This window comes from Rhizobium sp. A22-96, assembly GCF_053521805.1.
Map to the genome: position 1 here is coordinate 1,033,464 of NZ_JBNWDQ010000001.1, position 113,383 is coordinate 1,146,846.

The 113,383-nt window shown below is 59.8% G+C and carries 104 protein-coding genes (2 of these 104 only partly in view); 50 read left to right on the forward strand and 54 right to left on the reverse strand.

Annotated elements, in window-relative coordinates; genetic code table 11:
* On the reverse strand, positions 1-11 hold the beginning of the coding sequence (gene leuA, locus ACQZ6F_RS04635; protein WP_449092843.1) for a 2-isopropylmalate synthase. It extends 1,663 nt beyond the left edge of the window; 11 of the gene's 1,674 nt are visible here — the first part of the coding sequence; the start codon lies at positions 9-11; its stop codon lies beyond the left edge, outside the window.
* Between the two features lie 68 nt (positions 12-79).
* Positions 80-229: a hypothetical protein gene (locus tag ACQZ6F_RS04640; protein WP_449092844.1), complete on the reverse strand. Its 150-nt coding sequence runs from the start codon at positions 227-229 to the stop codon at positions 80-82.
* A gap of 66 nt (positions 230-295) precedes the next feature.
* Between ACQZ6F_RS04640 and ACQZ6F_RS04645 the strand changes: the two genes are divergently transcribed.
* The gene (locus ACQZ6F_RS04645; RefSeq protein ID WP_449092845.1) at positions 296-1,093 is read left to right on the forward strand and encodes an AraC family transcriptional regulator; all 798 of its coding nucleotides are present in this window, start codon (positions 296-298) and stop codon (positions 1,091-1,093) included.
* A gap of 33 nt (positions 1,094-1,126) precedes the next feature.
* Here the strand turns inward: ACQZ6F_RS04645 and ACQZ6F_RS04650 are convergent, their stop codons facing one another.
* From ACQZ6F_RS04650 to ACQZ6F_RS04660, 3 genes are all read right to left on the reverse strand, one after another.
* On the reverse strand, positions 1,127-1,678 hold the full coding sequence (locus ACQZ6F_RS04650; RefSeq protein ID WP_449092846.1) for a GNAT family N-acetyltransferase: 552 nt from the start codon (positions 1,676-1,678) through the stop codon (positions 1,127-1,129).
* 9 nt (positions 1,679-1,687) lie between these two features.
* Positions 1,688-2,755 (reverse strand): serine hydrolase domain-containing protein, encoded by a 1,068-nt coding sequence (locus ACQZ6F_RS04655; RefSeq protein WP_449092847.1) that lies wholly within the window; start codon positions 2,753-2,755, stop codon positions 1,688-1,690.
* A gap of 210 nt (positions 2,756-2,965) precedes the next feature.
* On the reverse strand, positions 2,966-4,768 hold the full coding sequence (locus tag ACQZ6F_RS04660; RefSeq protein ID WP_449092848.1) for a diguanylate cyclase: 1,803 nt from the start codon (positions 4,766-4,768) through the stop codon (positions 2,966-2,968).
* A 584-nt stretch (positions 4,769-5,352) separates the two neighbouring features.
* Here ACQZ6F_RS04660 and ACQZ6F_RS04665 point away from each other — a divergent pair.
* From ACQZ6F_RS04665 to ACQZ6F_RS04675, 3 genes are read left to right on the forward strand one after another with little or no spacing between them, the layout of a single operon-like run.
* On the forward strand, positions 5,353-6,846 hold the full coding sequence (locus ACQZ6F_RS04665; protein WP_077470312.1) for a sensor histidine kinase: 1,494 nt from the start codon (positions 5,353-5,355) through the stop codon (positions 6,844-6,846).
* Complete coding sequence (locus ACQZ6F_RS04670; RefSeq protein WP_077470311.1) at positions 6,843-7,289, forward strand: response regulator; 447 nt, start codon at positions 6,843-6,845, stop codon at positions 7,287-7,289. Before ACQZ6F_RS04665 ends, ACQZ6F_RS04670 begins: the two co-directional genes overlap by 4 nt.
* Entirely contained in the window at positions 7,289-8,320 is a 1,032-nt protein-coding gene (locus ACQZ6F_RS04675) for a histidine kinase dimerization/phosphoacceptor domain -containing protein (protein WP_449092849.1), read from the forward strand. Before ACQZ6F_RS04670 ends, ACQZ6F_RS04675 begins: the two co-directional genes overlap by 1 nt.
* A 132-nt stretch (positions 8,321-8,452) precedes the next feature.
* Here the strand turns inward: ACQZ6F_RS04675 and ACQZ6F_RS04680 are convergent, their stop codons facing one another.
* A complete protein-coding gene (locus ACQZ6F_RS04680; protein ID WP_449092850.1) occupies positions 8,453-8,908 on the reverse strand; it encodes a PRC-barrel domain-containing protein in 456 nt (151 codons plus the stop codon).
* 440 nt (positions 8,909-9,348) lie between these two features.
* Here ACQZ6F_RS04680 and ACQZ6F_RS04685 point away from each other — a divergent pair, with 440 nt between their 5' ends.
* From ACQZ6F_RS04685 to ACQZ6F_RS04695, 3 genes are read left to right on the forward strand one after another with little or no spacing between them, the layout of a single operon-like run.
* Entirely contained in the window at positions 9,349-10,845 is a 1,497-nt protein-coding gene (locus ACQZ6F_RS04685) for a DUF4153 domain-containing protein (RefSeq protein WP_449092851.1), read from the forward strand.
* A 46-nt stretch (positions 10,846-10,891) separates the two neighbouring features.
* The gene (locus ACQZ6F_RS04690; protein WP_449092852.1) at positions 10,892-11,596 is read left to right on the forward strand and encodes a response regulator; all 705 of its coding nucleotides are present in this window, start codon (positions 10,892-10,894) and stop codon (positions 11,594-11,596) included.
* Positions 11,596-12,609, forward strand: coding sequence for an ATP-binding protein (locus ACQZ6F_RS04695; RefSeq protein ID WP_449092853.1), 1,014 nt, complete (start codon positions 11,596-11,598; stop codon positions 12,607-12,609). Before ACQZ6F_RS04690 ends, ACQZ6F_RS04695 begins: the two co-directional genes overlap by 1 nt.
* A gap of 141 nt (positions 12,610-12,750) precedes the next feature.
* On the opposite strand, the gene ACQZ6F_RS04700 is transcribed toward ACQZ6F_RS04695, so the two are convergent.
* From ACQZ6F_RS04700 to ACQZ6F_RS04715, 4 genes are all read right to left on the reverse strand, one after another.
* Positions 12,751-13,617, reverse strand: coding sequence for a protein-L-isoaspartate O-methyltransferase family protein (locus ACQZ6F_RS04700; protein WP_449092854.1), 867 nt, complete (start codon positions 13,615-13,617; stop codon positions 12,751-12,753).
* 219 nt (positions 13,618-13,836) lie between these two features.
* Entirely contained in the window at positions 13,837-17,232 is a 3,396-nt protein-coding gene (locus ACQZ6F_RS04705) for an acyl-[ACP]--phospholipid O-acyltransferase (protein WP_449092855.1), read from the reverse strand.
* 90 nt (positions 17,233-17,322) lie between these two features.
* Positions 17,323-17,604, reverse strand: coding sequence for a YiaA/YiaB family inner membrane protein (locus tag ACQZ6F_RS04710; protein WP_034506376.1), 282 nt, complete (start codon positions 17,602-17,604; stop codon positions 17,323-17,325).
* A gap of 37 nt (positions 17,605-17,641) precedes the next feature.
* Positions 17,642-18,331 (reverse strand): PspA/IM30 family protein, encoded by a 690-nt coding sequence (locus tag ACQZ6F_RS04715; RefSeq protein WP_449092856.1) that lies wholly within the window; start codon positions 18,329-18,331, stop codon positions 17,642-17,644.
* Positions 18,332-18,442: 111 nt separating this feature from the next.
* On the opposite strand from ACQZ6F_RS04715, the gene ACQZ6F_RS04720 reads away from it, so the two are divergent.
* Complete coding sequence (locus tag ACQZ6F_RS04720) at positions 18,443-19,051, forward strand: TetR/AcrR family transcriptional regulator (RefSeq protein ID WP_174073848.1); 609 nt, start codon at positions 18,443-18,445, stop codon at positions 19,049-19,051.
* A 144-nt stretch (positions 19,052-19,195) separates the two neighbouring features.
* On the opposite strand, the gene ACQZ6F_RS04725 is transcribed toward ACQZ6F_RS04720, so the two are convergent.
* Positions 19,196-20,083: an alpha/beta fold hydrolase gene (locus tag ACQZ6F_RS04725; protein ID WP_449092857.1), complete on the reverse strand. Its 888-nt coding sequence runs from the start codon at positions 20,081-20,083 to the stop codon at positions 19,196-19,198.
* A gap of 148 nt (positions 20,084-20,231) precedes the next feature.
* Between ACQZ6F_RS04725 and ACQZ6F_RS04730 the strand changes: the two genes are divergently transcribed.
* Entirely contained in the window at positions 20,232-20,603 is a 372-nt protein-coding gene (locus ACQZ6F_RS04730) for a winged helix-turn-helix transcriptional regulator (RefSeq protein WP_449092858.1), read from the forward strand.
* A 125-nt stretch (positions 20,604-20,728) separates the two neighbouring features.
* Here the strand turns inward: ACQZ6F_RS04730 and ACQZ6F_RS04735 are convergent, their stop codons facing one another.
* The 8 genes from ACQZ6F_RS04735 to ACQZ6F_RS04770 form a co-directional block, all read right to left on the reverse strand.
* Positions 20,729-21,478, reverse strand: a complete 750-nt coding sequence (locus ACQZ6F_RS04735; protein ID WP_449092859.1) for a polysaccharide deacetylase family protein — start codon at positions 21,476-21,478, stop codon at positions 20,729-20,731.
* Positions 21,479-21,817: 339 nt separating this feature from the next.
* The gene (minE, locus tag ACQZ6F_RS04740; protein WP_068395276.1) at positions 21,818-22,078 is read right to left on the reverse strand and encodes a cell division topological specificity factor MinE; all 261 of its coding nucleotides are present in this window, start codon (positions 22,076-22,078) and stop codon (positions 21,818-21,820) included.
* Positions 22,075-22,890 (reverse strand): septum site-determining protein MinD, encoded by an 816-nt coding sequence (minD, locus tag ACQZ6F_RS04745; protein ID WP_068395278.1) that lies wholly within the window; start codon positions 22,888-22,890, stop codon positions 22,075-22,077. The genes minE and minD overlap by 4 nt, the downstream gene beginning before the upstream one ends.
* 29 nt (positions 22,891-22,919) lie before the next feature.
* Positions 22,920-23,651 carry a septum site-determining protein MinC gene (gene minC, locus ACQZ6F_RS04750; protein WP_267549190.1) on the reverse strand — a complete coding sequence of 244 codons (732 nt, stop codon included), beginning with the start codon at positions 23,649-23,651 and terminating at the stop codon, positions 22,920-22,922.
* A 314-nt stretch (positions 23,652-23,965) separates the two neighbouring features.
* Positions 23,966-24,382, reverse strand: a complete 417-nt coding sequence (locus ACQZ6F_RS04755) for an organic hydroperoxide resistance protein (protein ID WP_267549191.1) — start codon at positions 24,380-24,382, stop codon at positions 23,966-23,968.
* Between the two features lie 174 nt (positions 24,383-24,556).
* Positions 24,557-25,891, reverse strand: a complete 1,335-nt coding sequence (locus ACQZ6F_RS04760; RefSeq protein ID WP_449092860.1) for a sensor histidine kinase — start codon at positions 25,889-25,891, stop codon at positions 24,557-24,559.
* Positions 25,888-26,628, reverse strand: coding sequence for a response regulator (locus ACQZ6F_RS04765; RefSeq protein WP_047554526.1), 741 nt, complete (start codon positions 26,626-26,628; stop codon positions 25,888-25,890). Before ACQZ6F_RS04765 ends, ACQZ6F_RS04760 begins: the two co-directional genes overlap by 4 nt.
* Before the next feature lie 112 nt (positions 26,629-26,740).
* Positions 26,741-27,790 (reverse strand): alpha/beta fold hydrolase, encoded by a 1,050-nt coding sequence (locus ACQZ6F_RS04770; protein ID WP_449092861.1) that lies wholly within the window; start codon positions 27,788-27,790, stop codon positions 26,741-26,743.
* A 357-nt stretch (positions 27,791-28,147) separates the two neighbouring features.
* Here ACQZ6F_RS04770 and ACQZ6F_RS04775 point away from each other — a divergent pair, with 357 nt between their 5' ends.
* Together ACQZ6F_RS04775 and ACQZ6F_RS04780 are read left to right on the forward strand one after the other, a co-directional pair.
* A complete protein-coding gene (locus tag ACQZ6F_RS04775; RefSeq protein WP_449092862.1) occupies positions 28,148-29,923 on the forward strand; it encodes a cytochrome c biogenesis protein DipZ in 1,776 nt (591 codons plus the stop codon).
* A gap of 47 nt (positions 29,924-29,970) precedes the next feature.
* Complete coding sequence (locus ACQZ6F_RS04780; protein WP_449092863.1) at positions 29,971-30,729, forward strand: alpha/beta fold hydrolase; 759 nt, start codon at positions 29,971-29,973, stop codon at positions 30,727-30,729.
* Between the two features lie 43 nt (positions 30,730-30,772).
* Here ACQZ6F_RS04780 and ACQZ6F_RS04785 read toward each other — a convergent pair whose 3' ends face one another.
* On the reverse strand, positions 30,773-31,390 hold the full coding sequence (locus tag ACQZ6F_RS04785; RefSeq protein WP_449092864.1) for an O-methyltransferase: 618 nt from the start codon (positions 31,388-31,390) through the stop codon (positions 30,773-30,775).
* A 103-nt stretch (positions 31,391-31,493) separates the two neighbouring features.
* On the reverse strand, positions 31,494-32,408 hold the full coding sequence (locus ACQZ6F_RS04790; protein WP_449092865.1) for a LysR family transcriptional regulator: 915 nt from the start codon (positions 32,406-32,408) through the stop codon (positions 31,494-31,496).
* Between the two features lie 94 nt (positions 32,409-32,502).
* Here ACQZ6F_RS04790 and ACQZ6F_RS04795 point away from each other — a divergent pair, with 94 nt between their 5' ends.
* Positions 32,503-33,918, forward strand: a complete 1,416-nt coding sequence (locus ACQZ6F_RS04795) for an aldehyde dehydrogenase family protein (protein ID WP_449092866.1) — start codon at positions 32,503-32,505, stop codon at positions 33,916-33,918.
* A 129-nt stretch (positions 33,919-34,047) separates the two neighbouring features.
* Positions 34,048-34,542 carry a cytochrome b gene (locus ACQZ6F_RS04800; RefSeq protein WP_174073839.1) on the forward strand — a complete coding sequence of 165 codons (495 nt, stop codon included), beginning with the start codon at positions 34,048-34,050 and terminating at the stop codon, positions 34,540-34,542.
* Between the two features lie 18 nt (positions 34,543-34,560).
* Here ACQZ6F_RS04800 and solA read toward each other — a convergent pair whose 3' ends face one another.
* From solA to ACQZ6F_RS04830, 6 genes are all read right to left on the reverse strand, one after another.
* Positions 34,561-35,709 carry an N-methyl-L-tryptophan oxidase gene (solA, locus tag ACQZ6F_RS04805; RefSeq protein ID WP_449092867.1) on the reverse strand — a complete coding sequence of 383 codons (1,149 nt, stop codon included), beginning with the start codon at positions 35,707-35,709 and terminating at the stop codon, positions 34,561-34,563.
* Between the two features lies 1 nt (position 35,710).
* A complete protein-coding gene (locus ACQZ6F_RS04810) occupies positions 35,711-37,216 on the reverse strand; it encodes an HAL/PAL/TAL family ammonia-lyase (RefSeq protein WP_449092868.1) in 1,506 nt (501 codons plus the stop codon).
* The gene (locus ACQZ6F_RS04815) at positions 37,213-37,989 is read right to left on the reverse strand and encodes an ABC transporter ATP-binding protein (protein ID WP_449092869.1); all 777 of its coding nucleotides are present in this window, start codon (positions 37,987-37,989) and stop codon (positions 37,213-37,215) included. The genes ACQZ6F_RS04810 and ACQZ6F_RS04815 overlap by 4 nt, the downstream gene beginning before the upstream one ends.
* Positions 37,990-38,013: 24 nt before the next feature.
* Positions 38,014-38,718 (reverse strand): ABC transporter permease, encoded by a 705-nt coding sequence (locus tag ACQZ6F_RS04820; protein ID WP_077470290.1) that lies wholly within the window; start codon positions 38,716-38,718, stop codon positions 38,014-38,016.
* 10 nt (positions 38,719-38,728) lie between these two features.
* A complete protein-coding gene (locus tag ACQZ6F_RS04825; protein ID WP_068395997.1) occupies positions 38,729-39,454 on the reverse strand; it encodes an ABC transporter permease in 726 nt (241 codons plus the stop codon).
* A gap of 102 nt (positions 39,455-39,556) precedes the next feature.
* The gene (locus ACQZ6F_RS04830; protein WP_077470289.1) at positions 39,557-40,396 is read right to left on the reverse strand and encodes a transporter substrate-binding domain-containing protein; all 840 of its coding nucleotides are present in this window, start codon (positions 40,394-40,396) and stop codon (positions 39,557-39,559) included.
* Positions 40,397-40,589: 193 nt separating this feature from the next.
* Between ACQZ6F_RS04830 and hutC the strand changes: the two genes are divergently transcribed.
* On the forward strand, positions 40,590-41,345 hold the full coding sequence (gene hutC, locus ACQZ6F_RS04835) for a histidine utilization repressor (protein WP_077470288.1): 756 nt from the start codon (positions 40,590-40,592) through the stop codon (positions 41,343-41,345).
* Positions 41,346-41,440: 95 nt separating this feature from the next.
* On the opposite strand, the gene ACQZ6F_RS04840 is transcribed toward hutC, so the two are convergent.
* Positions 41,441-41,788 carry a hypothetical protein gene (locus ACQZ6F_RS04840; RefSeq protein ID WP_077470287.1) on the reverse strand — a complete coding sequence of 116 codons (348 nt, stop codon included), beginning with the start codon at positions 41,786-41,788 and terminating at the stop codon, positions 41,441-41,443.
* Between the two features lie 244 nt (positions 41,789-42,032).
* Between ACQZ6F_RS04840 and ACQZ6F_RS04845 the strand changes: the two genes are divergently transcribed.
* Positions 42,033-42,290, forward strand: coding sequence for a hypothetical protein (locus ACQZ6F_RS04845; protein ID WP_077470286.1), 258 nt, complete (start codon positions 42,033-42,035; stop codon positions 42,288-42,290).
* A gap of 40 nt (positions 42,291-42,330) precedes the next feature.
* On the opposite strand, the gene ACQZ6F_RS04850 is transcribed toward ACQZ6F_RS04845, so the two are convergent.
* On the reverse strand, positions 42,331-42,768 hold the full coding sequence (locus ACQZ6F_RS04850; protein ID WP_068395312.1) for an Lrp/AsnC family transcriptional regulator: 438 nt from the start codon (positions 42,766-42,768) through the stop codon (positions 42,331-42,333).
* 142 nt (positions 42,769-42,910) lie between these two features.
* On the opposite strand from ACQZ6F_RS04850, the gene ACQZ6F_RS04855 reads away from it, so the two are divergent.
* A complete protein-coding gene (locus ACQZ6F_RS04855; protein WP_449092870.1) occupies positions 42,911-43,960 on the forward strand; it encodes an ornithine cyclodeaminase in 1,050 nt (349 codons plus the stop codon).
* A gap of 177 nt (positions 43,961-44,137) precedes the next feature.
* Here the strand turns inward: ACQZ6F_RS04855 and ACQZ6F_RS04860 are convergent, their stop codons facing one another.
* Entirely contained in the window at positions 44,138-45,478 is a 1,341-nt protein-coding gene (locus tag ACQZ6F_RS04860; protein ID WP_449092871.1) for an MFS transporter, read from the reverse strand.
* A gap of 211 nt (positions 45,479-45,689) precedes the next feature.
* Here ACQZ6F_RS04860 and ACQZ6F_RS04865 point away from each other — a divergent pair, with 211 nt between their 5' ends.
* Positions 45,690-46,574, forward strand: a complete 885-nt coding sequence (locus ACQZ6F_RS04865) for a LysR substrate-binding domain-containing protein (RefSeq protein ID WP_449092872.1) — start codon at positions 45,690-45,692, stop codon at positions 46,572-46,574.
* Between the two features lie 274 nt (positions 46,575-46,848).
* Positions 46,849-48,663, forward strand: coding sequence for a PAS domain S-box protein (locus tag ACQZ6F_RS04870; RefSeq protein WP_449092873.1), 1,815 nt, complete (start codon positions 46,849-46,851; stop codon positions 48,661-48,663).
* Positions 48,664-48,711: 48 nt separating this feature from the next.
* On the opposite strand, the gene ACQZ6F_RS04875 is transcribed toward ACQZ6F_RS04870, so the two are convergent.
* The gene (locus ACQZ6F_RS04875; RefSeq protein ID WP_077470282.1) at positions 48,712-49,176 is read right to left on the reverse strand and encodes an Lrp/AsnC family transcriptional regulator; all 465 of its coding nucleotides are present in this window, start codon (positions 49,174-49,176) and stop codon (positions 48,712-48,714) included.
* A 125-nt stretch (positions 49,177-49,301) separates the two neighbouring features.
* Here ACQZ6F_RS04875 and alr point away from each other — a divergent pair, with 125 nt between their 5' ends.
* Entirely contained in the window at positions 49,302-50,435 is a 1,134-nt protein-coding gene (gene alr / locus ACQZ6F_RS04880) for an alanine racemase (RefSeq protein ID WP_449092874.1), read from the forward strand.
* A gap of 31 nt (positions 50,436-50,466) precedes the next feature.
* A complete protein-coding gene (locus tag ACQZ6F_RS04885) occupies positions 50,467-51,717 on the forward strand; it encodes a D-amino acid dehydrogenase (protein WP_077470281.1) in 1,251 nt (416 codons plus the stop codon).
* A 22-nt stretch (positions 51,718-51,739) separates the two neighbouring features.
* Here ACQZ6F_RS04885 and ACQZ6F_RS04890 read toward each other — a convergent pair whose 3' ends face one another.
* Together ACQZ6F_RS04890 and ACQZ6F_RS04895 are read right to left on the reverse strand one after the other, a co-directional pair.
* On the reverse strand, positions 51,740-54,766 hold the full coding sequence (locus tag ACQZ6F_RS04890; RefSeq protein ID WP_449092875.1) for an alpha-mannosidase: 3,027 nt from the start codon (positions 54,764-54,766) through the stop codon (positions 51,740-51,742).
* A gap of 274 nt (positions 54,767-55,040) precedes the next feature.
* Positions 55,041-56,237, reverse strand: a complete 1,197-nt coding sequence (locus tag ACQZ6F_RS04895) for an MFS transporter (protein WP_449092876.1) — start codon at positions 56,235-56,237, stop codon at positions 55,041-55,043.
* 119 nt (positions 56,238-56,356) lie between these two features.
* On the opposite strand from ACQZ6F_RS04895, the gene ACQZ6F_RS04900 reads away from it, so the two are divergent.
* The 6 genes from ACQZ6F_RS04900 (at position 56,357) to ACQZ6F_RS04925 (ending at position 61,650) form a co-directional block, all read left to right on the forward strand.
* Entirely contained in the window at positions 56,357-57,193 is an 837-nt protein-coding gene (locus tag ACQZ6F_RS04900) for an AraC family transcriptional regulator (protein WP_174073828.1), read from the forward strand.
* A 61-nt stretch (positions 57,194-57,254) separates the two neighbouring features.
* Complete coding sequence (gene cobF / locus ACQZ6F_RS04905; protein WP_449092877.1) at positions 57,255-58,031, forward strand: precorrin-6A synthase (deacetylating); 777 nt, start codon at positions 57,255-57,257, stop codon at positions 58,029-58,031.
* Between the two features lie 58 nt (positions 58,032-58,089).
* Positions 58,090-59,520: a precorrin-3B synthase gene (gene cobG / locus ACQZ6F_RS04910; protein WP_449092878.1), complete on the forward strand. Its 1,431-nt coding sequence runs from the start codon at positions 58,090-58,092 to the stop codon at positions 59,518-59,520.
* Positions 59,521-59,522: 2 nt separating this feature from the next.
* Positions 59,523-60,155: a precorrin-8X methylmutase gene (locus ACQZ6F_RS04915; protein ID WP_449092879.1), complete on the forward strand. Its 633-nt coding sequence runs from the start codon at positions 59,523-59,525 to the stop codon at positions 60,153-60,155.
* A 2-nt stretch (positions 60,156-60,157) separates the two neighbouring features.
* Positions 60,158-60,889 (forward strand): precorrin-2 C(20)-methyltransferase, encoded by a 732-nt coding sequence (locus tag ACQZ6F_RS04920; protein WP_449093135.1) that lies wholly within the window; start codon positions 60,158-60,160, stop codon positions 60,887-60,889.
* Complete coding sequence (locus ACQZ6F_RS04925; protein WP_449092880.1) at positions 60,886-61,650, forward strand: precorrin-3B C(17)-methyltransferase; 765 nt, start codon at positions 60,886-60,888, stop codon at positions 61,648-61,650. Before ACQZ6F_RS04920 ends, ACQZ6F_RS04925 begins: the two co-directional genes overlap by 4 nt.
* On the opposite strand, the gene ACQZ6F_RS04930 is transcribed toward ACQZ6F_RS04925, so the two are convergent.
* The gene (locus ACQZ6F_RS04930) at positions 61,614-62,384 is read right to left on the reverse strand and encodes a cobalt-precorrin-6A reductase (protein ID WP_449092881.1); all 771 of its coding nucleotides are present in this window, start codon (positions 62,382-62,384) and stop codon (positions 61,614-61,616) included. The two genes, ACQZ6F_RS04925 and ACQZ6F_RS04930, sit on opposite strands and share 37 nt — an antisense overlap.
* Between ACQZ6F_RS04930 and cbiE the strand changes: the two genes are divergently transcribed.
* The 3 genes from cbiE (at position 62,368) to nikR (ending at position 64,904) form a co-directional block, all read left to right on the forward strand.
* A complete protein-coding gene (gene cbiE / locus ACQZ6F_RS04935) occupies positions 62,368-63,609 on the forward strand; it encodes a precorrin-6y C5,15-methyltransferase (decarboxylating) subunit CbiE (protein WP_449092882.1) in 1,242 nt (413 codons plus the stop codon). The two genes, ACQZ6F_RS04930 and cbiE, sit on opposite strands and share 17 nt — an antisense overlap.
* Positions 63,610-63,628: 19 nt before the next feature.
* Entirely contained in the window at positions 63,629-64,387 is a 759-nt protein-coding gene (gene cobM, locus ACQZ6F_RS04940) for a precorrin-4 C(11)-methyltransferase (RefSeq protein WP_449092883.1), read from the forward strand.
* Between the two features lie 79 nt (positions 64,388-64,466).
* Positions 64,467-64,904, forward strand: coding sequence for a nickel-responsive transcriptional regulator NikR (gene nikR / locus ACQZ6F_RS04945; RefSeq protein WP_449092884.1), 438 nt, complete (start codon positions 64,467-64,469; stop codon positions 64,902-64,904).
* A 33-nt stretch (positions 64,905-64,937) separates the two neighbouring features.
* Here the strand turns inward: nikR and ACQZ6F_RS04950 are convergent, their stop codons facing one another.
* Both ACQZ6F_RS04950 and ACQZ6F_RS04955 read right to left on the reverse strand, forming a co-directional pair.
* Entirely contained in the window at positions 64,938-65,750 is an 813-nt protein-coding gene (locus tag ACQZ6F_RS04950; RefSeq protein WP_449092885.1) for a TIM barrel protein, read from the reverse strand.
* Positions 65,751-65,908: 158 nt separating this feature from the next.
* Complete coding sequence (locus tag ACQZ6F_RS04955) at positions 65,909-66,937, reverse strand: LacI family DNA-binding transcriptional regulator (RefSeq protein WP_449092886.1); 1,029 nt, start codon at positions 66,935-66,937, stop codon at positions 65,909-65,911.
* Positions 66,938-67,086: 149 nt separating this feature from the next.
* Between ACQZ6F_RS04955 and ACQZ6F_RS04960 the strand changes: the two genes are divergently transcribed.
* The 5 genes from ACQZ6F_RS04960 (at position 67,087) to ACQZ6F_RS04980 (ending at position 71,405) form a co-directional block, all read left to right on the forward strand.
* The gene (locus tag ACQZ6F_RS04960; RefSeq protein WP_449092887.1) at positions 67,087-68,172 is read left to right on the forward strand and encodes a fatty acid desaturase family protein; all 1,086 of its coding nucleotides are present in this window, start codon (positions 67,087-67,089) and stop codon (positions 68,170-68,172) included.
* A gap of 25 nt (positions 68,173-68,197) precedes the next feature.
* A complete protein-coding gene (locus ACQZ6F_RS04965; RefSeq protein WP_449092888.1) occupies positions 68,198-68,512 on the forward strand; it encodes a MocE family 2Fe-2S type ferredoxin in 315 nt (104 codons plus the stop codon).
* A gap of 10 nt (positions 68,513-68,522) precedes the next feature.
* Positions 68,523-69,749, forward strand: a complete 1,227-nt coding sequence (locus tag ACQZ6F_RS04970; RefSeq protein WP_449092889.1) for an NAD(P)/FAD-dependent oxidoreductase — start codon at positions 68,523-68,525, stop codon at positions 69,747-69,749.
* An 81-nt stretch (positions 69,750-69,830) separates the two neighbouring features.
* Entirely contained in the window at positions 69,831-70,391 is a 561-nt protein-coding gene (locus ACQZ6F_RS04975) for an NADPH-dependent FMN reductase (RefSeq protein WP_449092890.1), read from the forward strand.
* A 126-nt stretch (positions 70,392-70,517) separates the two neighbouring features.
* Complete coding sequence (locus ACQZ6F_RS04980; RefSeq protein WP_449092891.1) at positions 70,518-71,405, forward strand: DMT family transporter; 888 nt, start codon at positions 70,518-70,520, stop codon at positions 71,403-71,405.
* A 5-nt stretch (positions 71,406-71,410) separates the two neighbouring features.
* Here the strand turns inward: ACQZ6F_RS04980 and ACQZ6F_RS04985 are convergent, their stop codons facing one another.
* The 8 genes from ACQZ6F_RS04985 to ACQZ6F_RS05020 all read right to left on the reverse strand — a co-directional run bounded on the left by ACQZ6F_RS04985 (position 71,411) and on the right by ACQZ6F_RS05020 (position 80,914).
* Entirely contained in the window at positions 71,411-73,753 is a 2,343-nt protein-coding gene (locus ACQZ6F_RS04985) for a polysaccharide biosynthesis tyrosine autokinase (protein WP_449092892.1), read from the reverse strand.
* Between the two features lie 86 nt (positions 73,754-73,839).
* A complete protein-coding gene (locus tag ACQZ6F_RS04990) occupies positions 73,840-74,745 on the reverse strand; it encodes a UTP--glucose-1-phosphate uridylyltransferase (RefSeq protein ID WP_077470262.1) in 906 nt (301 codons plus the stop codon).
* A 7-nt stretch (positions 74,746-74,752) separates the two neighbouring features.
* Positions 74,753-75,778 (reverse strand): glycosyltransferase family 2 protein, encoded by a 1,026-nt coding sequence (locus ACQZ6F_RS04995; protein WP_077470261.1) that lies wholly within the window; start codon positions 75,776-75,778, stop codon positions 74,753-74,755.
* Positions 75,775-76,713 carry a glycosyltransferase gene (locus tag ACQZ6F_RS05000; protein WP_449092893.1) on the reverse strand — a complete coding sequence of 313 codons (939 nt, stop codon included), beginning with the start codon at positions 76,711-76,713 and terminating at the stop codon, positions 75,775-75,777. The genes ACQZ6F_RS04995 and ACQZ6F_RS05000 overlap by 4 nt, the downstream gene beginning before the upstream one ends.
* Positions 76,710-77,684 (reverse strand): glycosyltransferase family 2 protein, encoded by a 975-nt coding sequence (locus ACQZ6F_RS05005; RefSeq protein ID WP_449092894.1) that lies wholly within the window; start codon positions 77,682-77,684, stop codon positions 76,710-76,712. Before ACQZ6F_RS05005 ends, ACQZ6F_RS05000 begins: the two co-directional genes overlap by 4 nt.
* Before the next feature lie 20 nt (positions 77,685-77,704).
* Complete coding sequence (locus ACQZ6F_RS05010; RefSeq protein ID WP_449092895.1) at positions 77,705-78,916, reverse strand: glycosyl transferase family 1; 1,212 nt, start codon at positions 78,914-78,916, stop codon at positions 77,705-77,707.
* A 104-nt stretch (positions 78,917-79,020) separates the two neighbouring features.
* Positions 79,021-79,824 carry an endo-1,3-1,4-beta-glycanase ExoK gene (gene exoK, locus ACQZ6F_RS05015; protein ID WP_077470257.1) on the reverse strand — a complete coding sequence of 268 codons (804 nt, stop codon included), beginning with the start codon at positions 79,822-79,824 and terminating at the stop codon, positions 79,021-79,023.
* A 4-nt stretch (positions 79,825-79,828) separates the two neighbouring features.
* Positions 79,829-80,914 carry an acyltransferase family protein gene (locus ACQZ6F_RS05020; protein ID WP_449092896.1) on the reverse strand — a complete coding sequence of 362 codons (1,086 nt, stop codon included), beginning with the start codon at positions 80,912-80,914 and terminating at the stop codon, positions 79,829-79,831.
* Between the two features lie 573 nt (positions 80,915-81,487).
* Here ACQZ6F_RS05020 and ACQZ6F_RS05025 point away from each other — a divergent pair.
* The 3 genes from ACQZ6F_RS05025 to ACQZ6F_RS05035 all read left to right on the forward strand — a co-directional run bounded on the left by ACQZ6F_RS05025 (position 81,488) and on the right by ACQZ6F_RS05035 (position 84,709).
* A complete protein-coding gene (locus tag ACQZ6F_RS05025) occupies positions 81,488-82,495 on the forward strand; it encodes an alpha/beta fold hydrolase (RefSeq protein WP_077470256.1) in 1,008 nt (335 codons plus the stop codon).
* A 223-nt stretch (positions 82,496-82,718) separates the two neighbouring features.
* Positions 82,719-83,678 (forward strand): glycosyltransferase family 2 protein, encoded by a 960-nt coding sequence (locus ACQZ6F_RS05030; RefSeq protein WP_449092897.1) that lies wholly within the window; start codon positions 82,719-82,721, stop codon positions 83,676-83,678.
* Positions 83,679-83,764: 86 nt separating this feature from the next.
* A complete protein-coding gene (locus ACQZ6F_RS05035; RefSeq protein WP_449092898.1) occupies positions 83,765-84,709 on the forward strand; it encodes a polysaccharide pyruvyl transferase family protein in 945 nt (314 codons plus the stop codon).
* A gap of 12 nt (positions 84,710-84,721) precedes the next feature.
* Here ACQZ6F_RS05035 and ACQZ6F_RS05040 read toward each other — a convergent pair whose 3' ends face one another.
* Complete coding sequence (locus ACQZ6F_RS05040; RefSeq protein ID WP_449092899.1) at positions 84,722-85,729, reverse strand: glycosyltransferase family 2 protein; 1,008 nt, start codon at positions 85,727-85,729, stop codon at positions 84,722-84,724.
* Between the two features lie 89 nt (positions 85,730-85,818).
* The gene (locus tag ACQZ6F_RS05045; RefSeq protein ID WP_077470252.1) at positions 85,819-86,109 is read right to left on the reverse strand and encodes an exopolysaccharide production repressor protein; all 291 of its coding nucleotides are present in this window, start codon (positions 86,107-86,109) and stop codon (positions 85,819-85,821) included.
* A 730-nt stretch (positions 86,110-86,839) separates the two neighbouring features.
* On the opposite strand from ACQZ6F_RS05045, the gene ACQZ6F_RS05050 reads away from it, so the two are divergent.
* The 4 genes from ACQZ6F_RS05050 to ACQZ6F_RS05065 all read left to right on the forward strand — a co-directional run bounded on the left by ACQZ6F_RS05050 (position 86,840) and on the right by ACQZ6F_RS05065 (position 91,178).
* A complete protein-coding gene (locus ACQZ6F_RS05050; RefSeq protein WP_077470251.1) occupies positions 86,840-87,520 on the forward strand; it encodes a sugar transferase in 681 nt (226 codons plus the stop codon).
* Between the two features lie 83 nt (positions 87,521-87,603).
* Entirely contained in the window at positions 87,604-88,878 is a 1,275-nt protein-coding gene (locus ACQZ6F_RS05055) for a polysaccharide biosynthesis/export family protein (RefSeq protein ID WP_449092900.1), read from the forward strand.
* Positions 88,879-88,887: 9 nt separating this feature from the next.
* Positions 88,888-90,180 (forward strand): O-antigen ligase family protein, encoded by a 1,293-nt coding sequence (locus ACQZ6F_RS05060; RefSeq protein WP_077470249.1) that lies wholly within the window; start codon positions 88,888-88,890, stop codon positions 90,178-90,180.
* A complete protein-coding gene (locus ACQZ6F_RS05065; RefSeq protein ID WP_449092901.1) occupies positions 90,177-91,178 on the forward strand; it encodes an acyltransferase family protein in 1,002 nt (333 codons plus the stop codon). The genes ACQZ6F_RS05060 and ACQZ6F_RS05065 overlap by 4 nt, the downstream gene beginning before the upstream one ends.
* Before the next feature lie 38 nt (positions 91,179-91,216).
* On the opposite strand, the gene ACQZ6F_RS05070 is transcribed toward ACQZ6F_RS05065, so the two are convergent.
* The 4 genes from ACQZ6F_RS05070 to ACQZ6F_RS05085 all read right to left on the reverse strand — a co-directional run bounded on the left by ACQZ6F_RS05070 (position 91,217) and on the right by ACQZ6F_RS05085 (position 96,055).
* Positions 91,217-92,191, reverse strand: coding sequence for an ABC transporter permease (locus tag ACQZ6F_RS05070; RefSeq protein ID WP_077470247.1), 975 nt, complete (start codon positions 92,189-92,191; stop codon positions 91,217-91,219).
* 29 nt (positions 92,192-92,220) lie between these two features.
* Complete coding sequence (locus tag ACQZ6F_RS05075; protein ID WP_449092902.1) at positions 92,221-93,771, reverse strand: sugar ABC transporter ATP-binding protein; 1,551 nt, start codon at positions 93,769-93,771, stop codon at positions 92,221-92,223.
* Positions 93,772-93,864: 93 nt separating this feature from the next.
* The gene (locus ACQZ6F_RS05080; protein WP_068395386.1) at positions 93,865-94,854 is read right to left on the reverse strand and encodes an ABC transporter substrate-binding protein; all 990 of its coding nucleotides are present in this window, start codon (positions 94,852-94,854) and stop codon (positions 93,865-93,867) included.
* 181 nt (positions 94,855-95,035) lie between these two features.
* A complete protein-coding gene (locus ACQZ6F_RS05085) occupies positions 95,036-96,055 on the reverse strand; it encodes an aldo/keto reductase (protein ID WP_449092903.1) in 1,020 nt (339 codons plus the stop codon).
* Between the two features lie 293 nt (positions 96,056-96,348).
* Between ACQZ6F_RS05085 and ACQZ6F_RS05090 the strand changes: the two genes are divergently transcribed.
* Positions 96,349-97,251 carry a GntR family transcriptional regulator gene (locus ACQZ6F_RS05090; RefSeq protein ID WP_449092904.1) on the forward strand — a complete coding sequence of 301 codons (903 nt, stop codon included), beginning with the start codon at positions 96,349-96,351 and terminating at the stop codon, positions 97,249-97,251.
* Between the two features lie 35 nt (positions 97,252-97,286).
* Here the strand turns inward: ACQZ6F_RS05090 and ACQZ6F_RS05095 are convergent, their stop codons facing one another.
* Entirely contained in the window at positions 97,287-99,530 is a 2,244-nt protein-coding gene (locus ACQZ6F_RS05095; RefSeq protein ID WP_449092905.1) for a glycoside hydrolase family 2 protein, read from the reverse strand.
* A 180-nt stretch (positions 99,531-99,710) separates the two neighbouring features.
* Positions 99,711-100,613: an AraC family ligand binding domain-containing protein gene (locus ACQZ6F_RS05100; RefSeq protein WP_449092906.1), complete on the reverse strand. Its 903-nt coding sequence runs from the start codon at positions 100,611-100,613 to the stop codon at positions 99,711-99,713.
* 211 nt (positions 100,614-100,824) lie between these two features.
* Here ACQZ6F_RS05100 and melA (ACQZ6F_RS05105) point away from each other — a divergent pair, with 211 nt between their 5' ends.
* The 8 genes from melA (ACQZ6F_RS05105) (at position 100,825) to ACQZ6F_RS05140 (ending at position 112,578) form a co-directional block, all read left to right on the forward strand.
* Positions 100,825-102,291 (forward strand): alpha-galactosidase, encoded by a 1,467-nt coding sequence (melA, locus tag ACQZ6F_RS05105; protein WP_449092907.1) that lies wholly within the window; start codon positions 100,825-100,827, stop codon positions 102,289-102,291.
* A 139-nt stretch (positions 102,292-102,430) separates the two neighbouring features.
* Positions 102,431-104,518 (forward strand): ABC transporter substrate-binding protein, encoded by a 2,088-nt coding sequence (locus ACQZ6F_RS05110; protein ID WP_449092908.1) that lies wholly within the window; start codon positions 102,431-102,433, stop codon positions 104,516-104,518.
* Positions 104,519-104,680: 162 nt separating this feature from the next.
* Positions 104,681-105,691, forward strand: a complete 1,011-nt coding sequence (locus ACQZ6F_RS05115; RefSeq protein ID WP_449092909.1) for an ABC transporter permease — start codon at positions 104,681-104,683, stop codon at positions 105,689-105,691.
* A complete protein-coding gene (locus ACQZ6F_RS05120) occupies positions 105,691-106,818 on the forward strand; it encodes an ABC transporter permease (RefSeq protein WP_449092910.1) in 1,128 nt (375 codons plus the stop codon). Before ACQZ6F_RS05115 ends, ACQZ6F_RS05120 begins: the two co-directional genes overlap by 1 nt.
* Positions 106,819-106,831: 13 nt before the next feature.
* A complete protein-coding gene (locus tag ACQZ6F_RS05125; RefSeq protein ID WP_449092911.1) occupies positions 106,832-108,502 on the forward strand; it encodes an ABC transporter ATP-binding protein in 1,671 nt (556 codons plus the stop codon).
* Between the two features lie 17 nt (positions 108,503-108,519).
* Positions 108,520-109,890 (forward strand): alpha-glucosidase/alpha-galactosidase, encoded by a 1,371-nt coding sequence (gene melA / locus ACQZ6F_RS05130; RefSeq protein ID WP_077470237.1) that lies wholly within the window; start codon positions 108,520-108,522, stop codon positions 109,888-109,890.
* 181 nt (positions 109,891-110,071) lie between these two features.
* On the forward strand, positions 110,072-111,214 hold the full coding sequence (locus ACQZ6F_RS05135) for a fumarylacetoacetate hydrolase family protein (protein WP_449092912.1): 1,143 nt from the start codon (positions 110,072-110,074) through the stop codon (positions 111,212-111,214).
* 335 nt (positions 111,215-111,549) lie between these two features.
* Positions 111,550-112,578 carry a YncE family protein gene (locus tag ACQZ6F_RS05140; RefSeq protein ID WP_449092913.1) on the forward strand — a complete coding sequence of 343 codons (1,029 nt, stop codon included), beginning with the start codon at positions 111,550-111,552 and terminating at the stop codon, positions 112,576-112,578.
* Between the two features lie 182 nt (positions 112,579-112,760).
* Here the strand turns inward: ACQZ6F_RS05140 and ACQZ6F_RS05145 are convergent, their stop codons facing one another.
* Together ACQZ6F_RS05145 and ACQZ6F_RS05150 are read right to left on the reverse strand one after the other, a co-directional pair.
* The gene (locus tag ACQZ6F_RS05145; RefSeq protein WP_077470366.1) at positions 112,761-113,237 is read right to left on the reverse strand and encodes a cyclic nucleotide-binding domain-containing protein; all 477 of its coding nucleotides are present in this window, start codon (positions 113,235-113,237) and stop codon (positions 112,761-112,763) included.
* A 53-nt stretch (positions 113,238-113,290) separates the two neighbouring features.
* On the reverse strand, positions 113,291-113,383 hold the 3' end of the coding sequence (locus tag ACQZ6F_RS05150; RefSeq protein ID WP_449092914.1) for an ABC transporter transmembrane domain-containing protein. 2,622 nt of this gene lie beyond the right edge of the window; 93 of the gene's 2,715 nt are visible here — the last part of the coding sequence; the start codon falls outside the window, past its right edge — the gene reads right to left on this strand; the stop codon is at positions 113,291-113,293.

Sequence of the window (113,383 nt, forward strand, 5' to 3'; positions counted from 1 at the left end):
TTCTTCAGCATGATCCGCTCCGTTGCGTGCTGGTACTTTGGGAAAAAGCGGACAGCAACCTACGGTCGCCGGGATGCCGTCAGTCCCGACGACCGCCGCTAAGTCGCAGCGCAACGGAAACAAGCAGGTAGACAAGCGCGTCAGTCGAGCCTGCCTGCAGATGCAAGGCTCCGATGGCTGCTGGACGCAGCCTGTCGAAGCCATGCATATTGCGGAAGAAGATAGACACCTGACGAGAGATTCCTGCCTGAACGGACACTAGGTTATCGTTCCCGACCATGATATTCTCACGCGTATGGATCAATTATCGTCGCAAAAGGATCAGGCATATTTGCAGTTCGGCGTCAGCGTCACTGACGACGTTGCCGTCATTGCGCATGATGATCACCGTTTCTCCAGCCCCAGGCACAGCCACCATCAGGCGCAACTCCTCTACGCCGTTAGCGGCGTGATATCCTTGACGACGGGCAGCGGCACCTGGGTCGTCCCGCCAAGCCGCGCGGTCTGGCTGCCGCCAAACCTCGAGCATGTCACCACAAGCCATACGAGCGTTCGATTTCGCTCGCTGCTGATCGAGGCCGAGAGCAATGCGGCCCTGCCGAAAGACTGCATGGTGGTCGAGGTTACGCCGCTGCTGCGCGAGCTTATCCTCCGGCTCGCCGAACTCGTAGACAAGTCCGATAAGCAGGAAATGGCGGACGCCGTTATCCGCTTGCTCCTTCTCGAACTGAGCTTCCTGCCGGCGCAGCCGCTTAACCTGCCGATGCCAACGCATGCGGTACTCACCGAGTTCTGCCATCGGATGCGTAACGAACTTGCTCGCGAACTCTCCGTCGAACAGGCAGCCCAGCAGCTCCATATGAGCCGGGCAACCTTCATGCGGCTATTTCAACGTGAGACGGGATTGAGTTTCGGCAAATGGCGCCAGCAGGCGCGAATGCTGAAGGCCCTGACTTTATTGGCGGAAGGAAGAGGCATTCTCGATGTCGCCCTGGAATGCGGCTACGACAGCCCGAGTGCTTTTTCCGCCATGTTTCGGCGCTCCCTTGGGCGGGCGCCGCGAGACTATTTTCAATCCGCCGTACCGGCCTGACCTGCCAAGCACCGCATTGCAGAAAAGCAACCCCTATCGTTCGCCGGCAAGGCAGCCGAACATCCGGAAATCATGGAATGCCCCTTTGAACCATGCCTTCTGACGAAGCGTTCCCTCATATCGGAAACCTGCCTTTTCGAGCACCCGATCGGATCCGACATTTCCCGGCAGCGTCCAGGCCTCGATACGGTTCAGCGAAAAATCTTCGAAACCACATCGGACGATGGCCCGCGCCGCTTCGCTCATCAGTCCTTTGCCCCAGGATGACGGGTGGAGTTCATACCCAATTTCCGCCACTCTCGAATGACGGTTGATGCTGTTGAAGCGGATGGCGCCAATCAGCCGTCCTGATACGCTTTCTTCCATGATCCACGCGCAGCCCTTCCCCTTGGACAAGGCCGTGCACATCCATTTCAACGATCGCTCTGCCTGAGGCTTCTTCGGTGCATCCGGCCAGTTCGAAAACCGTGTGACTTCGGGGATCGAAAGCAGTTCGTGCCAGCCTTGGCAATCATCAGCGGTCGGCTCGCGCAGCCGCAAGCGATCGGTCGAGAGTGTGGGAAAACCATCTTCAGACAAGGCCATGATACGTCTTCAAACCTCCCGGAAATTGGCAAGAATGATCTCGCGCCAGATCCGGGTGGGTGTAATCCACGCGTCCCATTCATTGTATTTGCCGGAATAGATGACGGCGGCGATGTCCGCATCGGGCATCAGCCAAAGTCGTTGTCCGCCATTTCCAAACCCCGCACACCATCGTCGCGTATCGGGAAATGCCGGGGCCGGCGCATCGCCGCAAAACCAGAGCCTGCCGTAGCCCAGACCATCTCCAGTTGGAATCGCCGGTGTCAGCGACTGTGTGATCCAGTCTTCGGAAATGATCCTTTGGCCGCGCCATATGCCCTTCTGCAGAACAAGCATGCCGATCTTCAGCAGATCAGGGGCAGTCAAACGCAGCCCCGACGCTGCGGAAGCCACGCCGTCATGTCCGGTAGACCAATGAAATGTCGCGATATCAAGCGGCTCGAACAAGGCTTCCCGCGCGAAATCGGGCAGGGATTTGCCGCTGCCTCGCTCGATGATTGCTCCTACAAGCGCGACGCTGCCACCGGAGTAGATCCAGCGCGTTCCCGGCTCGGCAATGATTGGGCGATCGAGGATGAAGCGGTAGCGGTCCGGCGCGTTCTCCATGGCGATTTCGCTGTTCAGGGGATCGGTATAGGGACGGTCCTCGTCCCATTCCATTCCGAGCGTCATCGTGAGTGCGTGTTCAATGGTGATCTTGGAGCGATCGCCATCAGCACCGAGATCGGCATATTCGGGAAATTGCGCGAAAAGCGACGCTTCGGGCGGCGGCACCAACCCCTTGTCCAGTGCGATGCCATAGAGAAGACTGACGACACTCTTGGTGACCGAGCGAAGATCGTGAAGCGTCTCCGCGTCGAATGGGACATCGCCGAGCGCCGCACCCCAGTTTTCATCGCGACCAGTCGTATAATATTCCAGGAACACATGCTCCGAGCGAGCGGCAAGTACGACATGCAGGTCCCGCAGCAGGCCGGCTTCGATCCCGGCCAGAAGCTTGCGCCCAACTTCCGAATCAAGACCCAATGCCTGGGAAGCCGTACCGGCTAGGGATGTTGCTGTGTGAGATGTAGTCACGAAATCTCCACTCCCATTTCGCAATTACCAGCGCAACCGACCGATGCGCCTTTCGAGACACATTTATGCGCCATCGAGAACAACGATATTTGACGCCTGCAGCGCTTCGGGCCGAAGCACGGCAACGCTGTTTCGCATGCTGAATGAAACCCAGGGTTTTGCCAATACCCTACGGCGGGAAATAGAGCAGCCCCTGGAGGATGCGATGGGCTAGCCTCTTTTCAACGCCTCTTGCGCTGCCATCGCAAAGGCCGCGACTGTCTGGTTGCGGCCGCTCAGCTTCGCCTTCAGCAGAGCGCCGTCGGCACGGTTGATCAAGGTCGTCGTCGGCCCGGAAATCGGAGAGGAGGCTACGCCGACTGAGATGGAAAGCGGCCCGACGATACGGCCACGATAGGAAAAGGGCGTGGTGAACACGCCGGTGCGGAGTTTCTCCGCCAACCGGAAGCCCTCCTCATCGGCAATATCGGTCGCAATCACCGTTAGTTCCTCCCCACCGAACCTGTAGGCCGTGCCGGCACCGCCGACCGTGTCGGAGACGATCTGCGCGACATGGCGCAGCACTTCGTCGCCGGCATCATGGCCAAACTCGTCATTGAAACGCTTGAAGTGGTCGATGTCGATCATCATGCAGACGACGGTCCGGGCGGACTGGTCGCGGTGGAGCGTGTTCAAAGCCTCGTCGAGGGACCGGCGGTTGAACAAGCCGGTCAGCGCATCGCGCACCGCGAGGCTGGTCAATTTGTCCCGCAGTTGCAGATTGGCGATGGCAAGGCCGATATTTTCGGCGATCAGCTCGAGGTAAAGCTGCGGCGCATCCACGGCGGTCGCATCTTTCGTGCGATCTTCGAAATAGAGCAGGCCGATCGCCTCGCCGAGCGCGGTCAAGGGAACGCAGAGCCCCGGAACGCCTGATTCATCCAGATGCTGGCACGAAATATCATTGTCTGCGACATGGCTGACATGCGGTCGTCCGCGACGCAGCCCCCAGCAGGCCGAGGCCGGGAAAGACGGCTCTGTGTGAGCCGGATCGAGCCATCGGCTGACCTCGGACAGCGCCGATCTGCTCTCGTTCATTGTATAGAGGCAGCCGGCAATGCCAGGAAAGATCTGCGGCACGAAGAGGGCTACAACCTCAGCCAGCTCATTCTGGGCGTAGCAGGCCTGGAGGCGGTGCATCATCTGCAAGATGAGATCCTTGGTCTGCAGATCCCGCTTGCGCTCGGCATCCAGCCGGTTGCGCTCCAGACCGTTCTCGCGGAAGACCTGTATCGCATCGTTCATCTCGCCGATCTCATCTCCCCGGCGATCGTTGGGAACTTCGACCGTGTAATCCTGGTTTGCCAGCCGATTGACGATCCCCGTCATGCGCACGAGCGGCAGAGCGACCCTCCGCCGCAGGATGAAGTAGAGGACCGCAAGAAATATCGCGGCAGTCAAAGCAAGCATCACCTTGGCGACACCAGCCCAGAGATCGCTGCGTGCCTGCGCGCTGCGCACAGCGGCCTCGGTGCGCGCGGAGGCCAGAGACCGAAACTGGGTGACGGCGTTGAGCAGCGCCGTTTGAGTACGCTCGTGCTCCGGACCGAACAGTGTCTCGCGGGCACCCGCCTGATTGCCGCCGGTATAGCTTGCAACGGCCGTCTCCTCGACCTTGTCGAGCGCCTCCGCATTGGTCGCCACCTGCTCGACGATTTGAAGTTCACCATCCGGGATGCCAAGGTTGCGCAGCGCATTGATCGCGGTATCGCGGCGGCGCTCTTCACCCTCATCGACGGTGAAGGCATCGAGGTGCCTGGCATCGCCGCGCATGACATAGAGACGCGCTTCATCCGTCGTCTCCTCTGCTCCCAAGGCAAGCTCCTCGCCCATGCTGTTCAATAGCAGGTGCTGCTCCACCGCCTGCCTTTCCTGGGTGGCGCTTCGGGCCGACAGAATGAAAGCTGCGGCAGACAGCACGGTCAGAACCACGGTGATCCCGTAGGCCCAATTCGTAATTGTCGTAATTCTCATATGCCGGCTTCCTCTGCGTCTCGTTCATGCGTGTCTGAAGTGTCTGTCTCGCCGATCCCTCAGTTATGACATCTGTCTATCAGGATAAAGCGCTAGTGAACCACGGGGAATGATGTTTCCGGCGCCATGTCGCATGAATCTGCCTGCCCCCTGCAAGGTAAGGGAGGTTGGCGCCACCTCCGCTGACGAGAATCCCGGTCCCGACTGAGGGGCCGACCCCGGGACTCCCGGCTGTCGTCAGGGGTGCGTACGACAGCACGGCCACCAAATCGATTTTCAGATCGGCAATCCATAGGCCGACTGGAAGCTGGAAAACATAAGCTTAAGTTCCACAAGTAACTGCCCCGTTTCGGGACACCTGCCCGGCAGCTGCAATTATTATAAAATTCTTCTGCAGCTAAATCTGCGTTGGTTTGCTTAGCATTACGACCAGACGACCAGCTTGAACCGGGACAATAATTGACGTCTCATGAGCGCGTGGGATCGCAACCAAAAACTTGCAACACGCTCCCACGATGTTGTGCTTTCCTTTAGCCATTTGTCGCGATACAAAACACCGCGTCCCACCGCGCGGATGGATATACATGAAATCGAATATGCATTTCTTGCGGTCGACGCTGTTGGCCTTGATCTTCGGGATCGCTGTCCTTGTCGTCATCGTCGGCTCATCCCTATGGCTGGTGCAGCTCAATAGCGATTACTCATCCCGCACCACCGAACTGCGCAGGTTACGCAGCTTCGGGGCGGATTTGCTGAGCACGATCCAGGATGCGGAGACCGGGCAACGCGGTTACTTGCTGACGACCGATGCCTCGTATCTTGCGCCCTACAACAAAGCCGTCGCCGAACTTCCCGCCCGCCGCACCAGATTGATGGAAGCTGCTTCCGCCGATCCTGACTATGCCGGCAAATTAAAGGGCCTCGATCAAGCCATCGATCTCAAGATGGCCGAGTTGAAGACCGCCATTGATTATGCCCAGCAAGGAGACATGCCTGACGCCGTCGCGTTGGTGAAAACCAACACGGGCGAACTCTACATGCATAATATCAGGAGCATACTCGGCGGCTTCCTGGCCACAATCGACGATCGCTTGCGCACGATCGTCTCCGACCAATTGTCCGCCGCCGGGAACCTTCGCTGGGTTACGATCTGCGGCGCCCTTGCGATCGTCATCGTGCTTGCCGGCGCGATTGCCATTATCTTCCAGCACATACGCGACCTTTCCCGGGCGCGGGAAGCGGTGCTGCGCCTCAACACGGGGCTGGAAGAACGCGTGAACGAGCGAACACAGGACCTGATACGCGCCAACCAGGAGATTCAACGCTTCGCCTATATCGTCACGCACGATCTGCGCGCGCCGCTGGTCAACATCATGGGCTTCCTGAGCGAGTTGGAAAACTCGATGAAATCGCTGCGCGCCTATGTGCTTACCGAAAAAAGCAAACCGGATGAAAACGATATTCGCGAGGCACGCCTGGCCGTCGAGGAGGATTTGCCCGAAGCCGTCAGCTTCATCCGTTCGTCGACACAGAAAATGGATTCGCTAATCAACGCGATATTGAAAATTTCCCGTGACGGGCGGCGCAAGTTGCAGCCGGAACAGATCGACTTGAAAAGCCTACTCGATGCGACCGCAGCGAGTGTCCATCATCAGATCGTGGATGCCGGCGGCAAAGCCGAAATCTCGGTTGGCGTAGGCAATCTGATTACAGATCGCTTCTCGCTCGAGCAGATCGTCGGCAACCTCTTCGACAATGCCGTTAAATATCAGATGAAAGGCCGCCCCCTCGAATTGCGGGTGAACGCCTATCGCGAGGGACGGGACAGGGTGAGGATCGACGTCCGCGACAATGGCCGCGGCATCGCCAAGCAGGATCAGGAGCGTGTGTTCGAGCTGTTTCGACGGGCGGGCGACCAGGATCAGTCCGGCGAAGGGATAGGTCTTGCCTATGTTCGTTCGCTTATCAGAAACCTTGGCGGTGATATCACCGTCGAATCGGATTTGGGAACAGGTAGCATTTTCAGGCTGGTGCTTCCGTCGGATCTCACAAAAATTACAAGGAGCATATCGGCATGAGAGCGACAGGTCAGGAAGTTACGATCGTCATGATCGAGGACGACGAAGGTCATGCAAGGCTGATTGAAAAGAACGTGCGTCGCGCCGGCGTCCACAACGAGATCATTCCGTTCACGCTCGGCAAGAAAGCGCTCGATTTTATCCTCGGCGAAGAGCGCGACGGTCTCGTCAATAAAGACCGACATCTCCTCATTCTTCTCGATCTCAATCTTCCCGACATGTCCGGCATCGATATCCTCGAACAGATCAAGGGGAACGAACACACCAAGTGTCTGCCGGTCGTGGTCCTGACGACCACCGATGACGAACGCGAGATCCAGAAATGCTATGATCTCGGCGCCAACGTCTACATCACCAAGCCTGTGGACTATGACGGCTTTGCGAACGCGATCCGAAATCTCGGAATGTTCTTCTCCGTCATCCAGGTACCTTCGGCTTCCTAATGGCAAACGCGAAAATCCTCTATGTAGATGATGACCCTGCTCTTGCTCGATTGGCGGAGCGCATTTTGTCGCGGCATGGGTATCAGGTGCATCATGCACCTTCGGTCGCCGCCGGCCTCGTGTCATTTGAACAGGAGGAGTTCGATGCCGTTGTGCTGGATCATTATCTGCAGGACAGCACCGGCCTTCATTTCCTCGAGACGATCGGTGAAAAGGCGCTGACGGTCCCCATCCTCTACGTGACGGGCTCCAGCGATGCGCAGATTGCGATCACGGCGCTGCGCAACGGAGCCACCGACTACGTCATGAAATCGTCGGCCGACGACTTCTTTCCGCTTCTTATCAGCACGCTGGATCAGGCGGTGGAGAATCATCGACTGCGCCGGGCAAAGGAAGCCGCCGACCGGCAACTGCTGCTCGCCAAGGAACGCGCCGAGCTTCTGCTTGCCGAAATGAACCATCGCATAGCAAACAGCCTGGCGCTTGTCTCAGCGATGATCCGCATGCAGATGCAGACCGTCAGCACCGAAGACGCAAAAGCGGCGCTGCTGGAAACCCAGAGCCGTATCTCCGCCATCGCCGGCGTCCATCGCAGCCTCTATACATCGGAGAACGATGGCGAGGTCGAATTCGATGCCTATCTGCGCTCGTTGATCAATGAGCTTTTGAGCACGACGCGCAGCAAGGATCAGAACATTGACGTGGTCATGAAGCTCGATGCGATGTTCGTGACGCCCAACAACGCCGTGTCGCTCGGCGTCATCGCGACCGAACTCGTGACGAATGCGATCAAATATGCGTTTCCAGGCAGGTCGGGCCACATCTGGATTACGCTCAAGGCCGAGGCGGAACGGGCTAGCCTGAGCATACGCGATGACGGCATCGGCTTTGACCTATCCGGCCGCGCCCAAGGAACCGGGCTCGGACGCAAGCTCATCAATGCGATGGCAACCCGACTGGAAGGACAGGTCGACTACGATGTCTCGAACGGGACGCATGTGACAACGAGCTGGAGCCGTCAAAGCGTCTGAGCTCGACATCAATCGAGGCCACGCCCGCCATGCCTGCACAATAGAATCGGGCGGCCCTGCGACCGCCCAATATATTCATTCAGCCTATTTGAGGATCATATGCGCCGCAAACTGCGGCGGCATCCCTGAGGCCTACTTCATGATTTTCGAGTAATCGAGTTTCGGAGCCTTCGAAAGATCATCCTTCGTGGTGTCGACATAGGCCTTCCAGGTGCCGTTTTCATTCGCCAGCGCGATGGACGCGGGATCTATGACCACATAGCTTTCGCCGAGGCCGAGAAAGCCGCCGACACTGGCGACAACGCCAATGACGGACTTGCCGTCGCCGATCACCACATCGGAAACCGAGCCGATGGATTCATTCTGCTTGTTGTAGATCTTGGTGCCGATGAGTTTCGAGGCCACAAGATCGGTATTGCGAATCTCGACATACTTCAAAGGCATGGTTGCGGCCGTTCCCATGGTGATGCCCGGTCCCGTCAGGATGGCATCCGCGCCGGTGGCTGCACTCTGCTGCGCCTGGGCGGCACCTGCAATACCGGCGGCAACGATTAGCGCAGTGGTTGCGGAAATGAACGCAAACTTCATGAAGATACTCCTGATTATAATTCTCGGCGACGCAATCAAAATCGACTGCGCACTTCAAAAACGGATTATACTTCAAAAGGTTCCAGCCCCATTTCCTTCAACAAGACATTCACATCGTTCGGAACACCCATCAGTGGCGAAAGAAAGCGTCGCTTTACGACATGCAACCACAGGCTATAGGGTTTCGACCATCGCCGGCGCGCAATTTTCCTGAAAAGCTGCTCGGGCACTGCACAGATTCTGCAAAGGCGCGCGCCATTGTCGCGCCATGAACAAGACACCCAGCAAACCCAGAACCCCACCCGTTTGCCTGCCTTACAGCCTTCTCAAGGAAGGCTGGTGGCTGGTGGATCGTCATCGCACCCAAGCAGATCCGCCCGCTCGAGGCGCAACGATCATACCTTTCACAATCGACGAACGAGATGAGAGAGCCGATATCCATGAGCGCCTCTGACATGCCCGCCATGCCAACCAACCCCGCCAAATATTCCAACCGCAAACTCCTCATCCTGATCGCCCTCGTCGCCCTTGCCGATGTCCTCATCTTCAATAGGGAGCCGGGCCTCAATCTTCTCCTCCTGATCAATGCCATCGCCATCGGCCTGTTGATATGCTCCAGGAGACCATTGTCTCCTTCAAGGATCATCGGGCTTCTGGCTCTTTGCATCGTCCTGTCGGCACCGCTTCTTGAGACCACGTCATGGATGGGCATCACCCTCAGCCTGCTCGGCATCACATGCGTCTCGCTTGCCACGACCGGACTCTTCCCACGGCATTGGAGCCGCCTTCCAGTCGTTCTGCTTCGCTTTTTGCTGGATCTGCCCGTGCGGCCATTTCGCAGAGCTGCCTACGGCCGGATCTGGCATGCTCGGGTGCAAACACCGGAGAAACTCTGGCATCATCTTCGCGGTTGGATCATGCCGCTTACCTTCGCAGCCGGTTTTATTACCCTCTTCGCGATGGCCAATCCACTGATCGACAAAGTGCTGCGCAGCGTCGATCTCACCTATCTGCTGCAATTCCTGGACCCCTGGCGCATTGCCTTCTGGCTCATCGTCGCCACCTTCATGTCCGTGATGCTTCGCCCGCGCCTCAGACGCCTCACCTGGCGCCGCCGCGAGCAGATCATCGATGCCACAAGATTTGAGAGTGAATTCTTCGGGCATGCGGCGCTGCTGCGCTCGCTGGTCGTCTTCAATGCACTGTTTGCCGTGCAGACGCTACTCGATCTCACCTATCTCTGGGGCGGCGTGAATCTGCCTGATGGCATGAACCACGCCGAATACGCCCATCGTGGCGCTTACCCGCTGATGGTAACGGCGCTACTTGCCGCCGCCTTCGTGCTCGCCGCCATGCGCCGTGGCGGACCGGGTGACAAGAGCGCGCTTATTCGCGGCCTCGTGCATCTGTGGATCGGGCAAAACATCCTGCTCTGCCTCTCCTCCATCCTCAGGCTCGATCTCTATGTCGAATCCTATTCGCTGACGGAACTAAGGGTCGCGGCCGGTATCTGGATGGGTCTCGTCGCCATGGGTCTCTTTCTCATCCTGCTGCGCATCCTGTTGCGGCGCTCCAACGAATGGCTGGTGGCGCTCAGCATGACAACGCTGGTCATGACGCTTTACGCCACCGCCCTTATCGACATTCCCGCCTTCATCGCCCGCTTCAATGTTGCCCATAGCCGGGAAGTCTCTGGCCAAGGCATGCCGCTCGACATCTACTATCTCCGGACACTGGGGCCACCCGCCATCCCGGCACTCGATGCCTTCATGGTCGCTCTGCCTGCAGAGGCAATGGAACGGATCGCTTTCGCCGGCAAGGTCCGCAGCGATCTTGCCTTGGCCGAGTGGGAGGGACCGAGCGACTGGAGAAGCTGGACTTTCCGCGCCGCCCGTCTCGATCGTTACCTTTACGACCACCCCGCCCTTGCAAGATGAGGCTGAAACGAAGAAAAACAGGCGGTACAACTCAAATGGGCATGGCATGATCAAGCGCATCCTCGTCGTCGACGACGAACCTAACATCCGCGACGTGATCTGCTTCGCGCTTGACCGCGCCGGCATGGCGACGACGACAGCCCGCAACGGCACGGAGGCCATGATGGCCTTTCACCGGGGCGGTCTCGACCTGATCGTACTCGATATCGGCATGCCCGAGATGGATGGACTGGAGGTCTGCCGACGGATCCGCAAGACATCCAATCTGCCGATCCTGTTTCTCTCGGCACGCGATGAAGAAATAGACCGGATCCTCGGCCTCGAGATCGGCGGCGACGATTACGTCACCAAACCCTTCAGCCCGCGTGAACTGGTGGCCCGGGTCAAGACCATCCTGAAACGGGCCGGGCATGGCGCCGGACCGGATATCAAGGAAGATTCCATATCCGCCGGCCTGCTGCGCCTCAATCGCGGCGGCCGGACCGCCACCTTCGCCGATGTGCCGCTGATTTTGACTGCGCTCGAATTCGCCATCCTCGATACGCTGCTGTCGCGTCCGGAGATCGTTTTCAACCGCGATCAGCTCATGGAAGCAGCCTACGGGGCGGATATGCAGGTTGCCGACCGCACCATAGACAGCCATATCCGCAATATCCGCGCCAAGCTTTCGGCAGCCGGCGGCAAGGGCATTATCGCCACGGTCCATGGCATCGGCTTCAAGCTGACATCCGTCATGGAAGGAGACGCGTGATGCGTACTCCCCGGGTGAGGCCGAAGTGGCGACCGCCGCTCTACCTCATCGTCTATGCGGTGCTGCTGACCGTGATGACGCTTCCGGTGCTGACCGTCATCTGGTTTCGCGCGGTGCGGGTCGCATCCGGCGCGATTGCGCCGGCAGAAATCGCTACCCTGGCCGTCGTCCTGATCCTCACGCTCGTGGTCGCCTACGTACTGACCCGTACCTTGACCGTTCCGATCAATGCCCTGATCGCCCGAACCGACGAAATTGCGCGTGGCGAAAGAGCTGCGATCCGGCCGCTCGACAGCTACGGCACGCGCGAGGTTGCAACCCTCTCGCAGAGCTTCCTCGATCTTGCCGGCAAGCTGGTCGATCATTCCGACTATGTCCGTTCCTTCGCAGCGCATGTCTCGCACGAGCTGAAATCGCCCCTCACCTCTATCAAGGGCGCGGCCGAGCTTCTGCGCGACGATGAAGACGACAATCCGATGAGTCTCGCGCAGCGCAATCACTTCCTCGCCAATATCATCGCGGATACCGAACGCCTGGATATGCTGCTGTCGCGCCTGCGGGATCTGGCGAAGGCCGAACTGCCGTCCGAGCAGGGCCTCAGCAACATGAATGATATCATCGGGCATTTGGCCGCAAGCCTCCGCCAGTTGACCATCATCGGGGACGACGGCACCGACGCGAACATCGCACTGCCCGGCGAAGTCGCCGGCATCGTCTTTGCCAACCTTGCGGAAAATGCCTTTCAAAACGGCGCGACCGCGCTCAGGATCAACATCACGACGGATGGGCGCAAGACCACCATCCAGATCCGCGACAACGGCTCCGGCATTGCCGAAAGCAATCGAGAGCGCATCTTCGAGCCCTTCTTTTCGACACGCCGCGAACAAGGTGGCACCGGCATGGGCCTCGGCATCGTCAGGGCGATGATCGCTTCACATGGTGGGACCATCGAGCTGTCTGACAGCAACACGGACGGCACGACGTTTCAGATCATTCTGCCGCATGTCTCGTAACGCACGAACGGCCTTTATAAAAAAGGGGCTGTGGGTTGATCCTCCCAACCCAAATCTGGAATAGTTCCTGCCGTAAATATCTGTCGCGAGAATCTGACTTTTGCACTTTGTTTTTGCGACCAAACTTCTCAGAAAATCAGTCTAAGCATAGGCTAGGCACCAGCCTAGACCGCGAAGCCAACATTGCTCAGTCGGCAGCTCATCACCGCGGTATAGCCGAGTCACCCTCTTGTGCTCGCCGCTCTCGAATGCTGCCGCAAGCGCTCTTTCCGATTCCGCGTCGCGCATTCCTTCGCAAGGGAAGATAGCCACTGGCGAAATCCATTGCGCGTGGAATTCCTCACCCTTGCGCGTCACCAGGAATACCGCTCCTCGAAGATGCATGTTGCTCCAATTGCTGCTGGTGAATCCAAGATCGGTCGTAAGCGGCAGGACCAGCCTTCCGCCATCATTGAGCCGGTCCAGCCAGATATCTGCCGGTCGCGTTGCTCCAGCGTTCACATAGATCACATCGGCGACATCGAAAGCCACGGAGCTGCCATCCCCCTCAACCACGGAAACGTTCCGATAGGGAGTAAGATTTGTTTTCGCCCACGCAGCAAGCTCCGGCTCGAACTCGATCGCCGTCACCTTGCCAGAGGTGGCAACGAGGTTCGCCATGATCGCAGAATAATAGCCGGTACCAGCCCCAACATGCACGATATGCTCACCTACTCGAGGCGCAGCTTGCGAAAGCAAGAAGGCATGAAGTGACGGCTGCCCGTTGTTGATGTGGCGCTCCGGGACGATGCCAACGATGTCATCCGTGTAAAGGTAGACCGGATCGGCGGTCGGGGTTGGAACATAGGCTTTCCGCATTCGGAAGATCGGCCAGGGACCGGGACCAAGGAAATCTTCTCGCGGAACTTCGGCGAAAGCCGCTTCAATGCGCTCATCGACAGTTCTAACAGCCGCCATGATCTGCTTCGCATAAGCTCGGCGCACGATCTTCAAGTCGTTTGGTGTCATCAGCAAAACCAGCTCTAATGAATAGTTTTCCCGCCGCGAAAACGAGCATTCTGCCACAATATAGTGGGCAGAATGCTTCAGGAAGATATTGCTAGCAGGATAAACCGCCTAAAACTGGCGCGCCGCAGGTGGACTCGGCATTAATACATGCTTGGATTCCACATTTCAGTTAGGGGCTGTGGATTGATCCACCGCCCCCTTTTGTTCAGTCATGAAGCCTCAGGCCGCTTGCGACTCTGTGACACCCTCCAGCGCCATGGCTCGCGCCGTGACGAAATCGATCTTGCCGGAGCCGAGGACAGGCACCTTGCCGACTGTGACTTCGGCCGGGACCATCATTTCGGTTGCACCCTTCGCCTTGGCAAAGGCCAGGAAGTCGCTTCGGGTGGCATTCGGCTGATCGGTGAGCAGAACGATGCGTTCGCCCTTTTTGGCATCGGGTATGGAGGAGACCACGCTGAGCGCGCCGGGCCAGAGCTGGGCGGCGAGCGTCTCGATAGCGGCAAGCGAGATCATTTCACCGCCGATCTTGGCGAAGCGCTTGGCACGGCCGCGGATCTTCACGAAACCGTCCTCATCGATGGTGACGATATCGCCGGTATCGTGCCAGCCGTCCGGCAGCGGCTCGAGAACGCCGGGATTGTCGGCGCGCAGGTAGCCGGCCATCACATTGGCGCCACGGATCAGAAGACGGCCGCCCTCATCAATGCCGGCAACCGGCTCGAGCTTCCATTCCATGCCCGGCATGATCTTGCCGACCGTTCCCGAGAGGTTGTACATCGGCGTATTCAAAGAGATCACAGGAGCTGCCTCGGTGACGCCATAGCCTTCGAGGATGCGCAGGCCGAACTTCTCCATATAGACCTCGCGGGTCGAGGCCTTCACCGGTTCGGCACCGGAGAAGATATAGCGGATCGATCTCAGATCATACGGGTGAGCGCTGCGGGCATAGCCGTTCAGGAACGTATCCGTGCCGAAAACGATGGTCGCGTTCGAGACGTAGATCAGCTCCGGCACGATGCGATAGTGCAGCGGCGACGGATAGAGGAAGATCGGCACGCCCGAGACCAGTGGCAGGATCGTGCCGGCGGTCAGGCCGAAGGAGTGGAACATCGGCAGGATGTTGAACACCTTGTCGCCCGGATGGAAATCGATGCGCGAGGCGGCCTGGGCGGCGTTCGACAGGATGTTGCGGTGCGTGAGCACCACGCCCTTCGGCGCACCTTCCGAACCAGAGGTGAAGAGGATCACCGCCGTATCGTCGGCCTTGCGCTTGACCAGCGGTCGATATTTGCGGAGGAGGCCGAAGATCTTGTCGAACAGGGTAATCTGCGTACGCAGCTCATCCAGCCAGACGAACTTGACCTGCTTTTCAAGCTCTTCGACAACGGGGCCAAGCTTGGCCTGCGTGACGAAGGCGCGCGAGCACAAGACATGTTTGACCTCGGCGGTCTTGCAGGCGGACAGGATATTCGCAGCGCCGGCCGTGAAATTCAGCATGGCCGGCACCTTGCCCGCAGACATGACGCCGAGGACGGTCGCAGCCGTGCCGTTGGCGTTCGGCAGCATGACACCGAGGGTCTTGTCAGCCGGGAACATCCTCTTGAATTTCGCGCCCAGCACCGCCGCACCGGTGAGTAGCTTGGCATAGGAGAGCTTGCCGGAAAGCGGATCTTCCACGGCGAGCTTCTTGCCGCCGTATTCGTGGGCGCTTTCGATGACACGCCCAAGCACGGTGTTGTCGGTATCTGCCGTGCGGAACATCAGCGACGACATGATCTGATAGAGTGCTGCACCAGCTGCGATGCGCCGCTTGCGGCCCTTCAGCTCAGGAGAAACATCCAGCTTCACCGGCTCAAGGATTGTTACCTTGACCTTGGGGAAGAGACGGCGGCGGACATGGCTCGACGTCAGGTACGAGGCGTAGCTCTTTTCCAGCCCGTCGATACGAACAGGCACGATCATGGCGCCGGTCTTGTCGGCAACCATGGCAGCGCCGTCATAGACCTTCATCAGCGTGCCGGTGACCGTCAGGCGTCCCTCGGGGAAGATGCCCACAGGGCTGCCGTCCTGAATGACCTTGATCAACGAACGCGTCGCCATCGGCTTCGTCGGATCGAGCGGCAGGAACTTGCAGCGCTTCAGCAGGGGACGCACCCACCACTTCTTGGCAAAGGCATAGTCGATGGCAAAGACCGGCTCTTCCTCGGTTATGGCCAGCGCCAGAGCGCCGTCGAGCAGGCTGACGTGATTAAGCGCAATGATCGGCGCCGGGCCGGCCTTGCGGATGTTTTCCAGGCCCTCGACTTCCAGCCGCATGAAGGCGCGGAAAATGATGGAGATGAGATCGCGAAAGGCGTTGGTCGGCAACGTCTCCAGCATCAACCAGGCAACTGCGACATTCAGCACGGAGATGCTCAGAATGATGACCGGGATCGACAGGCCGATGGCCTGCAGCACCGCCACCAGCGCCAGACCGACTGCGATGAAGAGAGCCGACAGCACGTTTGCCGCGCCGATGACGCGGGCACGCCGGTCTTCGTTTGCCCAGCTCTGCATGGCGGCAAAGGTCGGGACGGCGAGGAAGGCGCCGCCGATGGCCATGCCGGCGAGATCGATCGCGACGCGGATGGTCTTCGGTCCCTCGAAGAAGGCGAGAATGGATTCGGCATGCGAGATCGACTGTAGGCCCCAGAGGTTCCAGGCCAGATCCAGACCAAATAGCGCGACGATCAACATGCCGATCGGGGCTGGCAGAAGCACGATGCGGCCGGCGGCCATCCAGCCTGCGATGGCCGAGCCGATGGCGACGGAGATCGCGAAGATCGCCAGATAGGCGGGCACGACGATTTCCGAACCGCCGAGAATGTCGGTGACCATGATCGGCAGCATCGACATGATGAAGGCGCCGACGAACCAGAACCAGCAGTTCATCAGCGACGCACGCCAGATGCGGCTGTCGGCGCGGAGTTCGTTGACCAGCCGATAGCTGGAACGAACGACATTCTTATCGACGACAAGATCGGGAGCCTTGGAGCCGGTCGAGGGGATCATGCGGGCGGAGAACCAGCAAAGGATGGAAAGCCCCATCATCATCGGCCCGAAGATCCAGACATTCTCGCCCTCGCGGAAAGCGACGGCGGCGATCATCGTGCCTGTCAGAATGGCGATGAAGGTGCCACCCTCGATCCAGGCATTCGCCTTGGGAAGATCCCTGCTTTCAAGATGGTCCGGCAGGATGCCGTATTTGATCGGCCCGAACAACGAGGAGATGACGCCGAAGCCGAAAAGGGCGAGCATCAAGATCCAGATGGACGAGAAGCCGATACCGACGACCGAGATGGCTGCGACTATGAGCTCGCAGCGCTTCAGAAGCTCGGCCATCTTCGCCTTGTCGTATTTGTCGGCAAGCTCGCCGGCAATCGCCGAAAGCAGCAGGAACGGCACGATGAAGATGCCGCCCGCCAGCGTCACCAGCGCGGCGCCCTGAGCGGCCATCTGCGCGAGAATGACGAAAATCAAAGTCTGCTTGAGAAAATTATCGTTAAAAGCGGTGAGGAACTGCGTCCAGAACAGCGGCGCGAATTTCCTCGATCTCATCAAATGGGTTTGCATGACGTTCCCCTCGTTCCGTGAACAAGACGCCACAGAGTGGTTACGCAAAGGTTGAGCGCGAACACAACTCTGTAGCGTCGTTAATAAAGGTTAGTCCTGACCGTCACGATTGAACTTAACGAGCAGCTTCTCGGTGCGGGCATCCTCGACCTTGCGGATCAGCTTGTCGGCCTCGGAGTTGTCGCGAACCGTCTTGGTCACGTTGACCGTCGTCTGTACCAGCATCAGGATACCCATGGCGAGATATCCTTTACCCCATAGGTCGATCGGCATCATGTAGAGACCGACGAAGAGCATAAAGGCGGCGGCGGCGAAGGAGACGTAGGAAAAGCTGACCCAAGCCTGGGAATGTTTCTGGAAGCTGTCGTTCATGATCGTACCCTCTCTCATATGTTCGGTGTGTTCGGTTTCAGGCTGCTGAATTCATGCGGCTGCGCAGGCGGGCAAGCACGTCGTCGGCCGATGGGCCAAGCGGTGCGCCGAAGCCGGCATTGGCAAGCTTTTCGATGATGACCGTCTGCCGGCTCGCCGCGTCCATTTCCTTCATGGCCGATGCTGCGATCTGGCAACGATCCTGATAGGCGCGAAGGCGAGCCAGCGTTTCCTCTGCATCGTCCAGGGTCGCCAGGCCTGAATTATCTTCGCAGGCAGCGCTCAGCTTCTGTGTCTGTGCGGTGGCGCGCGCCAGCCGCTCGCCACGCTGCAATTCCTGCAGGCGTGCTTCGGATGCGCGAACGGTTGCCTTGAGCTTGTCGATCGTCTGGGTGAATTGCGCCTGCGCCTTCTCCGAGGCATCGCGCTCGGCTTCGAGCTGGGCGATCGTTTCGGCCGCCTGCCGGGCAAGCTCTTCACTGCCCTTCTGAAGCGCGGCAACGGCCCGGGTTTCCAGATCGGCGATGCGCCCGGCAATCGCCGCATGCTGGCTCTTTTCCTGCTCGTTCTGCGCGACTGCGATTGCCACTGCCCGCCGTGCCGACTGAATGGCGCTCGCCGCATCGCGGATCTGCTGCGCAAGCAGCGGCACGGCGTTGCGATCGATAAACGCCTGCTCCGCATCATGAGCCCGGCCGCGGATGAGCGTCAGAATTACATTGAACATTTGTCGTCTCCCGTTTATGAACGTTGTTCACGAAGAGAGATATGCCAGAACCATGAACGTTGTTCAAGATAAATTTTGAACAACGTTCAAAAAAGTGAATTGGAATGATCGATGGCGAAAAACACGCAGGAAAAGCGCGAGGATCTAAAGCTGCGGCTGATCGAGGCGGCGCGCAATCGCATCGCCGCCGACGGCCTGGCAAACCTGCGTGCGCGGGATGTCACGCAGGATGTCGGCTGTGCGCTTGGCGGCCTCTATACCGTCTTTGCCGACCTCGACGAATTGATCATCCACGTCAATTCGGCGACTTTGAAAACACTGGAAGCCTCCCTGGCGCTGGCCGAGGTCAAGAATCGCACGCCGACCGACCGGCTGCGTAACCTTGCACGCGGTTATCTGCTGTTTGCTGTCACCCATCGCAATCTATGGAAGGCGCTTTTCGATCATCGCCCGCCGAATGACCGCCCGAGCCCCGAATGGCATCTGGAGGAGCATATGTTCCTGATGGGCGTCATTGCCGAGCCACTGGCCGAGCTGCAACCGAACATGTCGGAGACGGCACGCGCGATCCGCGCGAGAACGCTGTTCGGCGCCGTGCATGGCGTTGTCAGCATCAGCATTGAGGGGCGGTTTGTCGGCCTGCCGATCGAAAGCCTGGAACAGGAGCTCGACGATTTCATCCTGACGGTCGCGGCAGGAGCCGCGGCAAGACAGGGCTAGTGCCTGTTGGAAAGGAAACAAGCCCCGTCATAAGGTGCCGCTCAGGCTGCCGTTTCAACGAACGGTTTCCTGACTGCCTCGATGTCGTCGTCGGCCCCTTGTATCAGCTTGGAACGTCAATGTGGGAGCACTTGCCCCCGTCGCTCATAGCGACGCTACCCAGGACACGATCGCCGAGTTCACATCGTCCTTGCGGTCCTGCATGATCCAGTGCCCGGCGTTCGTCCAGACGTCGACCTTGGACTTCCCGTTCGAGAACCATGTGCGCATCCGTGCGGCCTGGCCCTCGTCACGGCAGAGATGATAGAAGGGAACTGTGATCGTCTTGCAGAAGGTTTCGCTATTGCTGCCAAGACCGACCTGGTCAGATCCGAAGAATAGCGGTCCGAAGGATTCTCGAACAGGATGCTCCGGCATCCCCTGAAGTCGTCTTGCATGCCAGCGCTTGAGTGCCGGATCGGTTGAGGGATCGTAGACGCTTTCGAACAGGGCCGGACCAACCACGCCAGGATTCTGGGTCTTGAGACCATCGACGGCTTTCTTGAAGACCGGCCCAACGCTGTCCGCAAAGCCGAGAGAACCATCGACGGACACGACCGCGTCGACAAGATCCGGCCGCTTTGCCGCAAAGCGCGCAGCGACCTGCCCACCCATGGAATGCCCTATCAGTATAAATTTCTCACCCTGGAATTTTCTTTCAATCAGGGCTTCGATGTCCCGAACATAGTCGCCAGGCATGTAGCTGCCGGATGGCATGATCTCGGACCGGCCATGGCCGCGCAGATCGACGGCAACCACCCGGTAGCGGCTTTCGAGGGCGGGCAATTGCCAACTCCAGTCGTGGGAATCACATGTCCAGCCATGCAGCAGCATTACGCTCCGGCCCTTTCCGGAGACCGTGTAGAAAAGCTTGGCGGCGCGCGGCGGCGCAGCGAGGACAGGATTGGGGCCTGCGGCGGCGGCGGCCGCCACCGTCATTCCAAGGATGGTCATCAGACCGCGCCGCGATAAGTCGAAATTACTCTCTGCCACCGATAGTCTCCTTTGAAATCTCTGGCATGTCCGCCAGCTTCCCGCTCGGCGGCCCGGCATTGATTGCTCGGTGACTTCTAGATATACGTTGTAAATCTACGATCAATTACGCACCTTAAAGTGCGTAGATATACCGGAGGATATCCAGATGCCCGGAAAGGTGGACAACGTCTTCTTCGCGGACTGTGCGGCGCGCTCGTTCTTCGATCAGGTCGCGAACAAATGGTCCGTCATGATACTGACCGTCCTTGAGGAAAAGCCCACCCGCTTCAATGAGTTCATGCGTAGGCTCGAAGGAATTACTCACAAGGCGCTGACCCAGGCATTGCGACGGCTTGAAAGAAATGGGCTGATCTCGCGCAGAGTGCTGGCGACGTCACCGGTCGCGGTGGAGTATTCGATCACCGATCTTGGCCGGACGCTTCAGGCCCCGTTCGGCGCGGTCTATGAATGGGCGATCAACCATCTGCAGCACATCGAAGAGGCACAGGAAAGCTATGACGCTCGCGCGAATATGTAAGGCAAGCATATTCGAAAACGACGACCGCTTCTGTGCTGAGCCTTCGCCGTATCACGCAAACATGTGCAGCGGTTTCGCGCTATGTGCCAGGGATCACAGACCCAAAGTTGAAGATGCAAGAGTGTTCACGGGTTCGAGGGTGCATAGTTCTTGATATCGCCGAAGGCATAGCCGCGCTCCTTCAGCTTGCGAATGAGAGATTGCAAGTTGTCACGGCCGTTGAACTGATCCTGGAACATCTGATCATGCATGAGCAGGATCATCTTTCCGCGCTGGGTGAAACGGCCGTACTGGAAGAGGTGGTCGATTTCGTTGACCAGGCGGTCCACCGATTGGACCGGCTTGCCATCGTCGCTATGCACCCATTCGAAGTCCCAGCCATAGAGATAGAAGCCGGCCTCGGCGACGAGTTCGTAATCCAGCCACTCGCGCTCCCATTGGGCAACGTTGATCGACAGATCCTCCCTCGACACAGTCGGAAGACGAAAGACGTCCCTGCCCGGCAGGCGTGCGTTCACCATCGGCGTGAGGCCAAGCACCTGGTTGGCATGCAGCATATCGGCAACGACGGACTGGGTATTGGAATAAAACCGCCTGTAACGATTGTTGGCATGGCTGTAGCTGTGATTGCCAACCGTCACCAGCGGCATCGACTTGGCTTGCGCCAGCAGCTCGCGACCGGCGGGGATGGTCTCGACATGCAGGCCGACCATGAACATGGCGGCCGGAACATTCTCCTGGCTCAACACCGAAAGAACGTTTTGCGTTCCCGGCAGAGGACCGTCATCGAATGTCAGATAGATCGTCTTATCCGCAGCCGAGGCACCGAAAGCGCTTGCCGCAACTGCAACGCCCGCAAGGAGCCATCCAAACAACGCTCTCCTGAGACAATTCAACCCGCCCAAGCCTGCCGCCCCCCGCATGATCAAAGCAAACTGGCACATCGCTTCGGACAAGAAAAGCGCTTCGATGCCACCGACAAACGCAAAGGGCGCTCGACCCATTTCTGGGGAGCGCCCTTGCTTTGACCCGGACAGCGAACGCCAGCTCGACACGGAAATGTCAGCACGGCAGGCCATCGTTACAGGTGATGGCGTGCAAATAATAGCGAATCGCACTCTTTGCAAGAGCAAAGATCAAAGAAACACAAAGGATCCCTCAGAAAAGAGAATCCTTTGCTCTTGTCTCGATGTAGCGGCGGTATCAGGCGCCTATCAAGCGGCCTGAAGTGCTGCGTCTCTGGGAATCTCGACGTCGATCTCCAGCATGGAGACATTCTCGTCGCGATCCATCTTCACCTGCACCTTGTCGCGATCGACCTGTACGTGCTTGGCGATGACGGCCAGGATTTCCTCGCGCAGGATGGATACGAGATCCGAATCGACCGAGGCACGCTCATGGGCGAGGAGAATCTGCAGGCGCTCACGCGCCATGGGTGCAGATTGCTGCTTGCGGAACAGTCCAAAGATATTCATGCGGCCCTCCTTGCGAAGATCTTGCCGAAGATGCCCCGCTTTTCGCCGGGGATGGTGATCGGCAGCTGCTCGCCGGCAAGGCGGCGTGCGGCTTCGAAATAGGCGAGAGCAGGTGCACTGCGAACATCCGCGAGGGTGACCGGCGAGCCGATATTGGAAGCGCGAAGCACGTCCATGCTTTCCGGAATGATCCCGAGCAGAGGAATGGAGAGGATCTCCAGCACGTCGTCGACCTTCAGCATGTCGCCGCGTTCGGCGCGAGCGGCATCGTAGCGGGTCAGCAGCAGGTGTTTCTCCATGCGCTCGCCGCGCTCGGCCTTCAGCGTCTTGGAATCCAGCAGGCCGATGATGCGATCGGAATCGCGCACCGAGGAGACCTCAGGATTGGTGACGACGACGGCGACGTCGGCATGACGCATCGCGAGCGTTGCGCCGCGCTCGATGCCCGCCGGGCTGTCGCAGATGACCCAGTCGAAATAGTTCTTGAGCTCGTTGATGACACGCTCGACACCTTCGGGCGTCAGATTGTCCTTGTCACGCGTCTGCGAAGCCGGCAGCAGGAAGAGCGTCTCCAGCCGCTTGTCGCGGATCAGCGCCTGCGGCAGCTTGGCATCGCCATGAATGACGTTGACCAGATCGTAGACCACACGACGTTCCGCGCCCATGACCAGATCGAGATTGCGCAGCCCGACGTCGAAATCGACGACGACGACCTTCTCGTTTCTCTGTGCCAGAGCCGCCCCCAATGCGGCAGTCGACGTCGTCTTGCCAACTCCGCCCTTGCCTGATGTGACGACGATTACCTTGCCCATCTCGCTCTCCTGTTTTGGCCGGCTTCGGCTCAGATTAGTTTTTCTGCCATGATCGTCTCGCCATCCAGCCAGAGCTGGACGGATTGTCCGCGAAGGCCGGGACTGACGTCTTCCGCCATCTTGTAGATGCCATCGATCGCCAGCAGCTCCGCCTCGAGCTTGCGGCAAAAGATCCGCGCCGAGGCATTCCCGATGGATCCGGCCATGGCCCTGCCCCGCAGTGCGCCATAGATATGAATGGACCCGCCTGCGATGACTTCCGCACCGGACGCCACCGACCCGATGACGGTGACGTCACCCTCGGGAAAGATCACCGACTGGCCGGAGCGCACCGGCTCGCGGATGATCAGCGACTGGGTGACCGGGCGAACCTCGACCGGCGCCGGCTTGACTTCGCTATTGCGCCGTTCGACGACCGGTTCGGCTTCGTTCACCTCGAAATCGGCAGCGGGGCGTCCGCCCTTCAGAATCGGCGGCATTCCAGGCCCGGCAAGCGACGGACGGCCGCCCTCGATACCCATGATGCTGACATTGCGAGCCGAAAGCTCCGATATCAGTTCCTTGAGCTGCGCCTTGTCGATCTGCAGATCGGTGATGTCGAGCACCACCGGCCGCCCGAGAAAGAAACCGGCCGAACGGGCCGCCAGGTCGTCGAGCCTGACCAGCCACTGTTCCAGCGGCAGGTCGGGCGAAAGCATGACCGCAAGAAAGGAGCGGCCCTTGATACGGATCGAGCGAGCGTCTGTTAGCACTTTGGTCATCTATGTGAATAAATCGTTGACCTTGTGTACCTTTGGCATGGTTAACAGATGGTTAACGCACCGCGTGATTTAGCCCCGATCCGCCCCACAAAACGGCAATGCTCGCAAGCGCCGAAGGCTCCTTGGAACCGGGGTCGTAAACGCATGGAGCAGCGAAAATCGCAGCTCCTGCAAGGAGAAGAATGATAGGTCTCATGGGATCCTCCAGGCATAAGGCACAGGCGGCCTTGCTCGATATTAGATGCAATAAAAATTAACGATTCCGCGCGCCACGCCTTCCGGTACGGCGCGCAATATCGATGCCTGAGCGATTCTCAGGCGAGCTTCAGCTCGACATTAATGTTGCCGCGGGTCGCCTTCGAATAGGGGCAGGTCTGGTGCGCTTCTTCGATGAGCGTTCTTGCAAGATCCGATTCGATGCCGGGCATGCTGACCGTCAGGCGCGCCTGCAGGAAATAGGCGCCTTCGGTGGTTCCGAGATCCACCTCGGCGTCGACCGAAAGATCGGCCGGCAGCTTGATCTTGCGCTTGCCTGCGGCAAGGCCCATCGCACCGATGAAGCAGGCCGACCAGCCGGCTGCGAAAAGCTGTTCGGGGTTGGTGCCGGCATGGGCGCTGCCGGGAGGCGAAAGCTTGACATCCAGCTGGCTGTCATCGCTGCGGGCAGAGCCGTCGCGGCCGCCGATGGTGTGGGTTCTGGCGGTGTAGAGAACCTTGTCGATCTTGGTCATGGAACACTCCTTTGTTGGGTCGCCCGCTTTGCTGTGTCGTCTGGGGCGACGTCCGTTGACGGAGTGGTTTTGATGGATCGACGTATCCGGCATGTTTCGCAAAACGCGGGATTTGTTACGAAGCGTATGCGCTCACAGGCCGGATACAATTGCTTACAAAGACGCTGAAAATCTTCAGGCGGACGATGCGGCAATGACGACTTCGGCCGCCAGGCCGCCGCCATCGCGATTGTAGAGCCTGACGGAGCCGCCGAGTGTCTGCGCCAGTTGCTGAGCGATCGCAAGGCCAAGCCCCGTGCCGCCGGTATTGCGGTTGCGCGATTGCTCCAGCCGGAAGAAAGGCTGCATGGCCGCCTCGATCTGGTCCTGCGGAATGCCCGGCCCTCGATCGAGAACCGTTATAACGACGTCGCCCGTATCCCTGCGTTCCAAGGCAATTTCCGCCGCGCCTGCGAATTTCAGGGCATTGTCGATGAAGTTGGTGAGGATGCGGCGCAGCGCATGCGGCTTGGTCGCAACCGTCCCATGGATAAGGCCGAGAATCTCGACCGATTTGCCCGTGTCCTGATAGTCGTAGCTGATGCTCTCGATGAAGGAGGCAAGATCGATGCGGGAGCTCTTCTCGCCATTGCCGTGGGCACTACGTGCATAGGCGATCCCATCCTGCACCAGCCGCTCGATCTCGCCGAGATCCTGCAGCAGCTTGGTCTTTTCGGGCGATTCGTCGGCGATATCTGCGCGCAGGCGCATCCGCGTGATCGGCGTCTGCAGGTCATGGGAAATCGCCGCAAGAATCTGGACGCGCTCCTCGAGATAGTGCGCAATCCGATCCCGCATCGCATTGAAGGCCTTGGCGGCATGAGCGACCTCGCTCGGCCCCTCATCGTTCAAAGCCTGCCCCTTCTTGTTGGGATCGAGCGCATCGGCGGCCGCGGCAAGCTCGGCAAGCGGGCGTATCACCAGACGAACGGCAAACCACGTACACAGCACGATGACTAGCATCTGCACCGCGAAGACATAAGGCAGCCAGGAAGCGATCGGCATGATGCCCTTCGGCGTGACGTCGATCGTCAATGGGCTGCCGTCGCTCAAATTCAGATGCGCCTGCAGACGCGAGATTGGGCCAGGTATCGATTCCATTTGTATGGGAAAGCGATGTCCGACGGCATCTTCTATCTTGGCAGCAATTTCTGCGCCATGGCCCGAAGTATCAGGCACACCCGGCAACCCCGGCCCCAACTCGAAGCTATAATTGCCGCGACCGAGCCAATCGACGAAGCCGGCTCTCTCGTCGGCCGGCAGACGGTCGAGCACCGCGATAGACGTCGCGACGTCGCTCTCCAGCGTGCCGAGCATCACGGCCTTTGCCGACATGTAGCGTTCGATGTAGAGCACGCTGAAGGAAAGCCCGTAGGCGATCGCAAGCCCGACCAGCAGGATGATCGATATGCGCGAGCGCAGGGTGCTGGGCCACGACAGCCCGCGATGCAGCAGGGTCGCCGTGCTCATGGACGCAGCTCCGCAATTTCTACCGGAACGGAGAAGACATATCCTTCGCTGCGAACCGTCTTGATATAGGTCGGCTCGCGGGCGTCGTCGCCCAGACGCTGGCGGAGACGGCTAACGAGCAGGTCGATGGAGCGATCGAACAGATCGGCATCGCGGCCCTGAGTGAGGTTCAGCAGCTGATCGCGATTGAGCACCCGCTGCGGGTGATCGATGAAAACGCGCAGCAGGCGGTATTCGGCACCGCTCAAGGCAATTTCCGTTCCGTCGCGATCGAGAAGGTGACGTCCCACAGTATCGAGTCGCCAGTCGCCGAAGACGAGTAACTGCCCGGCCTCACTGATCTGCAGGTTGGGCGGCAGCATCCGCGTTCGTCTCAGCACCGCCTTGATGCGCGCCAGAAGCTCGCGGGCGGCGAATGGCTTGGGCAGATAATCGTCGGCACCCATTTCGAGGCCGAGAATCCGGTCCATCTCGTCGCTGCGCGCCGTCAGCATCAAAACGGGCGTCGCCTTGTGCTTTCCGGAGCGAAGCTCGCGACAAAGCACAAGGCCGTCATCACCCGGCATCATGACGTCGAGGACGATCAGATCGACCGAATTGGCCTCGAGAAAACTGCGCATCTGGCGACCGTCTGCGGCCGTCGTCGTCCTCAGGCCGTTCTTCGTCAGATAGCTCGACACCAGCTCGCGGATTTCCCGATCGTCATCGACAATCAGGATGTGGTCGATATGCTCCATTTGACTTCCCATTCATCATCGTAAGCATCAGGCTACGAATATTCATCCAGTGTCGCGTCGGCAGCAGAGGGCGCCGGCATGAGCCGGCGCTTCCTCGCACACTACCGTCGAACTAGAAACGATCAACATCTATCACGGCCTGCGCAAACGCCTGCGGTGCTTCCTGAGGAAGGTTATGGCCGATCCCGCCGCTGATGGTGCGATGTTCGTACTTGCCGGAAAACTTGCCGCGGTAAGCTGATGGTTCCGGATGCGGAGCGCCATTCGCATCGCCTTCCATGGTGATGGTCGGGATCGAGATCACTGGCCCTGCTGCCAACGTCTTCTCGTAGGCATCGTACTTCGCCTCGCCTTCGACAATCCCAAGGCGCCAGCGGTAATTGTGGATAACGACGTCGACATGATCCGGATTGTCGAAGGCCGCAGCCGACCGATCGTAGGTCGCATCGTCAAAAGCCCATTGCGGCGAGGCGGTGTGCCAGATCAGCTTTGCGAAATCATGCCGGTTTTCCTGATAGCCGAGGCGGCCGCGCTCGGTGGCGAAATAGAACTGGTACCACCAGGCAAGCTCTGCCTTCGGCGGCAGGGGCTTGCGGTTGACCTCCTGGCTACCGATCAGATAGCCGCTGACCGACACCAGCGCCTTGCAACGTTCGGGCCAAAGGGCCGCCATGATGTCGGCGGTGCGAGCGCCCCAATCGTAACCGGCAATAACGGCCTTTTCGATCTTCAAGGCATCGAGAAGCGCGATCATGTCGACAGCCAGAGCGGCCTGCTGTCCGTTGCGCGGTGTATCGGCCGAAAGGAAGCGGGTGGTGCCATAGCCACGCAGATAGGGGACGATGACGCGATAGCCGGCGTCGGCGAGCAGCGGCGCCACGTCGACGAAGCTATAGATGTCGTAGGGCCAACCATGCAGCAGCAACACGGCCGGACCATTCGCCGGGCCGGCCTCGGCATAGCCGATATTGAGCACGCCCGCATCGATCTGCTTCAGAGCCGCGAAAGATGTATGTGTGCCGGCCTTGACCGCGGGAACGGCAACGGAAGGCTTCGACTGCTGTGCACCGGCGATGGCCGGCAAGCCGAATTCGGCGGCGGCAACGGCGATTGCGGCAATGCCGAAAAAGCGGCGGCGATTGTGGTTGATTTCCTCGGACATCTGTCTCTCCTGTGGAATGGATGTTGACGGCAAGAAAGCCAGCCGCATGTATCGCCGGTGTGTCGCAGGCGGCCGAGTTTTGAATGCCCATGTAGCTTCAGGCGGCGCAGATACAGTCTGATACAATCCGCTTCCTTCACCGGATAGTTTCGGCAAATTACTGGCCTCACTGCAGAATCACTCCGGCACCGCTGAGTTTGTATCGCACTGTATCGAAGCCGAAGACACAGACGTTTCGGTACATTCTCCACTTCAACCGGACACACTCGAGATACGTCGCCAACGGCAGATGGCGTCACTGCTGAGCACGGCACGTCGCCGTCCGCAGCCGGTCAATCCGTTCGAAAGGAAAAGACGATGACGCTTCTCATTATTGCCTATCTCGGCGGTGCGCTGACGATCCTCAGTCCGTGCATCCTGCCCATTCTACCCTTCGTCTTCGCTCGTGCCGGGCAGCCTTTCGTCAAGAGCACCCTGCCCATGCTTGCGGGCATGGCACTGACCTTTGCTTTGGTCGCGACGCTTGCTGCCATCGGCGGCGGCTGGGCCGTTCGCGCCAATGAATATGGTCGCCTCGTCGCGATCGTGCTGCTCGCCCTCTTCGGCCTCAGCCTGCTATCGCCGCGCGTGTCGAGCCTGCTTTCCCGGCCGGTCGTCGACCTCGGCAACAATCTCCTGAACGCCGCAGGCAAGGGCCGCGCGACATCGAGTGTTCGGAGCTCCTTCGTGCTTGGGATTGCCACCGGGCTGCTCTGGGCACCCTGCGCCGGGCCGATCCTCGGGCTCGTGCTCACCGGTGCTGCCCTGAAGGGCGCCAACCTGCAGACCACATTCCTTCTGCTCGCCTATGGCGCCGGTGCCGCGACCTCGCTCGCCGTCGCCCTCTTCGCCGGCGGCAAGATCTTTGCCCGGATGAAGCAATCGCTCGGGATCAGCGAGCGCATCCGCCAATTCGCCGGCGTTGCCGTTCTGGCAGGGGTTGCAGCCATCGCCCTCGGTCTCGACACCGGCCTTCTCGCTCGGCTGTCCTACGCAAGCACCGGCTCGTTCGAGCAGGCCCTGCTGGAGAAGCTGCATACGAAGCCCTCCGATGCGGCCGCCACCGAAGTCGCCAGCAACAGTGCAATGGTCGCCGTCAGCGATGCGACCCGACCATTCCACAGCGACCTTCCGGTGGAAGGACAGGCTCCTTCACTCGACGGCGCCGTTAGCTGGCTGAACTCGCCGCCGCTCACCACTGCGCAGCTTCGCGGCAAGGTCGTGCTCGTGGACTTCTGGACCTATTCCTGCATCAACTGCATCCGCACCATCCCCTATGTTCGCGCCTGGGCGGAAAAGTATAAGGATCAGGGCCTCGTCGTGATCGGCGTCCATGCCCCCGAATTCGCTTTCGAGAAGAATGTCGACAACGTCAAGAAGGCGATTGCAGACTTCAAGATCGACTACCCGGTCGCCATCGACAACGACTATCGCATCTGGCGCGCCTTCGAGAACAACTACTGGCCTGCCCATTACCTGATCGATGCCAAGGGGCAGATCCGCTACGAACATTTCGGCGAAGGCAACTATCCCCAGACCGAGCGTGCGATCCAGGATCTTCTGCGCGAAGCAGGCAGCGACATGGCGCAGAGCGCGCCTGTCGTGCCGGATGCAAAGGGCGCAGAGGCAAGTCCCGATCTTGGCCATATCCGCTCCGGCGAAACCTATGTCGGCTACAAGCAGGCGACAGGTTTTGTCTCTCCCGAAAGCCTGAAGGCCGATACCGCCGCCGACTATTCGATTGCCAATCCCGGCCTCAACCAATGGGGATTGGCAGGCACATGGACAGTCGGCGCCGAACAGGCATCGCTCGGCAAAGCAGGCGGCGGCATTAGCTATCGCTTCAGCGCCCGCGACCTGCATCTCGTCCTCGGGCCGGCAGCGGACGGCAAACCCATCCGCTTCCAGGTGACCGTCGATGGAAAGGCGCCGGGTGCCGACCACGGCGCCGACACCGATGCCGCCGGAAACGGAACGGTGACTGCAACCAAGCTCTACCAGCTCGTTCGCCAGTCCGGCGACGTGACGGCACGCAACTTCGAAATCCGTTTCCTCGATCCCGGGGTCCAGGCCTACGCCTTCACCTTCGGATGAACCCTCCCCAACCCCGACATCAACCTTTACCGACAGGAGTCCTACCCATGAACAAGCGCTTTCTTTCCGCCGTCGCACTTGGCCTTGCCGCAAGCACATTGGCCTTTGCAGCCCAGGCTGCCGAGATCAAGAACATCGTCATCGTCCACGGCGCGCTGGCCGATGGATCCGGCTGGCGCAAGACCACCGAAATCCTCGAAAAGCACGGCTTCAAGGTCTCGATCGTACAGGAGCCCATCACCTCGCTTGCCGACGACGTTGCAGCAACGAACCGTGTGCTCGACCTGCAGAGCGGCCCCAGCCTGCTGGTGGGACACAGCTATGGCGGCATGGTCATCACCGAGGCGGGCAACCGGCCCGATGTCGCTGGTCTCGTCTATGTCGCCGCGTTTCAGCCCGACAAGGGAGAGAGCCTGATCAGCCTCGCCAGCTCCAAGCCGGCGGGCAGCATGAATATCCGCGAGACGAAGGACGGCCAGTATCTTTATCTCGACCCCGCAACCTTTGCAGCGGATTTCGCCGCGGACCTGCCGAAGGACGAGGCCGATTTCCTGGCAAAATCGCAGGTCTTCGCCTCCAAGGCAGCCTTCACGGCCAAGATCAGCGATCCGGCCTGGCGGGTAAAAAAGAGCTGGTCGATCGTGGCAACGCAGGATCGCTCCATCAATCCCGAACTTGAGCGGGATATGGCAAAGCGGGCGGGCAGCGACATGACGGAGATCAAGTCGAGCCATGCCGTCTTCGCGTCACAGCCGGAAAAGGTCGCCGCCGTTATCGAAAAGGCGGCCAACGACGCCGGTAAGTAAAACCAAATCGGCGGCGGCCTTCGTCTGAGGCCGCCGTCTGTTCCTATACAAGGTCGTATCGGCTGACTTCGATCCCGGAGCCGACAGGCAGGAGGACGGACGTTATGCCTGGCTTGGCGCGAACGGCCTCGCCATAGCGTTTCACGTCCTCATTGCCGGGCATGAACATATTGTCGGCGACGATGATCGCGCCGGGATTGAGCTTGGGATAGAAGGCTTCCAGGCACGGAATGTAGAGATCTTTCCACAGGTCGACGAGGATGAAGTCGACGCCCGAAGGCAATGCCTTGATCATCTCGACCGCATCGCCGATCTGGAAATCGATATGCTCCGAAAGCCCGGCCTTCCCGGCCATTTCCCTGGCAAACTCAGTCTTGTAAGCGTGCAGCTCCATGGAAATGAGCTTTCCGCCGCTTGCACGCGCGGCTTCGGCCAGCCAGATACCGGAATAGCCAAAGGATGTCCCAAGCTCGAGAATGGTGGGCGCCTTCAGGCTCTTTGCCAGAATATTGATGAAACGGCCCGTCTCCGGTCCGACCGCGCGCAACCGGCGATCCTGACCGCCATCGCGGCCACCAGGCGGCATGTCCCTGGGCTTGCTGTGTTCCTCGCGAATAAGCTCGTGATAGGTTTCGAGAACGGCTTCGATCTTCTGGTCCATAACAGGCTCACCTTCAAAACAATCATCATGATGATGTCAGATGCGATATGGCTACATCTCGATATGCCGCCGCTCAAGCTCTATCGGGGTTCATGTCGGAAACTTAATCTTTCGCCTGGGCTGCGCGAGCGGCATTCTGCTCGCGGATGAGATCGATCAAGGCGCGAAGCCTCGCCGGCATCTGGCGGCGCTGGGCGAAATAGAGGCTGAGTCCCGGATAGGGCGGGCTCCAATCCTCCAATACGGAGATCAGATTGCCTGCCGCGATATGATCGGCGATGGACGCTTCGCTGATATAGGCAAGACCCGCCCCTTCGAGCGCCGCAGTCAACAGCAGGTCGGATGCGTCGAGAGTAAGGCTCCCTGGCGCATCGATCAGCAGGGCCTCGCCACGCCGTTCGAACTCCCAGCGATAGAACCGGCCGCTTGCCATTCGAGCGCGAATGCATCGATGCTGCAGAAGATCACCGGGAACAAGTGGACGCGGCCTATCGCTGAAGTAGCCTGTCGAGCCGACGACGAGCGAACGGACCGTAGGAACGATAGGGATGGCAACCATATCTGTGGGAACAGCATCAGCGAGGCGAATGCCCGCATCAAAACCCTTGCCGATGACATCGACCAAAGCATTGTCGGTGACAATCTCGACGTCCACATTCGGATAGCGCCGCCCATATTCGAGGATAAGAGGAACCAGCAGCATGCGCGCGGCGCCGGGCGCCATGTTGAGCCGGAGTGTGCCGTATACGGTTGCGGAAGAGATGCCGGCATTCTCGATGGCTGTGTCGATCGCCGCAAGCGCTGGCGCAATATCCGCAACGAAACGCTCGCCGGCATCCGACAACGTCACGCTCCGCGTCGTCCTGTTGAAGATCCGCACGGACAGGCGCTCCTCCAGCGTCGCGACAGCATGGCTGAGCGCCGATGAAGACATGCCGAGTTCGCGGGCGGCGGCGCGAAAGCCGCCATGCCGTGCGACGGCTGCAATCGCCTCAAGCTCAGCAAGGCTTGCCTTCATTGCGCGATTCTCCTTATCAGCCTGTTCGTCTTTGTCCTTCTAGACCGAACAAATAGCGCATCCTACCTCTATCGTGAAGATGAAGGAGACGCTCATGCGCACGATAGACACCATCTACATCAACGGCCGCTTCGTTCAGCCCCATGGCACGGAGATAGCCCCTCTTTTCAACCCGACCACCGAAGAGCAGATCGGTACCGTCCGCCTTGGAGACGCACGAGATATCGACGATGCCGTGAGCGCCGCCAAGGCGGCTTTCCCAGGCCAGTTACAAAGCTCCAAGGCCGAACGTATCGCGATGCTGCACAGCCTGCATGAGGCAGTCGCCGCACGCGCCCCGGACCTGACCGACGCCATGCGCGAGGAATATGGCGCGCCGGCCGGCTTCATCGGCTTCTCTGTGCCGCACGCCGCAACGGCTTTCCTCCACATGGCGGAGACACTCAAGGACTATGAGTTTCGCCGTCGCATCGGCCATGCCGACGTGGAGATGCGGCCCGCCGGCGTTGCAGCCGCCATTACGCCCTGGAACAGCAATTACGGCTTCATCTGCAGCAAGCTCGCCACGGCAATCGCCGCCGGCACCACCATGGTCATCAAACCATCGGAGATGAGCGCGATCCAGACGCAGTTGATCACCGAATGCCTTCATGCCGCCGGGCTGCCGAACGGCGTGTTCAACATCGTCAACGGTTATGGCCATGTGGCGGGCGCGGCCCTCAGTGCGCATCGTGATATCGCTAAGATCAGCTTCACCGGCTCAACGGTCACCGGGCGGGCCATCTTTCAGGCTGCTTCAATGACACTGAAACGCGTGACACTCGAACTCGGCGGCAAGAGCCCGAACGTCATCCTGGATGATGCCGATCTTGATCTCGTCATTCCGCAGGTGCTGGCAGCCGGCTTCGCCAATAGCGGCCAGGCCTGCATCGCCGGCACACGCATTCTCGCTCCCGAAAGCCGGCTGGGCGAAATCCATGATCGACTGGCCAAGGCTGTTTCAGCGCTAAGAGTAGGAGATGGCAACGACCCGGCGGTCACGATCGGCCCGATGGTCAGCCGGAGGCAATGGGATCGCGTCCAATCATATATCCGTCTCGGCCAAGAAGAAGGCGCCAGCGTGGTTGTCGGCGGCGAAGGTCGACCCAAGGGAATCGATCACGGCTGGTTCGTTCGCCCGACGGTCTTCTCCAACGTCAACAATGACATGCGGATTGCACGCGAAGAGATCTTCGGGCCTGTGCTCTGCGTCATCCCTTATCGCGACGAGGCGCATGCAATCGAGATCGCCAATGACACGGATTACGGCCTACAGGCCTATGTCTTCTCCTCGGATCTCAGCAGAGCAAAGCGAGTCGCAAACCAGATCGACGCTGGTCGCGTCGTCATCAACGGCGCACCGCACGAGCCGCTTGCGCCCTTTGGCGGGTTCAAACAGTCCGGCATGGGCCGCGAATTCGGCGCCTACGGCCTGGAATCGTTTCTCGAACCGCGTGCCGTTTTAAGCTGATCTGAAGGAGCCCTCGGAACGCCACAGTATTCCGGGGGTTCTTTAAATGATCATGGGTCTGGGCCGCGCATTCAGGTTCTCGTTAGAATCATGTTCTATTTTTAGAACAGTTCCAATCAAGGAGATCCGATGCCGGCCAGATCCGCATACTCCATTCCCCAGCGCCTGCTCCATTGGCTCATGGCTCTGCTTATCTTTTTCAATCTCTTGTTTCCGGATGGCATGAATGCTTGGAAGCACCTGATCCGCAACGGCCAGACACCCTCGCCTGCCGATATCGCCAGTGCCAATATCCACGCCTATGTCGGCATTGCAGTCTTGCTGCTGGCCATCATACGATTGGCCGTCCGCTTCTCGTCCGATACTCCCGAAAGGCCAAACGGTCAGCCGGCATTCCTGCATCATATCGCGCGTGTGACACATGTCTTGCTCTATGCGCTGATCTTCGCGATGCCGCTGTCCGGAATAGCAACCTATTATCTCGGCATCGACGCGGCAGGCTTCGCCCATGGCGGCCCGATCAAAATGCTGCTTTGGATCGTCGTCGTCCTGCACATATTCGGCGCGCTCGTTCAGCACTTCTATTTCAGGTCGGACGTCCTGCGGCGAATGACGATCGGCTAGAGCTTGCCAGTCAGTCAGCTATGCCGCTCGGCCACCAAAGTGCTTGTCAAAGGAAAACAGAGCTGTCGGTAACGCGCTTCCACCTTGAAGCGCCAGATCAGCAAGGATTTCGCCGACAACGCTGGTAAACTTGAACCCATGGCCGGAGCATGCCGAAGAAACCACGACATTCGGCTGCCCCGGCAGGGTATCGATTAGAAAATCCTCGCTCGGCAGCATGGTGTAGCGGCAGGTCGTCGCCCGCACCCGAAATGACGCCGCATCGGGCAGACGCTTGGCAGCGAAGCTGTCGAGCAGCGCCGTATCGGTGTCGTTGACCGGCGGGTTGGGTGCCTCGGGGTCGATGGGCTCCCTGAAATGCGCGTGACGGCCGACCTTGACGCCATCGATGCCGATTGCCGGGAAGCCGAAGAACGAACCGTTCTCCCCCTCATCGCGCAGGAAGCACGGCATGCGTTTTGGCTCGGCAACGAAGCCGTCCTTCGGCTGATACCAGGCGACCACCTGACGGATCGGCTGTGCATGAGATTTCAGCTGCGGCACGAGTTCGGCAATCCAGGCACCTGTCGCGACGATTACCTTGCGCGCACGATAGCGCCCCGTCGTCGAAACAACCGTCACGCCTGCATCATCGGGCTCGATGGCGATGACCCGCTCGCCGAAATGCAGCGCCGCTCCATCTTCCGCGGCAAGCTTCAGATAGCCCATGATCGCAGCTTCCGGCCTGATATAACCGCCCTGCGGATCGAGCAGGCCGACTTCTCCATCCCCAAGCTCGAATGCCGGGAAGCGGCGCTTCATCGCATCCCGGTCGAGCATCTCATGCGGCAGGTCGTGCATCTCGCAGGAAGCGCGCGTGCCGCTGACGATCTTGCTGTCGGGTGCGCCGATCTGCAGGACGCCGGTCACGGTCAGGATCTCGGCGCGCAGCCGCGCCTCGAGCGAGCGCCAGTTTTGATAGGCGCGCTGCAGCAGTGGAACATAGGAGGGATCTTCGAAATAACCGAGTCGGATCAGCCGGCTGTCACCATGCGACGAGCTAAGGGCATGCGCCGGAAAATGCGCTTCGATGCCGATTGCCTTTGCGCCGCGAGCGGCGGCGAAAGACAAGGCCGCACTTCCCATCGCGCCGAGACCGATGACGGCAAGGTCGAATTCCACGGACATTCTATGCTCCAGTTTCACTTTCGGCGGGCGGCGCGGTCTGCGCGATCAGATCCCGCAGGCGCTCGATATCGGCATTCAGCGGGCGGTCGTCGCGGTAGAGAGGGACGTGCGAACGGACGGCGGCGTAGAGGCGGTCCGTTCCCGGTGCTCTGGCACCCTTGGAACCAAGGAAATCATGGGCCTGTGCCGCTGCCATGAGTTCGATCGCCAGGATGTACTCGGCATTGTCAAGGATGGCTAGCAGCTTGCTGGCCGCAGCCGTCGGGTGCGCGAGGAAATCTTCCTGCAGGCCGGACGTCAGGCCGCCATCGAGCGACGCGGGAGCAGCCAGCCGTCGATTGTCGTTTGCCAGGGCCGCAGCCGTATACTGGGCAATCATGAAGCCGGAATGGCTACCAGCATCACTCGCCAGGAACGGCGGCAGGCCGCTGACCAGCGGATTGACGAGGCGATCCATCCGCCGCTCGCTCATGGCGGCGATCTGCGCGATCGCGATCGCCAGGCTATCCGCCGCCTGACCGAGTGCGGGTGCGACGGCATGCGCTTCCGAGGAAACGACGGGTTGCTCGGGCGTGCCGGAGACAGCCGGATTGTCCGTGACCGAGGCCAGTTCCTGATCAACGATGCGGGCGGTTTGTTCGAAGACATCCCAGGCCGCACCATGCGCATGCGGAACGGCCCTCAAGCTCAATGCGTCCTGCGTTCGCCGGCCAAGGGCTGCGGCGACAAGACCACTACCGCGCAGACGGCTGCGTAGTCGGCGACCGACCTTGGCAATACCAGCAGACGGGCGCAGGGCCAGCACGGCCTCATCGAAGGCAGCGATCTGGCAGCCGGCTGCTTCCAACGTCAATGCTGCAATGGCATCGGCCCAGTCGAGCAAGCGCTCGGCACGATAGACCGCCAGAGCCGACAATCCCGTGGCGCAAGCCGAACCATTGACGAGGCTCAACCCTTCCTTGGCGCCCAGCACCAGCGGGCCCAGACCGATCGCGGCAAGCGCCTGCGCTCCGGTCATGGACATGCCCTTCACGACTGCCTGTCCCTCGCCGATCAACACGAGCGCGGTGTGGGCGTTGTGCGTGAGGTAGCCGGCAGAGCCCTTGGAGGGCACCTCGGGAATGCAGTCATGCTCGAGAAATGCCGCGAGATGACGGATGATTTCAGGCCGGACGCCGGAATGGCCGTGGGCGAAATTGGCGATCTGCGCCGCGATAATGCCGCGCACTTCACGCGCCGGCAAAAGGGGGCCGACGCCGCAGGCATGGCTGAGGATGATATTGCGCGAGAGGCGGCTTTGCGAGGGGCGGTCCACCACGGTATCGGACAGGGCACCGACGCCGGTATTCACACCATAGGCGCGTACGCCCGTCTCGACGATGCGCTCAACGATGCGGCTCGCCTGCTCGACACGCTTCCATGCCGCCTCGGACAGGGTCAGCGGTTCGCCGGTGCTGACGCGAGCAACCTCGCGCCAGGATAACGGCTTATCGATGGTGATGGTCATTGTCCGGTTCCGAAATGCCCGATGAACTGGCGGAAGGCCGGCGATGCGCCGCCACCGAACATATCGTCCGGTGTGCCGGTGCTTTCGACAAGCCCTTCCTTCATGAAGACGACGCGATTGGAGACGTTGCGGGCGAAGCTCATCTCGTGGGTGACGACCAGCATGGTCATGCCTTCTTCGGCAAGCGCGCGCATGACGCGCAGCACTTCGCCGACAAGCTCGGGATCGAGCGCCGAGGTCGGCTCGTCGAACAACATGACCTTGGGCTTCATGGCAAGAGCACGGGCAATGGCCGCACGCTGCTGCTGACCACCGGACAGATGCGCGGGGTAGGCGTGCCGTTTGTCGGCGATGCCGACCTTTTCCAGAAGCGCTTCGGCCTCGGCGATGCATTCGGCGCGCGGGCGCTTCAAGACATGGATCGGCCCCTCGATCACATTCTGCAGGATTGTCATATGGGACCAGAGATTGAAGCTCTGGAAAACCATGCCAAGCTCGGAGCGGATATGATCCACCTGCTTGTGGCTTGCCGGACGACTTTGACCGTTCTTGTGGATCATGCGGATCTGCTCGCCATCCACCCAGATCTCGCCATCGCTGGCGATCTCAAGCAGGTTGATGCAGCGAAGGAACGTCGACTTGCCGGAGCCGGAAGCGCCGAGCAGCGAAATGACGTCGCCATCCTGAGCATCAAGGGAAATGCCGCGCAAAACTTCATGGGTGCCGAAGCTCTTGCGGATGTTGCGAACTGAAAGTCGGGTTACATCTGGCATGATTTGCCTGCTCCAATGAAGTCTTTAGGCCTTCAACGCCGGCGGAATGGCGCGGCGATGACGGGACAGCGAATATTCCAGCAGGGCCATGCCCTGCAGAATGATGAAATTCAGCACGAGGTAGATGATCGCCGCACAGAGGAAGACTTCCATCGTGCGGTAGGTGTGCGAGATCAGCCGCTGTGCAACGCCTGTCACTTCCCAAACGGTGACGAGGCTGGCGAGCGCCGTCGACTTCATCATCAGGACGATCTCGGTCGAATAGGCCGGCAGGGCGTGGCGGAAGGCGATGGGCGCGATGATACGGCGCACCAGCAGCAGGCGGGACATGCCGATCGAGCGCGCCGCCTCGATCTCCTTCGGCGAAACGGCGCGAATGCCGCCGCGGAAGATCTCGGCGGTATAGCCGGCCGTGCACAGCGCCAGCGACAGGATCGCGCAGACCACGGGCTCACGCAGGAAGGGCCAGAGGAACGAATAGCGGATGATGGAAAATTGCGCCAAGCCGTAGAAGACCAGGAACATCTGGATCAATAGCGGCGAGCCGCGGAACACGAAGATATAGCCCTTGGCAAAGCCCGACAGGATCGGATTGCCGCTGACGCGCAGGGCGACGACAACAAGCGCCAGGATGCCGCCTGTTACGATCGACAGCGAAAACAGCAGGAGTGTCATCGGCACCGCCTGCAGCAGTGTAATCATGGTGCTCGAGAGGAAGTTAAAATCCATTTGCCGCTCCTCAAGCCTGGCCGATTGTCGCAGCCGGCATGCTGCGATTGGCGCGTCGTTCCGCCCTGTTGAAAACGCGATCCGACAGGCTGGTCAGGATCAGGTACAGAATCCCGCCGACGATGAAGAAGAGGAAATACTGGCGCGTGGAGCCGGCAGCGACCTGGCTGGTGCGCATCAGCTCCGCAAGGCCGGTGACCGAGATCAAGGCTGAATCCTTGAGGCTCAGCTGCCAGACGTTGCCAAGACCCGGGATGGCGTAGCGTATCACCTGCGGGATGATGATGCGGCGCAGGCGAAGGCCACCATGCATGCCAATCGCCGAGGCTGCCTCGAGCTCACCCTTGGAAATGGCGAGATAGGCGCCGCGGAAAACCTCAGCCTGATAGGCGCCGGATATGATGCCGACGGCAAGTGCGCCCGCGGCAAAGGACGGCAGGCCGAGAAAGCCCTCATAGCCGAACCATTTGCCTACCGAGGTGACCGCCGAGGAGCCGCCGAAATAGATGAGATAGATGATCAGAAGCTCCGGCACGCCGCGAAACACTGTCGTGTAGACATTGCCGAGCATTTTCAGCGGCAGGCTGCCCGAGAGCTTTGCCGAGGCGACGATCGCGCCCAACACCGCCCCGATTGCCAATGCCGTCGCCGTGACGGCAAGCGTCATCAAAGCGGCAACGAGCAGCAGCGCGCCCCACCCGTTCGAGCCGAAGCCCAGCAGTTGCAAGCTTGCCATAGCGTCCATTCCCCGTCCGTGGCAGTTTCTGACGTCAGAATAACTGACGGTCTCCGGCTTTGCAGCCGGAGACCCGCGGTAACGGCCCGAAGGCCGCCCCGATTATTCCGGGCTGACGTCGACTTTGAACCACTTCATCGACAGGGTCTTGATGGTGCCGTCGGCAAGCGCTGACTTGATCGCTGCGTTGAACTTGTCGGCAAGATCGGTATCAGCCTGACGGATGCCGAGACCTTCGCCCGCGCCCCAGATGGAGCCGGCGATTTCCGGACCGGTAAAGGCCAGCGAGTCGTTGGCGCTTGCAAAGGCGTTCGCGAAGTAGACGGCGTCGTCGAAGCCGAGATCGATACGACCGTTCTGCAGATCGAGATCGCGGTCGGCACCGGTTTTGTATTCGCGGATCGTGGCGATCGAGCCGAAATTGTCATAGACGAACTTGGCGTAAACAGTTGCGGCCTGGATGCCGATGGTCTTGCCCTTGAAGGCTTCCTTCAGCACGTCGATTTCCTTGACGCCGGTCTGGCCGGGGGTCATCTTGATGGTGGAGCCGGTGCCGGCAGCATTGGCAAGCGGGCTGTCCTTGGCGGTTGCGAAAGCAGCAGGCGTAGCGGCGTAGGGAATAGTGAAGCCGATGACCTGCTTGCGCTCGTCGGTGATCGACAGCGCGTCCATGATCACGTCAAACTTGCCGGCGTTGAGTGCCGGGATCATGCCATCCCAATCGGAGGCAACCAGCTTGCAGTCGATCTTGGCGCGTTCGCACAGGACCTTGGCAAGTTCCGGCTCGAAGCCGCCGAGCGAACCGTCGGCATTCGTCATATTCCACGGCGCGTAGGCACCTTCCAGGGTGATCGTCGCCGTCTTCCAGTCCTTGGCGAGAGCCGGTGCCGCGAAAGCGGCGGCGGCCATGACGCCTGACAAAAGAATTGCACTGAATTTCATCGTGTGGAGCTCCTCTGAGGTTGAAACAGGCCTTGCAGCACTTCCTACCGATCTACGCCGGCTTGCCCGCTTTCCCAATTTATTTTTAGGATTGTTTGCGAGGTTGTATAGGGTACCATATGAGATAATTTGTGATATGCAAGTGGGAAAGTTGTTTTCGAGGCAGATTCAGTTCGTGCAAAGGGAATAGGCAATGAAGCGCTCCGGCGAAATGAAACGCGAACTGGCGGAAAACGACGCATCGCCTCTCTATGCCGGTGTCAAGCAGGTGATCCTCGATCGCATCCACAGCGGCGAGTGGCCGCCCAAGCATCGCGTTCCCTCCGAAAATGAATTGGTCACCGAACTTGGCGTCAGCAAGATGACAGCCAATCGCGCACTGCGTGAACTCGCCAATGAAGGCGAGCTGGTGCGCATCCAGGGCGTCGGCTCCTTCGTCGCCGAACGCAAGGGGGCATCCGCCCTCTTCGAGGTGCGCAATATCGCCGAAGAAATCGCCGAACGCGGCCATTCTCACCAGGCCACCGTGATCGTTCTTGCCCAGGAAGCAGCCTCACCCGACGTCGCCGATGCATTGGGACTGGACATCGGATCGCCCGCCTTCCATTCGCTGATCGTGCATAGCGAGAACGGCGTGCCAGTGCAGATCGAGGACCGCCATGTCCACCCCGACGCCGCCCCGGACTACCTGCAGCAGGACTTCACGGGCATGACGCCAAATGCCTATCTTTCGGAAGTCGCGCCGCTCAGCGGGTCGGAACATGTGGTCGAGGCAGTCATGCCGCAGGCCTGGGAATGCAAGCTGTTGACGATCCTGAAGACCGAGCCTTGCTTGACAATCCGGCGGCGCACATGGTCGGCACGCGGCGTCGTTTCCACAGCGCGCCTCATTTATCCCGGGAACCGTTACCGGCTGGAGAGCCATAGCGGCAAGGCTTCGGATCGCTAGTTGTATATGGAAGTTAGCGCGCCAGCGGCCTGAATATCCCGAGGTAGCGCCAAATGGATGTTTGAGTGTTCATCTGTTGCCTATACGAGGCAAAGCTACGACGCCTGCAGCATGCATTCCATAAACAATGCGCCCAGAAGCAACCCCGAGACGGTGGCAAGCACTTTCAGGATCGCCCGCTCGATGCGCAGACACTTCTCAGGCAGGACCAACGCAATCGATTCGCTAGCTGCGGCGACGGTTATGCATAAAAGCGCAACAATGCGCCGATCGTCGGGGTAAGCTATAACGAACAGAAACCCCATGAGCCCGAATGGGACGACGCTCTCGATGGTTGCCATCGCCATGAATGGATATCTGGTCCCGACCGGGACGACCGTGGTCAATGCCACCAGACCGAGCACGGTCCAGGCGAGTGCGTGGGCGAGCAAAGTAAGTTCCATACGAAATCATAACAACAAGCCGCGAGTTTTCAAGCTACACTGCACAACGTCACCGCACAGTTCTCAAGTCCGTTCACGGGCGGCACGACGTCCACCAAAGAGCGCCCAAGAATGGCCAGCGCAGATCGATGCAGGCAACCACCTCTGCGATTGACAAAGCGCTGCCGCATTGGATGTATCTGTGATGTAATAAGCCGGCGAACGCTATCGCCACGATCTTTCACGGACATGATGGGATCCAGCAATGCCTGATACGAATGCCGCGGCGCAACCAGCCACCTGGCGCATCATTCTCGCCGCCATCCTCGACTTCCTGACCGCATTTTTTATTCTTGGCTATATCGTCGCGTCGATTTTCGGCGGCAGGACGGATGACGGCTTCAAGCTCAACGGACTGCCGGCGCTTCTGCTCTTTGTCCTCATCGTCGCCTATTTCCTCGTATTCAACAGATACCTTGGCGGCACCATCTGGAAGCGCATATTGCGCGCAAGCCGCGGTTAAGCAGGGACGGGTATCGAGCCGTCTTCAGCGATGCGAAAGGTCAGAGGCTGCTGAGCAGTAGACTGGTCTCGCTGTTTGCGACACCGTCGATCATGCGTACCTCGCGCAGGACCCGATCGAAGTCCGAGAGGCTGGTTGCCCGGATATTGGCGACGAGGTCCCAATTGCCGTTCGTCGTGTGCAGCGAATAGATTTCCGGCAGGCCACGCAGCTTGCGGATGACCTGCGTGGTCGACTTTCCCACCACTTCGATCATCATGACCGCATGCACGGTCTGCTCGTCATAGTCTTCCCGCACCCGGACGGTGAAGCCGAGAAGGGTGCCGGTCTCCATAAGACGGTCCAACCGGTTCTGCACCGTGCCCCGTGCAACGCCCAGCGCATCCGACAATTTGGACAGCGAAGCGCGCCCGTCGGCCCGCAAATGGGCGATGATGCGCCGATCGAGATCATCGGGAATATATTTGGCAAGCGTCATCGCAAAATCCTGTTTCTGTCTTTTCTGTCAAAAATACTGAGCAGTTTGTGTAAACTCGTACCAGAACTGGCACAGTTTTGCGATTTCAGTCAATCGATCCGCTTGTTACCCTATTGGGAATTATCTTATCGAGGACATGACAATGCCCGCACCGCTTCCTTCGGAAAAAGCCTTCATTCCCTTCGTCAGCGTCGAGAACATGATGCGGCTTGTCCATCATGTCGGCATCGAGACCGTGCTGGTCGAACTGACGGATGCGGTCGAAGCGGATTTCCGCCGGTGGGACCTTTTCGACAAGACACCACGTGTCGCCTCCCACTCCCATGACGGCGTGATCGAGCTGATGCCGACCTCGGACGGCGCGGTCTACAGCTTCAAATATGTCAACGGGCATCCGAAGAACATGGCGCAGGGGCTGCAGACCGTGACCGCCTTCGGCCTGCTCGCGGAAGTATCGACCGGCTACCCTGTGCTGCTGACCGAAATGACGCTACTGACAGCATTGCGCACGGCCGCCACCTCGGCCATGGCCGCTCGACATCTGGCGCCGCCAAAGGCGCGCTGCGTCGCGTTGATCGGCAACGGGGCACAGGCGGAATTCCAGGCATTGGCGATGAAGGCCGTCCTCGGCATCGAAGAGGTCCGCCTCTACGACATCGATCCGAGGGCCACGGAAAAGACCGTGCGCAACCTCACCGGAAAGGGCCTGCGATTGGTTCCGTGCACATCGGCGCAAGCAGCCATCGAGAGCGCCGATATCATCACGACCTGTACCGCCGACAAGCAGCTTGCCACGATCCTGACCGACAACATGGTCGGCGCCGGCGTTCATATCAACGCCATCGGCGGCGACTGCCCGGGCAAGACAGAGCTACATCGCGATATCCTGCTGCGCGCCGACACTTTCGTCGAATATCCGCCGCAGACCCGCATCGAAGGGGAGATCCAGCAGATGGATCCGGATTATCCGGTCACCGAGCTCTGGCAGGTGGTGAGCGGCCGCACGCAGGGTCGCCGCAGCGAGGGACAGATCACCCTGTTCGACAGCGTCGGCTTTGCCATCGAGGACTTCTCGGCGCTACGTTATGTTCGCGAAAAGCTTGTCGGCACCGATTACTTTCAGAAGCTGGATATCATCGCCGATCCGGACGATCCGCGCGATCTGTTCGGCATGCTGCTGCGGGCGGGCTGAGAAGGCAACGATACCGGCTGACTACGGCCGGCGGCTTTGGGCGAAGTTCACGCGCGGGCCAGCCCTACTCCCGCCGGCATCTACCCCGTACTGCGGACCGAGCGTAGTCCCTAGAGGACAATGGCGGCCAATTTCGTGACCGCCATCGAATTTCCTGGCTTGCTGCCGGAGGCGTTCTCAGCGCTTGCTGCCCGAAACTGTAAGTTCCGGCGCACCCACCCGACCGCTCAAAGAGAAGGCCAGCAGCGCCGATAGCAGCATCAGAGCCCCTACGATAAACATCGGCAATTCGTAGACACCGGTCGCATCCTTGACGAGCCCGGTGATATAGGGTGCGGCAAACCCGGCTATGTTGCCGATCGTATTGATCAGGGCGATGCCGGCCGCAGCAGCGGGCCCTGCTAGGAAGCGGGATGGGATTGCCCAGAAGTTCGGCAAGGCCGCGAAAATCGCGCATGCCGTCAGCGTGATCATGACAATCGTCGCTTCCGGCGAGCCCATGAACAGCGCGGCGGGAATGCTGAACGCTCCAACGAGGGCGGGTATGCCGATATGCCACGGCCTGACGCCGCGCTTCGATGCATCGCGGCTCCAGAAGAACAAGACGACGGCGGCAGGCAGATAAGGGATCGCCGTGATCAGGCCCTTGTCGAAGACGTCGAACTTCGTGCCGAATTTCGTCTCAAAGCCGGCAATAATCGTCGGCAGGAAGAAGGCGAGCGCATAAAGCCCGTAGATCAGGCCGAAATAGATCACCGAGAGCAGCCATACGCGGCTATCGGTCAGCGCAAGGCCGGTCATCTTGCCATGCTCTGCCACCTTCGCCTTTTCTTCGTTGGCAAGCTCGCGGTTCAACCAATCCTTTTCAGCCTGCGTCAGCCACTTGGCATCATCAGGGCGATCGGCGAGATAGAACCAGGTCACGATGCCGATAACGATGGCAGGGACCGCGACGCCGAAAAACATCACGCGCCAGCCCTCAAGGCCAAACAAGCCATGCATCTGGATCAGCATGGCCGCAAACGGAGCGCCGATAACCGTCGTCAACGGTTGGGCGAGGTAAAACAAGGCCAGAATCTTGTTACGATGCCGTGCCGGCACCCACAGGCTGAGGAACAGGATGGCACCGGGAAAAAAGCCGGCTTCGGCGACACCGAGCAGGAAGCGCAGAACGTAAAGCTCCGTCGCGCTCGATACCCAGGTGAACAGCAGCGCGACGATGCCCCAGCTGACCATGATGCGGGCGAGCCAGCGGCGGGCGCCATATTTATGGAGCGCCAGATTGCTCGGGATTTCGAGCACGATATAACCAACGAAGAAGATGCCCGCCGCAAAACCGAACTGCGCCGCCGTCAGAGCCAGATCGGTGGTCATGCCGTTCGGCCCGGCGAAGGAAATCGCGGTGCGGTCGAGGAAGTTGATGAAGAACATCAAGGCGATGAAGGGCACCAGCCGCTTCGACACCTTGGCAATGGCCGACCGTTCGACCTGTGACATTTCCTGGATACCGGGCTGCATTCTGAATCCTCCCCCGTTCTCGATCATTCTAGAGGCGGCGGTCCGTTTGCGCCGATGACGGAATGGAAACTCCCATTTCCCTTCCAAGAACTGTCTCCGGCCCCGCGCCTTTGACTTCGATCTCTAGCGGGATGGACAAGTAGCGGGCAAACGATTTAATCTCCCGGTGATGTGAGGAAAAATCACATCATTAAGTCGTTGGGATCAGAAAATGAGTGGCCCTCTTCCATCGCTGAATGCGCTCAAGGCATTTGAAGCCACCGCGCGGCACAGGTCGATGACGCTTGCCGCGGATGAGCTTTGCGTGACCCACGGCGCGATCAGCCGTCACATTCGCGGTCTTGAGGCTTCGCTGGGCGTCATTCTCGTCACCCGCAGGGCACACTCGACGGAACCGACGCCGGAAGGATCGCGGCTGGCGGAGGGACTTCAGAGCGCCTTCGGCCTGATGCAGGCGAGCGTCGAGCGCGTTCGCCCCAGCCCGCTCACCCTGTCCTGCTCCTCCTCGATCATGATGGGATGGATCATTCCGCGCATCGGCCAATTCCACGAGCGCCATCCGCAGGTCGCACTGCAATTCAACATGAACTACGATCAGGTCGACTTTGTCCGCGACAAGATCGGCCTGGCGATCCGCTCAAGCGTTATCGAACCGCCGAAAGACGCGATCATCCGCGAACTTGGCGGCGAAGCGATCGGTCCGGTCTGTTCGCCGGAATATCTGAGCCGAGCCAGCATCCATGGCCCCGAAAACCTCGAAGGCGGAACCATCCTGTCGACTCGGACCCGACCGGAGGCCTGGAGCGATTGGCAGTCAGCCGCGAAACAAGAGGAACTCAACCTTTCCAGCCATTCGACTTTCGACCATTTTTACCTGCTGATACAGGCCGCAGCCTGCGGGCTCGGCGTCGCGGTGGTTCCCCAAATGCTGGTGCTCGATCAACTGGCTTCGGGGCGCCTGGTGGCGCCGTTCGGCTTCCTGCCTGGGCCGCGCCGCATGGTGCTCTGGATCGCTCCGCACCTGGCAAACCGGCCGGACGCTTTGGCGCTCGAAAGATGGTTGATCGAGGAAATGCATGCGCGGCCAGATACCTGACAGCGAGGTCGGGCGGCCGGCATTCGTCACGCGCGGCGATGCACGCGACCTGTTCGGTCTGCCTTGCGAGCACAAGCGGGCCGTGCGCTCCGCAACCGGGGAAAAGCATACATAGCAAGATTTGCCTATGTTACTTAAAACACATGGAAATCACTGAAACTTCCCTCTGCACTTCCTCGCATGGATTATGCTATGAGTGCTCGCGAACTAGAGGGAGATGAGACAATTCTTGCAGGATTGTTCTCATTCAAGAGGGGGTGTCATCCTGAACGTCATGCCCGAATTGGCAGGCCACACCGGCGAGATGGCGGCGCTCATTTTTGGCTTCGACTGGGCAAAGACTAGTCTTGGCCCCAGATCGGCTTGGCCCGCTTGCCTGACCTCGGCCGTGGATATCATGCTCTCCGCTCAAGCCCAGATCATAATGTTCTGGGGTGAGGATTTTGTCGCGCTTTACAACGACGCCTATGCCCCCACCATAGGCGAGAAGCATCCGCAGGCGTTGGGTTGTCCGGCGCGAGAAAACTGGGCCGAATTGTGGGATGATCTGGAACCGCTTCTGCGAACAGTGCTGAATGAAGGCAAGACCGTCGTCGCCAAGGATCGGCCGTTCTACATCGAACGTTATGACTATCCGGAGACGGTTTATTTCGACATTTCCTACTCGCCTGTGCGTGACAACGACGGCAAGGTGCTTGGGGTGTTCTGCATCGTCAACGAAACCACGGAGCGGGTTCGCTCGGAACAGGCGTTGCGCGAGAGCGAGGAGCGGGTTAGCGCCATCATTTCCCAATCCGCGACCGGGATTGCGCAATATGAACTTGACGGCCGCTTCTCGCTCGTCAACCGGCGTTTCTGCGAGATTGTCGGCTATTCGGAGAGCGAGCTGCTCGACCTGCGAATGCAGGACATCACCTATCCGGACGATCAGCACGACACCATGCAGCTGTTCAAAACGATGCTGGCGACCGGCGAAAGCTTCGAGATCGAGCAGCGTTATGTCCGCAAGGACGGCAACCTCGTCTGGGTGACGAATTCGGCGTCCGGCGTGCGCGACCGTTCCGCCGACAGAATCCGGCGCGCCGTCAGCGTCGTCACCGATATCAGCGAACGCAAGCGGGCACAGGAAGTCGAGCGGCGCCTGGCGGCCATCATCGCATCGTCAGACGATGCCATCCTCAGCACCGATCTCAACATGATGATCACCAGCTGGAATAGCGGCGCGGAGAGGCTTTATGGTCATTCCGCCGAAGAAGCCATCGGCCACTCGGTCATGATGCTCGTTCCCGATGACAGAAGCGAGGAGGAGCCGGCGATCCTCGCGCAAATCCGGGCGGGGCAAAAGGTCGAGCCATATGAGACCAAGCGGCGGCACAGCGATGGCAAGCTCGTCGATGTCCTGCTGAGCGTCTCCCCGATCTACGACACCTATGGCCGGATCGTCGGCGCGTCGAAGATTGCTCATGATATCAGCGCAAAAAAGGAAGCCGAGCATCTTCAAAATGTTTTGGCCGGCGAACTCAATCACCGCGTCAAGAACGTGCTGGCAACTGTCATGGCCATATCGCGCCAGACGTTGGGACGCGACGATGTCGACAAGGCATCCGTCGAGACATTCGATGCGCGACTGGCGTCGATGGCGCGCGCCCATGATCTGCTGATCCATGGCAAATGGGAAGAAGCGGATCTGATGGCCGTCATCAACCAGGCGCTGTCACCCTACCCAAGGGAGAGATTCGAGATTTCCGGCCCGGCGATCAAGCTTGCGCCGCGGACCGTTGTCTCCATTTCGCTAGCGCTGCATGAACTGGCGACGAATGCCGCCAAATACGGGGCTCTTTCTGTGCCCGATGGTCATGTCGCGATCATATGGTCGTCAGAGGCAGGTGACACCGACCGGCTCAAACTGCGTTGGCAGGAAACCGGAGGACCAACCGTCAAGCCGCCCACGCGCAAGGGCTTCGGCTCCAGATTGATTGAAAACCTGCTGGCGGCGGAACTGAACGGCAAGGTGAAAATCAGCTATGAGCCGAGCGGATTGATCTGCGAGGTGGATGCGGCCACAGGCATTGGCTGGGATCAGGCCTGAGACGGGGGCGCGCGCAGCGACCCCATCCATCAGGTCGGCATGGAGTGTTCAACGCGAATTCTTCGGCCGCGTCGCCAGCACGTTTCTGATCGAAAAGCTCGAATGGATGCGCAGGACCCCTGGCAAGGTCGAGAGAATATCCTTGTGGATGCGCTCGAAGTCGCCGGCCGTGGCGACCTCTACGCGCAGGAGATAATCCGACCCACCCGTCATCAGAAAGCACTCGCGGATCTCCGGATGCTTACGCACCGCCGCCTCGAAGCGGTCGAGATGGTCCTCGGTCTGCCGCTCGAGGGTGATGTTGATGATGACGGCGATCGCCGTTTCAGCCTGAGACGTATCGACGAGCGCCGTATAGCCCCGAATAACCCCTGCTTGCTCCATCAGCTTGATGCGCCGGAGGCATGCGGACGGAGACAAGCCGACCTCGCTTGCAAGCCTTGCATTGCTGACACGGGCATCCAGGCGCAGCAGGCGAAGAATATTGCGATCGATCGCGTCGAGTGCCGTCATGTGGATTCTTTCAAAAATTCGCCGATCGTTTCAATATTTCCACAATTACACAATAATCAATCACTATTCGATGGGCAATTTCACGATCGTTTCAATAATCTGTAATTGAAAGAACGAGGGCTGATATGGACGGCGGCATAGTGGATTCCCGGGCGTCAAGACTGACGATCGACAGCGGCGCTTGCGGCTATCTCACCATTGATCTTGCGGCCCTGTGCCGGAACTACGACAGGCTCTCCACCATCGTCGCACCGGCGCGAACGGCCGCTGTCGTCAAGGCCGATGCATACGGGCTTGGCGCAAGTCAGGTCTCCAAGGCACTTTATGAACATGGATGCCGAGACTTCTTCGTCGCCCATTTCATCGAGGCGCTTCGGCTGCGCCCGCAATTGCCGCGCGATGCAGCGATCTTCGTGTTGAACGGCCTGTTGCCGGATAATGAAATTGCCTGCTCCGAAGGCGGCATCATCCCTGTCATCAATTCGCTCGAACAGCTTCGGCAATGGTCGGAGACCGCACGTTCCGTAGGGCGCAGTCTTCCGGCGGTTCTGCAATTCGACACCGGCATGTCGCGACTCGGCATACCGCCTGAAGAAAGAGCTGCCGTCGCGGCTCATCTCGAAACCTCAAGCCACCTCGACATACTGTTCATCATGAGCCATCTCGCCTCTGCGGATGAGCTCGACGGCGCTCAGAACGGTGATCAGCTCGCGGAAATGCGCCGCGTCGCGAAAGAATTCCCGGGCTATGACATCTCCTTCGCCAATTCCGGCGGCATCTTCCTCGGCGGCGATTTTCACGGCGTTATGGCGCGACCCGGCATCGCTCTTTATGGCGGGGCTCCAACCAGCGGCGTCGCCAATCCAATGGAGCCCGTCGTCCGGTTCGATGCAGCCGTCGTGCAGACGCGGACCGTACCTGCCGGTGCTCGCATCGGCTATGGCGGCGTGCATGTAACGAAGACCCAGACCCGGCTTGCGACAATTGCGGCCGGCTATGCCGATGGCCTTCCCCGCAGCCTTAGCGATCGCGGTGCGGTTTATTACAACGGCATTCGCCTGCCGATCGTCGGACGCGTCTCGATGGACAGCGCGACAATCGATATCAGCGCCCTGCCCGAAGGCACGCTCTCGTTCGGCAGCCTGGTGGAGATCCTCGGAGATCATCAGACTTTGCAGGATCTCGCCAGCGATGCCGGCTTGATTTCCTACGAGATCCTGACCAGTCTCGGACATCGCCACAACAGGCGATACGTCTGACCTTCCTATTGCTCAATTCACTGGGGACATCATGAAAGTCGTCGTTCTGGGTGCCGGCATCATCGGCGTGACATCCGCCTATCAGCTCGCCAAGGCGGGACACGAGGTCACGGTCATCGACCGGCAGCAGGGCCCGGCGCTGGAAACGAGCTTTGCCAATGCCGGTGAAGTTTCCTTCGGCTATTGCTCGCCCTGGGCCGCGCCCGGCATTCCCATGAAGGCGATCAAGTGGCTGTTCATGCACCACGCCCCGCTGATCCTGCGCCCGAAGGTCGATGCCGCCATGCTGTCATGGCTGGTCAAGATGCTGTCGAACTGCACGTCCGAACGCTATGCGATCAACAAGAGCCGGATGCTGCGTCTCGCCGATTATAGCCGCATCTCGCTCGCCCAGGTGCGCGAGGAAACCGGCATTGCCTATGACGAGCGCATGCAGGGCACGCTGCAGCTTTTCCGCACTCATCACCAGCTCGATGCCTCCGCTAAGGACGTCAAGGCTCTGGCGGCCGACGGCATCCCCTATGAAGTGCTTGATCCCGACGGCTGCATCCGCGTCGAGCCGGCACTCCGGCATGTTCGCGAGAAGATCGTCGGCGGCCTGCTGACGCCGAAGGACGAGACGGGCGATTGCTTCAAGTTCACCAATGCGTTGGCCGCCAAGGCAATCGAATTGGGAGTCCAGTTCCAGTATGGAACGACGATCAAGGGCCTCGACGTACAAGGTGGCCAGGCGCGTGGCGTCCTGACGGATCGCGGGCGCGTCGACGCCGATGCGGTCGTCGTTGCGCTCGGCAGCTATTCGCCGCTGCTGCTGAAGCCGCTTGGAATCCGGCTCTCGGTCTATCCGGTCAAGGGCTATTCGCTGACCATCCCGATCACCGATGCCTCGCGCGCTCCGGAATCCACAGTGATGGACGAGACCTACAAGATCGCCATCACCCGTCTCGGCGATCGCATCCGCGTTGGCGGCATGGCCGAGATTTCCGGTTATACCAATGATCTCGGCCTTCCCCGCCGGCAGACGCTCGAGCATTCGGTCACCGATCTCTTCCCCGGCGGCGATGTCGCCAAAGCATCCTTCTGGTCGGGATTACGGCCGATGACCCCGGACGGAACGCCGGTGATCGGACCGACGAAGGTCAAGGGACTGTTCCTCAACACCGGACACGGCACGCTCGGATGGACCATGAGTTCCGGCTCGGCGCGCGTCATCAGCGACCTCGTCAGCGGCCGTAAGCCGGATATCGACGCGACCGATCTTGCCATCAGCCGCTACGCCTGAGGCCTGCCTCGCGACGCAGCTATTATCGCCTGATCAGCCTCCAGCTCCTGACCTCGAAGGGCAGGATGTCGGAGCCGGCATCACGGACCTGCGGCTCTTCCATCAGCGTGACGGCATCGCCAACCCGCCAGCCGTTCGCCGCTTGAACAGACAAGCTGCCCCGACGGCCGGCCGGCTCATAGAGGCGAAGGATCAGCCCGTCGCCGTCTTCCGCCGGCTTGATGGCCGAAAGCGCGACAGGCACTCCCGCCACATCAAGTGCGGTGAACGACGTCTCGGCCAGGTTCGCAGCCGGGGCAACGATCAAGGGCTGGTTCAGGTCCTCCGCTTCCTCGCGCACGCCGCCGCTGTGCCATTCGCCGGCATGCGGCATGAGCGCATAGGTAAAGCTCTGCTCGCCTTCATCCGCCAGCGGATCGGGATAGATCGGCCCGCGCACCAGGCTGATGCCGAGCACATTATCGCGGACGCTATGGCCGTATTTGGCATCATTGAGCAAGGCGACGCCGAAATCCGGCTCACTCAGATCGACAAAGCGATGAGCAACCGCCTCGAACATCGCCGCATCCCAGCTGGTATTGGTGTGTGTCGGGCGGCTGACGACACCATAGGCGCATTCGAATGTCGCCGTTCGCGAGCGGATCGCCACCGGGCTCAACGAACGCAGTAGCGTGCGACGATCGTGCCAGTCGATGCTGGTCTCGATGTCGAGCCTTCGCGAATTGGCGGTCAATGCATAGTGCTGCACGATGCTGGAATCGCGATAGCGATGAACTACCTTGATGGAAGCTCTGTGAGGCCCTTCTTCAACCAGCTCGATGCTCTCGGGCTTATCGAGCCGAACGCCGGCCTCGGCATAGTCGGCATCGATATCCCAGGCGTCCCAATTACGCGGCTTGTCGACTGGATAGACCCAGAGTTGGTTGGCCGGTTCTGCCAGCGCCTCACGCCCGCTCGCCTTGTGGATGAGGCTCTGGACGGCTCCATCGGCCCCGATGACAACGACAAGATGCTCGTTCTCCAGCTGATCCGCTGAAGCCTTTAATCCCACCGCCGGCTTCAAAGCTGCGCGGTCGAATACGCGGATCGACAGAGGCTCTATGCTATCGCCGGTCGACACGATCGAGCCATCGGCGAGCACGGCATTGAACGGCCGAGCGTCGAGCGAGGGATTGACGACAACGACGGCATCCGCGACGTCGCCCTTCGGCAAGACCGAAACAATCGCTTCCATAGCCTGCCGCTGAACTTCCTTGGCATGGTCTATGACCCCGGAAAGCTCCCGCTCCGCATCCTGATAGACCTCGCGGATGCTCGATCCCGGCAGTATGTCGTGGAACTCGTTCTTCAACGTCACGCGCCAGTTGGCCTCGAGACTGGCCGGTGATGCTGCTCCGGCCATATGCGCGATGGACGACACGGTCTCGGCCGTGATAAGGGCACGTTCCGCCCTGCGATGCAGCCGTTTCACCCCGCTCTGGCTCGTGAGCGTCGCGCGGTGCAGTTCCAGATAGATCTCGCCGGACCAGGTCGGCAGCCGCTTTTCGCCAGCGGTCACATGGGCGCTGGTGAAGAAATCCGCCACCTTGCCCCATCGCGCTTTGGGGATTGCCGGGAATGCGCGCAATTGCTCCTCCCGCTCCACCATTTCCGGTGTGACACCACCGCCACCGTCGCCATAGCCGACAGCCAGGAGCGAGGTATCGTGCAGCGTCTTGCCGCGAAAATTCTTCCAGGTCGGCAGGAAGCAATCCGGCCGGACGAAGCCATTATAGCCTTCCATCGGATTGTCGAAGACATGCGCGAGGACACGGCTGCCATCCAGCCCCTCCCACCAGAAAAAGTCATAGGGAAACTTGTTGGTTTCGCTCCAATTGACCTTGATGGTGAAGAAGCTCTCGATGCCGCCCTGGCGCAACAATTGCGGCAGAGCACCGGAGAAGCCGAAGCAATCCGGCAACCAGCAGATGGTATGGCGCGCGCCGAATGTCTTCTCGAAATAACGCTGGCCGTAGAGGATCTGCCGAACCAGGCTTTCGCCTGTCGGCATGTTCGTATCCGGCTCGACCCACATGCCGCCGATCACTTCCCAGGAGCCCGCCGCAACCTTCTCCTTGATCCGGGCAAACAGCTCGGGATCGTCGGCTTCGATCTGGGCATAGTAATGCGCCGTCGACTGGTTGAAGCGGAAATCCGGAGAACGCTCCATCAATGACAGAGCGGTATGAAACGTGCGGCGCATCTTCCGACGCGTCTCGTCGTAAGGCCAAAGCCAGGCAAGATCGATATGGGCATGGCCGGTCAGCAGCAACTCACCGTTTTGAGGGTAGCGCTCTTGGAGTGTGCTCAAGCGGGCCAGCAATTGCTGATAAGCCTCTGCCACGCTTCGGCGTTCGCGGTCGGAGAGGGCTTGAGGGCTCTCGATGAGTTCCGGCAATTCCCAGATCTTCCGCTGACCCTCGGCAGCGGCCGTGCGCACGATATAGGGCTCGGTGGCGGACGGCCAATCGAGGCTGCGCAGCGCCACCTCTGCGGCATCCAGCATATGCGGCACCACCTCGTGCTCACCGAGCGCACCGATTGCTTCCGCAATCTGCCGCAGCAGGAGATGCAGCCGATGGACCGGCAGATCCAGCCAGGCGAGGCGGGCACGGTTCAGTTTCGGCTGTCGGTTCGGCTCACCGAAGGGAAAGCGGGCAACGCTGTCGGTGCTGATCGCCAGATTGCGACCCTTCAACGGAAATTCCTGATGATAGGGATCGAGACCAAAGCTCTCCCGCTGCCCCTCTCCAAAGTCGAGCGTTATCAGGCTCTCCCCGCCGAGATCGAGCTGCAGACGTGTCTCCTCAAGAGGCCAATCGGCCGGTACGCTGGCTTGCGCGGCAAAATGCACGACGCCATTGCGATGCGGCCAGACCTGGCCGATGGCAATCTCCTCGCAGTCGAACGTCCAGCCTTCAATGGCTAACGTGCTGCGTTCCCGCCAATGATCAAGCTCTGCGGTACGTACCTTCAGGCGATCCAAACGCTGGGCGAGGCTGAGAAACATGGCTGTCCTACCGGGTTCGATGTCAACGCAAATCGGGATGAGCTATCACGGGCATATGTGTCGCGGTCGGAAGGAAACCAGAGCGGCAGGCGCATACTCGGCGCAGACTTTATGTCCACGTGCACTCAATGGCCTCCCACCCGCGACGCATGCGCAATTTAGGATGAAGACATATCAGATAGCCAGTGCCGATCGGAGAAATTACCGGCGGGCAGAGAATTTTATCCTGAATAAACAAGGAAGCCGGCAGAACCATCAGCTCTGCCGGCCTGGATTAGTGCCGAGGTATGCGCGGCAGGAAAATCGTGAACAGGCCTAGCAACGGCAGATAGGAGCAGATCGTATAGACGAAGGAAATGCCATGTGTGTCGGCAAAATCCCCGAGGGCCGCTGCGCCGAGGCCGCCAGCACCGAAGGCGAAGCCGAAGAAAATGCCGCCGATCAGCCCCACGCGGCCGGGGATCAGTTCCTGCGCGAAGACCACGATCGCCGGGAAAGCCGAAGCGAAGATGAGCCCGATCACGACGGTGAGGACGCAGGTCCAGAACAGATCCGCATAGGGCATCAACAGCGCAAAGGGGATGACGCCGAGGATCGAGAACCAGATGACGAAACGCGCGCCGAGACGGTCACCCACGGGGCCGCCCATGATCGTTCCGACGGCCACGGAGCCGAGGAAGAGGAACAGCATCAGCTGGGCGTCGCGGACATCAAGGTGGAACTTCTCGATGACGTAGAAGGTGAAGTAGCTCGATATGCTCGCCATGTAGACGTTCTTCGTCGCCGTCAGCAGGATGAGGATTGCAAGCGCCCACATCGCCTTGTTACGGGCGATCGGCAAGGTGCGGCTCGGCGCAGGGCGCGCCGATTGCTGGCGGCGATGGTTGACAAACCAGTTGCCGACCCAGCTCAGAACGATGAAGCCGATAACGGCCAGCACCGAAAGCCAGGCGACGCTCGTCTGGCCATGCTGAAGAACGAAGAAGGCCGCAATCAGCGGGCCGATGGCCGAGCCGGCATTGCCGCCGAGCTGGAACAGTGATTGCGCCAGACCATGACGGCCGCCGGAGGCCAGACGCGCCACACGCGAGGCTTCGGGATGAAAGACGGCCGAGCCGAAGCCGATCAGGCTGGCGGCGACCAGCAACATTCCGAAGCTCCCGGCATAGCCCAGTAACACGAGGCCAAAGAATGTGCTGACCATGCCCACTGGCAGCGAATAGGGCATCGGCCACTTGTCCGTCACGATGCCGACCACCGGCTGCAGCAGCGACGCGGTGATCTGGAACATCATCGTCAGCAGGCCGATCTGGACGAAATCGAGTGAGTAATTCTCTCTGAACATCGGATAGAGCGACGTCAGCAGCGATTGCATGATGTCGTTCAGCAAGTGGCAGGTGCTGACCGCCACCACGATCGAGATCGTTGTCTTCTCGAATCGGGTTTGCGTACCCGAAAACGCCGCAACCATTGGGATTTCCTTCCAGCGTCGGCGACGTCCGCCGACCATAGTGTTTGATCCGCCTTTTACACGGCTTGCCGTTGTCCTTCTTTCGTGTTTTGGTCCAATAGTTTCGCGATTGGGCCAATATGGAAAAGCTATCGAAGCAGTTGCTGGCGACCCTCGACAAAGACCATGTGCAGAACATGCGCTGGATGGAGGAATCACCTGCGGATGTGCTCGTTCACAGCGCCGAGCCACCACAGGGCTACACTGTTCCGTGGCACCATCATCGCCGCACGCAATTGCTCTGCATCTTCGCCGGTGTTGCCCTGATCATGACGGCGCGGGGCCGCTGGATGGTGCCGCCCGGCCATGCACTGTTCATTCCAGTCGGCCTTGAACATTCGATCGAGATCCTGAGCGATGTCAGCATGAAATCCGTCTATGTGACGCCGCGCGGCCAGCCCGCGAAGGAGGAGGCACCGCGTGTCGTCGAAGTCACGGATCTCGCCCGCAGCCTGCTGCTGGAGGCCATTCGCCTGGGGGAAGCGCCGGCCAGCCATCGAAAGGCCAAGCTGGTCCTGTCGCTGCTCGTCGAGGAAATCGCGACGCTGCCCGAACGGCCGCTCGGCCTCCCCTTCCCCTCCGATCGACGGCTGACCGCGCTCTGCCGCGACTATCTCGCCAATCCATCGCCAAACGCTAGACTGGACGACTGGGCCGAGAAGCTTGCCATGAGTCGGCGGACGTTCACGCGGCAGTTCCGCAAGGAAACCGGTATCAGCTTCACGACCTGGCGCCAGCAGGCAAGCGTCTTTGCCTGCCTGCCGCGACTGGCCGAGGGCCAGCCCGTTACCAACGTGGCGCTTGAAGCTGGCTACGAAAGCGTGGCCGCCTTTACCACCATGTTCCGGCGCGTGCTCGGCACGCCGCCGAGGGCCTACATGGTCAACCGATGGACCTTCGACCGACAGTCGACCTGAAGGCTTCCTCTTGAAATGATCAGGCGCTTCCGGCAAACAGCGCTCGAGCGAGGAAAAACATATGCGGCATATTCACATCGTCGGTATCGGCACGGGAAATCCCGAACATCTGACCGTGCAGGCGATCAATGCACTGAATGCCGCCGATGTCATCCTCATCCCCAGCAAAGGGGCCGCCAAAACGGAACTTGCCGACGTTCGCCGGGAGATCTGCCATCGCTATGTCACCAATCAAGCCACGCGCTTCGTTGACTACGACGTGCCCTCACGCCAGACGGCCGAGCGCAGCTATGTTGAAAGTGTCGATGAGTGGCACGAGGCAATTTCGGCGACGTATGAACGGCTGTTTCTGCAGCATCTGACGGACAGCGAAAGCGCTGCCTTCCTCGTCTGGGGCGATCCTGGCCTCTACGACAGCACGCTGCGCATCATCGACCGCGTCAGCGGGCGTGGAAACGTTGCGGTCGATTACACCGTCATTCCCGGCATCACCAGTATCCAGGCGCTGACGGCAAGCCACCGCATTCCGCTCAACCTTGTCGGCAAGCCGGTGCAGATCACCACGGGCCGGCGGCTGGCCGAGAGCTTTCCGGACGTAGCCGAAACCGCCGTCGTCATGCTCGATGGCGAGCAGGCCTTCAGCAAGATCGACGACCCCGATGCCTATATCTATTGGGGAGCCTATCTCGGAACGAAAGACGAGATCATCATCGCCGGCAGGCTGGTGGATGTTTCCGAGCGCATCCTTTCGACACGCAAGCAGGCGCGCGCCAGACACGGATGGATCATGGACATCTATCTCATGCGCAAGGGACACGATTTCGACGATCGGGAATGAGCGACAAGAGGCCAATTCATTTGCTCGCCGATCGCCTTTGTGCAAGGAAATGTCCTTTATGAAGGACAGTCTCATGGTTGCGACCAAAGGGCAGAGGATGGAAGGGCAAGCGTGCGTCTCGCAAGAGAACGCCGAACCGCGTGCCGCTGCATCGCCCCGGCCCTCCATGGTCCGTGGCGCCTGCCCATCTCTAAGCGCGCCGATGCAAACGGGCGATGGCTTGCTCGTGCGGCTTCGCCCGGCAACGCCGGGATTGACCGTTACGCAATTTCGCGCACTGGCCAATGCCGCGGAAGCGCACGGCAACGGATTGATCGAGATCACCGCGCGCGGCAATCTCCAGCTACGCGGCATGACCCCGCAGAGCATGGAAGGGCTGGCTGCCGATATCGACCGCGCCGATATCGTTCCGGAAAGTGGTGTTGCCATAGAGGTGCCGCCGCTTAGCGGATTGGACCCGATCGAGATCGCCAACGCCCGTGATTTAGCCGCCCGCCTCCGAGAGGCGATTGAGGCGCTTCGTCCAAAGCCGCTCCTCGCAGCCAAACTGACTGTTATCATCGATGGCGGCGGACGGCTGACACTGGACGGGCTCTCGGCTGATATCCGGCTGCGGGCGGAAATCTCTGCCGATGGCCCGCCTCTTTGGACCCTCGCAATATCAGGCACGGCCGCAGCGGCAAAGCCGATTGCGGCGGTCCTCCCGGACGGACAGGCGATCGCAGCCGTGATCTTGCTGCTGCAAACCCTTGGAAACATCGGCCCTGGCGCTCGTGGCCGCGACCTCGATACAGAGGCCCTGCGCGCCCTGTTTCAGTTCGACGGCTGCCGTACACGCGATGTGCGAGACCCATCCGTCTCGCCCGTCGGCGTCATCTCCCTCGATGAAGAGCGCGGCGTCCTCGGACTGCGCCCGTCCTTCGGCCAGATCCATGCGGCGCAGCTTCGCCGCTTTCTCGCCGTTGCGGAGATGGCTGGTGTCCATGAGATCCGCACAGCGCCGGAACATGCGATGCTGTTGCTGGGGCTGTCATCAAATGCAGCGGAACAATTGCGCAAGGCAGCAGCTGACTGTGGCTTTCGAACCCGCGCTGATGACTCGGCGAATTATGCCATCCCCTGTTCCGGCGCGGGCGCTTGTGCTTCCGCTCATTATGCCACAAGACATGCCGCGACCGATCTTCTTGGCATCGCCCCGGAATTGTTCGACGGTTCGCTCGACGTGCATCTGTCGGGCTGCGAAAAGGGCTGCGCCCATCCGGGTCAGGCGATGCTTACGATCGTCGGGGCTACAACGGGCTATGGTATTGTCGTAAATGGGTCAGCATCGAGCGAGCCGGTGACCTACATCGGCAGGGACAAGCTAAAATCAGCACTGGCCGAACTCGGTGATCTGGTGCGAAACAACAAAGCTGCTGGCGAATCGGCCGGGCAGTGTCTTAAACGGCTCGGCCGGGACGCAATCGCGACGGCTTTACGACAGGGATAGAAATGCCTGACTATGACTATATCCGCGAGGGGGATGCGATCTATGAACGCTCCTTCGCGATCATCCGCAGCGAAGCAGACTTGTCGCGTTTTCCCGAAGCCGAGGCCGATGTCGCTGTCCGCATGATCCATGCCTGCGGATTGGTGGAAGCGGCTGAACACTTTCTTTTCTCCCCCAATTTTGTCTCGTCAGCCCGCAAAGCGCTTTCTGCCGGCGCGCCGATCTTCTGCGATGCGGAAATGGTCGCCCGCGGCGTTACCCGCGCTCGCCTGCCGACCGCCAACGAGGTGATCTGCACGCTGCAGGATCCGCGCACCGCCGACATCGCAAAGTCCATCGGCAACACGCGCTCGGCTGCCGCCATGCATCTGTGGGCCGAACGCCTTGGTGGCTCCGTCGTCGCCATCGGCAATGCGCCGACTGCCCTCTTTCACCTTCTGGAAATGCTGCGGGACGGCGCTCCGAAGCCTGCCGCCATCATCGGCATGCCCGTGGGCTTTGTCGGCGCGGCGGAATCCAAGGATGCCCTTGCGGAAAATTCCTACGGCGTTCCCTTCGCTATCGTCCGCGGCCGCCTCGGCGGCAGCGCCATGACGGCCGCCGCCCTCAACGCTTTGGCGAGGCCGGGCCTATGAGCATGTCATCCAGCGGACAGTTGATCGGCGTCGGCACCGGTCCGGGCGATCCGGAACTGTTGACGATCAAGGCTGTCAGAGCCTTGGAGCGCGCCGACGTGGTCGCCTACTTCGCCAAGCAGGGCAGAGGCGGCAACGGAAAGGCGATCGTCGGCGAATTTCTGAAGGCAGATGTGACGCTGCTGCCGCTCTACTATCCTGTCACCACGGAGATCGACAAGGACGCACCGGAATATGGAAGGCAGATCACTGCCTTCTACGATGCCTCCGCCGAGATGGTGGCGGCACATCTGCGCGAGGGCAAGACGGTTGCCGTGCTCAGCGAAGGCGACCCGCTCTTCTATGGCTCCTACATGCATCTGCATGTGCGCCTTGCCGATCGCTTCCCGACAGAGGTCATACCCGGCGTGACCGCCATGTCCGGCTGCTGGTCGCTCGCCGGCCTGCCGATGGTGCAGGGAGACGACGTTCTCTCGGTTTTGCCGGGAACGATGAAGGAGACCGAACTGACCCGACGCCTCGGCGATACGCAGGCCGCCGTGATCATGAAGGTGGGCCGCAACCTGCCGAAGATCCGCCGCGCGCTGGAACTGGCCGGCCGGCTGAACGAGGCCATCTATGTCGAGCGCGGCACGATGGCGAACGGGGCTATGACGCCGCTAGCAAGCCGCGACGATGCCGAGGCGCCGTACTTCTCGCTGGTGCTGGTCCCAGGATGGGAAAGCAGGCCATGAGCGGGCGCCTCTATGTCATCGGCACGGGACCCGGCAACCCAGAGCAGACCACGCCGGAAGCGTTAGCAGCTGTCGCGGATGCTACCGAGTTCTTCGGCTATGGCCCCTATCTGGATCGCCTGACACTTCGCGCCGATCAGATCCGCCACGCTTCGGACAATCGCGAAGAGCTGGACCGCGCCAAGGCGGCTCTGGAGCGCGCTGGTGCGGGAGCCAATGTCTGCGTCGTCTCCGGCGGGGATCCCGGCGTCTTTGCCATGGCGGCCGCAGTCTGTGAAGCGATCGATCACGGGCCGGAAGAATGGCACTCCATCGATCTCGTCGTGGTGCCGGGAATTACCGCCATGCTCGCTGTTGCCGCCCGCATTGGTGCGCCGCTCGGCCATGATTTCTGCGCGATCTCGCTGTCGGACAATCTGAAGCCCTGGCCCATTATCGAAAGCCGGCTCCGCGCCGTCTCCGAGGCCGGTCTCGTCATTGCGCTCTATAATCCCATCAGCAAGGCGCGGCCCTGGCAGCTCGGCACAGCCTTCGAAATCCTGCGCACCACCTTGCCTGCAGACACGCCCGTCATCTTCGGCCGCGCCGCCGGGCGCCCGGATGAGCGCCTGACGATTGCGCGGCTGGCGGATGCTGAGGCGTCGCAGGCCGATATGGCGACTTGCGTCATCATCGGCTCGGCCGAGACGCGCGTCATTGCCCGCGAAGGACGCCCGGATCTGGTCTACACGCCGCGTTTCATCAGGGAAGAGACGAGATGATCGATCCGATCGAGCGCAGCTTCGAGTGTTTCGACCGCCGGCAGGCCGGTCGCCTCGGCGCGTTCGATCATGATCACCCTGATGCCAAGCTGCCGCGCAGCCTCGATCTTCGCATAGGTGGCATCGCCGCCGCTGTTCTTGGCGACGATCACCTCGATGCCATGCCCGCGCAGCATCTCCAGCTCATCCTCCAGCCGGAACGGCCCCCTGCTATGGATATAGCAGACATCGGGAGCCGTCAGCGGCGGCTCTACCGGATCGACGCTGCGAACCCAATAGTGATGATGGGGAGCGGCATCAACATAGTGAGCCTCCTGCCGGCCGGTTGCCAGGAACACTCGCCGCGGCGCCGCACCGAGCGCGGCGATGGCCTGCGGGACGCTATGAACGAAAAGCCAGTCATCTCCTTCGACAGGCATCCAGGCCGAGCGGCGCAGCGCAAAGGCCGGAATATCGCTTTGAACAGCCGCTTGTGCGGCATTGGCGGAGATGCGAGCCGCGAAAGGATGGGTTGCATCGATCATCAGATTGATCCCTTCGTCCTGGAGATAACGAGCAAGACCTTCAACACCGCCGAAGCCGCCGCTGCGCACCGGAACCGGCTGTGGAGCCGGATCGGCGGTTCGGCCGGCCAGCGACAGGACAACGTCAAGATCGGCGCGGGGGGCAAGTGCTGCCGCCAGCGCACGGGCTTCCGTTGTGCCGCCCAGGATCAGAATGCGAGCCTTGCCCATGGCTGAGACACCTTCAGTTCAACGTTGGCTCACTCTTATCGGCATCGGCGAAGACGGTCCAGCCGGCCTTGGTGACGAGGCCAAACGGTTGATTGCTTCCGCACCGATGGTCTTCGGCGGCGTGCGCCATATCGAATTGATGCAGCCGCTGATCACCGGCGAGGCCCGGCCATGGCTGAGCCCGTTCGAGAAATCGGTGGATGCGGTCCTCACCCTTCGTGGCAAGCCGACCGTTGTGCTCGCATCCGGTGATCCCTTCTTCTACGGCGTCGGCGCGACCCTCTCGCGGCAGATCCCCGCCGTCGAAATGATGGTCATTCCCGCACCCTCTTCCTTCAGTCTCGCGGTGTCACGGCTTGGATGGCCCTTGCAGGACGTGACCACCCTTTCGCTGCACGGACGCCCTATCGATCTCATCCGTCCGCATCTGCATCCAGGCCGCAAGATTCTGGCGCTGACATCCGATGGCGAGGGCCCGGCCGCTCTAGCCGCTTTGCTGCTCACCACCGGCTTTGGTCAGTCGACGCTAACGGTTCTCGAGGCGCTCGGTGGGCAGCAGGAGAAGGTTTCGCAGCAAAAAGCGGTCGACTTTGCGCTCGGCGATATCAACGACCTCAATATCTGCGGCATTGAGGTCAAGGCTGACGAAAGCGCCCGCATCCTGCCGGTCATCGCCGGCCTTGCCGATGAGCTTTTCGAGCATGACGGCCAGATCACCAAACGCGAGATACGCGCGATGACGCTGTCTGCTCTGGCGCCACGTCGTGGCGAGCTGCTTTGGGATATCGGTGCAGGCTCGGGCTCCATCGGCATCGAATGGATGCTTGCCGATACCTCGTTGCGCGCCATCGCCATCGAAGCTTCGGGCGAGCGCGCCGCCCGTATCCGGCGCAATGTCGGCAACTTCGGCGTTCCAGGCCTCACTATCGTCGAGGGAGAGGCACCGGATGCGCTTGCGGGCCTGCCAACGCCAGATGCCATTTTCATCGGTGGCGGCGGCAGCGACGCAGGTGTGCTCGACGCCGCCATCAGCCAGTTGCGAGGTGGTGGCAGACTGGTCGCCAATGCGGTCACGACCGAAATGGAAGCCATTCTGCTCATCGAGCACGCGCGGCGTGGCGGCTCCCTGATCCGCATCGATATCACCCGGGCCGCTCCCGTCGGCCGCATGACCGGCTGGCGGCCGGCCATGCCGGTGACGCAATGGTCCTGGATCAAGCCATGAAGAGAGACGAGGTAAAGCAATGACGGTGCATTTCATCGGCGCAGGCCCAGGGGCTGCGGACCTGATCACGGTGCGCGGCCGCGACCTGATCGGCAAATGCCCGATCTGCCTCTATGCCGGCTCGATCGTTTCGCCGGAATTGCTGCAATATTGCCCGCCCGGCGCACGTATCGTCGACACGGCCCCGATGTCGCTGGACGAGATCGAAGCGGAGTATGTGAAGGCTACAGCTGCGGGCGAGGATATCGCGCGCCTGCATTCCGGTGACCTTTCCGTCTGGAGCGCTGTCGCCGAACAGATCCGCAGGCTCGAGCAGCACGGCATCGACTATACGCTGACCCCCGGCGTTCCCGCCTTTGCGGCCGCCGCTTCGGCACTCGGACGCGAACTCACCATCCCCGCCGTTGCGCAGAGCCTCGTTCTCACTCGCGTTTCCGGTCGCGCCTCACCGATGCCGAACAATGAAACATTGGAGAAATTCGGCGCCACCGGCGCGACGCTTGCCATCCATCTGGCGATCCATGCGCTCGCAAAAGTCGTCGAGGATCTGACACCGCTTTATGGTGCGGATTGCCCGGTTGCGATCGTCGTCAAGGCCTCCTGGCCGGACGAGCGGATCCTTCGCGGCACGCTTGCCACGATCGAGGCGCAAGTGGCGGCGGAACCGATCGAACGGACCGCGCTGATTTTCGTCGGTCGATCGCTCGGTGCCAGCGATTTCCGCGAAAGCTCGCTCTACGATCCGACCTATCAGCGCCGTTTCCGTGGCCGGCAATAGCCGCGCTCCCGGTTGCAAAAGCTGCCGAAATTTCCTCTAGTCGATTCCGACAGGCCGAGATGCAAAAGAGGATCACGACATGCAGCGCATTACCATCACCATCGATGATGATCTTCTGGAGACGATCGACAAGATCAGTACACAGCGCGGCTATGCCAGCCGCTCGGAAACGCTGCGCGACCTCGTTCGCGATGCCGTCACGCGCGCGCAACCGGCCATCGATGGCGAAGCCAATTGTTTTGCGGCGCTCACCTATGTCTATGAGCACGAGACCCGCGACCTGTCGCGCCGGCTGACGACGGCGCAGCATGACCACCATGATCTTTCGGTCTCAACCCTTCACGTCCACATCGACGGACATGATTGTCTTGAGGTCTCGGTGCTAAAGGGCAAGGCGGATGAGATACAGAGCTTTGCCGACAGCGTGATCACCCAGCGCGGCGTCCGCTTCGGAAACCTCCATCTCATTCCATCGGAACATGGCCCGCATCACTCGGGCACGCACTCGCACGACTGAGCGCCGCTCAGTTGCCCGCGGACAACTGCGCCTTCAGAGTTTGCCCGTCACATAGTCCATGCTTTCCTTGATCGCCACGGCCGGCTCCGTCAAAGCATGGACTGTCGGGGCAAAGGGCTCGAAGGATGCAGGGCCGGCATAGCCGGCAGACAGCAGTGCTCGCAACTGCCCGACATTATCAAGGCGATCGCTGGCATCGACCAGAACCCGATGGGGATCGCGCATGTCGGCGACCGATACGTCGGGATCGCTGACGCCGGAAATATGGACCAGGCCCGTCAAGTCAGGGAAGATCGCGGTCTCGCCCGCCAGATGATGGTGGAAGGTATCGTGAACCAGGCAAAAGGTCGGCTTTGCGCCGAGTTCCTCGATCGCCTCCGCCGCTTCGCTCTTCAGGCGCAGGGAGCAGATTTCGAAGCCGAGCGGCTCGACAAGGCCGATGATGCCGGCGGCCTCCAGCATCGGCTTCAGCGCCGATAGCGCCTTGCGGATATTGGCACGGCGCACGTCCGGCTCGCGACCGCTGCCGTCGTTGACCGGAACAAGCACCAAGGCGCGGGCACCGCAATCTCGCGCATAGGCGATCAGCTCGGCCGCCTCGTTCGCGCGCTCGTCGGTCCATTCGTTGAAGCGCTGCAGCGCGTTGATCGAGATGATGGCAAGCCCATGGCGCGCTGCAAGCTCCTTGACGGCTGATGCCGGCGTGCCGTCCAGGATGGCATTTCCGGCCAGATCATTGCGGATCTCGACGCTCTCGATGCCGAGCTGCTTTGCAGCGGCAAAGAATGTCTCCAGGGGAAGCGACGGCGCGCACATATGATTAAGCGCGAAACGAATGGAACTCATGATGGGCACTCCTCCTCAAGACCGATGGCCGGGAAAGATATCTCGACCCCTTGCGCCAGCCAGCGAAGGACTAGCGAGATTCATGATCGCAATCCATCGGCCATCACCATCATTTTTGATAGAATTATCCCAGAAATGATAGAATTCCATCATTCGCGCTAGATGTTTTCCGAGACGAAGATTTCGAAGGGCAAGACGCTTTGTCCGGGGATGACCGTTGCATCGCTTTCGATCGACTTCATCATCAGGCTCATCAGTTCCTTGCACAGAGCCGGGAGCGGCGTGCCGATCGCCATGGTAACGACATCGTCGGCAAGCGCCGCCTTCGATTCTGGTGTCAGTTCGTTGACGACCGCGATCAGCTTGCCCGCCAGATGCTCTTCACGGATCGCTGAAATCGCGCCCTCCATGCCGCCACCGCAGACATAGAAACCGATGAGATCAGGATGCTTTTGCAGGAGATCGAGCGTCGCTTCATGGGTGATCTCCGGTGTGTCGAGATTGATCAGCGTATCGAGCACCTCGAATTCCGGTGCGTTCTCACGAAAATAGCTTCGAAAGCCGATTTCGCGCAGCTCGTGGCCAAGAAAGCGATGACTGCCGACGAAGCAGGCGACTTTGCCGGGCCGACGCGCCGAACGCGCGATAACCCAGGCCGCGGTGCGTCCCACCTTGCGATTGTCGACGCCGATGTAGCCCTGCCGCGCGGTGGTGGAAAAATCGGACAGCAGGGAAAAGACCGCAATGCCCTTCTCCTTCAGCTCCTCGATTGCAGCCGTGACGGCTGGATAATCCGGCGCAACAAGCGCGATCGCCTGGCTGCGCGCAGCCATCGCCTTCAGTCTCTCGACGATAGCCGTTGGCGTCGAAGCCGGCACGAAATCCACAAGAGCGTTGATCCGGGCTGCCGTGACCGCCTGCGCCGCCACGACGACCTCCTTGGCGAAAGCCTGGTAGAAGGCTTGAACCGGCTTCTGCAGGACGAAAGCCAGTCGATATTGCGGCAGGTCCTCGAAAACGCGCTGACGCAGGAGACCGACAGCATGATAGCCGATTTCCTGCGCCGCCTCATAAACCCGTCTTGCCGTCTCCTCCCTCACGCGATGACGTCCGTTCAGGACGCGATCAATGGTGGCGACGCTAACGCCAGATGCCTGGGCGAGATCCGATATGGTGGGGCGACGCATGGGTGCTCCTGAGATATGCCATCATCGATGACATCAGAATCTGATAGATTTTGATAGATTCCATCATTCCCGCATTGAGGCAAGCGAAAACTCGATCTATCGTTTTCGACATGAGGGCGGCGTGCTGTTGCGTGCCGCGGGAGATGGCGATGACTGAGATAATCAAACGGGATTACAGCCTGCTTGGCACCAGCGGCAAAAGGGCGGTGGAAACCGGACTTGCCGCCGCCGAATGGTATCACACAGATATTCCACGCAAGGACATGAAGGCGCTGATGCAGCGTTCCGACGCACCGGCGATCCGCGACACCATCATCTGGCTCGGCAGCATGGTGCTGTTTGCAACTCTCGGGATCACCTTCTGGGGTTCATGGATCTGCATCCCGTTTTTTCTGGCCTATGGCGTGCTTTATGGCTCCGCCTCGGACAGCCGCTGGCACGAATGCGGCCACGGCACGGCGTTCAAGACCCGCTGGATGAACGATGTGGTCTATCAGATCGCTTGCTTCATGATCATGCGCAATCCGGTGACATGGCGCTGGAGCCATGCCCGCCACCACACCGATACGGTCATCGTCGGCCGCGATCCGGAGATTGCTGTCATGCGGCCGCCTGATCTCTTCCGCCTTGTCCTGAACTTCGTCGGCATCCTCGATGCCTGGTACGCCATGGTCGACATGCTGCGCAATTCAGCCGGCGTCGTCAGCGCCGCGGAAAAGACCTTCATTCCCGAGATGGAGCAGCCAAAGGCCATCCGCATCGCCCGTATCTGGCTCGCCATCTATGTCGTGACCATTGCGACGGCGATTGCCATGGGCTCGATCCTGCCGCTGATGCTGATCGGCCTGCCCAGACTCTACGGTGCCTGGCATCATGTTCTGACGGGCCTGCTGCAGCATGGCGGCCTTGCCGACAATGTCATCGACCACAGGCTGAACAGCCGCAGCGTCATGATGAACCCGGTAAGCCGCTTCATCTATTGGAACATGAACTATCATGTCGAACATCACATGTTCCCGATGGTGCCGTATCACGCCCTGCCGAAGCTGCACGCGATGATCAAGCATGATCTGCCGGCCGCCAACGCATCCATGTGGTCCGGCTATCGCGAGATGGTCCCGGCCTTCCTGCGGCAGCTACGCAACGAGGACTACTTCCTGAAGCGTGAACTGCCGCCGATGGCACGGCCTTATCGCGAGGAATTCCACAGTGAACTACCGGCAGCAGCCCAATAATAACGGCACTCAAAGGGAGGAAAACATGAGCAACAACTGGATCGAAGTCTGTGCCGCCGACGCGATCGACGAAGAGGATGTCATCCGCTTCGACCATGACGGGCGAACCTTTGCCGTCTATCGCAGCCCCGAGGACGACTACTTTGCCACCGACGGCCTGTGCACACATGAAAAGATCCATCTTGCCGATGGTCTGGTCATGGACAACATCATCGAATGTCCCAAGCACAATGGCCGCTTCGACTACAGGACCGGCGAGGCCAAGGGCGCGCCGGTCTGCGTCAACCTGCAGACCTATCCGGTCAAGGTCGAGGACGGCACAGTTTTCATCGGACTCTGAGGAGGCAATCGTGGCTCATTTCGTCATCGTCGGGGCCGGAGAATGCGGTGCTCGCGCAGCCTTCGCGCTCAGAGAAAAAGGCTTTGACGGCGACGTCACCCTGATCGGTGCCGAGGCCATCGCCCCATATGAACGCCCGCCGCTTTCGAAAGGCGGGGCGGGTCAGGCACCTGACCCCAAATTCGTCACGGCATCGGAACGTTACCAGGAGCAATCGATCCACCTCAGGCTCGACATGACGGTGACAGCGATCGATCCCGTCGCAAAAGCAATCAGGCTCGCAGACGGACACATGCTTGGCTACGACAAGCTTTTGCTCGCAACCGGATCCACCGCGCGCGGCTTACCTGGCGCTGATGGCACTTCCGACCGCATCCGCGTGCTGCGGACCCACGCGGATGCGGTGGCTTTGCATGCCGCTCTCCACCCGGGTCGGCACATCGCCATTATCGGCGGTGGCTTCATTGGGCTCGAGCTGGCGGCAACAGCGCGCATGCGGGGTGCCGACGTTACTGTCATCGAGGGTCTGCCCCGCGTGCTGAAGCGCGGCGTGCCGGAAGAAATCGCCGAGGCGATTACAGAACGCCACCGACTGGAGGGCGTGGATGTTCGTTGCGGCGAAACGATCGGGAGCGTGCGAGAAGAGACGGACAAGGTCATCATAGGGCTGGCCAATGGTGAAATGATCCCTGCCGACCTGCTGCTTGTCGGCATCGGCGCCTCGCCGAATATTGGGCTTGCCGAGGCAGCCGGGCTGACGATCGACAATGGTATCGCCATCAACGAACGGCTGGAGACTTCAGCCTCCGATATCTATGCCGCCGGCGATTGCTGCTCCTTCCCGCTGGCGCTCTATGGCGGACGACGCGTTCGCCTCGAATCCTGGCGTAATGCGCAGGAGCAGGCAAACCTGGCCGCCGCCAACATGCTGGGAGAAGGCGCGGAAATCTCAGCCGTGCCATGGTTCTGGTCCGACCAGTATGACCTGACATTGCAGATCGCCGGGCTCGCCGACGGAGCGGCCACGCATATCCGCCGCGATCTTGGCGACGGCGCATTCATTCTCTTTCATCTCGACGAAAGCGGCAGGCTTCTTGCCGCGAGCGGCATTGGCCGCGGCAATGCCGTCGCGCGCGATATCCGTCTCGCAGAAATGCTGATCGCCGCTCGCGCGCATCCCGATCCCGGTGCCTTGGAGGCAAGCAGCATCAAGCTGAAGTCCCTGCTTGCAGCATGATGCCAGGCAAGATCGCCGCCACCCCTTGACGAACGGCCCCGAACCATAAATGTCTCGCTCAAACGGACACAGGGGGATGCGATGAAGATTCTCGGCATATCAGGCAGCCTGCGCAAAGGCTCCTTCAACACTGCCCTGCTTCATGCCGCCGTCGAACTGGCGCCGAGCGGCGTCGAGCTCGTCGCGCGCACCATTCATGGCGTACCGCTTTATGATGCCGATCTTGAAGCCGCAGAAGGCATTCCCGATAAGGTGCAGGAACTCAAGGACCTCGCCATATCGGCGGATGGTCTGATCCTGTTAACGCCGGAATATAACAACTCGCTCCCGGGCGTGTTCAAGAACGCCATCGACTGGATGAGCCGACCTTCCAACGATATTGCTCTTGTTTTTGGGGCGAAACCGATTGCTGTTCTCGGCGCCTCTCCCGGCAATTTCGGCACGATCCTCAGCCAGAACGCCTGGCTAACGGTGCTGCGCACGCTCGGCGCCGATCCATGGTTCGGCGGCCGGCTGATGGTATCGCGCGCCGGCAGCGTCTTCGACGCGGAAGGCGGGATCGTCGACGACAAGGTGAAGCAGAACCTCACCAAATTCATCGAAGGGTTCACCGCTTTTGTCGCGGATCGCAAGAAGAGCTGATCCTGTCGGCAGTGCATGGGCAAAAGACGAAGGCAAAGCCTATGATTGCGAAGGCGAATGGCCTAGTGTGAGCGCTGCGTCGGGCGACCGGCGTCTCCGGGGTCCGCACATCTTCTTCGAAACGAAATGAAATCCAACACAGCCGGTTATGTCTTCACGCTGTTGGCGATCAGCATATTCGCCATACAGGACGGCATCTCGAAACATCTGGTCAGCGCCTATCCGCCGCTTCTGGTGGCGATGATCCGTTATTGGGCCTTCATGCTCTTTGCCATCGCATTGGCCTCGCGCTCGCCGGGTGGTCTTCGCACGGCCGTCAGGACTAGGCGGCCTGTGCTGCAAATCGCGCGCGGCCTGTTGCTTGCAGCGCAGATCGTCGTCGTCATTTCGTCCTTCGTCATGGTCGGCCTGGCCCGTTCGCAAGCGATCCTGTCGTCCGGGCCGTTGATAGTCGCCATGCTGTCCATACCCATCCTCGGCGAGAAGGTCGGCTGGCGGCGATGGCTGGCAATCTGCGGCGGCTTCGTTGGTGTCCTGCTGATCCTGAAGCCTGAAAGCGGCCTCTTCGACACACGCTTCCTGATGCCGCTTGCCGGTGCGCTGCTCTTCTCGCTTTACGTGGTCCTCACCCGCTATGTCAGCCGCGAGGACAGCGCCAAGACCAGCTTCTTCTACACAGGCGTCGTCGGCGGCATCGTGATGAGCTGCATAGGCCCGTTTTTCTGGACGACGCTGGCGCCGCAGGACTGGGCTTTCATGGGCATACTTTGCCTGACAGGCATCTCGAGCCACTATTTCCTGATCCGCGCCTACGATCTGCTGGATGCGGTGGTGATCCAACCGCTCACTTATCTGCAACTCGTCTTTTCCGCCATCATCGGCGTTGCGATATTCGGCGAAAGCCTGAGCGCCACGATGATCGCGGGCGCGATCATCGTGGTGGCGGCGGGCATATTCACGATCTGGCGTGAACATGCCCTGGCCAGAACCCGCCTCAAGGCCGGCAGGGCGTAGGGTAACTACGCATCCACCTGCGCGCGCGGCTGTGCTTCGGTGTAGTAGCTCACATACTTCTGCCGGTAGCGTTCGGTTCCGCCGAAATCGCTATAGCGCGGCAATTCAGACATGTCGGTCTTGTTGAGGATGACGCCGAGAATGCGCGAGTTGATCTGGGGCTCCTGCTCCAGAACATCACGCACGAGGTTCGTTGGCGTCGCACCCCATTCCGTCACCAGCAGGAAGGCATCAACCTGCGGCGCAAAAGCCTTGGCATCGATGACGGGTCCCAGCGGTGCCAGATCGACGACGATGTAGTCGAACATCTTGCGCGCATTTTCCATGAGATGATGCATGCCTTGCGACGACAGCAGCTCGCTGGTGTGCAGGAGATGATCGCGTACGACGACGGGCAGGATGGCAAGCTTGGTGCGCGGGTCGACCTTGACGACATTCGTCCAAGGTACCTCGCCGAGCACGGCCTCGATCAACCCGGCCTGCGGCGGTGACTTCAGCGTGCGGCTCAAGCCCGGATTGCGCAAGTCGGCGTCGATCAGCAGCGTACGCTTGCCACTGCTGGCCAGGAGAGCGGCGAAATTGGCGGCCGTCGTCGACTTGCCTTCGCCCGGCAGCGCCGAGACGACGCCGATCACGCGATCGGTGCGGCCCTGCAGCATGACGTCGCTGGCAAGCTTGGCATTTCTCAGCGTCTCGGCAAAGATCGAGCGCGGCGCCTCGACAGAGATGCGCATCATCCGTTCGAAGGTGACACCGTGCTCCGCCTCTTCGGCGGTTACCGGCTCCTGACCGATATTGGTCTTTCGGCGCTTCCTCTTGCCGTTGCTCTGCTGACCAAGCAATGGCAGATAGCCGAGGAACTTCAATCCAAGCGCAGAGCGCACATCCGCTTCGACGCGGAAGAAGCGGTCGCGGAACTCCTGGAATGCGGCCACGCCGCAACCGGCCATCAGACCGAGGATCACCGAGAGTGCCATGACAAGCGTCTTCTTCGGGCTTGACGGCGATGTCGGCACGCCTGCAACGGAGATGACGCGTGCCTTGGCGATCGGGAAGGATCGCTGCTGTGTCGCCTCTTCGAAGCGGCCGAGATAGGATTCATACAGCGTCTTCAGCGCCGTCGCTTTCTGGTTCAGCTCATTCAGATGCACGAGCGACTTGTTGGCTTCCGAATTCTTGCCGACGACACCCTCGATGCTTTCGCGAAGCGAAGCGGAACGGGACTGCGCGACATCAAGCTCGTTCTTGTAGCTGGCGGTCAGTTGCTGAAGTACCTGATAGATCTGCCGGGTAATGTCCTGCCGCTCGGCCTTGAGCGCGACGGCTTGCGGATGGTTGGCGCCGAAATTCTGCGTGACATCCTGCTCTCGCTTCTCGACGGCGAGATAGCGTGTCTTCAGGTCCTGCAAGACTGACGTATCGGTCTGGCTCGAGGAGATGGTTGCATTCTTGACGGCGTTGTCCGGACCCTGGTCGATGATCGACTTATACTGATTGTAGCGTGCTGCCGCGCTGGCGGTATCGGCCTGGGCGATGATCAGCTGCTTGTTGAGATCGGAAATCTGCTGCTCCGACATCAGCTCGCCACCGGTCGACGTCAGGCCATTGTCGGCCTTGTATTTCTCGACTTCGAGCGAGGCTTCCTGCGCACGCTGGCGCAGGTCGTTCAAGCGTTCCTGAAGCCAAACGGAGGCGCGTTCCGTTGCGTCGAAATTGGCGTTCAGCTGATCCGTCAGGTAGGCCTCGGCATAGGCGCTCGTTACCTTGGCGGCCAATAGCCTGTCTGTCGAACTGAAGGAGACGGCGACAACCGAGCTTCGTGTAACGCGCTCGACCTTGAGACCATCCTGCAGCACGGCAGCGACCTTCTGGCGCTGCGCTTCGCGCATCTCTTCCGGGGTCATGGGCGTACGCCCCACCTTGAAGATACTGGCAATCAGCCCCGCGCCCGACTTGAGCAGGGCCGCCGGCGACTGTGGTGGATTGAGCAGCGTATTGTTGTCGGCAAGCCCCGCGGTATCGACGACGCGCAAGGCCATCTCGTTCGATTTCAGGATTTCGACGGCGCTGGCGATCTCCATGTCCGCCTGCTGGCTGCTGGCGACGGGCGGCTGGCTCTCGGCATATTTCGTCATGCTCTCATCGAGCAGGATTTGCGTCATCGACGTGTAGCTCGGCGTGGCGGTCAGCAAATAAGCCACGGCCAGTATGACAAAGGCAGCCACTGCGAAGATGATGGTGCGGATGCGGCGCGTCACGATCGCCATCAGCCGATCGAGATCGATGAAGCCGTCATGCTGCTCAGCCTGGGAGTGAGCGCTGTGGAAAGTAAAGTTCTTCTGATGCATGGCGACCACCTTAGTCGGAGAAGCCTGAATGGATAATAAGCTGTGACCCGCGGCCTCGACGGCCGCGGGTCAGAACGTGAACAGGCTTATGCAGCGGTCATCTGCGCTTCGTGCGAGACGACCAGGTTGCGGATCGAGTCATAAACCAGGCCGCCGATATCGGAGCGAGCGAGCGCAAAGGCGACGTTCGCTTCGATGAAGCCGTGTTTGGACCCGCAGTCGAATGTCCGTCCGTTATAGACCTGGGCATGGAAAGATTGCGTCTCGGAGAGGCGCAACATGCCGTCGGTCAGCTGGATTTCATTGCCGGCTCCGCGCTCCTGGCGGGCCAGAATATCGAAGATCTCGGGCTGGAGGATATAACGACCATTAAGGTAAAAGTTTGAAGGCGCTTCCGACGGATGCGGCTTCTCGACCATCTTGGTCACGGCGAAGCCGTGACGGACGGCAGCTCCCTTGCCGATGATGCCGTATTTCGAGGTCTCTTCGGGGGCGCATTCCTCAACAGCTACGATATTGCCGCCGACTTCGCTGTAGAGGTCCATCAGGCCGGCCATACAGCCGCGCATGCCATAGCAGAGCATATCCGGCAGCAGCAGCGCAAAAGGTTCGTTGCCGATCAGGTCACGGGCACACCAGACGGCATGGCCAAGGCCAAGCGGCGCCTGCTGGCGGGTAAAGCTGACGGAGCCCGGCCGCGGCAGGAGACGCTCCAGCTCGCTGACCTGATGGCTCTTGCCGGCCAGCCGCAGCGAGGAAATCAATTCCGGCGTATCGTCGAAGTGATCTTCGATCGCCGACTTGTTGCGGCTGGTGACGAAGACGATGTGCTCGATGCCGGCTTCGATAGCCTCGTCGACGGCATATTGAACGACTGGACGATCGACGATCGTCAGCATCTCCTTCGGCATTGCCTTGGTGGCAGGCAGGAACCGGGTTCCGTTGCCGGCAACCGGAATGACTGCTTTTCTCACACGGTGCTTGGGGTCCATGGCTCTATCATCCTTTGTTAGAGTGAGGGCCTGCGCCCATATTGGGCAGGGGCGAGGAGAGTTGAGAGGCGGGTGTCTGCTGACGGCCGCCGCGCAGGGACGCGGCAAGACGGCGCAGGCGGGCGGCAACGGGCATGCTCAGATGACGCATCGCGCGCGGGTTGAGGAGTGCAATCTTGAGAGTGCTCGGCAATTCGCGCTCCTTGATGCTGGCGACCAGCATCAGGAAGGCTTTGACCTCTTTCAGATTGCGCGTTCGCCGCCTTTGTGCGGCAAGTGCCGCAGCGCCGAAGGGATGTTCGGCAAAGAACCTGGCGTCGGCGGAAAGCATGGCCTCGACATGTTCTCTTTTGAGAACACGCGATATCGATCCATCGCGAATGTAATAGAGATAACCGACCATCGGCTCGACGACGCAGACGCCGCCTCTGGCAAGTGCAGAGGCCAGGAAAATATAATCCTCGCCGATCCGTAACCGCTCGTCGAAACGCAGGCGATGCTTTTCCAGGAATTCCCGCTCGAAGACCGGCTTCATGTAGCCGAAATTGTGCTCGGAACGGAAAATCATGTTCGAGGCGATGAATTTCGCCAGCGTCAGCACCGGTAGGCGGGTGAGTACCGCTTCGGGAAACATCGGAACGATCGTTCCGACATCTTCGCGAATGACGTCGAGATTATCGACCGCGATCTGGGCCTCGGCCTTTTCCGCCCGGGCAATCAGACGCGCCATTCGATCCGGTCGCAAAGCGTCGTCGGAATCGAGCACGGCTACCCAGCGGCCACGGGCCGCATCGAGACCGGCGTTGCGGGCAGCACCCGGACCACCGTTACGCGCCAGTGCGACAAGACGAACACGGGGATCGGGATGATTGCCGGCAATATCTCGCGTACTGTCGGTCGAGCAATCGTCGACGACGATCACCTCCATGCTGACGGCGCCCTGGGCGAGCGCACTGTCGATGGCACGCGCGAGCGTCTCCTCGGCATTATAGGCAGCGATGACGAAGCTGACATCGGGGATGAAATCCGTCATTGCGGCGCCTTCTCCATAGTTCCGTATTGCTCGATCTCGCGAACGCCAAAGAGGCCGCTGACGACGCCGGCATGCATAATGCCGCGCAAGCCGTAACGATGCCGCTTGACGGGCGAGGCAAAGAGGAGTGCCGCAACGACAAAGCAATAGGCTGACTTCGTGCCGGCAAGCACGATTGCGCGCAACGGCCACGCGCCCGACCCATCTTCCAGCAACATGCGACCATGGGTCTGGCCCATGCGGAACCGACGCTTGGCAAGCCACGAAACGGTAGCGCGTTTGCCGGGAACCGGCTCATGGATCAAGGCATCCGCCGCGAAAGCGATGCGGCCGCCGGCATTGTGCATATGGGTGAAGAACTCGGTATCCTCGCCGCCGGTGCGACCGAGCGCGATGTTGAAGCGGCGCCCGACGAGCGACGGTGCGCTGCGACGCAATAGAACATTGCAGGTGTAGCCGGTGCGGATCTCCCCCGCGACCCAGACAGGCAATGTCGAATGGAAATCGCCATTCCGCATCCAGGCGGGCGCGGTGCTCGCATAGCTAGCCTGCACAGGCCCGAGAACGGCATCGGCACCGGTCGTCTCCGCCATGACGAGCAATTCCGCCAGCCAATCTTCCGAGGCCGTCTCATCGTCATCGATAAAGGCGACGAAATCGCCGTCCGCATTGTCCAGGCAGGCATTGCGGGCGATCGAGATATTCGAGGCCGGGCAATGCACATAGGCGATCTCGAACGGAACGGCAGAGCGCATGGCATCGACGCGATCGCGGGCGCTCGGCGTCACATCATTGTCGGCAACGATGATGCGCACGATGATGCCGGCGGGGATAGTCAGTACCGCGAGCGACAGCAGCGTCTGATCCAGCTCGACGCGACGGTAGGTGCAGACGGCAATATCAATCCTGATCGGACGGCGGAGGGTTTGCGTCATGAAGCCACCCTTCTGTTCCGAAAGCTCAGCACTTCCATCCAAAAACCCATTGACCAGGCAAAATGCATGACCATGGCGGAAATGGCGGCAAGCGGGCCATAGGGGTTCTTCTGGCCAACTGCGATCCAGAAGCCATAGGCGATGCAGGCAACAGCCCAGAGGCTGAGCGGAATGACTGCGATCCAGTTGAGGATCGCCAGGAAAGCACCGATAAAGATTGGCACGACGGCAAGCGGCAGCATCTGACGCACGCTCGGCATGCTGCGATGCTTGAGAATATTGCGGGCGCGGCCCCGGCCATAGCCGAGATATTGCCGGAACAGCGTCGGGACGCTGGAACGCGGGTAGTAGGTCATCGCCGTCTTGTCGGTCAGCCAGATGCGGAAGCCGGCCTTGTGCAGCCGGTAATCGAGCTCGGCATCCTCGTTGTGGCTGAAGGTTTCGTCATAGCCGCCGACGGAACGGAAGGTTGCGACACGCATCAGCGCATGATGGCCATGCTCGGCCCAATGCCCCTTGGCGCCCTCGCGATGCTTGGAACCGCCATTGCCAAGCTTGGAATTCTGCGCAACTGCCGTTGCCTTCTGAAAGGCGCTGAAGCCCATAGTGCGCATGGCGACGACGACGGAATCCGCTCCGGTCACGTCGGCCTCCCGAACCAGCGTCTGGCAGTAATCGTCCGGATAATCGCCATGAGCGTCAATGCGGATGAAATAATCATATCCGTCACCGAAGGTTTCAATCGCAAGGTTGATTGCGGCACTCTGCAAGCGCTTCGGATTGTCGATCAGAAGAACGCGCGGATCGTTGGCCGTGATCTCCCTGACAATCTCGCGCGTCCGGTCAGTGCTGCCGCCATCGGCAACCACGATCCGCGCATCGAGGTCATCCAGCGCCTGCCCGAGTTTGCCGATCAGCGGCTCGATGTGCTTTTCCTCGTTGAGGCAAGGAATAACGATTACGCAACGCATATCCCTTGAGCTTCCAGTCATCATTGCAATCCACCTCTATTGCGATGCAGTTGTGGGAGGGCCTGTATTTCGGCGATCTGCTCGTTGGCGCGCGTGAGGGCGGCCAGCCGCTGCACCAGCCCCTGGCAGTCGGCACGATCGATCATCCATTGCTTGCGATCCTGCGCCGCCACGGCGCCGAAGGCCGCGAGATAGCGCTGCTCGTCCATACCGTCGAAAAGGGCGACGAGATGCGAAGCGTCGGCGTTGTCGAGCGTGAGCCCGATTTTTCGGGAAGCAAGAAACCGTCCCGTCTCGGTGCCATCCATGGCAATCGGCACGGTGCCATAAAGCCCGCCCTCATAGAGGCGGTTCGGTAGCAGCCAGCTGGAATTCAGCCCCTCTTCGAAGAAGTCGATGGCCCAGGAGAACTGAACTTCACTATAGATCGCGGAGAGATCCTCCGGGTTCTTGTAGGCGCCGGCGAACTGCATGAAGGGCGCATCGCGCACGAAGCTGTCGAAATCGTCGAATTCCGAGCGAGCCGGCCGGCCACGCAGGACGATTTCGAAGCGGCCCTCCATCCGTCGTGAGAAGTCATCGAGCAGAGCCAGGGACTTGCGGCAGCGCAACGCGCCGAACCAGCCGATCTTCCATGGCTTGCCGGCAATCGGCGGCCGCGCCGCCGAGACGATGTCATTTGTTGTTGCGGCCTCGATCGCCAGAACCTTGTTCTCGAGCAGCATGATCGGCAGGTGCAGGCCGGAACGCGGCCGGAAATAACGTTCGACAAAGGCCGGCGAGCTGGTGATGAGCAATGCCGCCTGTGCACCAAAATGGCGCTCGGCGCTGCGAAGCGCTCCCCCCAGCATCCCGTCGCCAAGCAGCAGCCGATGGATATCCAGGCATTCATAGACCACAGGCATGTCGCCGCCGAAAACGGACCTGGCGCGATTGGCGAGAGCCAGCATTTCGAGGTTGCGACCGATAATGACATCCGGCCGCGCCACTGAGCGCAGAGCATTGCGCAATTTCACCGCCGATTTGGCGACCGCGGTGACCCGCTGCGCAAATTGAGCGTCTTTCGTCCTGCCGAGCTCGATCGGCTCGATGCCGTTGATGGCAGCAAGCACGTTGTCGTCACGCCGGAAGCCTGCCAGCGTCACCAGCGCCCCACCGGCCTGCAGCATCAACACCCGCCTGCGTACGGCAGGATCGGCGAGATCGTGGACGAAATAAAGAATATGCAGCATCAAGATTTCCGCTTTCGCGACCGGTCGAGACCAGACGCATGGTGTGGTTGGTGTTGCATCATGGCATTGGACCGGCCGCCCATTCCTTGGACAGCCGGCATGGCTCAGTCGAGTTTGCAGGTGATCGATTCCGGAAAGAGGCACTTCTCTCCCGCTTTCGTGAAGGCAACGCGCTTGATCTGCATGGTCGCAGGCTCGCCGGTATAGGCAAACTTGCCCATCCAGCCACTCAGCGTGTCCGTGCCCCAAAGGCTGAAAAAGATCTTCTGAGCATTGCTCGGTATCTTGGAAGGATCGGTAACGTCCTGAACGAGCTTGCCGTTCACATAATAGCGCAGACGGTCCTTCTCCCAGACGAACGCGTAGTCGTTAAAGCCCTGGTCTGCACCGCCGGCGACCGGCGCCAATTTCTCGTTGCCACCCTTGGCCGAGATATATTGGTTGACCTGCACCTGGCCGGCATTCTTGCCGAGCACTTCGAAATCGATCTCATCATGCGGCTTCTTGTCGGTCGGGCCGATATAGGTGAAGAAGGCCGAATTCAGGCCCGACCCGGTCGCGGTGCGATAACGCGCTTCATAGGTGCCGTAACCATAACGCTGGGTGGTCTGGATTTCGCCGCAGGCATAGTTGCGCTGACCGATCTTGCCCTCGGTAAGCTGCAGCTGCAGCGATCCATCCTTGATGCTCACCTGCTTTCGCGACCAGGTACAATTCTGATGCGGCCCATTGTTCCAGCCATCGGAAATATACCAGCGGCTGGTATCGAGACGCTGGAAGTTGTCAACGAAAGATCCGCCAGTCGGTTGATCATCCTGTGCCGAAGCGACCTGCGGAATGAAGCAGGCGCCCAGAAGAGCGAGGGAAACGAGACCCAGTTTTCGCGCGTGGCTTGTCGATGTCATCATAGCATCACCTTTGCTCGGAGCGCACGCGCCGGTCGTCGGCGGTGCGGTTCCCGGCAGCAAGAGGTTCGGCCTGTGGCCGAGCCCGGCTGCCGGTCAGCAGATTGTAGAAGGACGGCAGGGCGTGACGCGCCATGCCATTGCTCAAAGGCAGCAGCAGCAGGGTGCTTGCCGCCGCCAGGAGATAGAAAATCGGATAGTGCTCACTGCCGCTGCGGTTCCAGAGGACCCAGAGACAGAACAGCAGGGGATAATGGGCGCAGAAGATCCAGAAGCTCAATCCGCCGGTTCCGGCCAATCCCTGCCCGAGGCGGCTTCTGATCAGGATTGCCGAGAGCGCCCAAAAACCGGGTATGCCAACAAGGATCATCAGATTGCGGCTGACTTCAAGCCACAATGGCAGGCCAGGCCCCGCCATATAGGCAACCGTCGCGAGAATGGCAGCAAGCGCAATGAAAGCAGGAGCAATCAAGGCAGCATAGCGGTCCATCATCGTGACATCGACACGGTAGATGCCAAGATAAATGCCGAAGCTGAAGCTGAATAGAATAGAGTTGCGCAGAACAATACCGATCGATATCGGCCATGCCGCGAGCAGAAGAAGAAACAATAGCGTCGGCAACGGTGCGCGGCGAATGAGAAATGCGAGAATAGGCGACAGAAGGATACAGACGAACAGATCGCGCAGGAAATAAAGCGGAAGATTAATCGGCGCACCATCTATTGCGAAAAGAAGCGTTGAGAGAGTCCGTGGACTGGATTCCGACAGATCCGGCAGATAGCCATCGCCAATACCGTAGTACTGAAGAGCAAAGACGAAGGCGAAGAAAGCACAGTTCCATAGAAAGAACGGAAGCATGACCGTCTTTGTCTTGCGAGCGATCGTCTTTCCATAATTCAGCGACGCTGGTCCATTGCGAAACAACAGATAGCCGGAAATTGCACTCAAGCAAGGCACACCGACCCTAAACAGGCTGTCACGCAAGAACACTCGCAGCCAGTCGAAAATACCATAAGCACCGTTGAACGGGCTCGTATGCGTATCGAACGGTATATGGACAAAGATGATGCCGGATATGAGCACGATACGCATGAGATTTATCCGCGAAGACACGTTGGCAGTCACATTCACGATGTCTGTCACCCCTTCTTCGGGCCGCATCCCCCACGCGGCCGTTTCAATGAGAGCAGATCAAAGCTCGCAGACGATAACCTAGGGCGCTCTTGGGAAAGGGAATATGGCAGCGCAGCAAAAATGAGCGGAAACCAATCTTTGACGACGGGCAAAAGACGTCGTTTGAGGTCGTCTCAAACGTGAAACAACCGATTTAAATGCAAAAAAACATCTGTAGGCAGAAGCATTTAAGCATCTTCCGATATTTTGGCGACGGCTTCAGACGGCGTATTCGTGCCGCCTCGATTTTTTTGACAGAAGGTGAAGATTTTTTGCAGCGCAGCAGAATTTGAGAGACGAACCATGACCAAAATGCGACAATCTTACAATCCTGATGGGAAAGCCTTGCGGGAGCGCTCCCCTTATGGCTGCAAATTCCGCATGTGCGTCGGCAATGAGGGCTTGCCGTATTCAGCTGCCGCCCGTGAAACCGAATTTCGATCCTGCTCGTATGTCCATCAGAGTGATCCCGAGACGTGAATTCGAGGCCTAATGTCCACCCTTCCCTTTCCAAAGACTGCTGCCGTGTTCTGGCTTTTCTTTTCGTTCGCAGCACTGGCCAATGCCGGTAACGCGGAGACTTTCGCAGGCCAGCAGCAACGCATCGATGTCGGTGGCTTCAAGCTGAACAGCATCCTGATCGAGGCCGGTGCGGCGCCGGACCTGCCGCCGATCGTCTTCATTCATGGTGCGAGCACCAGCCTTTACGACCCGCTTCTATCTTTCCACAGCAAGCTTGAGGGCAGAGCCAGATTGCTTTTCGTTGATCGTCCGGGTCATGGCGGCTCCGATGCGGGCGGTGCGGAGACTATCCTGCCCGATGCTCAGGCGGATGCGATCGCGCGCCTGATGGAGGCTCGCGGCATCGGCAAGGCCATTATTGTCGGGCATTCCTTCGGCGGCGCTGTCGTCGCCGCCTTTGCCCTTCGTCATCCGGATAAGGTTGCGGGCCTCGTTTTCCTGTCGCCGGTTGTCTATCCCTGGCCAGGCGGCATCGCCTGGTACTATGGCGCTGCCCGACCACCGCTGACCGGCCTGCTCTTCAGCGCGCTCATCGTGCCCCCTATCGGCGTCCTGACGATCGACGGCGCAACGAAAGCCGTTTTTGCCCCCAATCAACGCCCCGCCGGGTACATCAAGGCGACCAGGGCACTACAGGCTCTTCGGCCGGATGCCTTTCAACACAATGCCAGGGAAATTGCCGCCTTGAGCGATTGGGCGAAAGGTGCCTCGCCACGCTATCGCAAGATCAAGGCACCGACTGTTATCATCGCGGGTGATGCCGACAAGACCGTTTCTACAGACATCCACGCCAGACACCTCGCCCGCGATATCAGCGGCTCGACACTGATCGTCATCCATAATCTCGGGCATAAATCGGACTATGTGGCGGCCAACCTTGTCGTCGCCGCGATCGAGAAACTCTCGGGCAAAAGATCCGACCTGCGAGCGGCTTCGAAAGCGCTCGAACGGCGCATCGCGCATGACGGCAAGGACTGATCGATCTCGGCAGACAGGCAAGCCCTTCATTGACAATCTTCGATAAAACGCTGCCTCTGACATTGCTCCGCATCAAATCGACGCTACCTGTTGGCGTCACGGCAGTATCCACCACCGGCCAAACGACCCCCGAAACCGTTGTGGATGTTGCCGAAAGCCGATGGTTGCGTCCCCAGGGGATGAGGCCGCAAACTCTTGGATTTGAAACCGTAAAGGCGGGAAGATGGCGTCAATCACGATTGTTATTCCGTTCTATCAGAAGCAGACAGGCGTTCTGCAGCGCGCTTTAAGATCGATCTCTCAGCAGACGTTTCAGGACTTCGATGTCCTCATCGTCGATGATGCATCGCCACTTCCGGCAGAAAATGAGCTACAGTCGCTGAGCAGCGAACAGCGGGCACGCATCAAGGTGATCCGTCAGGTGAATGGCGGTCCGGGCGGCGCGCGCAACACCGGCCTCGACAATGTGCCGGCCGAGAGCCGGTTCGTGGCGTTTCTCGACTCAGACGATGAATGGGCGCCGGATCACCTCGGCAATGCGTTCGAAGCACTGACGCGCCACGACGCCGATTGTTACTGGGATTCCATCGAGGGAGGCGATGAATTTTCCTATCATTTCGGTATCGCGGAACTCGGCAAATCGGCTGGGAATGTGCAGCTTTCCGAGAAGCCTTCGGTCATCGAGATCCCCGATATCGCCAGCGTCATGCTGCAGGACTGGAGCTTTCTTCACATGTCCTGCATGGTGATCGGCCGGCCGCTCTTCGAGAAAATTCGCTTCGAACCGACATTGCGACTGGCAGCCGAAGACATCCTGTTTTTCTGCGACTGCATCCTCGCGGCCAAGCGGGTCATACTGTGTGAAAACACTGGTGCATTGCGCGGCGAAGGCGTCAATATCTTTCACAGCATCGACAATGACTCCCCGCAATTCCTGCGTCAGCAGTTCAACACGTGGACGGCGCTGAATACGCTGGAACAGAGATTTTCACGCCGGCCGCAGGATGTCGCCGCTATCAGGCAGTACAAGAATCGTGCCCGCCGCCAGGCGCTCTGGAGCCAGGCGCGACAGGTGAAACAGCGGCAAATGCCGCAATTCGGGTTGCTGGCCAAATGGGCCCTGCGCGATCCGGCAATTTTACAAAGTGCCGTGCGCCTTGCCGTGGGCAAACTAGCGCCCTAGATTTTGCAGCGCAGCATTGGCTGCGCATGCCGCATCGAAGAGCCACGGCGTGCCCCGCTATCATCTGGATCAGCAAGGAGTACTGCATGAAGCCGTTCCACTGGGAATCCACCCATGGCAATTTCGGTGACGACCTCAATCTCTGGCTCTGGGATTTCCTGCTTCCCGGCCTTCGCAATGCTCATGAAGAGACGTTGCTGGTCGGTGTAGGCACTGTCCTCAACACCGAGATATTGCCGGCCGAGGGCCATAAGCTCGTCATCGGCAGCGGTTTCGGCTATGGCTCGCTCCCCGATACGAACGACAAATCGAAATGGGACGTGCGCTGTGTCCGCGGCCCGCTGACGGCGAAGAAAGTGGGACTGCCCGTCGAAATGGGCATCGTCGACCCAGCCGTGCTCGTCACCGAGATGCCGGAGTTTCAGAATCTGCCAAAATCAGGCAGGCGCACGTTCATTCCCCATTGGGAGTCGGCCGCCGCCGGTCTCTGGCCCGAAATCTGCAAGACGGTCGGTCTTTCCTATCTCGATCCTCGCGGCGAGGCCAAGGCCGTCATCCGTGAGCTCGCGGCATCCGAGCTCATCGTTGCCGAATCCATGCATGGCGCGATCCTTGCCGATGCCTTCCGCGTGCCGTGGATTGCCGTCAGCTCGTCGCGCTCCATCAACAGCTTCAAATGGAACGACTGGGCGCAATCGCTCGGGGTCACCTATGCACCGAAGCACATTCCCGTCTCCACCCGCGCCGAGGCGATCGCCAAGGGCGCCCGCTTCTGGGGCCTTGGTTTTGAGCGCAATCAGCAGGCCGCGAAAGAATTGGAAAAGCAACGGCACGGCGAAACCGTGCTGCTTGCCGATCCCCAGCAGACCCCGCTTCGGGTGATGGCGAAGCAGGCGCTTGCCATGCCTTCGGCGCTCGCTCTCTGGCAGGCGAGCAAGGCAAAGCCGCAGCTGAGCAAGGATGGCGCGCTTGCGGCTTGCAAGGAGCGGCTGCTGACCGTGATCGAAGGCGTGCGCCGCGATTACCTTTAGACCCGGCGAGACCTACTCCGGAGCGGCCTGCAGAAGATACCGCAGGCCGTTCGCTCCGGAATGGGCGATCGGTGCGCCTCCTCCGCGGAACCGTTCTGTTTTGTCGGCAAGGATCCCACCCGCTATGGCCGGAACGGCAAAGGGATGGCGAAGGGCATAGGTGGCAGCCGCAGCCATGCCCGATTGCGATTTGACGTCGAGGAAATGCCTTAACTCGTAGCGGTCGCGAATATGCCGCTCATGGCGGCGGATCACAGCGGCATCTGCCGGCGAAAGACCGCCTTTTGCCAGGATCGCCCGGTCGGCTTCGTAAAGGCGCCGCAAATCTTCAGTTTTGTGGCTGCCGCTCAGGGAATTGCCGCGCACCACGGCACCGTAGCCGCAGCTATGGATGACCTTGTAACGCGCGGCCTTGGCCAGGGCACGCACATAGAGATCGTAATCCTCGCCCAGCCGCAGCGCCTCATTGTAGCGCAAGCCATGTGCATCCAGGAAGGAGCGGCGCATCAGAGGCTTCAGGAAACCAATCTCGCCGCGACGGACGCCGCGTTTGGAAATATTGCCCTCCACGAAGGCAACGAGATCGAGAAAGCGTGGCTTGGCGTCGAAATGATCAAGCCTGGCATGGGCGTCGGGAACAGTATCGGCAGTAACGAAAGCAATATTGTCGGCGACAAAATCCCAATCATCGCGGGCAAGCAGCGAGCTGAAGCGTCCGGGGAAAAAGAAATCGTCGGCATCGAGAATGCCAATCAGCGGAGCCTTGGAGATCTCGATCGCATGATTGCGTGCTGCCGCAGGACCGCGATTTTTCTCGAATTCGTGGATCAGCAGCCGACCGCTGCCGTCATTCGCTTTCGCGGCAACCGCCGCCGTGCCATCATTCGACCCATCGTCGATGACGACCACTTCTGCAACCTCGGGCTCTCGAAGGGCTGAGGCTATGGCAAGCCCGATGGTATCGCTGGCATTCTTTGCCGCGATGATTACGCAGACGCTCTTTTCCGCACTGTCAGCCACGTCGGTCTCCATTGGTTCTGCCGGAGACTTAGGACATGGCTTAAATCCGACAACCTGTCGGCGGTCAAAAGATGCGCCTGACTGCAGCGTCAGGGATTGAACGGCTCTGAGCGATTTAGGCTGGGGGCGGGCAACCCACCAACCTTCGTGTCTTCCCCGATCGGAATGGTCGCCTTGTCTTCACTTCGCGCCGCATCGAGCGCCTTGCGCTCTTTCCAGACGAGATAAAGCACACCGATGAAATATCCGATCTGCAGGAGGACGGCGCAAATGGCCGTTTCGATTAGGGTCGTCGAGAGGGAGTTCGTCAGGAAGTAAGTCGCGATGGCAAAGACGACCAGCGTGCCCAGCATGCTCACGAAAACGCGCGGCGCATACATAGTGCTACCTCGCCCGCTCATACGTTAGAAAAAAAGCGATCAAGGTCTTTCCTCCCTTATCAGACCTGAAGTCTAAATATATTTTATGATTCATTGAGATTCAACCAAGTCACGATGATCCGTTACGAATTGATACGATCCTAACGCCGGGCTCGTTAAAACTACGCCGCGATTATAATTACAATTGAATTTATTGGTTTTCTTGTCTGCACCCACAAGATGATCTGCCAAAATCATGCAATCCTTGGGACATATAGCGGCCTTGCGGCTGCCCTAATTCCCCAGCAATCCAATCAACTTTTATTACAAAGTCCGGGTGTCGCAGCTGCGCAGTATGTGCAGCGCAATATATTGCTGCATCGCACTAGAGCGAACGTGAAATCAAGTTTTCGTACGCCGGATCAAAAGTGACCTGAGGCAAAGGAAGACGATGATAATGAATAGCTTGTCCTCTCTCACCTATAACATCGTCCAAAAGCATTATCGACGATGCGGGAGAGCTATCAGCGCAGCCATTATACGCAGCCTGATACAGTAGAACTCATACATAGCAAATCACTGATTTGATTCAATCCACCACAAGTGCGGTAATTATATACCGCGATATCATATCGCTACAAAAGTTTGGCTTAAAAAGTCAAAATCACCACCTACACTCCTGCCATCACAGCTCTAACTACGCGTCCGAGAATTCCCGACCAATTTCGCCAACATGAATGGAGCTTTCTCTATGAAGTCTGCGACGAGATCGGCCACATCGGCTTTTTTCAGCGCCGTGGAAAGCGACGTCTTTCCGCCAACTGGTGGAGTATTGAAACGCGTTTTCGACGTCTCTGCCGCCCTGACCGCTCTGCTGCTCATCAGCCCTCTCTTCCTGATGCTGATGTTGCTGGTAAAGCTTTCTGATCGCGGTCCTGCCTTCTACGGCCATCGCCGTGTCGGCCACAGCGGCAAAAGCTTCCGCTGCCTTAAATTTCGCACCATGGTCGTCGATGGCGACAAGGTGCTGCAGGCCTATCTGCACGCCAATCCAAAAGCGTTGGAAGAGTGGCGCGCCACACGCAAACTGCAGAATGACCCTCGCGTCACCCTTGTCGGCGCCGTGCTTCGCAAGCTAAGCCTCGACGAACTGCCGCAGCTGATCAACATCATCCGCGGCGAGATGAGCGTTGTCGGCCCACGCCCGGTCGTGGAAGACGAGCTCGAGCTCTACGAGACTGCGGCGATCTATTATCTGCAGTCGCGCCCCGGTTTGACCGGCCTTTGGCAGGTCAGCGGCCGTAACGATGTCTCCTATGCCAGCCGTGTCGCCTTCGACACGCATTACGTCAAGAACTGGTCGCTCAGCAGCGACATGATGATCATCGCCAAGACCATTCCGGCAGTGTGCCTGTCGCGTGGCAGCTATTGACGAAGACCAGCAGCGACCGCGGGAGACATCCTGCGGTTTCCCGTGTCTGCGGGACTGCGATCTAGTAACAGGGAATATCCTGCATGATTGAATTTCAGCCTTCCAAGAGGCTCGCTCGCGTCTACACATCAGTCCGATATTCGGCTCTCCTTGTCCTCGGCGTCTGTGCAATATCGGGCGCCGCACAGGCCGATAACCTTCCCGGATATCATCTGGGTGTGATGGACAAGCTGCATGTGCGCGTCGCCGAATGGCAGACTGCCGAGGGTACCATCCGCGACTGGTCGGTGGTCTCGGGCGATTATACGGTCGGCCCTTCCGGTTCCGTTTCCATCCCTTTCATCGGCGATCTGCCCGCCACGGGCAAGACGACGGATGAGATCGCCGAAGCTATCGGCATCGGCCTGCAGAAGCAGTTCGGTCTGCGCGATCGCCCCTCAGCCTCCGTCGAAATGTCCCAGTTCCGGCCGATCTATCTTTCCGGAGAGGTTCAGAACCCGGGCGAATTTCCTTTCGCGCCAAACCTGACCGTGCTCAAGGCTGTGAGCCTTGCCGGCGGCATGCGCCGCGCCGACGCCGGCCAGCGTTTTGCGCGCGATTTCATCAACGCCAAGGGTGATGCTGTCGTCTACATGGCCGAGCGCGGTCGCCTGCTGATGCGCAAGGCCCGTCTCCTGGCCGAATTGAGCGGCAAGAACGATATCGAAGTCCCCATGGAACTCAAGCAATTGCCGCAAACGACAGCCTTGCTCGCAAGCGAGAAGGCGCTGATGCAGACACGCAGCCAGCGTATGACGACCCAACTGAAATCCCTGGAAGATCTGAAGACTCTTCTGCAGAATGAAGTGGAAACTCTCGCGAAGAAGACCGATACGCAGAGCCGTCAGCTGGAACTGGCCAAGGCCGACCGCGACAAGGTCGAAAGCCTCACCGAAAGGGGGCTGGAACTTGCCTCCCGCCGGATTTCGGCCGAGCAGCGTGCCTCAGATCTGGAAGCCACCCTTCTCGATACCGAGACGACATCCCTGAAAGCCAAGCAGGACATCAACAAGGCCAATCAGGACGAGATTACCTTGCACAACGACTGGCAGGGATCCCTGGCCCAGGACATGCAGGATACCGATACGCAACTGGAAACCCTCCAGCTGAAGCTTTCCACCAGCCAATCTCTCATGCAGGAAGCGGTCGCTCAGTCGGCCGATGCCAGCAACCTCGATTCCAGCGGGCAAGGCGTGAACGTCGTCTACACCATCATCCGCGGCGATAGCGGCCAGACGAAGGAAATCCCGGCCCAGGAGAACACCCAGGTGCTGCCCGGTGACTTGATCAAGGTCAGCACCGGTCTTGCCATGCGATAAGGAAAATCGATGCGGATAGCCAAATCGGTTTTCGTTCGTCAAGGCAGCAATACCACCTATGGCACAGTGGCGATTGCTCTGTCGTTCTTCGTCTTCGCCTATTCGTCTCGTTTCGGGCAGGCCTCGATCCTGCTTTACTATGCCCTGTGGTTCCCGCTGGTCCTGATCGACTATCGCAGCTCGCTCGGCAGCTACCAGAAGCAGCTCTGGCTCTATGCTTTCGGCGTCTTCACGTGCCTGTCGATCTTCTGGTCGGCCGTGCCTTCGGTGACTGCCCGTGCGGCGATCCAATATACGACGCATATCTTCTGTGCCTTGGTCGCCATGCGCACACTCGACATCCGCACTCTGACGCGCGGCGCGATTGCCGGCACGGCGATCGTGCTCCTCTATTCGATCCTCTTCGGATACTACGCGTATGATCCGATCGATGGCACCTATAGCTTCGTCGGCGCGTTCGATTCGAAGAACCAGCTCGGCTTCTACGCCTCTCTCGGCATCTACTTTGCCTTTGCCGCCGTCTTCGTTCTCGGCGAGCGCCGGATCTGGCTGGTTGGCGGCGGCATTGCCGGCCTGTTGTCAGCCTATTGCCTGCTCGCCTCGGCATCGGCGACCTCTGTGCTGACGACCGCGCTAATCGTGATGCTCTGCGTCAGCCTGCGCGTCATTCTTTTTCTGTCGCCACGGCAACGCAAGAGGCTGTTTGCGGCCGTCGCCATTTCCGGCGTCATCCTTGCGGTTGCCGGCGTCTATCTCGGCGCGGTCGACCTGATACTCGGCCTGTTCGGCAAGGATTCGACACTGACCGGCCGCACCTATCTCTGGCAGCAGGGCATAGCGGCCGCGCAGCTCAATCCCTTCTTCGGGGTGGGATACCAGGCCTATTGGGTCCAGGGTTTTTCTGAGCCGGAGCGCCTTTGGGAGGAGTTCTACATCGCCTCGCGCGCGGGCTTCCATTTCCACAACACCTATATCGAGACGACAGTCGAAACCGGTCTTGTTGGCGTCTTCCTGCTGGCCTCGATACTGCTGACGGCCTTTGTCGGCCATATCACCCGCTTCCTGAGTGATGACAGGAACGACGAATCCTATGTGCTGTTGGGCGTGGCGACGCTGCTTCTGATCCGTTCCTTCGTCGAAATCGACATTCTGAACCCGTATCACGTCGGCTCTTTCCTGTTCTATTTCACCGCAGGGAAGCTGTCTATGCGAGCGCGTGTGCCAAAGGCCGATCCGCTCGTTTCCTACGACCGGATGGAATTTGCGCCGCCGGCGAATTGGGAGCCTCGGACCGGTCGATGAAAACGCTCTATGGCATACAATATCTTCGCGCTCTTGCAGCACTTGCCGTCGTGTTGTTTCACGCGGCCGAGCGCAGCGGCGGTCATTTCCGTATCGGAGCAGCCGGCGTAGACGTCTTTTTCGTCATCAGCGGCTTCATCATGTGGACCATGAGCGAGCGCCGGCCAGTGACTCCGCTGCGCTTTGTCGTCGACCGCCTGCAGCGTATCGCGCCATCCTACTGGATCGTCACCGCCATCATGATCGGTGGCGCTGTTGCCGGCCTGTTTCCGAACATGCGCCTGACGGCCGGCCATATTCTCGGGTCTCTGCTATTCATCCCGGTCCGCTCGCCGAGCAATGGCGAGATCTGGCCCGTGCTGGTGCAGGGATGGACATTGAATTTCGAGATGTTCTTCTACGTCCTGTTTGCCGCAAGCCTGTTTCTGCCGCAACGCTTCCGCCTTGCCGGCATGGTCGGCGTCTTTGCCGCCTTCGTTATTGCCGGCGCCATCTTCCATCCGCAATCGCCGATGCTCGCCACCTATACGAGGCCGATCATTCTGGAATTCGTGGCTGGCGCCATTCTCGGTCGGTTGTGGCTAAGCGGAAGTATACCAGGCGCCGGCCTCGGCCTTGCCCTCGTCATCGCGTCGCTCTCGGGCTTCGCGGCCATTGAGATATTCGGCCTCGAATTCAACGAGATCACCTGCGGTCCGCTCGCAATCGCACTGGTGCTTGGCATGGTTTCGATCGAACGCGGCGGCAAGCTGCCGGAAATTCCGCCCCTCACCTATCTCGGCAACAGCTCCTATTCGATCTATCTCTGGCATACGCTCGCAATCTCCGTCATCGCGAAACTCGTGGCCTCCACGCCGATCCCATCCGATGTCGCTGCCTTCATCGGCGCGATAGCAGGAACGCTCCTCGGTATCATTGCCTATGAGCTGGTCGAAAAGCCGTTGCGCAATCTGCTCAGAAACGTCAGCTGGCGAAGAGTACGGCCCTCGCCAGCCTGAGTTTTTGGACCGGATGTTTCCGGCCAAGGCAAAGCGGATCACGGGCTGCGCCGGCGGCGCAGCTGGTCGAAATAGACGATGACGATGATCAGCACGCCGGTGATGATGCGCTGCCAGAAAGAGTTCAGGTTTAGGAGATTGGCGCCGTTGTTGATGGTCGCCAGGATGAAGGCGCCGATCAGCGGGCCATAGACGGAGCCGATCGCGCCAAACAGACTGGTGCCGCCGATAACTGACGATGCGATCGCCTGCAGCTCCCAGCCATCGCCCTGGGTCGCGTTGCCGATGGCGATACGCGAGGCAAGCAGAACACCGACCAATGCGGCGCAGGTTCCAGACAATATATAGGCGAGATAGATCATGCGGTTGACGTTGACGCCGGACAGGCGCGCCGCCTCGCGGTTGGAGCCAACAGCGAAAAGGTAACGGCCCCAGCGGCTCAAATGCAGGAACACGACGGCGGGAACCGCCACCACGATCACCATCCAGAACAGGCTCGGAATACCGAGGAAGTCGGCGACCGAGAAATTTGTGAAGGCGTCATTGACGATGTTGATGCTCGAACCATTGGTGATCAGCAGGCCGATGCCGCGCAGAGACGTCAGTGTTGCCAGCGTGATAATGAAGGGTGGCAGCCCCATGCGTACGATGCCGAAGCCATGGAAAGCGCCGATAAGCACACCGAATAGCAGGGTAATGAGGATAGCGGCCCAGACCGGAACGCCGGCTTGCAGCAGCCAGGCGACGACGACGGTGCAGAAGCCGACGATGGCGCCGACGGAAAGATCGATGCCTCCGGTAATGATGACGAAGGTCTGCCCCAGCGCAAGGATCGCCGTCATCGACCCCTGACGTGCCAGGTTGGTGATGTTAAGCTGCGTCCAGAACACGTCCGTCGAGAAGCCGAGCACGATCCATAGCGCAATCAGGAGCAGGATCAGCGTCAGGCTGAAGAGGATGTTCATCTTACGCCGCGGTGCAACGGCGGGGCCTTCTGTGGTGTTCGCGGCCATTCTTGCTCTCCCTCTTTCGATCTTATCGTTCAGACGCCAATGGCCTCGCCGAGGACTTCCTCGTGCGTGGCAGCGTGAAAATCATGACTGGCGACCAGCTGGCCGTGGCGGAATACATGCAGGCGATCGGCGAGCTCGTAAACCTCGGGCAGGTAGGAGGATATGACGATGATCCCCGCCCCCTCGCGAAGCAGCTTGGCAAACAACCGATAGATTTCCGCCTTGGTGCCGACATCGACACCCACCGTCGGCTCGTCGAAGATGAAAAGCTTGGCGCCGTGGCTCAGCCATTTGCCGATGACGACCTTCTGCTGATTGCCGCCGGACATGGCCGAAACCAGGACCCGGCGGCTCGGCGTCTTGATGCTGAGATCTCGGATCTGCTTGTCGGCATTCGCGGCTTCGCTCTTGTTGTTGATGATCGGACCACGGCTCAACCGCCCGAACACAGGCAAATTGATGTTGAGGCCGATCGGCAGGTTGAGGCAGAGCCCCTGATCGCGGCGGCTCTCCGGCGCAAGCGCTATGCCGAGATCCATCGCGTCCCGTTCATTACGGATCTGGACCTTGCGCCCCTCCCAGTGGATTTCACCCGCCGTGACCGGCTGACGGCCATAGAGGCCGAGCGCGAATTCGCTACGGCCAGCGCCGATCAGCCCGTAAAGCCCGACGATTTCGCCAGCCCGTACGGTCAGCGAGACATCCTCGAAACCGGGACCGGAAAGGCCGCGCGTCTCCAGAATGGGCTTGCCGATCGGAATCTCTTCCTTGTGGTAGATCTGTTCGATCGAGCGATTGATCATCAGCTTGATCAGCTCGTCCTCGTTGGTCTCGCCGATCGCGCGCGTGCCCACATGGGTGCCGTCGCGAAGTACGGAAACCCGATCGGCCAGCTCGAAGACTTCCTCCATGCGATGGCTGATATAGACGATCGTCACGCCTTCGCTCTGCAGGCGGCGGATCAGCTTGAACAGCTGCGCCGATTCCTTGCGCGTCAGATACGCGGTCGGCTCGTCGAAGATAAGGAACTGTGTGCCGCGCATGGCGGCTCTTGCCGTTGCGACCAGCTGCTGCTGACCAATGGTCAGAGAGCTCAGCAGTTCGGCGGCCGGCAGTCCGAAGCCGAGATCATCCAGCACCGTCTGGGCCATCGCAACCATCTGCTTCTTACGCATCAGGCCAAAGCGATTGACTTCGTCGCCGAGAAAGAGATTGGCGGCGACCGTCAGATGCGGGCAGAGGACGACCTCCTGATGCACGGCATTGATGCCACGCGCGATGGCTTCATTGGGATTGGCAAGGGCGACCGGATGGCCACACCAGAATATGTCGCCAGCCGTCCTGGTGATGACGCCGGTCAGGAGCTTGATGAGCGTCGACTTGCCGGCACCGTTTTCGCCGACAATGGCGTGGATTTCACCCGCCAGGAATGTGATCGTTGCAGGCTTCAGCGCCTCGACATAGCCATAGCGCTTCTGCAATCCCTTGAGTTCGAGAATAGGCGAGCCGGCCGGAACGCGACTTGCTTCCGTCTTGACCTTGTCATCGTGCCGATGGCTGATTTCTTCGAGGCTCGTCATGGGCTCTCCTCCCTCTCGCATTTCCGCGCGGCCGCCCGAAAGACGGACAGACAGAAGGGCTGCGGCCGACAAGTCGGCCGCAGCCTCTGAGCTTTACTTGACCTTCGGGTTGATCAAGGCTTCGATCTTCGGTTCGCTCATGTTGGCCTTGGTCACGAGGTTCGCGCCAGTGTCGACATTGGCTTCAACCTTTTCGCCCTTGGAGACGGCAAGAGCGGTCTTGATGCCGTCGTAACCCATGCGGTACGGGTCCTGCACGACGAGGCCGGCAATGGCGCCGCTCTTGAGGAAGCCGAGCGTCTTGTCGTCGCTGTCGAAGCCGATGACCTTGACCTTGTCGCTGAGCTTGTTTTCAGCAATCGCCTGGCCGACACCCTGCGCCATGATCAGATTGGAGGCAAAGACGCCCACGATCTTCGGATTTGCCGTGATCAGGTCGGTCATGATGTTGAGGCCGGTCGTTGCCTGACCGTCAGCATACTTGTCGGCGACGACCTTCAGGCCCGGATACTTGGTCTTGACCTGATCCAGGAAGCCGGTGCGGCGCTGTTCGAGAGAGCCGGCACCGGGCGTGTTGGTGATGATGACGACATCGCCTTCCTCCTTGCCGGTCATTTGCTTGATCGCAGCGGCAAGGCCATCAGCAGCAATACGGCCGCCCTGGACGTTGTCGGTGGTCAGGAACGACTTGAAAGCCTTGGAGTCGGCGCCGGAGTCGATACCGATAATCGGAACGGACTTCGCAGCTTCGTCCACCGGCTTGCCGAGCGCCTTGAATTCGGTCGGCGAGATGACGATGGCGGCCGGCTTGCCGGCGACAGCGTTTTCAAGAATGCTGATCTGGCCGTTGACGTCGGTTTCAGCCTGAGCACCCAGCTCCGGCACCTTGACGCCGAGATCCTTGCCGGCCTTGCGTGCACCGGCAAGAACGATCTGCCAGTAGAAGGACGTCGTGTCCTTGACGATGATCGGAATGGTCACGTCGGCCGCAAAGGACTGCACGGGCATGGCCGTTGCGATCAAGGCGGCGCCGGCAAGAGCGGTAAAACCGCGGCGGGATAGAAGTGACTTGGCAATATTCATCTGCTTCTCCTCTCAACGCGCTCTGTTCTCCTGCACACCGGCCGTTGAACGCTTACGGCTCGGCATCGCAATGCCCGAGGGCATCACACATCGCGCAGGGGCATTTGCCACCGACGCCAAAACAGGCTTTCTCCTCCTCGAAGCCGCCTCTCCCGACGGCCCGATAGCTCCCATTTACTGCTTACACCCGGACAGCCTCGTCTCCCAACGGAGGTGCAACCAGGGTCAATCCTTCAAATTCCGCATAGATGCTGTCGGGAAGCCGTGGCTCAACGAGTTGCATGTTGCGGACAAGACTTGCAGCCTTTGCCGTACCGATCAGGACGGACGCTACGCACTGATTGCGCAGCGCGAACTGAATTGCCGGCTGTGCAAGTGGCAGGCCATGCTTGCGGGCGATTTCCTCCATCGCTCCAACCTTGGCCAAGACATCCGGCGTCGCCGGCAGATAGTCGAAATGCGCGCCGGGCACCGGACCCGTTGCCAGAATGCCGGAATTGAATATGCCGCCCACGACGAGGGAAGTGCCTTTCTTCTCGCAAAGCGGCAACAGCTCCGCGACCGCCGAGCGGTCCAGCAGCGTATAGCGGCCAGCCAGCAGAATACAGTCGATATCGGCCGCATGCATGACATCGAGACAGACCGGTATCTCGTTGACGCCGAGACCATAGGCCTTGATCGTCCCGGATGATTTCAACTCCTCGAGCGCCTTCAATCCGGAGCCAAGGAGCTGGCCGATATAATGCTCGTTCAGCGCCTTGCCGTGGGTATAGCCGCCGATATCGTGGACATAGAGAATATCGATGCGGTTTAGCCCCAGACGGGCATAACTGAACTCCACCGACCGCATGATGCCGTCATAGGAATAGTCATAGTCTGCATCGAACGGCAGCGGATCGACATAGCCGTAATTTGGCACCTTGTCGGTCGGCACCGGACGCATCAACCGTCCGACCTTGGTCGAAAGCACGTAGCTGTTTTCCGGTTGAGCACGCAGGAAGTCGCCGACATACCGTTCGCCTAGGCCGAAACCATACCAGGGAGCGACATCGAAATAGCGAATGCCGCTATCCCAGGCAGCCTGCAAGGTCTCCATCGCCTGGTCACGCGGGCAAGCACGATAAAGCCCGCCCAATGCGGCGGCACCGAAACTGATCTCGGTGACCTCAAGGCCTGTCGTGCCGATTGTCCTTGTCTGCATCACCTCTCCCTTGTGATGACTTCTATTCTATCTTGCCAGGTCGGCAGCCGGGCGATCCAACCGGTCGCCCGCATCCCTTTCCGGCTATTGACGTGATGGGCAACTCCCTTCCATCCGCCAATTGATTTTGTTTTTTATCTACAATAAACATTTTGGTGTCAACGAGGAAATCGCCTGACGTCTTGGAGGAAGGCGGTTGGGACGGCCTCGATAAACTCCTGCAATTGACTGCCATTCGAACATGGTCCAGACAGCGCCGCCAACAAAGAGCGGCGACGATACGCGAGGGGGAAATGGCAAGACAAAACACGCTCTTCAAGGAGGCGTATAATCGCTACACGGCGCGCCTGAAGCCCGATACCGAGCTTCCGAGCGAGCCCGATATCGCCGCCGAACTCGGCGTCAGCCGCAGTACCGCGCGGGCGATCCTCATGCGTCTAAGTGACGCCGGCATCATTCTCTGGAACAAACGCCAGAAGACGGTTCTCCGTCAGCCGACACAGGCCGATCTCTTCCCCAAGGAAGAAACCGATTCACTGCACGATATCATCGAGCGCAGCTTCATGATGCGCATCATGTCCGACGAGGCCCAGCCGGGCATGCAGATCAACGAGCTGGAGCTGGCGCGCGAGATCGGCACCGGCACCTCCGTCGTTCGCGAATTCCTCATTCGCTTCAGCCGCTTCGGCCTGATCGAGAAGCGGCCCAACAGCCATTGGACCCTGAAGGGTTTCACCAGCGAATTCGCCCTGGAACTGGCCGACGTCCGCGAAATGTTCGAACTGCATTCCGCCGCCGAATTCGGCCGCCTGCCTCCCGGCCATCAGGCATGGGAAGACCTGAAAGCCATCGAACGAGAGCATCACAAGCTGTTGAAGGATTTCGACACGCACTATCGCGATTTCTCACGCCTCGACGAGAAGTTTCACCTGCTCATCCATCGCGCCTCGAATAATCGCTTCATTGCCGATTTCTACGATGTCATCGCCATCGTGTTTCATTATCATTTCCAGTGGAACAAGGCGTTTGCCCGCGAACGCAACGCCCGCGCCATAGCCGAGCATCTCGACTATATCGAAGCGCTCCAATCGCGCGATCCGCAACGGATCGATGCTGCATGCCGCGTTCACCTTGCCTCGGCAAGACAGACGCTAATGCAATCGATCCCGCTGAGCGCAGGCGAAATCCCAGGATAGGCCGCTCAGACGCGGCCGATCCCGGAGCCCGGCATTCATTCAGCCGTCAATTTGAGGCTTTGTCCGGCAAAGCGTGAGGAGGATGCCTCGATAGTGATCGGCCCGGCCTCACCCGTTGCCTGAAGCCAGAAACCGGTGGTGCCGCCCTGGAAAGGCAGAGTCTCAGGCCCGATGATCTTCGCCGGGCCATCAACCCTGATCGTGACGACATCATTGAGGAAGGCCAGGCGCGAACCGGCCTGATCCAGCGCGCGCACGATGAAGCGCACGGTATCCCGCTCGGCGGCCCGCAAGGTATCGGCATCGGCTTCGACCTGCAGCGTGGTCGGAAGCGGATTTGCAACCATCGTCAAGGCCGCCACCTGCTTGCCGCCGATATAGCCGGTGAACTGCACATCCTCCCATTCCATCCCCCATACACCGAGTTCATCCTGCGTGAAGGAGCGGTGATCGAAGATGACAGGAGGATGCGGCAGATGCGGGAAGCTTTCGCGATCCGGCCCGAGGCGCTTGGTAAGCGAACCGTAACGAAGCTCGACCTCGTCGCAATTGGTCAGAACGATCAGCGGCAGGGCGCCGCCGATGTTGCGTTCACCGCGCGCCCAGATCGTCACCGGCTTCATGACGATCTCTTCGGAAGGCTCGCACTGGCTGGCATAGACGTAGGCGGCAAATTTCGGCTCGCGGAACATGTCCATGACGCCGTGATAGCAGATGCGGTCGCCCGAGCCGAAATCGCTATGGGTATTGTAGTCGAACATGCACCAGCCGATGGCGCCAGAGATCGACGGATCGCCATAGGCGGCGTTCAGCACCTCCAGATGCCGGCGCACATGCTCGGCCTGGCGCTGCTCCTGATCGTAGATCTTCGTCGGATACATATGACCGCCAAACTCGGTGATCATGTACGGCACATCCGTGGACAGGCCGGTGTTTTCCTGCTGTGGCCTCAACGGCGTGCGCGGCCGGTTGGCGCCGGGCAGTTCCTCGTTGCCGAGGATGAAGTCGTTCATCGTGTAGACGTCTTCGAGAAGCTCGCTCTCGGTAATGTAGCGAACGCCGCCCGTCTGGCGCGTCGGATCGAGTTCGCGCGCTAGCCGGTTCGTCTCGGCGTAGAAATCGTGGGAATCCTGGGATTCATTGATGCGCACGCCCCAGATGATGATCGAGGGGTGGTTCCAGTCGCGCTCGATCATGCGGCGCACGTTGCGGATCGATTCCTGCTGCCATTCCTCGCCGCCAATATGCTGCCAGCCGGGGATTTCCTCGAAGACCAGAAGACCGATGCGATCGCAATGATCGAGGAACCATTTCGACTGCGGATAATGCGAGGTGCGCACGATATTGCATTTCAGCACCCGCTTCATGATTTCGGCATCGCGCTCCTGCGCCGAACGGCCCATGGCATAGCCGACATAGGGGAAAGCCTGGTGCCGGTTCAGCCCACGCAGCTTCAGCCTCCTGCCGTTCAGCAGAAAGCCTTCGGCGGTAAAGGTGGCAGTGCGGTAACCGAAGGTGGTGGTGAGATTGTCAGTGCCATGCTCGGTAGCAAGCTCGACTTCAGCTGTGTAGACAACTGGATTGTCGAGATCCCAAAGCGAAATATCCGCCAGACGATCGAACGTAACAGTCACGCTTTCGCCGGAGGTTTCGCCCCGTGCAGAGGCGAGGACCGCGCCGGCGGGGCCGCGCAATGTAATAGTTGCCGTGCCCTTGAAAGCGAGATTTTGCGGGTTGGCGAAATCGCAGCGCACGGTCGCGGATTTGAGGTCGGCGAGGACATTGCCGGTTTCGACCTTGATGTTGGCAATCGATACGGGAGCGGCAACTTTCAGCCAGACGTCGCGATAGATGCCGGCATAGGTCAGATAGTCGATACGGCCGCCGAAGGGCGGGATTTCCGGGTTTTCACTGCCATCAATCTTGACCGTGAGAAGGTTTTCACCCTGTCGCAGTCGGCCGGTCAAACGTGCTTCAAACGGTGTATAGCCATCCTTGTGAGCAATGATTTCCTCGCCATTCAGATAGACGACGGCATCGGCCATGGCCGCATCGAAAACCAGTGATACTTCACGCTCAGCGAACCGCTCCTCCCAAACCAGTATCTTCTGATAGGTAAAAGCGCGCTGATAGGACTTTTCGTCGAAATAGTTGAAGGGCAACTCGACAGCCGTATGCGGCAAAGTGACAGCCTCGCCTTCCTGCGGGCGACCGGCATCGGCGGAAGAGAACCCCTGGCGAAACGTCCAGGATTCGTTGAAGGCAACAACTAAGCGCATATTCAGTCCTATCGATTAAGCCCGTCGCATCGGGGACGAACACATGTTGCTTGGAAAATCAGGCGCGCGGCGAGGCAGGCATGGTGCCGCGGGGCGATATCTATACAGGCTCGCCGCAGTCGCGCAATGCGACCGGTTGACGGATTTCGAATTTCCGGGAGATCGAGGATACTAAGCCCACTATCGGCCTCGCCCGTTCCTCGATTCCTCATTGGGGCTGCGCACGGCGGCATACATGCCTGTCGTGCGAAACTCCGTGGGGTTAATGCCGTAGATGCGGCGGAACACCTTGGAAAAATAATTGGCATCGTCGAAACCTGTCATGATCGCCACTTCCTTGACGGGGATGAAGGCGGCTTTGGTCAGCAGTTTCGCGGCGCGCTGCATGCGCTGCTGCAGCACGAATTCCGCCGGCGGCACGCCTTCGCTTTCGGCAAAGACGCGCGAGAAATGGGCGCGGCTGAGACCGCTTGCCTTGGCAAGCTCGCTGACGGGCAGCGGCTTGTCGAGATTGGCGTCGATATAGTCGATGACGATCTGCATGGCGGAGCGATCCGCGGTAAAGGCGTGCGAGCCGAAGACGTCGTCATAGAGCGCCATGGCCGCCTCATAGGCCAGCGCCGAGGCCGCGGCCGGCGTTTTGGCGCCGTGGACGAGCCGCAGGCTGCAATCGGCAAGATGGTCGATGGTCGCCGGCTGCAATTTCAGAACGGGGCCGGCTGCCGCAAGGATGAGGCGATGAATGCGCAGCGCCTCTTCGCCGTTCATCGATATCCAGAAATATTCCCAGCGTTCGCCCTTTTCCAGCCAGTAGCGATGGTTGTGAGGGACAAGCACCAGCAGCGTGTCGCCTGTGCCCACACGATAATTGCGGTTTTCATAGCGCAGCCGGCCGGTGCCGCTGATCGTGTATTGCAGCACCGTGAATGGCGTCTGGCCGCGACGGCGCCCATCCCAATCGTAAGTCTCGTTGTCTCTCACCTCATATCCGGCACTGGTCGGCATGGCGTGCAGCCGGTGGCGCCCGCGCGGCAGCGAAACCGTCCGCATGACCTGTCCGTTGTCGATCAATTTTTGCAGCACAAAATTACCCTTGAAAGCATAATTGTTCTCTGGTCGGCCCGGTGATTATAGGCATAATCCCGCCAGAAAACAGCACTTACCCGCCAAAGAGGATCGGCGGTCGGAGGAAAATCACGATTTCGTCCCTATCTCGCAACCGCCGCGATCATAGGACGAAAATGCTGTAATAATCCCTGTTGCTGCTTGTTCGATCGACTTGAAGGTGAGGATCATGAGTTTCAAAATCGCCATTATCGGTGCCGGCAGCGTCGGCTTCACGAAAAAGCTGTTTACCGACATTCTCTGCGTGCCGGAGTTTCGCGATGTCGAGTTCGCGCTGACTGATATGAGTGAGCACAATCTGACGATGATCAAGGCGATCCTCGATCGCATCGTCGAAGCCAACAAGCTGCCGACACGCGTGACCGCGACCACGGATCGCCGTGCTGCACTTACAGGCGCGCGCTATATCATCAGCTGCGTGCGCGTCGGTGGCCTGGAAGCCTATGCCGAGGATATCCGCATCCCGCTGAAATACGGTATCGACCAGTGCGTGGGCGATACGATCTGCGCCGGCGGCATTCTCTACGGCCAGCGCAACATCCCGGTCATTCTCGATTTCTGCAAGGACATCCGTGAAGTCGCCGAGACGGGCGCCAAGTTCCTCAACTACGCCAACCCGATGGCGATGAATACCTGGGCAGCCATTGAATACGGCAAGGTCGACACGATCGGTCTTTGCCACGGCGTCCAGCATGGTGCCGAACAGATCGCCGAAGTGCTCGGGGCGAAGGACAAGAGCGAACTCGACTATATCTGCTCGGGCATCAACCACCAGACCTGGTTCGTCGATTTGCGCCTCAACGGCCGCAAGATCGGCAAGGATGAATTGATCGCTGCCTTCGAGGCGCATCCGGTGTTCTCGCAGCAGGAGAAATTGCGCATCGACGTGCTCAAGCGCTTCGGCGTCTATTCCACCGAAAGCAACGGACATCTGTCCGAATACCTGCCCTGGTATCGCAAGCGGCCGGACGAGATCAACAAGTGGATCGACATGTCCGACTGGATCCATGGTGAGACCGGCGGCTATCTGCGCCACTCCACCGAGACGCGCAACTGGTTCGAAACGGAATTCCAGCAGATCCTCGACAGCGCCTCCCAGCTGATCGATCCCGCCCGCCGGTCGAACGAGCATGCCAGCCATATCCTCGAAGCGCTTGAAACCAACCGCGTCTATCGCGGCCATTTCAACGTCAAGAACAATGGCGTCATCACCAACCTGCCAGCCGACGCCATCATTGAATCCCCCGGCTTCGTTGATCGCTTCGGCATCAACATGGTAGCGGGCATCACATTGCCGGAGGCATGTGCAGCCACCTGTATCTCGTCGATCAATGTCCAGCGCATGTCGGTGCATGCCGCCATCAGCGGCGATATCGACCTTCTGAAGCTTGCCGTCCTGCACGATCCTCTGGTCGGTGCCATCGCCACTCCGGAGGAGGTTTGGCAGATGGTCGACGAAATGGTCGTCGCCCAGGCACGCTGGCTGCCGCAATATGCGCATGCGGTTGATGGAGCCAAGGAGCGGTTGTCACGCAGCACGATCAAGACGCGCGACTGGAAGGGGGCCGCAAGCCGCAACGTTCGCTCGATCGAGGAATTGCGGGTCGAGAAAGCCGCGCTGAAACAGGCCGGCTGACGCAGGCAGAGTTCGGGAAATGAGCATGCGGCGGGGGATCTCAGATGAGATCGACCGCCGCGTCTCAATCATTTCCCCTCGTACTGGAGGAGTGCGGCGTCTCGAACAGAGCGCACGCAAAAGAGGGAGAGAGAACAAGATGAGACATTTTCGACCGATCGGCCTTCTAGCCGCGTTGACGATTGCCACATCCGCAATCGCCATCAGTGCCTACGCAGCCGAGCCGACAGTGCCACCCGTTCCACCGGTCTTCCCGGCGGAAGGAAAGATCAAATATGTCGAGCGCAGCTCCATCCTGGAGTTCAAGGCGCTGCCCGAATATCACGAGCCCGCCTGGGTCACCGACAATTTCGTCAAAACCGGCAAGCTGCCACCCGTCAAGGATCGCCTGCCGAAAGAGCCATTGGTCTACAAGACCGGCAACATGCCTGACGGTATTGGCGTTTACGGCGACACGCTGCGCCACGTCATCGGCGGCCGGCCGGAAGGCTGGAACTATGGCGCCGGCCAGACGCAGGGCTGGGGTGGCATCGATATCGGCCTTTCCGAGTGCCTGACGCGCACCGCGCCGCTCTTCCAGGTCGAGGCGAAGGATACCGAACCGTTGCCGAACCTGGCCAAGGGTTGGGAATGGTCTCCGGATGGGCACAAGCTCACCATGCACCTGATCGAGGGTGCGAAATGGTCCGACGGCGTCCCCTTCAATGCCGACGACATCATGTTCTACTGGGAAGACGAGGTTGTCGATCCGAACGTCTCGCCCCTCGGCGGCGGCGCTTCCCCGGAAGCTTTCGGCGAAGGAACGACCCTCAGGAAGGTCGACGACTACACGGTCGAGTGGACTTTCAAGGACGCCTTCCCGAAGCAATATCTCTACACGATGGCCTACCCCAATTTCTGCCCAGGCCCGTCGCATATCCTGAAGCCACAGCATCCGAAATATTCCAAGAACACCTACGATCAGTTCAAGAATGCCTTCCCGCCGGAATTCATGAACATGCCCGTCATGGGCGCCTGGGTGCCGGTCGAATATCGTTCCGACGATATCATCGTTATGCGCCGCAACCCTTACTACTGGAAGGTCGACGAGAAGGGCAATCAGCTGCCTTACCTCAACGAGCTGCACTACAAGCTCTCGACCTGGGCTGACCGCGACGTACAGGCAGTGGCTGGTTCGGGTGACCTGTCGAACCTCGAGCAGCCGGAAAACTTCGTCGCATCGCTGAAGCGAGCCGCCCAGCCCGATGCGCCTGCGCGTCTGGCCTTCGGTCCCCGCCTCATCGGCTATAACCTTCAGATGAATTTCTCCGCCAATGGCTGGGGCGCGCCGGATGCGCGCGGTCAGGCCGTCCGCGAGCTGAACCGCAATGAGGATTTCCGCAAGGCCGTCACGATGGCGCTCGACCGGAAGGCGCTTGGCGAGTCTCTCGTAAAGGGACCGTTCACGGCGATCTATCCGGGTGGCCTGTCCTCCGGCAGCAGCTTCTATGATCGCAATTCCACCGTCTATTATCCGTTCGATCTTGCTGCGGCAAAGGCCGAGCTGGCAAAGGCCGGTCTCAAAGACACGGACGGGGACGGCATCGTCAACTTCCCGGCGGGCGTCAATGGCGGCAAGGATGTCGAAGTCACCCTTCTGGTCAGCAACGACTACACCACCGACAAGAGTCTTGCTGAAGGTATCGTTGCCCAGATGGAGAAGCTCGGGATCCGGGTGATCATCAACGCGCTCGATGGCCCCAAGCGCGACGACGCCAACTACGGCGGCCGTTTCGACTGGATGGTCCGGCGCAACAGCACGGAGCTCGCTTCGGTCGTGCAGAACACCGAACAGCTTGCTCCGGTCGGCCCACGCACCAGCTGGAACCATCGTGCAGCCGAAGGTGGCCAAGTGGACCTGATGCCGTTCGAAAAGGACATGGTCGATATCGTCAACAAGTTCACGACGTCGAAAGACAATGACGAACGTGTTGCATTGATGAAGCAGTTCCAGAAGATCTCTACCGGCCACCTCTACAATATCGGCCTGACCGAGTATCCGGGCGCGCTCATCATCAACAAGCGCTTCTCCAACGTTCCTCCGGGCACGCCGATCTTCCTGTTCAATTGGGCGGAAGATTCCATCATCCGCGAGCGCCTTTGGGTAGCGGCTGACAAGCAGGGCAAGTACGAACTGTTCCCGCAGCAGCTTCCAGGTGCGCCGGGCAGCGCCGGTCCGATCAAATAAGGTCGATCAGGCAATCATCTGCGGCAGCCGGCCATCCGCCGGCTGCCGATCAGACATCCCGCATTCCGATGGCTCGACCATTGGCCGAATTGAACACAGCCGGCGCCGGCCGATCCCAACAGATCGAGGCTGCCGCCAGCATCAAGAGAAGCGAACCGTCCCATGTTACGATTCCTGCTCATGCGAATAGCGTCTGCCATACCTGTGCTCTTCATCCTGAGCGTGGTGACCTTTGCCATCATCAAGGCACCGCCGGGCGACTATGCCGATTACATCCGCTCGCAATTGATGAACCAGGGCGGCGCATCCTTCGCGCAAGCCGATGAGCAGGCGCAGATCTACCGCCGAGAACATGGCCTCGACAAGCCGCTGGTCGTTCAATACGTCAACTGGGTTGGCGGCATCGTCACGAGAGGCGATTTCGGCTACAGCATGTTCTACAACAAGCCCGTCGCCGATGTTGTCGGCGAGCGGCTGCCACGAACGCTCGCCTTGGCGCTCGTGTGCCACATATTGGCATCCATTCTTGGTATCGGCTTCGGCATATGGGCAGCGACGCGGCAATATAGCTGGATCGACAGCCTGCTTTCGGGCATCTCCTTCCTCGGCATGACGGTGCCGCGCTTCCTTATGGCGCTGATCATCGTCTATATCCTCGTTTTCCAACTGAATGTCTCGGAAATCGGCAGCTTCTTCTCGCCGCAATATGGCGGCGCACCCTGGTCCTGGGCCAAGTTCGTCGATCTCGTCAAACATGTCTGGCCGGTCGTTGCCATCGCCACCTTCGGCGGCCTCGCCTACAATATGCGCGTCATGCGCGGCAACCTGCTCGACACGCTGAATGCGCAATATGTCGAGACCGCACGCGCCAAGGGTCTTTCCGGCGGCGCCGTCGTCATGCGCCATGCCGTGCCGAACGCGTTGCACCCGCTGGTCATGTATCAGGGCGTCGTTCTGCCCTACATGCTCACAGGCGAAATCGAGACCGCGATCATCTTTACCCTCCCCACGGTGGGGCCGGCCATCGTCGGCTCAATGGCGGTCGGCGACGTCTATGTCACAGCCACTTTCATGATGGTGCTTTCTGCAACCTTGATCATCGGCAATATCATCGCCGACATGCTGCTCGCCCTGCTCGATCCGCGCGTACGCCAACAGGGAGGGATCCACTAATGCTCGCCTTCAGCAACTCCCCGCCCCCACCGAATGAAACGATCAAGCACAAGGGCGGCAGCGAAAGCTACGTCGCGCTGGTACGGCGGCGCCTGAAGCGCTCGTGGACCGGCATGAGTGGCCTTGTTCTCGTCATCCTGCTGCTTTTGATGGCGCTTTTCGCCGAATTCGTCGCTCCCATGGATCCAAAGGCAACTGATACCGGCTTCGCACCGCCGCAGGTCATCAGCTTCCATGACAAGAACGGCAATTTCGTCTTTCATCCTCGCGTCTATGCGCTGGTCGAGACCAGCGACCTCGATCCCGTGACCTTCCAGCCGATTGTCGGACCGGACTATGACAATCCGCGTCTGCTAGGCCTCTTCGTCAAGGGTGCCCCCTATTATCTATTCGGCCTGATCCCTGGCGACCGGCATCTGTTCGGCACGACCGACGGCGGCCCTGTGCATTTCCTCGGCACCGACAAATTCGGCCGTGATGTGCTGTCACGCGCCATTTACGGCTCACGGATCTCGCTGATGATCGCCTTGACCGTGGTTGCGATCGTCACCATTGTCGGCACGACAGTCGGCATGATCTCTGGTTATTTCGGCGGCGCGACAGATGCCTGGATCCAGCGCTTCGTCGAAGTGGTATTGGCCTTCCCGCAATTGCCGCTCTATCTGGCACTGACCTCACTGATCCCGGTGACGGCGCCGACCAACGTCTTCCTCGGCTTCGTTATCATCGTCATGTCGGCACTCGGTTGGGCGCAGATGTCGCGCGAGGTACGTGGCAAGACGCTGGCGCTTGCAAGGATCGAATATGTGCGGGCGGCAATGGCAATTGGCGCGACCGACCGGCGCATTATTCTGCAGCACATTTTCCCCAACGTCATGAGCCACGTCATCGTCGCGGTGACGCTCGCAATCCCGAGCGTGGTTCTGCTTGAATCCTTCCTCGGTTTCCTCGGCTTTGCCGTCAAGCCGCCGCTGATCTCATGGGGTCTGATGCTGCAGGACACCTCGACCTATTCGGTCATTGGCTCCTACCCCTGGATCCTCTCGCCCGTCGCCTTCGTTCTCGTCACCGTCTTCGCCTTCAATGCGCTCGGCGACGGACTGCGCGACGCAATTGACCCCTATTGAGAGGAGAACGAATATGGCTCTCGCACTCGTCAACTCCTTCGCTCCCGATGTCAGGCTCGACGCTGCCGAAAAGGCCGTCGCTCCGGTCATCGACGCCCGCAATATCGCCGTCAAATTCAAGGTCGAGGACGGCATCGTCGATGCCGTCAAGGATATCTCCTTTCAGCTCTATCGCGGTGAAACCATCGCCATCGTCGGAGAATCCGGCTCCGGAAAATCAGTGACGGCCCGCACCGTGATGGGCCTGCTAACCAAGCGTGCCGTCGTCTCCGACAAATCCACCATCCATTACGACGGCAAGAATGTGCTGAAGTTCTCGGAACGTGCGCGCCGGCAGCTTCGCGGCGATCGCATCTCGATGATTTTCCAGGAGCCGATGAGCTCGCTCAATCCGATCTATACGATCGGCGGCCAGATCGTCGAAGCCATCCGCGTTCATCGCAAGGTCAGCCGCCGCGAAGCCGAGAAGAAGGCGCTGGACCTTTTGAAACAGGTGCAGATCCCCGATCCCGAGGCGCGGCTGAAGCAGTATCCGCATCAACTTTCGGGCGGTCAGCGTCAGCGCGTCATGATCGCCATGGCGCTGGCCAACAATCCGGACGTGCTGATCGCCGACGAGCCGACGACCGCGCTCGACGTCACCGTGCAGGCGCAGATCCTGAACCTGATCCGCGATCTGCAAAAGCAGCTCGGCATGGCGGTGATCCTGATCACCCATGACCTGACGGTGGTGCGCCAGTTTTCGGACTATGTTTATGTGATGCAGCATGGCGAGATGCGCGAGCACAACACGACCGAAGCCCTATTCGCAAACCCGCAACATGCCTACACCCAGCATCTTCTCTCCTCGGAACCACGCGGACAGGCAAAGCCACTGCCGCCGGACTGTGGCACGGTGCTCGAAGGCAAAGCCGTCAAGGTCGCCTTCATGCTGCGGCATGGCAGCTTCTTCAAGCCTGACATGCGCGAGCTTGTCGCCGTTGGCGGCCTGAACTTGGAACTGCGCCGCCACGAAACGCTCGGACTGGTCGGTGAATCCGGCTCGGGCAAAACCACATTCGGCCAGGCGCTACTGCGCCTCATCGATGCCGATAGCGGCGAAATCTTCTTCGACGGGCAACCGATCCATGGCCGCTCGCGCGCTGAAATGCGGCCGCTGCGTTCGCGCATGCAGATCGTCTTTCAGGACCCGTTCTCGTCGCTCAATCCGCGCATGACCATTGGCCAGATCATTGGCGAAGGGCTGGTGGTCAACAATATCGGCGCGAACAGAGCCGAGCGGCTGGAGCGGGTGAAGGACGCGCTCGTCAGCGCCGGCATGCCGGCCAATATCCTGTCGCGCTTCCCGCACGAGTTTTCCGGCGGCCAGCGCCAGCGCATCGCCATTGCCCGCGCCATCGCGCTCGAGCCGGAATTCATCCTTCTCGACGAGCCCACTTCTGCGCTCGACCTTTCCGTCCAGGCACAGATCATCGACCTCCTGCGCAAGCTGCAGGATGAGCGGGGCCTGAGCTACCTGTTCATCTCACACGACCTTAAGGTCGTCCGCGCCCTTTGCCACCGCGTCATCGTCATGCAGCACGGCAAGATCATGGAGGAAGGGCCGGTTGAAGAGGTTCTGTCCCATCCCAAGACCGCTTACACCGAACGCCTCGTCAGAGCGGCGTTCGAGGTAGCTTCATAGCATCAGGAGATTTTGAAATGACCGCAACTCCCAAGATCACCTTCATCGGCGCCGGCTCGACCGTCTTCATGAAAAACATCATCGGCGACGTCCTGCAGCGTCCGGCCCTCGCGGGCGCAAGGATCGCGCTGATGGACATCAATCCGCAGCGACTGGACGAAAGCGCCATCGTTGCCCGCAAGCTCGCTTCGACGCTCGGCGCCCCGGCCACGGTCGAGACCTTCACGGATCAGCGCAAGGCGCTCGACGGCGCTCATTTCGTTGTCGTCGCCTTCCAGATCGGCGGTTATGAACCCTGTACCGTCACCGATTTCGAGGTGCCGAAGAAATATGGCCTGCGCCAGACGATCGCCGATACGCTCGGCGTCGGCGGCATCATGCGCGGCCTGCGCACGGTTCCGCATCTGTGGAAGATCTGCGAGGACATGCTCGCCGTCTGCCCGAATGCGGTCATGCTGCAATATGTGAACCCGATGGCGATCAACACCTGGGCGATCGGCGAGAAATACCCCACGATCAAGCAGGTCGGCCTTTGCCACTCCGTGCAGGGCACGGCGATGGAGCTGGCTCACGATCTCGACATTCCCTATGACGAGATCCGCTATCGCTCGGCCGGCATCAACCACATGGCCTTCTACCTCGCATTCGAGCATCGCCAGCCTGATGGCTCCTACCGCAACCTCTATCCCGATCTTGTCCGCGCCTATCGCGAGGGCCGCGCTCCCAAACCCGGCTGGAACCCGCGCTGCCCGAACAAGGTGCGCTACGAGATGTTGACGCGCCTCGGATATTTCGTCACCGAAAGCTCCGAGCACTTCGCCGAATACACGCCCTACTTCATCAAGGAAGGCCGCGAGGATCTGATCGAGAAATTCGGCATTCCCCTTGACGAATACCCGAAGCGCTGCATCGAACAGGTGGCACGCTGGAAGAACCAGGCCGATGAATACCGCTCGGCCGAGAAGATTGAGGTCAAGCAATCGAAGGAATATGCCTCCTCTATCATCAATTCGGTCTGGACTGGCGAACCCTCCGTGATCTATGGCAACGTCCGCAACAATGGCTGCATCACTTCGCTGCCGAACAATTGCGCCGCCGAGGTTCCCTGCCTGGTCGATGCCTCCGGCATTCAGCCAACCTATATCGGCGACTTGCCGCCGCAGCTGACGGCGCTCATCCGCACCAATATCAACGTGCAGGAGCTGACGGTTAAAGCCCTGATGACCGAGAATCGCGAGCACATCTACCATGCTGCGATGATGGATCCGCACACGGCCGCCGAGCTCGATCTCGACCAGATCTGGTCGCTGGTCGACGAGCTGCTGGTTACACATGGCGATTGGCTGCCCGAATGGGCACGCGGCAATCGCAAGGTACAGGCCGCATAAAGCCACTCTCTCCCGGCTGGCGGCCCAAAGGGCCTCGCGGCGCTGCCGCGGGGCCTTACATTTTTGGCCGGCCGGGAAAAGGTGAATGTCCAAAACGCGCTGAATTCAAGGCCTGTGCCGGATGGCAAAGCCGGAGCGACTGCGCTAGAAACGGGTCGAGGTTTTAAGGGAGATCAAAGACATGGCCAGCTCAGACATTTTCAGCACCGGCACGTTCGTCGGACGCATCTGGCGCCCCGATGTCGAAGGTCCTGCCCTCGTCACTGTTCGCGATGGTGCCGTCTATGACATCACCTCGAAGGAAGTGCCGACCATGCGCGACCTGCTTGAGCGCGATGATGCGGTTGCTTTCGTCCGCGCACAGAAGGGCGAGGCCGTCGCCAAACTTGATGCTCTCCTGGCTGCCAAAGCCAATCTCTCGACCATCCATCTTCTCGCTCCCATCGATCTGCAAGCGATCAAGGCCTGCGGCGTCACTTTCGCCCGCTCGATGCTCGAACGCGTCATCGAGGAGCGCGCTGCCGGCAACCCGGATCTTGCAGAGGCGATCCGTGGCAAGGTCACGGCTCTGATCGGCGACAGCTTGCGTAACCTCAAAGCCGGCTCGCCCGAGGCCGCGAAGGTCAAGGCCGCGCTGATCGAGGAAGGCGTCTGGTCGCAATATCTCGAAGTCGGGATCGGCCCGGATGCGGAAGTGTTCTCCAAGTCACAAGTCATGTCCTCGGTCGGACCCGGTGCCGATGTCGGTCTGCATCCGATTTCCAAGTGGAATAACCCCGAGCCGGAAATCGTCCTTGCCGTCGACAGCCAGGGCCGGGTCAGAGGCGCGACGCTCGGCAACGACGTCAACCTGCGCGACGTCGAGGGCCGCTCCGCCCTGCTGCTCGGCAAGGCCAAGGACAACAACGCTTCCTGCTCAATCGGTCCGTTCATCCGTCTGTTCGACGAGACTTACGGTCTGGACGACGTGCGCAATGCCGATCTCGACCTCAAGGTCGAGGGCGAAGACGGCTATGTGCTGCACGGCCGCTCGTCGATGAAGGAAATCAGCCGAGATCCGCTCGACCTCGTTTCCCAGACCATCGGCCGCCATCATCAGTATCCGGATGGCTTCGTGCTGTTCATGGGCACGCTTTTCGCGCCGGTCGAAGACCGTGATACGCCCGGCCAGGGCTTCACCCACAAAGTCGGCGATATCGTCACCATCTCCAATGAAAAGCTGGGCGCGCTGCAGAACCGCGTGCTGCTATCGACGGAATGCCGGCCCTGGACCTTCGGCGCATCGCATCTGATGCGCAATCTGGCCCGGCGTGGGCTGATCTAGGACCTAAAAGAAATCGGGATTTGGAGCAGTTCAGCGCGCTGGACAAGCCATGACGGAGCCTCCTCAGTTTGAGTGATATTCCGCATTTGACGCCATGCGTGTGCCTCTGCCTCCGATTGCGTAATTGATCGTCTTCAGGCGGCAGAACATCGTATGTTCCTGAGAAATATCCAGGCGAGCACTGGGATACTCCCATCACCCAAGGCCCCTGATGAAAGCTGGTTGAAAGCTTCATCTGTTAGTTTGCTGCGTCCGGGGGGAACGGCAAACTTATCAGGAGGAATAGGATGATAAGGTCGAGCTTGGCAATTTCTACGACTGCGCTCGCGTTGATTATGACGACGCCAGCATTTGCATTCGATGGTTGGCACCAGCAACATGCCACGACAATCGAGGGCAAGGGCTCCGGTTACGACTATGTTTCGGTCGATTCAGCCACGCATCACGTCTTCCTGGGACATCGCAAGGAAGGTTTGCAGGTCTTCGATCCTGCTGCCGATAAAGTCATCAAGGTGATTGACAAGACAGCGACCGATAGCTCGGATGGTGCCGTGCTGATCCCCGAATTCGATCTCGGCATTTCCAACAATGAAGATGGCACCATCACGCCGTTCAAAATTTCGACGCTGGAGGCCCAGGCACCGATCAAGGTTGGTGAGGATCTCGACACCAGCCACTATGATCCCGTCAGCAAACGTCTGGTGCTCAATATGGGCGCCGGGCAAGACGGTACCGAGCTGATTATGCTGGATGTCCCTTCACTCAAGGAAGCCGGTCGCCTGAAAGTGCCGAGCAAAAAGGTCGAAGGTGCCGATAGTGACGGCAAAACCGCCTTTTTTCTCGCCGCGCAGGATCTCGATAAGGTCTACAAGATCGACACCAAAGCCGGAAAGATTGTTGCAACCTATGACACCGCTCCGGCTTGCGGTCATCCTACCGCAGTGACCGTCAATGCCGCGGACGAGCGCGTCTACATCAGCTGTCGCGGACACGACACCATCAAGCCCTCTCTCGTCGTGCTTGATGGGAATAGCGGCAAGATAGTTTACAGTGCCGAAATTGGCGGGGGAACCGACAGCATCGTCTACGATGGTGATCTAAAGCGCATCTTCACTGCAAATGGCGTGAGCGCCAATCTCAACGTTTTTGAGGTCGATGGCCCAGACAGCTACAAGCCGCTGGAAACGCTGGGCACCCGCTCGGGCGTTCGTACGATGGCGATGGATCGTCAAACCAAGGCGATCTATGCCATTACGGCCGAGGGTAGCGCCGATGCCTCCAAGAAGATCCTGACGGCAGTCTCTCCCTTCTATGCCAACACGTTCTTCCCGAATACGTTCACGGTCCTGACTTACGGAAAATAACGAAACGCACGATCAAGGCGTCGGCTTTGCCATTGAGGCAGGGCCGACGCTTTGATGTAAAAGCCAGGAAAATCAGTATTAATCGCCATCGGCGACGCGGCGTCCGAAATACCGCCGTGCCCACATCCGAATACCAAGTGGTTTAACTGTTCACAGCCCCACTCGGTCTCTTCGTTTGTTTCTCAATGCGTCGACATGGGCTGTGGATGGGTCAACCGGCTGCGAACGGCTGTTAGTTCCGAGGTCGTATGGTTCAGACGATCTGCCAGAACGCGCATGATCTCGACCGCCATTTCCGGAAAATCGCTCAGCAGCTTCAGGAAGTGTTCCTTGCTGATCTTCAGCGCCTCCAAGCGGGAGGTGGCTTTTACGGTCGCGGTGCGCGAGACATCGCACAGGATGGCGATTTCACCCACGATGGAATTGAGGTCGACTTCAGCGACCTTGATCTCGCCGGTGGGGCTATCGACGAGAATATCAGCAGTTCCGGAAAGAACAACATAGGCCGCATCGCCCTGATCGCCCTGATGAAACAGAGTTTGGCCAGCATTGTAGCTGACGCGATCTGACGTGAACGCCAAAAGTTTCAACTTCGCCGGTGCGATGCGCGAAAAAATCGGCACCCGCTTCAGCATTTCAACTTCATCCTTCAGAAGCATGAACTTCAAAACCCCCAGTGTTCGGCCCCAGTCGCCACTGTCGAGATAGGATATTACGATAACAGTTCTTTGAACATACCATTTTTTTCTAAAAGATCGGTCGTCGAGCCACTTTCGACAAGACTACCATGATCGAAGACCAGAAC

What these genes read in the sequence shown, in the direction of transcription:
- ACQZ6F_RS04645 (WP_449092845.1), top strand. Translation starts at nt 296, where the DNA reads ATGGATCAATTATCGTCGCAAAAGGATCAGGCATATTTGCAGTTCGGC.
- ACQZ6F_RS04650 (WP_449092846.1), bottom strand. Translation starts at nt 1,678, where the DNA reads ATGGCCTTGTCTGAAGATGGTTTTCCCACACTCTCGACCGATCGCTTG.
- ACQZ6F_RS04660 (WP_449092848.1), bottom strand. Translation starts at nt 4,768, where the DNA reads ATGAGAATTACGACAATTACGAATTGGGCCTACGGGATCACCGTGGTT.
- ACQZ6F_RS04665 (WP_077470312.1), top strand. Translation starts at nt 5,353, where the DNA reads ATGAAATCGAATATGCATTTCTTGCGGTCGACGCTGTTGGCCTTGATC.
- ACQZ6F_RS04670 (WP_077470311.1), top strand. Translation starts at nt 6,843, where the DNA reads ATGAGAGCGACAGGTCAGGAAGTTACGATCGTCATGATCGAGGACGAC.
- ACQZ6F_RS04675 (WP_449092849.1), top strand. Translation starts at nt 7,289, where the DNA reads ATGGCAAACGCGAAAATCCTCTATGTAGATGATGACCCTGCTCTTGCT.
- ACQZ6F_RS04680 (WP_449092850.1), bottom strand. Translation starts at nt 8,908, where the DNA reads ATGAAGTTTGCGTTCATTTCCGCAACCACTGCGCTAATCGTTGCCGCC.
- ACQZ6F_RS04685 (WP_449092851.1), top strand. Translation starts at nt 9,349, where the DNA reads ATGAGCGCCTCTGACATGCCCGCCATGCCAACCAACCCCGCCAAATAT.
- ACQZ6F_RS04690 (WP_449092852.1), top strand. Translation starts at nt 10,892, where the DNA reads ATGATCAAGCGCATCCTCGTCGTCGACGACGAACCTAACATCCGCGAC.
- ACQZ6F_RS04695 (WP_449092853.1), top strand. Translation starts at nt 11,596, where the DNA reads ATGCGTACTCCCCGGGTGAGGCCGAAGTGGCGACCGCCGCTCTACCTC.
- ACQZ6F_RS04700 (WP_449092854.1), bottom strand. Translation starts at nt 13,617, where the DNA reads ATGACACCAAACGACTTGAAGATCGTGCGCCGAGCTTATGCGAAGCAG.
- ACQZ6F_RS04705 (WP_449092855.1), bottom strand. Translation starts at nt 17,232, where the DNA reads ATGCAAACCCATTTGATGAGATCGAGGAAATTCGCGCCGCTGTTCTGG.
- ACQZ6F_RS04710 (WP_034506376.1), bottom strand. Translation starts at nt 17,604, where the DNA reads ATGAACGACAGCTTCCAGAAACATTCCCAGGCTTGGGTCAGCTTTTCC.
- ACQZ6F_RS04715 (WP_449092856.1), bottom strand. Translation starts at nt 18,331, where the DNA reads ATGTTCAATGTAATTCTGACGCTCATCCGCGGCCGGGCTCATGATGCG.
- ACQZ6F_RS04720 (WP_174073848.1), top strand. Translation starts at nt 18,443, where the DNA reads ATGGCGAAAAACACGCAGGAAAAGCGCGAGGATCTAAAGCTGCGGCTG.
- ACQZ6F_RS04730 (WP_449092858.1), top strand. Translation starts at nt 20,232, where the DNA reads ATGCCCGGAAAGGTGGACAACGTCTTCTTCGCGGACTGTGCGGCGCGC.
- minE (WP_068395276.1), bottom strand. Translation starts at nt 22,078, where the DNA reads ATGAATATCTTTGGACTGTTCCGCAAGCAGCAATCTGCACCCATGGCG.
- minD (WP_068395278.1), bottom strand. Translation starts at nt 22,890, where the DNA reads ATGGGCAAGGTAATCGTCGTCACATCAGGCAAGGGCGGAGTTGGCAAG.
- minC (WP_267549190.1), bottom strand. Translation starts at nt 23,651, where the DNA reads ATGACCAAAGTGCTAACAGACGCTCGCTCGATCCGTATCAAGGGCCGC.
- ACQZ6F_RS04755 (WP_267549191.1), bottom strand. Translation starts at nt 24,382, where the DNA reads ATGACCAAGATCGACAAGGTTCTCTACACCGCCAGAACCCACACCATC.
- ACQZ6F_RS04760 (WP_449092860.1), bottom strand. Translation starts at nt 25,891, where the DNA reads ATGAGCACGGCGACCCTGCTGCATCGCGGGCTGTCGTGGCCCAGCACC.
- ACQZ6F_RS04765 (WP_047554526.1), bottom strand. Translation starts at nt 26,628, where the DNA reads ATGGAGCATATCGACCACATCCTGATTGTCGATGACGATCGGGAAATC.
- ACQZ6F_RS04770 (WP_449092861.1), bottom strand. Translation starts at nt 27,790, where the DNA reads ATGTCCGAGGAAATCAACCACAATCGCCGCCGCTTTTTCGGCATTGCC.
- ACQZ6F_RS04775 (WP_449092862.1), top strand. Translation starts at nt 28,148, where the DNA reads ATGACGCTTCTCATTATTGCCTATCTCGGCGGTGCGCTGACGATCCTC.
- ACQZ6F_RS04780 (WP_449092863.1), top strand. Translation starts at nt 29,971, where the DNA reads ATGAACAAGCGCTTTCTTTCCGCCGTCGCACTTGGCCTTGCCGCAAGC.
- ACQZ6F_RS04785 (WP_449092864.1), bottom strand. Translation starts at nt 31,390, where the DNA reads ATGGACCAGAAGATCGAAGCCGTTCTCGAAACCTATCACGAGCTTATT.
- ACQZ6F_RS04790 (WP_449092865.1), bottom strand. Translation starts at nt 32,408, where the DNA reads ATGAAGGCAAGCCTTGCTGAGCTTGAGGCGATTGCAGCCGTCGCACGG.
- ACQZ6F_RS04795 (WP_449092866.1), top strand. Translation starts at nt 32,503, where the DNA reads ATGCGCACGATAGACACCATCTACATCAACGGCCGCTTCGTTCAGCCC.
- ACQZ6F_RS04800 (WP_174073839.1), top strand. Translation starts at nt 34,048, where the DNA reads ATGCCGGCCAGATCCGCATACTCCATTCCCCAGCGCCTGCTCCATTGG.
- solA (WP_449092867.1), bottom strand. Translation starts at nt 35,709, where the DNA reads ATGTCCGTGGAATTCGACCTTGCCGTCATCGGTCTCGGCGCGATGGGA.
- ACQZ6F_RS04810 (WP_449092868.1), bottom strand. Translation starts at nt 37,216, where the DNA reads ATGACCATCACCATCGATAAGCCGTTATCCTGGCGCGAGGTTGCTCGC.
- ACQZ6F_RS04815 (WP_449092869.1), bottom strand. Translation starts at nt 37,989, where the DNA reads ATGCCAGATGTAACCCGACTTTCAGTTCGCAACATCCGCAAGAGCTTC.
- ACQZ6F_RS04820 (WP_077470290.1), bottom strand. Translation starts at nt 38,718, where the DNA reads ATGGATTTTAACTTCCTCTCGAGCACCATGATTACACTGCTGCAGGCG.
- ACQZ6F_RS04825 (WP_068395997.1), bottom strand. Translation starts at nt 39,454, where the DNA reads ATGGCAAGCTTGCAACTGCTGGGCTTCGGCTCGAACGGGTGGGGCGCG.
- ACQZ6F_RS04830 (WP_077470289.1), bottom strand. Translation starts at nt 40,396, where the DNA reads ATGAAATTCAGTGCAATTCTTTTGTCAGGCGTCATGGCCGCCGCCGCT.
- hutC (WP_077470288.1), top strand. Translation starts at nt 40,590, where the DNA reads ATGAAGCGCTCCGGCGAAATGAAACGCGAACTGGCGGAAAACGACGCA.
- ACQZ6F_RS04840 (WP_077470287.1), bottom strand. Translation starts at nt 41,788, where the DNA reads ATGGAACTTACTTTGCTCGCCCACGCACTCGCCTGGACCGTGCTCGGT.
- ACQZ6F_RS04845 (WP_077470286.1), top strand. Translation starts at nt 42,033, where the DNA reads ATGCCTGATACGAATGCCGCGGCGCAACCAGCCACCTGGCGCATCATT.
- ACQZ6F_RS04850 (WP_068395312.1), bottom strand. Translation starts at nt 42,768, where the DNA reads ATGACGCTTGCCAAATATATTCCCGATGATCTCGATCGGCGCATCATC.
- ACQZ6F_RS04855 (WP_449092870.1), top strand. Translation starts at nt 42,911, where the DNA reads ATGCCCGCACCGCTTCCTTCGGAAAAAGCCTTCATTCCCTTCGTCAGC.
- ACQZ6F_RS04860 (WP_449092871.1), bottom strand. Translation starts at nt 45,478, where the DNA reads ATGCAGCCCGGTATCCAGGAAATGTCACAGGTCGAACGGTCGGCCATT.
- ACQZ6F_RS04865 (WP_449092872.1), top strand. Translation starts at nt 45,690, where the DNA reads ATGAGTGGCCCTCTTCCATCGCTGAATGCGCTCAAGGCATTTGAAGCC.
- ACQZ6F_RS04870 (WP_449092873.1), top strand. Translation starts at nt 46,849, where the DNA reads ATGCCCGAATTGGCAGGCCACACCGGCGAGATGGCGGCGCTCATTTTT.
- ACQZ6F_RS04875 (WP_077470282.1), bottom strand. Translation starts at nt 49,176, where the DNA reads ATGACGGCACTCGACGCGATCGATCGCAATATTCTTCGCCTGCTGCGC.
- alr (WP_449092874.1), top strand. Translation starts at nt 49,302, where the DNA reads ATGGACGGCGGCATAGTGGATTCCCGGGCGTCAAGACTGACGATCGAC.
- ACQZ6F_RS04885 (WP_077470281.1), top strand. Translation starts at nt 50,467, where the DNA reads ATGAAAGTCGTCGTTCTGGGTGCCGGCATCATCGGCGTGACATCCGCC.
- ACQZ6F_RS04890 (WP_449092875.1), bottom strand. Translation starts at nt 54,766, where the DNA reads ATGTTTCTCAGCCTCGCCCAGCGTTTGGATCGCCTGAAGGTACGTACC.
- ACQZ6F_RS04895 (WP_449092876.1), bottom strand. Translation starts at nt 56,237, where the DNA reads ATGGTTGCGGCGTTTTCGGGTACGCAAACCCGATTCGAGAAGACAACG.
- ACQZ6F_RS04900 (WP_174073828.1), top strand. Translation starts at nt 56,357, where the DNA reads ATGGAAAAGCTATCGAAGCAGTTGCTGGCGACCCTCGACAAAGACCAT.
- cobF (WP_449092877.1), top strand. Translation starts at nt 57,255, where the DNA reads ATGCGGCATATTCACATCGTCGGTATCGGCACGGGAAATCCCGAACAT.
- cobG (WP_449092878.1), top strand. Translation starts at nt 58,090, where the DNA reads ATGAAGGACAGTCTCATGGTTGCGACCAAAGGGCAGAGGATGGAAGGG.
- ACQZ6F_RS04915 (WP_449092879.1), top strand. Translation starts at nt 59,523, where the DNA reads ATGCCTGACTATGACTATATCCGCGAGGGGGATGCGATCTATGAACGC.
- ACQZ6F_RS04920 (WP_449093135.1), top strand. Translation starts at nt 60,158, where the DNA reads ATGTCATCCAGCGGACAGTTGATCGGCGTCGGCACCGGTCCGGGCGAT.
- ACQZ6F_RS04925 (WP_449092880.1), top strand. Translation starts at nt 60,886, where the DNA reads ATGAGCGGGCGCCTCTATGTCATCGGCACGGGACCCGGCAACCCAGAG.
- cbiE (WP_449092882.1), top strand. Translation starts at nt 62,368, where the DNA reads ATGCGAGCCTTGCCCATGGCTGAGACACCTTCAGTTCAACGTTGGCTC.
- ACQZ6F_RS04930 (WP_449092881.1), bottom strand. Translation starts at nt 62,384, where the DNA reads ATGGGCAAGGCTCGCATTCTGATCCTGGGCGGCACAACGGAAGCCCGT.
- cobM (WP_449092883.1), top strand. Translation starts at nt 63,629, where the DNA reads ATGACGGTGCATTTCATCGGCGCAGGCCCAGGGGCTGCGGACCTGATC.
- nikR (WP_449092884.1), top strand. Translation starts at nt 64,467, where the DNA reads ATGCAGCGCATTACCATCACCATCGATGATGATCTTCTGGAGACGATC.
- ACQZ6F_RS04950 (WP_449092885.1), bottom strand. Translation starts at nt 65,750, where the DNA reads ATGAGTTCCATTCGTTTCGCGCTTAATCATATGTGCGCGCCGTCGCTT.
- ACQZ6F_RS04955 (WP_449092886.1), bottom strand. Translation starts at nt 66,937, where the DNA reads ATGCGTCGCCCCACCATATCGGATCTCGCCCAGGCATCTGGCGTTAGC.
- ACQZ6F_RS04960 (WP_449092887.1), top strand. Translation starts at nt 67,087, where the DNA reads ATGACTGAGATAATCAAACGGGATTACAGCCTGCTTGGCACCAGCGGC.
- ACQZ6F_RS04965 (WP_449092888.1), top strand. Translation starts at nt 68,198, where the DNA reads ATGAGCAACAACTGGATCGAAGTCTGTGCCGCCGACGCGATCGACGAA.
- ACQZ6F_RS04975 (WP_449092890.1), top strand. Translation starts at nt 69,831, where the DNA reads ATGAAGATTCTCGGCATATCAGGCAGCCTGCGCAAAGGCTCCTTCAAC.
- ACQZ6F_RS04980 (WP_449092891.1), top strand. Translation starts at nt 70,518, where the DNA reads ATGAAATCCAACACAGCCGGTTATGTCTTCACGCTGTTGGCGATCAGC.
- ACQZ6F_RS04985 (WP_449092892.1), bottom strand. Translation starts at nt 73,753, where the DNA reads ATGCATCAGAAGAACTTTACTTTCCACAGCGCTCACTCCCAGGCTGAG.
- ACQZ6F_RS04990 (WP_077470262.1), bottom strand. Translation starts at nt 74,745, where the DNA reads ATGGACCCCAAGCACCGTGTGAGAAAAGCAGTCATTCCGGTTGCCGGC.
- ACQZ6F_RS04995 (WP_077470261.1), bottom strand. Translation starts at nt 75,778, where the DNA reads ATGACGGATTTCATCCCCGATGTCAGCTTCGTCATCGCTGCCTATAAT.
- ACQZ6F_RS05000 (WP_449092893.1), bottom strand. Translation starts at nt 76,713, where the DNA reads ATGACGCAAACCCTCCGCCGTCCGATCAGGATTGATATTGCCGTCTGC.
- ACQZ6F_RS05005 (WP_449092894.1), bottom strand. Translation starts at nt 77,684, where the DNA reads ATGCGTTGCGTAATCGTTATTCCTTGCCTCAACGAGGAAAAGCACATC.
- ACQZ6F_RS05010 (WP_449092895.1), bottom strand. Translation starts at nt 78,916, where the DNA reads ATGCTGCATATTCTTTATTTCGTCCACGATCTCGCCGATCCTGCCGTA.
- exoK (WP_077470257.1), bottom strand. Translation starts at nt 79,824, where the DNA reads ATGATGACATCGACAAGCCACGCGCGAAAACTGGGTCTCGTTTCCCTC.
- ACQZ6F_RS05020 (WP_449092896.1), bottom strand. Translation starts at nt 80,914, where the DNA reads ATGCGTATCGTGCTCATATCCGGCATCATCTTTGTCCATATACCGTTC.
- ACQZ6F_RS05025 (WP_077470256.1), top strand. Translation starts at nt 81,488, where the DNA reads ATGTCCACCCTTCCCTTTCCAAAGACTGCTGCCGTGTTCTGGCTTTTC.
- ACQZ6F_RS05030 (WP_449092897.1), top strand. Translation starts at nt 82,719, where the DNA reads ATGGCGTCAATCACGATTGTTATTCCGTTCTATCAGAAGCAGACAGGC.
- ACQZ6F_RS05035 (WP_449092898.1), top strand. Translation starts at nt 83,765, where the DNA reads ATGAAGCCGTTCCACTGGGAATCCACCCATGGCAATTTCGGTGACGAC.
- ACQZ6F_RS05045 (WP_077470252.1), bottom strand. Translation starts at nt 86,109, where the DNA reads ATGTATGCGCCGCGCGTTTTCGTGAGCATGCTGGGCACGCTGGTCGTC.
- ACQZ6F_RS05050 (WP_077470251.1), top strand. Translation starts at nt 86,840, where the DNA reads ATGAAGTCTGCGACGAGATCGGCCACATCGGCTTTTTTCAGCGCCGTG.
- ACQZ6F_RS05055 (WP_449092900.1), top strand. Translation starts at nt 87,604, where the DNA reads ATGATTGAATTTCAGCCTTCCAAGAGGCTCGCTCGCGTCTACACATCA.
- ACQZ6F_RS05060 (WP_077470249.1), top strand. Translation starts at nt 88,888, where the DNA reads ATGCGGATAGCCAAATCGGTTTTCGTTCGTCAAGGCAGCAATACCACC.
- ACQZ6F_RS05065 (WP_449092901.1), top strand. Translation starts at nt 90,177, where the DNA reads ATGAAAACGCTCTATGGCATACAATATCTTCGCGCTCTTGCAGCACTT.
- ACQZ6F_RS05070 (WP_077470247.1), bottom strand. Translation starts at nt 92,191, where the DNA reads ATGGCCGCGAACACCACAGAAGGCCCCGCCGTTGCACCGCGGCGTAAG.
- ACQZ6F_RS05075 (WP_449092902.1), bottom strand. Translation starts at nt 93,771, where the DNA reads ATGACGAGCCTCGAAGAAATCAGCCATCGGCACGATGACAAGGTCAAG.
- ACQZ6F_RS05080 (WP_068395386.1), bottom strand. Translation starts at nt 94,854, where the DNA reads ATGAATATTGCCAAGTCACTTCTATCCCGCCGCGGTTTTACCGCTCTT.
- ACQZ6F_RS05085 (WP_449092903.1), bottom strand. Translation starts at nt 96,055, where the DNA reads ATGCAGACAAGGACAATCGGCACGACAGGCCTTGAGGTCACCGAGATC.
- ACQZ6F_RS05090 (WP_449092904.1), top strand. Translation starts at nt 96,349, where the DNA reads ATGGCAAGACAAAACACGCTCTTCAAGGAGGCGTATAATCGCTACACG.
- ACQZ6F_RS05095 (WP_449092905.1), bottom strand. Translation starts at nt 99,530, where the DNA reads ATGCGCTTAGTTGTTGCCTTCAACGAATCCTGGACGTTTCGCCAGGGG.
- melA (WP_449092907.1), top strand. Translation starts at nt 100,825, where the DNA reads ATGAGTTTCAAAATCGCCATTATCGGTGCCGGCAGCGTCGGCTTCACG.
- ACQZ6F_RS05110 (WP_449092908.1), top strand. Translation starts at nt 102,431, where the DNA reads ATGAGACATTTTCGACCGATCGGCCTTCTAGCCGCGTTGACGATTGCC.
- ACQZ6F_RS05115 (WP_449092909.1), top strand. Translation starts at nt 104,681, where the DNA reads ATGTTACGATTCCTGCTCATGCGAATAGCGTCTGCCATACCTGTGCTC.
- ACQZ6F_RS05120 (WP_449092910.1), top strand. Translation starts at nt 105,691, where the DNA reads ATGCTCGCCTTCAGCAACTCCCCGCCCCCACCGAATGAAACGATCAAG.
- ACQZ6F_RS05125 (WP_449092911.1), top strand. Translation starts at nt 106,832, where the DNA reads ATGGCTCTCGCACTCGTCAACTCCTTCGCTCCCGATGTCAGGCTCGAC.
- melA (WP_077470237.1), top strand. Translation starts at nt 108,520, where the DNA reads ATGACCGCAACTCCCAAGATCACCTTCATCGGCGCCGGCTCGACCGTC.
- ACQZ6F_RS05135 (WP_449092912.1), top strand. Translation starts at nt 110,072, where the DNA reads ATGGCCAGCTCAGACATTTTCAGCACCGGCACGTTCGTCGGACGCATC.
- ACQZ6F_RS05140 (WP_449092913.1), top strand. Translation starts at nt 111,550, where the DNA reads ATGACGACGCCAGCATTTGCATTCGATGGTTGGCACCAGCAACATGCC.
- ACQZ6F_RS05145 (WP_077470366.1), bottom strand. Translation starts at nt 113,237, where the DNA reads ATGCTTCTGAAGGATGAAGTTGAAATGCTGAAGCGGGTGCCGATTTTT.